This is a genomic window from Ensifer sp. PDNC004 (assembly GCF_016919405.1).
GTDB lineage: Bacteria > Pseudomonadota > Alphaproteobacteria > Rhizobiales > Rhizobiaceae > Ensifer.
In genome coordinates this window covers 951,781-1,056,681 of the sequence record NZ_CP070353.1, presented here as the reverse complement: position 1 = coordinate 1,056,681, position 104,901 = coordinate 951,781, and the positions used below count along the sequence as shown (strand labels likewise).

At 60.9% G+C, this 104,901-nt stretch carries 135 protein-coding genes, 2 tRNA genes and 3 pseudogenes (2 of these 140 cut by a window edge); 84 read left to right on the top strand and 56 right to left on the bottom strand.

Annotation, left to right across the window (positions count from 1 at the left end; genetic code table 11):
• The 15 genes from JVX98_RS13255 to JVX98_RS13185 all read left to right on the top strand — a co-directional run.
• Positions 1-622, top strand: partial view of a phage portal protein gene (locus tag JVX98_RS13255; RefSeq protein WP_205238896.1) — the 3' end only. It extends 1,436 nt beyond the left edge of the window; 622 of the gene's 2,058 nt are visible here — the last part of the coding sequence; its start codon lies beyond the left edge, outside the window; its stop codon occupies positions 620-622.
• Positions 619-858 carry a hypothetical protein gene (locus tag JVX98_RS13250; RefSeq protein ID WP_205238895.1) on the top strand — a complete coding sequence of 80 codons (240 nt, stop codon included), beginning with the start codon at positions 619-621 and terminating at the stop codon, positions 856-858. Before JVX98_RS13255 ends, JVX98_RS13250 begins: the two co-directional genes overlap by 4 nt.
• A gap of 32 nt (positions 859-890) precedes the next feature.
• On the top strand, positions 891-1,862 hold the full coding sequence (locus JVX98_RS13245; protein ID WP_205238894.1) for a hypothetical protein: 972 nt from the start codon (positions 891-893) through the stop codon (positions 1,860-1,862).
• Positions 1,863-1,886: 24 nt separating this feature from the next.
• Positions 1,887-2,882, top strand: coding sequence for a DUF5309 domain-containing protein (locus JVX98_RS13240; protein ID WP_205238893.1), 996 nt, complete (start codon positions 1,887-1,889; stop codon positions 2,880-2,882).
• Between the two features lie 12 nt (positions 2,883-2,894).
• The gene (locus tag JVX98_RS13235) at positions 2,895-3,329 is read left to right on the top strand and encodes a hypothetical protein (protein WP_205238892.1); all 435 of its coding nucleotides are present in this window, start codon (positions 2,895-2,897) and stop codon (positions 3,327-3,329) included.
• A gap of 70 nt (positions 3,330-3,399) precedes the next feature.
• Entirely contained in the window at positions 3,400-3,576 is a 177-nt protein-coding gene (locus JVX98_RS13230) for a hypothetical protein (protein ID WP_205238891.1), read from the top strand.
• The gene (locus JVX98_RS13225; RefSeq protein WP_205238890.1) at positions 3,573-3,896 is read left to right on the top strand and encodes a hypothetical protein; all 324 of its coding nucleotides are present in this window, start codon (positions 3,573-3,575) and stop codon (positions 3,894-3,896) included. Before JVX98_RS13230 ends, JVX98_RS13225 begins: the two co-directional genes overlap by 4 nt.
• Positions 3,893-4,495 carry a hypothetical protein gene (locus JVX98_RS13220; protein WP_205238889.1) on the top strand — a complete coding sequence of 201 codons (603 nt, stop codon included), beginning with the start codon at positions 3,893-3,895 and terminating at the stop codon, positions 4,493-4,495. Before JVX98_RS13225 ends, JVX98_RS13220 begins: the two co-directional genes overlap by 4 nt.
• A complete protein-coding gene (locus JVX98_RS13215; protein ID WP_205238888.1) occupies positions 4,492-5,091 on the top strand; it encodes a hypothetical protein in 600 nt (199 codons plus the stop codon). The genes JVX98_RS13220 and JVX98_RS13215 overlap by 4 nt, the downstream gene beginning before the upstream one ends.
• A 5-nt stretch (positions 5,092-5,096) precedes the next feature.
• On the top strand, positions 5,097-6,707 hold the full coding sequence (locus tag JVX98_RS13210; protein WP_371826562.1) for a hypothetical protein: 1,611 nt from the start codon (positions 5,097-5,099) through the stop codon (positions 6,705-6,707).
• Positions 6,704-7,150 (top strand): GNAT family N-acetyltransferase, encoded by a 447-nt coding sequence (locus tag JVX98_RS13205; RefSeq protein WP_205238886.1) that lies wholly within the window; start codon positions 6,704-6,706, stop codon positions 7,148-7,150. Before JVX98_RS13210 ends, JVX98_RS13205 begins: the two co-directional genes overlap by 4 nt.
• Before the next feature lie 3 nt (positions 7,151-7,153).
• A complete protein-coding gene (locus tag JVX98_RS13200) occupies positions 7,154-8,515 on the top strand; it encodes a tail fiber domain-containing protein (protein ID WP_205238885.1) in 1,362 nt (453 codons plus the stop codon).
• Positions 8,512-8,775 carry a hypothetical protein gene (locus JVX98_RS13195; protein ID WP_205238884.1) on the top strand — a complete coding sequence of 88 codons (264 nt, stop codon included), beginning with the start codon at positions 8,512-8,514 and terminating at the stop codon, positions 8,773-8,775. Before JVX98_RS13200 ends, JVX98_RS13195 begins: the two co-directional genes overlap by 4 nt.
• A gap of 71 nt (positions 8,776-8,846) precedes the next feature.
• The gene (locus JVX98_RS13190) at positions 8,847-10,784 is read left to right on the top strand and encodes a hypothetical protein (RefSeq protein WP_246765021.1); all 1,938 of its coding nucleotides are present in this window, start codon (positions 8,847-8,849) and stop codon (positions 10,782-10,784) included.
• Positions 10,784-12,100, top strand: coding sequence for a hypothetical protein (locus JVX98_RS13185; protein ID WP_205238883.1), 1,317 nt, complete (start codon positions 10,784-10,786; stop codon positions 12,098-12,100). The genes JVX98_RS13190 and JVX98_RS13185 overlap by 1 nt, the downstream gene beginning before the upstream one ends.
• Here JVX98_RS13185 and JVX98_RS13180 read toward each other — a convergent pair.
• Positions 12,066-12,440, bottom strand: coding sequence for a hypothetical protein (locus JVX98_RS13180; protein ID WP_205238882.1), 375 nt, complete (start codon positions 12,438-12,440; stop codon positions 12,066-12,068). The two genes, JVX98_RS13185 and JVX98_RS13180, sit on opposite strands and share 35 nt — an antisense overlap.
• Before the next feature lie 207 nt (positions 12,441-12,647).
• Between JVX98_RS13180 and JVX98_RS32335 the strand changes: the two genes are divergently transcribed.
• The 6 genes from JVX98_RS32335 (at position 12,648) to JVX98_RS13150 (ending at position 15,866) form a co-directional block, all read left to right on the top strand.
• On the top strand, positions 12,648-13,922 hold the full coding sequence (locus JVX98_RS32335; protein ID WP_246765020.1) for a hypothetical protein: 1,275 nt from the start codon (positions 12,648-12,650) through the stop codon (positions 13,920-13,922).
• Between the two features lie 2 nt (positions 13,923-13,924).
• Positions 13,925-14,395, top strand: coding sequence for a hypothetical protein (locus JVX98_RS13170; RefSeq protein ID WP_205238881.1), 471 nt, complete (start codon positions 13,925-13,927; stop codon positions 14,393-14,395).
• 18 nt (positions 14,396-14,413) lie between these two features.
• On the top strand, positions 14,414-14,938 hold the full coding sequence (locus tag JVX98_RS13165) for an N-acetylmuramoyl-L-alanine amidase (protein ID WP_205238880.1): 525 nt from the start codon (positions 14,414-14,416) through the stop codon (positions 14,936-14,938).
• 26 nt (positions 14,939-14,964) lie between these two features.
• Positions 14,965-15,276 (top strand): cell wall anchor protein, encoded by a 312-nt coding sequence (locus tag JVX98_RS13160; protein ID WP_205238879.1) that lies wholly within the window; start codon positions 14,965-14,967, stop codon positions 15,274-15,276.
• Entirely contained in the window at positions 15,276-15,449 is a 174-nt protein-coding gene (locus tag JVX98_RS13155; RefSeq protein WP_205238878.1) for a hypothetical protein, read from the top strand. Before JVX98_RS13160 ends, JVX98_RS13155 begins: the two co-directional genes overlap by 1 nt.
• A 93-nt stretch (positions 15,450-15,542) precedes the next feature.
• Positions 15,543-15,866 carry a hypothetical protein gene (locus JVX98_RS13150; RefSeq protein ID WP_205238877.1) on the top strand — a complete coding sequence of 108 codons (324 nt, stop codon included), beginning with the start codon at positions 15,543-15,545 and terminating at the stop codon, positions 15,864-15,866.
• Here the strand turns inward: JVX98_RS13150 and JVX98_RS13145 are convergent.
• Entirely contained in the window at positions 15,863-16,363 is a 501-nt protein-coding gene (locus JVX98_RS13145; RefSeq protein ID WP_205238876.1) for a thermonuclease family protein, read from the bottom strand. The genes JVX98_RS13150 and JVX98_RS13145 overlap by 4 nt on opposite strands.
• The gene (locus JVX98_RS13140) at positions 16,363-16,659 is read right to left on the bottom strand and encodes a hypothetical protein (protein WP_246765019.1); all 297 of its coding nucleotides are present in this window, start codon (positions 16,657-16,659) and stop codon (positions 16,363-16,365) included. Before JVX98_RS13140 ends, JVX98_RS13145 begins: the two co-directional genes overlap by 1 nt.
• A 232-nt stretch (positions 16,660-16,891) precedes the next feature.
• Between JVX98_RS13140 and JVX98_RS13135 the strand changes: the two genes are divergently transcribed.
• Positions 16,892-16,965: transfer RNA gene (locus JVX98_RS13135), tRNA-Cys, on the top strand.
• 31 nt (positions 16,966-16,996) lie between these two features.
• Here JVX98_RS13135 and JVX98_RS13130 read toward each other — a convergent pair.
• The 19 genes from JVX98_RS13130 to JVX98_RS13040 form a co-directional block, all read right to left on the bottom strand.
• The gene (locus JVX98_RS13130) at positions 16,997-18,205 is read right to left on the bottom strand and encodes a tyrosine-type recombinase/integrase (protein ID WP_205238875.1); all 1,209 of its coding nucleotides are present in this window, start codon (positions 18,203-18,205) and stop codon (positions 16,997-16,999) included.
• Positions 18,202-18,465, bottom strand: coding sequence for an AlpA family transcriptional regulator (locus tag JVX98_RS13125; RefSeq protein WP_205238874.1), 264 nt, complete (start codon positions 18,463-18,465; stop codon positions 18,202-18,204). Before JVX98_RS13125 ends, JVX98_RS13130 begins: the two co-directional genes overlap by 4 nt.
• Positions 18,466-18,529: 64 nt before the next feature.
• The gene (locus JVX98_RS13120; protein WP_205238873.1) at positions 18,530-18,718 is read right to left on the bottom strand and encodes a hypothetical protein; all 189 of its coding nucleotides are present in this window, start codon (positions 18,716-18,718) and stop codon (positions 18,530-18,532) included.
• Between the two features lie 190 nt (positions 18,719-18,908).
• Positions 18,909-19,118 (bottom strand): hypothetical protein, encoded by a 210-nt coding sequence (locus JVX98_RS13115; RefSeq protein WP_205238872.1) that lies wholly within the window; start codon positions 19,116-19,118, stop codon positions 18,909-18,911.
• Positions 19,111-19,515 carry a hypothetical protein gene (locus JVX98_RS13110; protein WP_205238871.1) on the bottom strand — a complete coding sequence of 135 codons (405 nt, stop codon included), beginning with the start codon at positions 19,513-19,515 and terminating at the stop codon, positions 19,111-19,113. Before JVX98_RS13110 ends, JVX98_RS13115 begins: the two co-directional genes overlap by 8 nt.
• Complete coding sequence (locus JVX98_RS13105) at positions 19,512-20,384, bottom strand: DNA cytosine methyltransferase (protein ID WP_205238870.1); 873 nt, start codon at positions 20,382-20,384, stop codon at positions 19,512-19,514. Before JVX98_RS13105 ends, JVX98_RS13110 begins: the two co-directional genes overlap by 4 nt.
• Positions 20,381-21,439 carry a hypothetical protein gene (locus JVX98_RS13100; RefSeq protein ID WP_205238869.1) on the bottom strand — a complete coding sequence of 353 codons (1,059 nt, stop codon included), beginning with the start codon at positions 21,437-21,439 and terminating at the stop codon, positions 20,381-20,383. The genes JVX98_RS13105 and JVX98_RS13100 overlap by 4 nt, the downstream gene beginning before the upstream one ends.
• Entirely contained in the window at positions 21,432-21,650 is a 219-nt protein-coding gene (locus JVX98_RS13095) for a hypothetical protein (RefSeq protein WP_205238868.1), read from the bottom strand. The genes JVX98_RS13100 and JVX98_RS13095 overlap by 8 nt, the downstream gene beginning before the upstream one ends.
• Positions 21,647-21,943 (bottom strand): hypothetical protein, encoded by a 297-nt coding sequence (locus tag JVX98_RS13090; RefSeq protein WP_205238867.1) that lies wholly within the window; start codon positions 21,941-21,943, stop codon positions 21,647-21,649. The genes JVX98_RS13095 and JVX98_RS13090 overlap by 4 nt, the downstream gene beginning before the upstream one ends.
• A gap of 28 nt (positions 21,944-21,971) precedes the next feature.
• Positions 21,972-22,346 carry an HNH endonuclease gene (locus JVX98_RS13085; protein WP_205238866.1) on the bottom strand — a complete coding sequence of 125 codons (375 nt, stop codon included), beginning with the start codon at positions 22,344-22,346 and terminating at the stop codon, positions 21,972-21,974.
• Entirely contained in the window at positions 22,343-23,044 is a 702-nt protein-coding gene (locus JVX98_RS13080; protein WP_205238865.1) for a hypothetical protein, read from the bottom strand. Before JVX98_RS13080 ends, JVX98_RS13085 begins: the two co-directional genes overlap by 4 nt.
• On the bottom strand, positions 23,044-23,910 hold the full coding sequence (locus JVX98_RS13075; RefSeq protein WP_205238864.1) for a DUF5131 family protein: 867 nt from the start codon (positions 23,908-23,910) through the stop codon (positions 23,044-23,046). The genes JVX98_RS13080 and JVX98_RS13075 overlap by 1 nt, the downstream gene beginning before the upstream one ends.
• Positions 23,910-24,428 carry a hypothetical protein gene (locus JVX98_RS13070; RefSeq protein ID WP_205238863.1) on the bottom strand — a complete coding sequence of 173 codons (519 nt, stop codon included), beginning with the start codon at positions 24,426-24,428 and terminating at the stop codon, positions 23,910-23,912. Before JVX98_RS13070 ends, JVX98_RS13075 begins: the two co-directional genes overlap by 1 nt.
• 1 nt (position 24,429) lies before the next feature.
• Positions 24,430-25,386: a phage recombination protein Bet gene (bet, locus tag JVX98_RS13065; RefSeq protein WP_205238862.1), complete on the bottom strand. Its 957-nt coding sequence runs from the start codon at positions 25,384-25,386 to the stop codon at positions 24,430-24,432.
• 2 nt (positions 25,387-25,388) lie between these two features.
• The gene (locus tag JVX98_RS13060) at positions 25,389-25,922 is read right to left on the bottom strand and encodes a siphovirus Gp157 family protein (protein ID WP_205238861.1); all 534 of its coding nucleotides are present in this window, start codon (positions 25,920-25,922) and stop codon (positions 25,389-25,391) included.
• Positions 25,922-26,158, bottom strand: a complete 237-nt coding sequence (locus tag JVX98_RS13055; RefSeq protein WP_205238860.1) for a hypothetical protein — start codon at positions 26,156-26,158, stop codon at positions 25,922-25,924. Before JVX98_RS13055 ends, JVX98_RS13060 begins: the two co-directional genes overlap by 1 nt.
• Entirely contained in the window at positions 26,155-26,457 is a 303-nt protein-coding gene (locus JVX98_RS13050) for a hypothetical protein (RefSeq protein WP_205238859.1), read from the bottom strand. Before JVX98_RS13050 ends, JVX98_RS13055 begins: the two co-directional genes overlap by 4 nt.
• Positions 26,454-26,690 (bottom strand): hypothetical protein, encoded by a 237-nt coding sequence (locus JVX98_RS13045; RefSeq protein WP_205238858.1) that lies wholly within the window; start codon positions 26,688-26,690, stop codon positions 26,454-26,456. Before JVX98_RS13045 ends, JVX98_RS13050 begins: the two co-directional genes overlap by 4 nt.
• Positions 26,690-26,914 carry a hypothetical protein gene (locus tag JVX98_RS13040; RefSeq protein WP_205238857.1) on the bottom strand — a complete coding sequence of 75 codons (225 nt, stop codon included), beginning with the start codon at positions 26,912-26,914 and terminating at the stop codon, positions 26,690-26,692. The genes JVX98_RS13045 and JVX98_RS13040 overlap by 1 nt, the downstream gene beginning before the upstream one ends.
• Before the next feature lie 229 nt (positions 26,915-27,143).
• Between JVX98_RS13040 and JVX98_RS13035 the strand changes: the two genes are divergently transcribed.
• Positions 27,144-27,989, top strand: coding sequence for a hypothetical protein (locus JVX98_RS13035; RefSeq protein ID WP_205238856.1), 846 nt, complete (start codon positions 27,144-27,146; stop codon positions 27,987-27,989).
• A gap of 388 nt (positions 27,990-28,377) precedes the next feature.
• Here JVX98_RS13035 and JVX98_RS13030 read toward each other — a convergent pair whose 3' ends face one another.
• Entirely contained in the window at positions 28,378-28,797 is a 420-nt protein-coding gene (locus JVX98_RS13030; protein ID WP_205238855.1) for a helix-turn-helix domain-containing protein, read from the bottom strand.
• A gap of 93 nt (positions 28,798-28,890) precedes the next feature.
• On the opposite strand from JVX98_RS13030, the gene JVX98_RS32675 reads away from it, so the two are divergent.
• From JVX98_RS32675 to JVX98_RS13005, 5 genes and pseudogenes are all read left to right on the top strand, one after another.
• Positions 28,891-29,094: a helix-turn-helix transcriptional regulator gene (locus tag JVX98_RS32675; protein WP_205238854.1), complete on the top strand. Its 204-nt coding sequence runs from the start codon at positions 28,891-28,893 to the stop codon at positions 29,092-29,094.
• Complete coding sequence (locus tag JVX98_RS13020; protein ID WP_205238853.1) at positions 29,091-29,594, top strand: hypothetical protein; 504 nt, start codon at positions 29,091-29,093, stop codon at positions 29,592-29,594. The genes JVX98_RS32675 and JVX98_RS13020 overlap by 4 nt, the downstream gene beginning before the upstream one ends.
• A gap of 9 nt (positions 29,595-29,603) precedes the next feature.
• Positions 29,604-29,843 (top strand): annotated as a pseudogene (locus JVX98_RS13015) (DUF2312 domain-containing protein); the annotation flags it as partial.
• A 644-nt stretch (positions 29,844-30,487) separates the two neighbouring features.
• Positions 30,488-30,664, top strand: a complete 177-nt coding sequence (locus JVX98_RS13010; protein WP_205238852.1) for a hypothetical protein — start codon at positions 30,488-30,490, stop codon at positions 30,662-30,664.
• The gene (locus JVX98_RS13005) at positions 30,661-30,849 is read left to right on the top strand and encodes a hypothetical protein (RefSeq protein WP_205238851.1); all 189 of its coding nucleotides are present in this window, start codon (positions 30,661-30,663) and stop codon (positions 30,847-30,849) included. The genes JVX98_RS13010 and JVX98_RS13005 overlap by 4 nt, the downstream gene beginning before the upstream one ends.
• Positions 30,850-30,872: 23 nt before the next feature.
• On the opposite strand, the gene JVX98_RS13000 is transcribed toward JVX98_RS13005, so the two are convergent.
• Complete coding sequence (locus tag JVX98_RS13000) at positions 30,873-31,124, bottom strand: hypothetical protein (RefSeq protein WP_205238850.1); 252 nt, start codon at positions 31,122-31,124, stop codon at positions 30,873-30,875.
• Positions 31,125-31,172: 48 nt separating this feature from the next.
• Here JVX98_RS13000 and JVX98_RS12995 point away from each other — a divergent pair, with 48 nt between their 5' ends.
• The 5 genes from JVX98_RS12995 to JVX98_RS12975 are packed head-to-tail and all read left to right on the top strand — an operon-like array spanning position 31,173 to position 33,155.
• The gene (locus JVX98_RS12995; protein WP_192493450.1) at positions 31,173-31,577 is read left to right on the top strand and encodes a hypothetical protein; all 405 of its coding nucleotides are present in this window, start codon (positions 31,173-31,175) and stop codon (positions 31,575-31,577) included.
• 51 nt (positions 31,578-31,628) lie between these two features.
• Positions 31,629-32,012 (top strand): hypothetical protein, encoded by a 384-nt coding sequence (locus tag JVX98_RS12990; protein ID WP_205238849.1) that lies wholly within the window; start codon positions 31,629-31,631, stop codon positions 32,010-32,012.
• Positions 32,009-32,287: a hypothetical protein gene (locus JVX98_RS12985; protein ID WP_205238848.1), complete on the top strand. Its 279-nt coding sequence runs from the start codon at positions 32,009-32,011 to the stop codon at positions 32,285-32,287. Before JVX98_RS12990 ends, JVX98_RS12985 begins: the two co-directional genes overlap by 4 nt.
• On the top strand, positions 32,284-32,949 hold the full coding sequence (locus JVX98_RS12980; protein ID WP_205238847.1) for an HNH endonuclease signature motif containing protein: 666 nt from the start codon (positions 32,284-32,286) through the stop codon (positions 32,947-32,949). Before JVX98_RS12985 ends, JVX98_RS12980 begins: the two co-directional genes overlap by 4 nt.
• On the top strand, positions 32,946-33,155 hold the full coding sequence (locus tag JVX98_RS12975) for a hypothetical protein (protein WP_205239548.1): 210 nt from the start codon (positions 32,946-32,948) through the stop codon (positions 33,153-33,155). Before JVX98_RS12980 ends, JVX98_RS12975 begins: the two co-directional genes overlap by 4 nt.
• 5 nt (positions 33,156-33,160) lie before the next feature.
• On the opposite strand, the gene JVX98_RS12970 is transcribed toward JVX98_RS12975, so the two are convergent.
• Entirely contained in the window at positions 33,161-33,406 is a 246-nt protein-coding gene (locus JVX98_RS12970) for a DUF982 domain-containing protein (RefSeq protein WP_205238846.1), read from the bottom strand.
• A gap of 78 nt (positions 33,407-33,484) precedes the next feature.
• On the bottom strand, positions 33,485-33,661 hold the full coding sequence (locus JVX98_RS12965; protein ID WP_205238845.1) for a hypothetical protein: 177 nt from the start codon (positions 33,659-33,661) through the stop codon (positions 33,485-33,487).
• A 62-nt stretch (positions 33,662-33,723) separates the two neighbouring features.
• On the opposite strand from JVX98_RS12965, the gene JVX98_RS12960 reads away from it, so the two are divergent.
• Positions 33,724-34,293 (top strand): MT-A70 family methyltransferase, encoded by a 570-nt coding sequence (locus tag JVX98_RS12960; RefSeq protein ID WP_246765018.1) that lies wholly within the window; start codon positions 33,724-33,726, stop codon positions 34,291-34,293.
• A gap of 80 nt (positions 34,294-34,373) precedes the next feature.
• On the opposite strand, the gene JVX98_RS12955 is transcribed toward JVX98_RS12960, so the two are convergent.
• Positions 34,374-34,676 (bottom strand): DUF982 domain-containing protein, encoded by a 303-nt coding sequence (locus tag JVX98_RS12955; protein ID WP_205239441.1) that lies wholly within the window; start codon positions 34,674-34,676, stop codon positions 34,374-34,376.
• Positions 34,677-34,816: 140 nt separating this feature from the next.
• On the opposite strand from JVX98_RS12955, the gene JVX98_RS12950 reads away from it, so the two are divergent.
• Genes JVX98_RS12950 through JVX98_RS12930 form a run of 5 tightly spaced genes read left to right on the top strand, consistent with a single transcriptional unit; the run spans position 34,817 to position 37,436 of the window.
• Positions 34,817-35,083: a hypothetical protein gene (locus tag JVX98_RS12950; RefSeq protein WP_205239547.1), complete on the top strand. Its 267-nt coding sequence runs from the start codon at positions 34,817-34,819 to the stop codon at positions 35,081-35,083.
• 4 nt (positions 35,084-35,087) lie between these two features.
• A complete protein-coding gene (locus tag JVX98_RS12945) occupies positions 35,088-35,447 on the top strand; it encodes a DUF1064 domain-containing protein (RefSeq protein WP_246765016.1) in 360 nt (119 codons plus the stop codon).
• Positions 35,444-36,199, top strand: coding sequence for a hypothetical protein (locus JVX98_RS32330; protein WP_246765015.1), 756 nt, complete (start codon positions 35,444-35,446; stop codon positions 36,197-36,199). The genes JVX98_RS12945 and JVX98_RS32330 overlap by 4 nt, the downstream gene beginning before the upstream one ends.
• Positions 36,196-36,849 carry a helix-turn-helix domain-containing protein gene (locus JVX98_RS12935; RefSeq protein WP_205238843.1) on the top strand — a complete coding sequence of 218 codons (654 nt, stop codon included), beginning with the start codon at positions 36,196-36,198 and terminating at the stop codon, positions 36,847-36,849. Before JVX98_RS32330 ends, JVX98_RS12935 begins: the two co-directional genes overlap by 4 nt.
• Positions 36,846-37,436, top strand: coding sequence for a transcription termination/antitermination NusG family protein (locus tag JVX98_RS12930; protein WP_205238842.1), 591 nt, complete (start codon positions 36,846-36,848; stop codon positions 37,434-37,436). The genes JVX98_RS12935 and JVX98_RS12930 overlap by 4 nt, the downstream gene beginning before the upstream one ends.
• Positions 37,437-38,077: 641 nt before the next feature.
• Here the strand turns inward: JVX98_RS12930 and JVX98_RS12925 are convergent.
• Complete coding sequence (locus JVX98_RS12925) at positions 38,078-38,464, bottom strand: hypothetical protein (protein WP_205238841.1); 387 nt, start codon at positions 38,462-38,464, stop codon at positions 38,078-38,080.
• Positions 38,465-38,684: 220 nt separating this feature from the next.
• Here JVX98_RS12925 and JVX98_RS12920 point away from each other — a divergent pair, with 220 nt between their 5' ends.
• Positions 38,685-38,921 carry a hypothetical protein gene (locus JVX98_RS12920; protein ID WP_205238840.1) on the top strand — a complete coding sequence of 79 codons (237 nt, stop codon included), beginning with the start codon at positions 38,685-38,687 and terminating at the stop codon, positions 38,919-38,921.
• Between the two features lie 96 nt (positions 38,922-39,017).
• On the opposite strand, the gene JVX98_RS12915 is transcribed toward JVX98_RS12920, so the two are convergent.
• On the bottom strand, positions 39,018-39,218 hold the full coding sequence (locus JVX98_RS12915) for a hypothetical protein (protein ID WP_205238839.1): 201 nt from the start codon (positions 39,216-39,218) through the stop codon (positions 39,018-39,020).
• A gap of 75 nt (positions 39,219-39,293) precedes the next feature.
• On the opposite strand from JVX98_RS12915, the gene JVX98_RS12910 reads away from it, so the two are divergent.
• Positions 39,294-39,599 (top strand): hypothetical protein, encoded by a 306-nt coding sequence (locus JVX98_RS12910; protein WP_205238838.1) that lies wholly within the window; start codon positions 39,294-39,296, stop codon positions 39,597-39,599.
• A gap of 34 nt (positions 39,600-39,633) precedes the next feature.
• Here the strand turns inward: JVX98_RS12910 and JVX98_RS12905 are convergent, their stop codons facing one another.
• Positions 39,634-40,590 (bottom strand): hypothetical protein, encoded by a 957-nt coding sequence (locus JVX98_RS12905; RefSeq protein ID WP_205238837.1) that lies wholly within the window; start codon positions 40,588-40,590, stop codon positions 39,634-39,636.
• 22 nt (positions 40,591-40,612) lie between these two features.
• Positions 40,613-41,014, bottom strand: a complete 402-nt coding sequence (locus tag JVX98_RS12900) for a hypothetical protein (protein WP_205238836.1) — start codon at positions 41,012-41,014, stop codon at positions 40,613-40,615.
• Between the two features lie 313 nt (positions 41,015-41,327).
• On the opposite strand from JVX98_RS12900, the gene JVX98_RS12895 reads away from it, so the two are divergent.
• The 14 genes from JVX98_RS12895 to JVX98_RS12825 all read left to right on the top strand — a co-directional run bounded on the left by JVX98_RS12895 (position 41,328) and on the right by JVX98_RS12825 (position 51,787).
• The gene (locus JVX98_RS12895) at positions 41,328-41,705 is read left to right on the top strand and encodes a hypothetical protein (RefSeq protein ID WP_205238835.1); all 378 of its coding nucleotides are present in this window, start codon (positions 41,328-41,330) and stop codon (positions 41,703-41,705) included.
• A complete protein-coding gene (gene terL, locus JVX98_RS12890; protein WP_205238834.1) occupies positions 41,650-43,116 on the top strand; it encodes a phage terminase large subunit in 1,467 nt (488 codons plus the stop codon). Before JVX98_RS12895 ends, terL begins: the two co-directional genes overlap by 56 nt.
• Complete coding sequence (locus JVX98_RS32325) at positions 43,116-44,468, top strand: DUF4055 domain-containing protein (protein WP_246765014.1); 1,353 nt, start codon at positions 43,116-43,118, stop codon at positions 44,466-44,468. Before terL ends, JVX98_RS32325 begins: the two co-directional genes overlap by 1 nt.
• Before the next feature lie 48 nt (positions 44,469-44,516).
• Positions 44,517-45,233, top strand: a complete 717-nt coding sequence (locus JVX98_RS32320) for a hypothetical protein (RefSeq protein ID WP_246765013.1) — start codon at positions 44,517-44,519, stop codon at positions 45,231-45,233.
• Between the two features lie 122 nt (positions 45,234-45,355).
• On the top strand, positions 45,356-46,324 hold the full coding sequence (locus tag JVX98_RS12870; protein WP_060530069.1) for a major capsid protein: 969 nt from the start codon (positions 45,356-45,358) through the stop codon (positions 46,322-46,324).
• 58 nt (positions 46,325-46,382) lie between these two features.
• Positions 46,383-46,808, top strand: a complete 426-nt coding sequence (locus JVX98_RS12865) for a hypothetical protein (RefSeq protein ID WP_205238833.1) — start codon at positions 46,383-46,385, stop codon at positions 46,806-46,808.
• Complete coding sequence (locus JVX98_RS12860) at positions 46,808-47,320, top strand: DnaT-like ssDNA-binding protein (RefSeq protein ID WP_205238832.1); 513 nt, start codon at positions 46,808-46,810, stop codon at positions 47,318-47,320. The genes JVX98_RS12865 and JVX98_RS12860 overlap by 1 nt, the downstream gene beginning before the upstream one ends.
• Positions 47,320-47,676 (top strand): hypothetical protein, encoded by a 357-nt coding sequence (locus JVX98_RS12855; RefSeq protein WP_205238831.1) that lies wholly within the window; start codon positions 47,320-47,322, stop codon positions 47,674-47,676. The genes JVX98_RS12860 and JVX98_RS12855 overlap by 1 nt, the downstream gene beginning before the upstream one ends.
• Before the next feature lie 754 nt (positions 47,677-48,430).
• Positions 48,431-49,468 (top strand): phage minor head protein, encoded by a 1,038-nt coding sequence (locus tag JVX98_RS12850; RefSeq protein WP_205238830.1) that lies wholly within the window; start codon positions 48,431-48,433, stop codon positions 49,466-49,468.
• Positions 49,468-49,923 (top strand): HK97 gp10 family phage protein, encoded by a 456-nt coding sequence (locus tag JVX98_RS12845; protein WP_205238829.1) that lies wholly within the window; start codon positions 49,468-49,470, stop codon positions 49,921-49,923. Before JVX98_RS12850 ends, JVX98_RS12845 begins: the two co-directional genes overlap by 1 nt.
• Before the next feature lie 206 nt (positions 49,924-50,129).
• Positions 50,130-50,555: a phage tail terminator-like protein gene (locus JVX98_RS12840; protein ID WP_205238828.1), complete on the top strand. Its 426-nt coding sequence runs from the start codon at positions 50,130-50,132 to the stop codon at positions 50,553-50,555.
• Position 50,556: 1 nt separating this feature from the next.
• Positions 50,557-51,039 (top strand): hypothetical protein, encoded by a 483-nt coding sequence (locus JVX98_RS12835; RefSeq protein WP_205238827.1) that lies wholly within the window; start codon positions 50,557-50,559, stop codon positions 51,037-51,039.
• A gap of 14 nt (positions 51,040-51,053) precedes the next feature.
• Positions 51,054-51,443, top strand: coding sequence for a hypothetical protein (locus JVX98_RS12830; protein ID WP_205238826.1), 390 nt, complete (start codon positions 51,054-51,056; stop codon positions 51,441-51,443).
• 107 nt (positions 51,444-51,550) lie between these two features.
• The gene (locus JVX98_RS12825; protein WP_205238825.1) at positions 51,551-51,787 is read left to right on the top strand and encodes a hypothetical protein; all 237 of its coding nucleotides are present in this window, start codon (positions 51,551-51,553) and stop codon (positions 51,785-51,787) included.
• A 36-nt stretch (positions 51,788-51,823) separates the two neighbouring features.
• Here the strand turns inward: JVX98_RS12825 and JVX98_RS12820 are convergent, their stop codons facing one another.
• Both JVX98_RS12820 and JVX98_RS12815 read right to left on the bottom strand, forming a co-directional pair.
• Positions 51,824-52,714, bottom strand: a complete 891-nt coding sequence (locus tag JVX98_RS12820; protein ID WP_205238824.1) for a DUF4238 domain-containing protein — start codon at positions 52,712-52,714, stop codon at positions 51,824-51,826.
• 236 nt (positions 52,715-52,950) lie between these two features.
• A complete protein-coding gene (locus tag JVX98_RS12815; RefSeq protein ID WP_205238823.1) occupies positions 52,951-53,310 on the bottom strand; it encodes a hypothetical protein in 360 nt (119 codons plus the stop codon).
• Between the two features lie 81 nt (positions 53,311-53,391).
• Here JVX98_RS12815 and JVX98_RS32670 point away from each other — a divergent pair, with 81 nt between their 5' ends.
• Genes JVX98_RS32670 through JVX98_RS12800 form a run of 3 tightly spaced genes read left to right on the top strand, consistent with a single transcriptional unit; the run spans position 53,392 to position 54,535 of the window.
• Positions 53,392-53,556 carry an Arc family DNA-binding protein gene (locus JVX98_RS32670; protein WP_205238822.1) on the top strand — a complete coding sequence of 55 codons (165 nt, stop codon included), beginning with the start codon at positions 53,392-53,394 and terminating at the stop codon, positions 53,554-53,556.
• Between the two features lie 51 nt (positions 53,557-53,607).
• Entirely contained in the window at positions 53,608-54,318 is a 711-nt protein-coding gene (locus tag JVX98_RS12805; protein WP_205238821.1) for a phage regulatory protein/antirepressor Ant, read from the top strand.
• A gap of 10 nt (positions 54,319-54,328) precedes the next feature.
• Positions 54,329-54,535, top strand: coding sequence for a hypothetical protein (locus JVX98_RS12800; protein ID WP_205238820.1), 207 nt, complete (start codon positions 54,329-54,331; stop codon positions 54,533-54,535).
• Between the two features lie 43 nt (positions 54,536-54,578).
• Here JVX98_RS12800 and JVX98_RS12795 read toward each other — a convergent pair whose 3' ends face one another.
• Entirely contained in the window at positions 54,579-54,974 is a 396-nt protein-coding gene (locus JVX98_RS12795; protein WP_205238819.1) for a hypothetical protein, read from the bottom strand.
• Positions 54,975-55,034: 60 nt separating this feature from the next.
• Here JVX98_RS12795 and JVX98_RS12790 point away from each other — a divergent pair, with 60 nt between their 5' ends.
• The 13 genes from JVX98_RS12790 (at position 55,035) to JVX98_RS12735 (ending at position 68,363) form a co-directional block, all read left to right on the top strand.
• On the top strand, positions 55,035-57,152 hold the full coding sequence (locus JVX98_RS12790) for a phage tail length tape measure family protein (protein WP_205238818.1): 2,118 nt from the start codon (positions 55,035-55,037) through the stop codon (positions 57,150-57,152).
• Positions 57,153-57,154: 2 nt separating this feature from the next.
• A complete protein-coding gene (locus tag JVX98_RS12785; RefSeq protein ID WP_205238817.1) occupies positions 57,155-57,808 on the top strand; it encodes a hypothetical protein in 654 nt (217 codons plus the stop codon).
• A 9-nt stretch (positions 57,809-57,817) separates the two neighbouring features.
• Positions 57,818-58,498, top strand: coding sequence for a hypothetical protein (locus JVX98_RS12780; RefSeq protein WP_205238816.1), 681 nt, complete (start codon positions 57,818-57,820; stop codon positions 58,496-58,498).
• On the top strand, positions 58,495-58,914 hold the full coding sequence (locus JVX98_RS12775; RefSeq protein ID WP_205238815.1) for a hypothetical protein: 420 nt from the start codon (positions 58,495-58,497) through the stop codon (positions 58,912-58,914). Before JVX98_RS12780 ends, JVX98_RS12775 begins: the two co-directional genes overlap by 4 nt.
• Positions 58,915-58,920: 6 nt before the next feature.
• The gene (locus tag JVX98_RS12770; RefSeq protein WP_205238814.1) at positions 58,921-62,799 is read left to right on the top strand and encodes a phage tail protein; all 3,879 of its coding nucleotides are present in this window, start codon (positions 58,921-58,923) and stop codon (positions 62,797-62,799) included.
• Entirely contained in the window at positions 62,799-64,328 is a 1,530-nt protein-coding gene (locus JVX98_RS12765) for a hypothetical protein (RefSeq protein ID WP_205238813.1), read from the top strand. Before JVX98_RS12770 ends, JVX98_RS12765 begins: the two co-directional genes overlap by 1 nt.
• A gap of 10 nt (positions 64,329-64,338) precedes the next feature.
• A complete protein-coding gene (locus JVX98_RS12760) occupies positions 64,339-65,022 on the top strand; it encodes a hypothetical protein (RefSeq protein WP_205238812.1) in 684 nt (227 codons plus the stop codon).
• Between the two features lies 1 nt (position 65,023).
• Complete coding sequence (locus JVX98_RS12755; RefSeq protein ID WP_205238811.1) at positions 65,024-65,236, top strand: hypothetical protein; 213 nt, start codon at positions 65,024-65,026, stop codon at positions 65,234-65,236.
• Positions 65,237-65,807: 571 nt separating this feature from the next.
• A complete protein-coding gene (locus JVX98_RS12750; RefSeq protein WP_205238810.1) occupies positions 65,808-66,695 on the top strand; it encodes a chitinase in 888 nt (295 codons plus the stop codon).
• Between the two features lies 1 nt (position 66,696).
• Entirely contained in the window at positions 66,697-66,933 is a 237-nt protein-coding gene (locus JVX98_RS12745) for a hypothetical protein (protein ID WP_205238809.1), read from the top strand.
• Positions 66,824-67,057, top strand: a complete 234-nt coding sequence (locus JVX98_RS32315; RefSeq protein WP_246765045.1) for a hypothetical protein — start codon at positions 66,824-66,826, stop codon at positions 67,055-67,057. Before JVX98_RS12745 ends, JVX98_RS32315 begins: the two co-directional genes overlap by 110 nt.
• Positions 67,058-67,060: 3 nt before the next feature.
• Positions 67,061-67,435: a DUF1515 family protein gene (locus JVX98_RS12740; protein WP_205238808.1), complete on the top strand. Its 375-nt coding sequence runs from the start codon at positions 67,061-67,063 to the stop codon at positions 67,433-67,435.
• Positions 67,436-67,817: 382 nt separating this feature from the next.
• Entirely contained in the window at positions 67,818-68,363 is a 546-nt protein-coding gene (locus JVX98_RS12735; RefSeq protein WP_205238807.1) for a hypothetical protein, read from the top strand.
• 972 nt (positions 68,364-69,335) lie between these two features.
• Here JVX98_RS12735 and JVX98_RS12730 read toward each other — a convergent pair.
• The 4 genes from JVX98_RS12730 to JVX98_RS12715 form a co-directional block, all read right to left on the bottom strand.
• Positions 69,336-69,668 carry a hypothetical protein gene (locus JVX98_RS12730; RefSeq protein ID WP_205239546.1) on the bottom strand — a complete coding sequence of 111 codons (333 nt, stop codon included), beginning with the start codon at positions 69,666-69,668 and terminating at the stop codon, positions 69,336-69,338.
• Positions 69,669-70,054: 386 nt separating this feature from the next.
• Positions 70,055-70,312, bottom strand: coding sequence for a hypothetical protein (locus tag JVX98_RS12725; RefSeq protein WP_205238806.1), 258 nt, complete (start codon positions 70,310-70,312; stop codon positions 70,055-70,057).
• A gap of 77 nt (positions 70,313-70,389) precedes the next feature.
• On the bottom strand, positions 70,390-70,887 hold the full coding sequence (locus JVX98_RS12720; protein ID WP_205239439.1) for a thermonuclease family protein: 498 nt from the start codon (positions 70,885-70,887) through the stop codon (positions 70,390-70,392).
• Positions 70,888-70,891: 4 nt separating this feature from the next.
• Positions 70,892-71,479 (bottom strand): hypothetical protein, encoded by a 588-nt coding sequence (locus tag JVX98_RS12715; protein ID WP_205239545.1) that lies wholly within the window; start codon positions 71,477-71,479, stop codon positions 70,892-70,894.
• A gap of 437 nt (positions 71,480-71,916) precedes the next feature.
• Between JVX98_RS12715 and ligD the strand changes: the two genes are divergently transcribed.
• Positions 71,917-72,867: a non-homologous end-joining DNA ligase gene (gene ligD, locus JVX98_RS12710; RefSeq protein WP_246765011.1), complete on the top strand. Its 951-nt coding sequence runs from the start codon at positions 71,917-71,919 to the stop codon at positions 72,865-72,867.
• Positions 72,868-73,202: 335 nt separating this feature from the next.
• Positions 73,203-73,535: a hypothetical protein gene (locus tag JVX98_RS12705; protein WP_156134018.1), complete on the top strand. Its 333-nt coding sequence runs from the start codon at positions 73,203-73,205 to the stop codon at positions 73,533-73,535.
• A gap of 90 nt (positions 73,536-73,625) precedes the next feature.
• Here the strand turns inward: JVX98_RS12705 and lexA are convergent, their stop codons facing one another.
• Together lexA and JVX98_RS12695 are read right to left on the bottom strand one after the other, a co-directional pair.
• Positions 73,626-74,348: a transcriptional repressor LexA gene (gene lexA, locus JVX98_RS12700; RefSeq protein WP_043614246.1), complete on the bottom strand. Its 723-nt coding sequence runs from the start codon at positions 74,346-74,348 to the stop codon at positions 73,626-73,628.
• Positions 74,349-74,585: 237 nt separating this feature from the next.
• Positions 74,586-74,882: a hypothetical protein gene (locus JVX98_RS12695; protein WP_043614248.1), complete on the bottom strand. Its 297-nt coding sequence runs from the start codon at positions 74,880-74,882 to the stop codon at positions 74,586-74,588.
• A gap of 300 nt (positions 74,883-75,182) precedes the next feature.
• On the opposite strand from JVX98_RS12695, the gene JVX98_RS12690 reads away from it, so the two are divergent.
• Positions 75,183-75,839: a hypothetical protein gene (locus tag JVX98_RS12690; RefSeq protein ID WP_205238804.1), complete on the top strand. Its 657-nt coding sequence runs from the start codon at positions 75,183-75,185 to the stop codon at positions 75,837-75,839.
• 118 nt (positions 75,840-75,957) lie between these two features.
• Positions 75,958-76,560 carry a hypothetical protein gene (locus JVX98_RS12685; protein ID WP_205238803.1) on the top strand — a complete coding sequence of 201 codons (603 nt, stop codon included), beginning with the start codon at positions 75,958-75,960 and terminating at the stop codon, positions 76,558-76,560.
• Positions 76,561-76,711: 151 nt separating this feature from the next.
• Here JVX98_RS12685 and JVX98_RS12680 read toward each other — a convergent pair.
• Positions 76,712-76,787, bottom strand: a tRNA-Ala gene (locus JVX98_RS12680).
• A 379-nt stretch (positions 76,788-77,166) separates the two neighbouring features.
• Here JVX98_RS12680 and JVX98_RS12675 point away from each other — a divergent pair.
• Positions 77,167-77,355 (top strand): annotated as a pseudogene (locus JVX98_RS12675) (zinc-dependent alcohol dehydrogenase); the annotation flags it as partial.
• Positions 77,347-77,929, top strand: a pseudogene (locus JVX98_RS12670) (ethanolamine ammonia-lyase light chain EutC); the annotation flags it as partial. The pseudogenes JVX98_RS12675 and JVX98_RS12670, both read left to right, overlap by 9 nt.
• 136 nt (positions 77,930-78,065) lie before the next feature.
• Here JVX98_RS12670 and JVX98_RS12665 read toward each other — a convergent pair.
• The 5 genes from JVX98_RS12665 to uvrA all read right to left on the bottom strand — a co-directional run bounded on the left by JVX98_RS12665 (position 78,066) and on the right by uvrA (position 87,478).
• Positions 78,066-78,497, bottom strand: a complete 432-nt coding sequence (locus JVX98_RS12665) for a GNAT family N-acetyltransferase (RefSeq protein WP_192446131.1) — start codon at positions 78,495-78,497, stop codon at positions 78,066-78,068.
• A gap of 136 nt (positions 78,498-78,633) precedes the next feature.
• Complete coding sequence (locus tag JVX98_RS12660; RefSeq protein WP_205238802.1) at positions 78,634-82,431, bottom strand: vitamin B12-dependent ribonucleotide reductase; 3,798 nt, start codon at positions 82,429-82,431, stop codon at positions 78,634-78,636.
• A gap of 785 nt (positions 82,432-83,216) precedes the next feature.
• Positions 83,217-84,020, bottom strand: coding sequence for a DUF72 domain-containing protein (locus tag JVX98_RS12655; RefSeq protein WP_205238801.1), 804 nt, complete (start codon positions 84,018-84,020; stop codon positions 83,217-83,219).
• A gap of 42 nt (positions 84,021-84,062) precedes the next feature.
• Positions 84,063-84,515, bottom strand: a complete 453-nt coding sequence (locus tag JVX98_RS12650; RefSeq protein ID WP_192447150.1) for an N-acetyltransferase — start codon at positions 84,513-84,515, stop codon at positions 84,063-84,065.
• Positions 84,516-84,556: 41 nt separating this feature from the next.
• A complete protein-coding gene (uvrA, locus tag JVX98_RS12645) occupies positions 84,557-87,478 on the bottom strand; it encodes an excinuclease ABC subunit UvrA (RefSeq protein ID WP_205238800.1) in 2,922 nt (973 codons plus the stop codon).
• Positions 87,479-87,757: 279 nt separating this feature from the next.
• Between uvrA and JVX98_RS12640 the strand changes: the two genes are divergently transcribed.
• Positions 87,758-88,327: a single-stranded DNA-binding protein gene (locus tag JVX98_RS12640; protein ID WP_205238799.1), complete on the top strand. Its 570-nt coding sequence runs from the start codon at positions 87,758-87,760 to the stop codon at positions 88,325-88,327.
• A gap of 110 nt (positions 88,328-88,437) precedes the next feature.
• Here JVX98_RS12640 and JVX98_RS12635 read toward each other — a convergent pair whose 3' ends face one another.
• Positions 88,438-89,067, bottom strand: a complete 630-nt coding sequence (locus tag JVX98_RS12635; RefSeq protein ID WP_205238798.1) for a MarC family protein — start codon at positions 89,065-89,067, stop codon at positions 88,438-88,440.
• Between the two features lie 419 nt (positions 89,068-89,486).
• On the opposite strand from JVX98_RS12635, the gene gyrA reads away from it, so the two are divergent.
• The gene (gene gyrA, locus JVX98_RS12630) at positions 89,487-92,267 is read left to right on the top strand and encodes a DNA gyrase subunit A (RefSeq protein ID WP_192446137.1); all 2,781 of its coding nucleotides are present in this window, start codon (positions 89,487-89,489) and stop codon (positions 92,265-92,267) included.
• A 102-nt stretch (positions 92,268-92,369) separates the two neighbouring features.
• Here the strand turns inward: gyrA and JVX98_RS12625 are convergent, their stop codons facing one another.
• The gene (locus JVX98_RS12625; protein WP_371742511.1) at positions 92,370-93,284 is read right to left on the bottom strand and encodes a LysR family transcriptional regulator; all 915 of its coding nucleotides are present in this window, start codon (positions 93,282-93,284) and stop codon (positions 92,370-92,372) included.
• A 101-nt stretch (positions 93,285-93,385) separates the two neighbouring features.
• On the opposite strand from JVX98_RS12625, the gene JVX98_RS12620 reads away from it, so the two are divergent.
• A complete protein-coding gene (locus JVX98_RS12620) occupies positions 93,386-94,393 on the top strand; it encodes an NAD(P)H-binding protein (RefSeq protein ID WP_205238797.1) in 1,008 nt (335 codons plus the stop codon).
• Between the two features lie 44 nt (positions 94,394-94,437).
• Here JVX98_RS12620 and JVX98_RS12615 read toward each other — a convergent pair whose 3' ends face one another.
• On the bottom strand, positions 94,438-95,400 hold the full coding sequence (locus JVX98_RS12615; RefSeq protein WP_205238796.1) for a lytic transglycosylase domain-containing protein: 963 nt from the start codon (positions 95,398-95,400) through the stop codon (positions 94,438-94,440).
• 88 nt (positions 95,401-95,488) lie between these two features.
• Positions 95,489-95,998 (bottom strand): GNAT family N-acetyltransferase, encoded by a 510-nt coding sequence (locus JVX98_RS12610; RefSeq protein ID WP_205238795.1) that lies wholly within the window; start codon positions 95,996-95,998, stop codon positions 95,489-95,491.
• 37 nt (positions 95,999-96,035) lie between these two features.
• Here JVX98_RS12610 and JVX98_RS12605 point away from each other — a divergent pair, with 37 nt between their 5' ends.
• Positions 96,036-96,605 (top strand): XRE family transcriptional regulator, encoded by a 570-nt coding sequence (locus JVX98_RS12605; RefSeq protein WP_205238794.1) that lies wholly within the window; start codon positions 96,036-96,038, stop codon positions 96,603-96,605.
• Positions 96,606-96,607: 2 nt separating this feature from the next.
• Here JVX98_RS12605 and JVX98_RS12600 read toward each other — a convergent pair whose 3' ends face one another.
• The 5 genes from JVX98_RS12600 to trxB all read right to left on the bottom strand — a co-directional run bounded on the left by JVX98_RS12600 (position 96,608) and on the right by trxB (position 101,536).
• Positions 96,608-97,411, bottom strand: a complete 804-nt coding sequence (locus JVX98_RS12600) for an aminoglycoside phosphotransferase family protein (RefSeq protein ID WP_205238793.1) — start codon at positions 97,409-97,411, stop codon at positions 96,608-96,610.
• A 63-nt stretch (positions 97,412-97,474) separates the two neighbouring features.
• Complete coding sequence (locus JVX98_RS12595; RefSeq protein ID WP_205238792.1) at positions 97,475-98,596, bottom strand: alkene reductase; 1,122 nt, start codon at positions 98,594-98,596, stop codon at positions 97,475-97,477.
• A 46-nt stretch (positions 98,597-98,642) separates the two neighbouring features.
• Positions 98,643-98,933, bottom strand: a complete 291-nt coding sequence (locus tag JVX98_RS12590) for a helix-turn-helix transcriptional regulator (protein ID WP_205238791.1) — start codon at positions 98,931-98,933, stop codon at positions 98,643-98,645.
• 615 nt (positions 98,934-99,548) lie between these two features.
• On the bottom strand, positions 99,549-100,445 hold the full coding sequence (locus JVX98_RS12585) for a LysR family transcriptional regulator VtlR (RefSeq protein ID WP_043614622.1): 897 nt from the start codon (positions 100,443-100,445) through the stop codon (positions 99,549-99,551).
• A 116-nt stretch (positions 100,446-100,561) separates the two neighbouring features.
• Entirely contained in the window at positions 100,562-101,536 is a 975-nt protein-coding gene (trxB, locus tag JVX98_RS12580; protein WP_205238790.1) for a thioredoxin-disulfide reductase, read from the bottom strand.
• A gap of 636 nt (positions 101,537-102,172) precedes the next feature.
• Between trxB and JVX98_RS12575 the strand changes: the two genes are divergently transcribed.
• From JVX98_RS12575 to JVX98_RS12565, 3 genes are read left to right on the top strand one after another with little or no spacing between them, the layout of a single operon-like run.
• Complete coding sequence (locus JVX98_RS12575; RefSeq protein WP_043614306.1) at positions 102,173-102,643, top strand: Lrp/AsnC family transcriptional regulator; 471 nt, start codon at positions 102,173-102,175, stop codon at positions 102,641-102,643.
• Positions 102,644-102,652: 9 nt separating this feature from the next.
• Positions 102,653-103,474, top strand: a complete 822-nt coding sequence (locus JVX98_RS12570; RefSeq protein ID WP_205238789.1) for a glycosyltransferase family 2 protein — start codon at positions 102,653-102,655, stop codon at positions 103,472-103,474.
• A gap of 6 nt (positions 103,475-103,480) precedes the next feature.
• Complete coding sequence (locus tag JVX98_RS12565; protein ID WP_205238788.1) at positions 103,481-104,503, top strand: glycosyltransferase; 1,023 nt, start codon at positions 103,481-103,483, stop codon at positions 104,501-104,503.
• A 38-nt stretch (positions 104,504-104,541) separates the two neighbouring features.
• Here the strand turns inward: JVX98_RS12565 and JVX98_RS12560 are convergent, their stop codons facing one another.
• Positions 104,542-104,901: the 3' portion of a glycosyltransferase family 4 protein gene (locus JVX98_RS12560; protein WP_205238787.1), read on the bottom strand. The gene runs 699 nt beyond the window's last position; only the last 360 of its 1,059 coding nucleotides appear in the window; its start codon lies beyond the right edge, outside the window; the stop codon is at positions 104,542-104,544.

Here is a 104,901-nt window from a genome sequence, read left to right as displayed (position 1 = left end):
GCGGGTCTTTGAAGGGCTGCTGAAGCTCACGATCAAGCACCAGGATCAGCCGCGCACCGTGCGCCTGAGAGGGAAGTGGGTGACCTTCGACCCTCGGCACTGGAATGCCGGCATGGACGCGACCGTGAACACCGGGCTCGGCGCAGGCACGCGCGAGCGCGACATGATGATGGTTACGATGATCCAGCAGCTGCAGGAGAAGCTCTTGGCGTCGCTGGGGCCCGTCAACAACCCGTATGTGTCGCCCGACAACCTCTATAACTCGATCGCCAAGACAGTCGAGGCGGCCGGCCTGAAGTCTCCGGACCTGTATTTCACCAAGCCTGATCCGGAGCAGCTGCGGAAGCGCCTCGAGGCCGACGCGAACAAGCCCGACCCGGAGATGCAGAAAGTGCAGATCCAGGCGCAAGCCGACATGGAGAAGGCTAAACTGGACGCTGAGACCGATCGACAGAAGCTGGCCGCTCAGACGCAAGTCGACATGGCGAAGATCCGAATGGAAGGCGACTTGAAGCGCTACCAGATCGACCAGGAAATCGCGCTGAAGCGTGATCAGGCGATGGCGCAAGCGATGGTCGGCCAGCGTATCCCGCAAACACAGATCGGCGGGCAGCCAGGATGAACAAGGAAGACAAGCAGGCGGCCGCGCGCGTCCTGATGGACATGCCGCTCGTCGCCGCTCTCCTCGATGAACTGGAGGCAGCAGCCGTCAACGGTTGCATCAACGCCCCCTTGAAAGATGACGAAGCCCGCGCCGCCTTTGCGGCCGAAGCGCGAGCCGTCCGCAATTTCCGTAGCAAGATCCAGTTCCTCTCGCAGGATCAATCCTCTGCTGACGGTAAAGGAGCCCCGGCATAGGGCCGGAGCCAGACCTTAAAGGCAAGCCAGACATGACTGATGCAACCACCAACTCGCCGTTCGTCGGCGAGAGTGATAGTGCACGACCCGCACTCACATTCGATGACGCCGCAAATCTCGACTTTGCCGAGCCCGGAGAGGCCAACGAAGAGGAAGAGACGGAAGGGCAATCGACGGATGCGACGGGTGAGGCCACCGAAGATGAGGGCCAAGAGACCGGCGAGAACGCAGACCAGGGCGACGAGCCGAACGACGCCGAGAATGGCGAAGAGGCCAACGAGACCCAGGACACCGTCATCACCCTCAAGGGTGGCGAGCAGGTTCCTCTTGAGGAACTGAAGCTCGGGTACATGCGTGATCGTGACTACCGACACAAAACGCAGGATCTCGGCAACAAGAGCCGAAATCTTGACGCCATGACAACCCGCGTCACGAACACCGTGAACAACATCGCTGAATTCCTGATCCAGCAGCTTCCGCCAGAGCCGACACGTGCGCTGGCGATGCAGAACCCGGCCGAATACACGCGCCAGAAAGCCGTCTATGACGACTCTCTGGATCTGGTGAACCGCCTCATCGACATGGGCGGGGAACCGAAGAAGGTCGGGGAAGAACTCAAAGCCGGCGCCACGGAAGAGGCGTTGGCGGAAGAGAGCGCGAAGCTGGCCGAAGCCTTCCCCGAGGCGATGAAGACCGAAGAAGGACACAAAAAGTTCTTCGACGATGCTTTCGCCACGGCTCGTCAACTCGGGTTCGCCGACGACGAGATGAAGGGGATAACCGACCATCGGATATTCAAGCTCGCCCATTACGCCCGGATCGGCCTCGCTGCCGAGCAGGCGAAGGGCAAAGCCTTGACGAAGGTCAACAACGCCCCTCCGGCGCCGGTGAAAGCCAAGCCGAACGGGCCGGTGAACCCGCAAGCCAAAAGCAGCAGGGAAGCGATGAGCAGGTTGTCGAAAACCGGGTCGATCCGCGACGCAATGTCGGTCGACTTCGATTAACCCCATCTTCGAAGGAACAGCCTCATGGCCGTAATCACCAACACCTTCACGACCAGCCAGGCAGTTGGCAATCGTGAAGAGCTTTCCGACGTGGTGTCCCGCATCACGCCGGAAGACACCCCGATCTACTCGCTGATCGAGAAGGGTAAAGCCGTTTCGATCCATCCCGAGTGGGAAACCGACGAACTCGCCGCGCCGGGCGAAAACATCAGGCAGGAGGGCGAAGAATACGAGTTCGACGCCATCACGCCGCCGGTGCGTCTGGGCAACTACACCCAGATCCTGCGCAAGGACTGGATCATCTCGAACACCCAGGAAGTCGTTTCCGAAGCCGGCAACGTCCAGAAGCGGAAGTATCAGAAGCTCAAGAAGGGCGTCGAGATCCGCAAGGACGTCGAATATGCCATCGTCGACACTAAGGCGTCGGTCGGCGGCAGTACCCGCGTCTCTGGCTCGCTCAACACCTGGATCGTCACCAACGTCTCCCGCGGCGCCGGCGGCTCCAACGGTGGCTTCAACACCGGTAGCGGCCTCACGGTCGTCCCGACCAACGGCACGCAGCGTGCGTTCACTAAGGCCATCTTGGACAGCGTCATGCAGCAGGGCTACCAGAGCGGGGCGAACTTCCGCCACGTCTCGGTCTCGCCTTACGTCAAGAGCGTGTTCGTCACCTTCATGTCCGACGCCAATGTGGCGCCGTTCCGCTATGCGGTCTCCAAGGGCGGCGAGCGCAACACCATCGTTGCCACGGCTGACTACTACGAGGGTCCGTTCGGCACGGTCATGATCCATCCGAACCGCGTCCAGGCTGGCGCTGCCGGCCTCGCGCGCAACGCCTTCTTCATCGACACCGACATGTTGTCCTTCCTCTGGCTCCGCAAGATCCAGGAAGACAAGGATCTCGCCAAGACCGGCGACGCCGACAAGGGCGTGATCATCGGCGAGGGCACCCTCAAGGTCCACAACGAGAAGGGCCTCGGCGTTGCCGCCGACCTCTTCGGCCTCACGGCCTCGAGCTAAGGAGCGACGAACATGCCCTCTCTTCAGCCCATCAACGTGACGGCGGCGACGCTGGCCGTCACCCGCAAGACCCACGCTGGCGCCACCATCGTCGCCAGCCGCGCCGCCGGCATCACCATGACGCTGCCCGCGGCAACCGGAACCGGCGCCAAGTTCAAGGTCGTCGTCAACACCACGATCACCAGCAACAACCTGATCATTCAGGTTGCCAATGGTACCGACGTGATGACCGGCACGGCTCTTGTCGCGCAGGACGCAGGCGACACCAGCGTCATTTTCGAAACCGCCGCGGACTCTGACACGATTACCATGAATGGCTCCACCAAGGGCGGCATCAAGGGCGATATCATCGAGCTTGAAGATGTCGCTTCCGGCCTCTGGAGCGTCAGCGTTTCCGCGTCCGGTACCGGCACGGAAGTGACGCCGTTCTCGGCAGCCGTCTCCTAAGCGATCGGCCATCATCAACCAGCAGGGGGCGGGCTTCGGCTCGCCCTTTCCTTTTTCAGGAGCAAGGAACATGGCAGACGCCAAGGAAAAGACCACGCCAATCAGACTGCTTTACGACACCTGGGCAGCCGACGAGAAGCGTATCGAAGCCGGTACCGTTCTCGACGTGCCCGTTTCGACCGCGAAGCAGCTTATCACCGCCGGCAAGGCCGAACGCGCAGACCCGCTTCCGGGCGACGGCGAATGATCATCCGTGACGGGGCGTGGACGCTCCATTCTCACGACATGGCGTCCGGTCGCTCGGTCTGGCACATGTTCGACGGGGAGAAAGACGTGTTTCGCGTCGATTACCCCGTCGACAACGTGATCAGCGAAAACCAGGCGGTGCGCAACGAGGCAAGCCGCGCTTGGGCCGGCGACTGGCATCGGGTCGCCTCGATCCCGCTCAACGTCGCCCACGACAGCGGCCTCGTGCAGGCCCATAGCGAGGGCAACGACGCCTTTGTGAAGCGTTTCCTCAATAGTTCCGACAACCGCGCCTGGCGCACGAAGGACGGGCACCTATGACCGCCATTTCGGACTATGCGTCGCTGCTCGTCGATGCCGGCGAATACAGCGGCCGCAACGACATCGCGCACCTGTTTCCGCGCTTCATCGGCCTCGCCGAGATCAAGCTGAACCGCGCGCTGCGCGTGGCCGATATGGAGGTCGTGGGTACTGTCACGCTCACCGGCGGCTCCGGCCCGCTCCCTGTGGACTTCCTGGAAGCGCGCGAGGTGAAGAACGCCAGCGGCATTCCGATCCGCGCCGTTGCCCTGCAGCAGCAGACGGCGAGCTATATGGGCCGCTCCGGCATCCCCGCCGGCTATGCCATCATCGGAAATACGATCAACGTGGCGCCGTCGGCGGATGGCAGCCTGACGGTTACCTATTACGGCAAGATCCCGGCGCTGACGGCCGCCGCACCGACGAATTGGCTGCTGACAAAGGCGCCTGACGTCTACCTCTACGCACTCGTGACCGAAATCGCGATCTGGGAGCGTGACGTGGCCAAGGTGCAGGCGGCACAGCAGCTGATGAGCCTGGCGTTGAGCGGGATCGGTATCCAGGACGAGCGCGCCCGCTGGGGCAACGCTCAAGTCGTCGTCGGAGGCGTCACGCCATGACTTTGCTGTCGTCGATCAACGAGGTTTGCGACGTCGTATCGCTCGACCGGTTCACGAGTGTCTACGGCTCCGCCAATCCGAACGCGCAGACAATGGTTGCTCTGGCCCTGGAGGCCGGTGACGAAATCGCGCGCCGCGGCGACTGGCAAAAGATGCTGAAAACAGCGACAGCCGTCTCGTCTCCCATGACGATCCCGACTGATTACGAGCGTATGACGCCCGGAGGAGCGGTAAGAACGTCTGCCGGCGACTTCGTGCGGCCGATCACCAACAGTTCTCAATGGGCCGTCATCGTCGGAATACCGTCGACACAGCCGTATTTCTTCATCAAGGCCGGTCAGGTGCTGTTTTCCCCGGCGTCTGCCGGGGCAGGCGCCATCGTCGACTACGTGTCGAAAAACTGGATCCTGAAGAACGTCGGAGGCGAAGCCTCTACCTGGAGCGCTGACGACGACACCACGCTCTTCGCGGAGCGCCTGCTCGTGAAGGGCATCCTGTGGCGTTGGAAGCGGCAGAAGGGTCTGCCGTTCGACGATAACCTCGCCGAGTTCGAGGCAGATCTCGTGCAGGAACTCAACGCGGATCGGGGTGCCTGATGAAGATGACCGTCAGGCCGGCACGCATCGGTCAAAGCAACCGTGGCAGTGTAGCCGTGGGGCAGCGGGTATCCTCGCAGCCGATCACCTATCCGGCGCCGAAGGGCGGGTTGGTGACGACAATGGACATCGCTTCGCAGCAGCCTGGAACGGCAACGGTGCTGCGCAACTTCTTTCCGACGCTGGTCGGCTCCCGCATCCGTGGCGGATCGATCAAGGAGGGGCTTGCGGCCGACGGCGGCGATATCATCAGCGCCTTCAAATACAAGTACGGAACCAACGAAAAGCTCTTTATGGCGACGGGAACGGCGATCTACAACATGACGTCGCCCGCTTCGCCGCCAACAACGACAGCAGCAGACGTTTCGGGGCTCTCCGGGGGTAATTGGTGCGCGTTTCAGCATACCAACGCCGGCGTTTCGAACCTCGTGTGCCTCAATGGCGCCGACGATCGCCGCCTCTACAATGGCACCACCTGGACGACATCGCCGGCCATCACCTTCAGTGACAGCACCACGATGCCGCAACTCAACTACGGCTGGCTTTTCAAGAATCGCCAGTTCTTCCTGAAGAACGCCACGCTCGACGCCTACTATCTGCCGGTCAATGCGATGGGCGGCGCCGCCTCCGTTTTCCCGCTTGGCGGGGTCATGAAGAAGGGCGGATCGTTGATGACCGGCTTCTCGTGGTCGCTTGAAAGCGGCGACGGACTGTCTGACCTGTGCGTGTTCGTGTCGACTGAGGGCGAGGTTGCGGTTTATGCCGGCTCTGACCCGAGCGACGCCAACAACTTCGGACTCAAGGGCGTCTATCAGATCGGCAAGCCACTCGGGAAGAATGCCTGGATCCGGGCAGGCGGCGATATTTTGATCGCCACCAGTGATGGGCTGACGCCGATCTCGCAGGTGTTTCAGCGGGACCGGCAGACGTTAAGCCTGGTTTCGGTTTCGCGCCCGATCGAGGATGAATGGAAGAAGGCGGCGAACGCGACCGGCGGCGGGTGGACGGTGACCCAATGGCCGGAACAGAACCTCGTTTTCGTGACCTTTCCGGAAAACTCCGTGGTCACAGATACGACCTTCGTTCTCAATGTCCTGACCGGGCGCTGGTCCACGATCAGCAATTGGAAAGCGCTCTGCTATGCGACCCTGCAAGGCGGCCTCTTCTTCGGCTCGATAGACGGCTATTGCTGGCAGGGAGATATCACCGGCACAGACGACGGCATGTCATTTGCCGCGACTTACCTTTCGCAGTTCGCTCCCGCTGGAACATTCGGGCAGCGCGCCACTAGTACGCTGGCTCACATGTATTTTCGAGCAAGGACGAGCCCGAATGTTCTGCTCTTTGCGAAAGCTGACTATGACAAGGCGACGCCATCGTACAGCACCGTGACCGAAGGGGACGCGACTGCGTCGGAGTGGGACATAGGACTGTGGGACGTGGCCATATGGGACGGCATCTCCGATCAGAACCGGTACCAGTTCCGTCAGAACGTGCGCGCGAGCGGCGACATGCTGGCGGTCGGATGCGTCATCATCTCTGGCGGCGACGTGAAACTTGATGTTGAGGTAGATCTCGCCACGCTGCAGGTCTCAGTCGGCGAGGCCAGCGCTTGACGCTGGTCTGGGGCGGCGAACGCGCGCCTGAGATCAACGCTGCCGTCGCGTCATTCGTTGCCGGTGGGATCCCCGGATGTGAACGCGGATGGGAGAATTTCACAACGCTCGGGCTGGTCGATGGTGACCGGCTCGTCGCTGGTGTCGTCTTCCACAACTACAATCCCGAGGCCGGCGTCATCGAGCTTTCGGCGGCCGCCACCAGCCGGCGCTGGCTGACGCGCCCTATGCTCAAGGCCATGTTCCGTTACCCGTTCGATCAGGTCGGCTGCCAGATGGTCGTGTTGCGGGTGTCTGAGCGCAACACTGTCATGGTCGGCATTGCCGAGCGCTTCGGCTTCACTGCTCACCGCATCCCGCGCCTGAGAGGCCGGGAAGAGGCGGAAATCCTGTTCACATTCACTGACGACGACTGGCGGGCGCATCCCGTCAACCGGAGATAACACATGGGCAAGCCCAAAGCACCGACTCCGCCGGACCCCGCTAAGACCGCAGCGGCGCAGACCGGCACCAACATCGGCACGGCAATCGCCAACCAGACGCTGGGCAACGTCAACCAGGTGACGCCCGACGGGGCCCTGACGTACGACCAGACCGGTACGAAGAAATGGACCGACCCGACGAGCGGAAAAATCTACGATCTGCCTACCTATACTGCGACGCAGACGCTTTCGGCTGGCCAGCAGGCGATCAAGGACCAGACCGACAAGGCGTCGCTGAACCTGGCAACTCTGGCGTCTGGCCAGTCCGCACGGCTGAACGATCTGCTCGGACGACCGGTCGATCTATCCGGTGCGCCGGCAGCAGGCGACCCGTCGAAAATCGGGCTGCCGCAGTACACGAACTATATCACCGGCCCGAACCTTCAGACCGATATCGGCAACACCGGCAGCATCACCAAGAGCTACGACGCCGATATCGACACCACGCGCTATGAAAATGCGCTGATGGAGCGGATGAACCCGCAGCTTGAGCGCAGCCGTGCCGCCCTCGAAACGCAGCTGGCGAACCAGGGTCTGCAGCCAGGCTCAGAAGCCTATAATCGCGCCCTCGACACAGCGACGCGCCAGGAGAACGACGCCCGCATCGGCGTTGTCCTCAATGCAGGGCAGGAACAGAGCCGTCTGGCCGGTCTTGCCCGCGACAAAGCGACATTCGAGAACGCGGCTCAGGGGCAGAACTTCCAGCAGGCGCTGGCGGCCGCCGGCTTCGGCAACGATGCGAAGCAGCAGACGTTCCAGAACGCGAACACGACCACCGCGGCGAACAACGCGCTTTCTGACCAGCGGTTCAACGCGCAGCAAGCGCAGATGACCGCCCAGAACAATGCGCGGTCGCAGTATCTCAACGAGCTTTACGCCCAGCGCAACCAGCCGATCAACGAGATTTCAAGCCTGCTTTCCGGCGCGCAGGTCACCGGCCCGAACTTCGTCAATGCGCAGGGTGTCCAGGTGCCGACCGTCGATTACGCGGGTCTGGTCAATCAGGACTATCAGAACCGTCTCGGTGCCTACCAGACGAAACAGGCCCAGTCAGGCGGCCTGATCGGCGGCTTGTTGGGCTTCGGTGGCCAGCTGGCTAGCCTGTCGGACAAGCGCGCAAAGAAGGACATCAAGAAGGTCGGCGAACTCAAGGGGCACGGCCTCTACGAGTACCGCTACAGGGGCAAGCACGACGACGGCCAGCGACATATCGGCGTCATGGCGCAGAACGTTGAGAAGAAGCGCCCGGACGCCGTCTCTCGCCGGCCTGATGGCCTCCGGCAGGTCGACTACGGCGCGCTTTTCTCGGCCGGGAGGAAGAAATGAACGGATACACCGGCTATCAGGGCGTCCAGGCGGGCGGCGGCCAGCGCGAGCAGCTGGCGGCACGTCTGCGCTCTCAGATCCTCGGCCAGCCGCTTCCTCAGACGATCGGCGGCGGCGCTGGCATGCTCGGCGCCGGTATCGCGGCTGGCTTGGCCAATCGCAACGCGACATTCCCGACCGCACCGGGCGGCGCGAAACCGTCATTCGCGACCGGGCTTGCAAACTTCTTCAGCGCAAACCGCAACGGGGGTCTTTTCTGATGGTCGGATTCATTTTCGGCGGCAACACCGGCGAGACCCCGGAGACCCTGAAGCGCAAACGCGAACTGGCGATGGCGATCATGGGCGCTCAGGGCGCGCCGCGCACGATCGGCGAAGGGCTTACGGCTCTTGGCGCGGGCATCACTGCCGGCATCATGAACCGTCGGGCTGACAAGGCCGAAGGCGAGGGGCGCGCGCAGGCTGACGCACTTTTCAATAGCGGCCTCAAAGGCCAGTTCGCCAGCAAGATCATGGGCACGTCGCCGTCTGTCTCTCCTGCCGGCGGTCAAGGCTCTGTTGCGGCAGGCCCAGTCACCACCAGCGGCGATGTCTATTCGCCGTTCATGGACACGGTGAAGACCGGCATCACGAACCCGTATGGCCTGGCTGCGGTAGCATCGACAGCCAACGCTGAAAGCCGCTTCTCTCCCGGCAATGCGAACCGGTCGTGGAGCGATCCGAGCGAGCGCGGCGTCCCCGGCACGGCTGGCGGCATCATGTCCTGGCGAGATGATCGGCTGAACAACCTCTATTCGTTCGCCGGCCAGAAGGGGGAAAAACAGGGTGCTATCAGCCCGACGACGCAGGCAGAGTTCTTCCTCCAGGAAAACCCGCAACTAATCGCAGCCCTGAACAACGCCAAGTCCGTCGAGGAAGCCCAGCAGCTGATGAACGAGGCGTGGAAGTTCGCCGGCTGGAACCGCCCCGGCGGCGAAGCGGCGAACCGTATGGCGTCCGCGAATGCCTATCTGCCCAACTTCCAGGGCCAGCCGCAGCCACGCGAAGTCGCCAGCCTGGATGGATCGATCGGCATGCCACCGGCAACGGCTGCTGGCGCGATCAATGCTATGGGGCAGGGTGGCTCGCTATCCGACGAGGTCGCCGAGTTCGAAAAGACGCCCGAGCACGCCGCACTCTTCCCCGGCCGCCAGCAGAGTAGCCAGCCAGCAGCGCAGCCGGCGCCGGTCGAGGTCGCCCAGGCGCAGCCGCCCGTCGACCAGGGGCCGGATGAGGCAACGCTTTATCAGATCCTGAATCATCCGTTCTCGACGCCCGAGCAGAAGGCCACGGCTCGGATGATGCTTGAGCAGCAGATGCAGGCCAACGATCCATATCGCAAGCTGCAGATGGAAGAGCAGCGTCTGAAGAACGAGGCCCTGCGAAATCCCAAGCCGCAGTACGATTTCATCACCGGCCGCGACGGGTCAATCTTCCGCACCACGAAGACCGGACAGATGGAACAGGTGTATGGTGGCAAGCCGGATCTGCCAACCGACGTGCAGGAGTATGAGTACGCGCGCGGTCAGGGCTATCAGGGCACTTTCGCCGACTTCCAGCAGGAGCAGAAGCGAGCCGGGGCGACGAACGTCAACATCGATCAGAAAGCCGAAGGCGCATTCGACAAGAAGCTCGCGGAAAAACAAGCCGAGGCTTTCGACGCGATGGCGACAGAAGGTCTGAACGCTCGCGCCGATCTCGGCATTATCTCCGAACTAGACGGGCTTCTGCAGGGCCAAGGCGGCACGCTGACGGGCATCAACGGCATCGCCGCGAAATACGGTCTCGGCGGCGAAGGGCAGTCCGATCTGCAGGCGGCGCAAGCACTCATCAACAAGCTTGTACCGACGCAGCGCTCGCCGGGTAGCGGCTCGATGTCCGATCGCGACGTTGAACTGTTCACTCGCTCACTCCCGAGCCTCTGGAACACCCCGCAAGGCAACCAGAGGATCATCGAAGTCATGCGCGGGCTCGCCCAGTATAAGCAAAGCCAGGGGGAAATCGCTGATCAGGTCTTGATGGGCGAGATGAGCCGGCAGGAGGCGCGGCGTGCGCTGCGCGAGTTGCCTAATCCGCTGAGTGGCTTCAAACCTGACGCCAGCCAGGGTGATCGGGGCGGCGCTACAACGTCTTCGCAAGCCATGGCGCCGGCCTCGGGCGCCGTCGAAGACGGTTTCCGTTTCAAGGGCGGCGATCCTGCCGACCCGAACAATTGGGAAAAGGTGCAGTAATGGCTGGTCCCTGGGAGAAATATGGTGGCGGGGTGCCCACCGAGGCGGGGCCGTGGACTAAACACGCAACCGCCTCCCCAAAGCAGGAGCCGCCTGTTGTTGAGCGCGGCATGCTTCTTCCGATCAGCAAGGATGCAGAGGGGAACGTCAGCTTCGACAGTGATTCTGGGCTTCTTGGCGCCCTCAAGCGCGTGGTCATGTTGCCAGGCGAGGCGATGAAGGGCGAAATAGACCCTAATAGCCCGGAGGCGATCGGTCGCGCAGCGGAGTTCGCTCTTACCTTTTCGCCAATCAATCCTGCGATGAGGGCCGGAGAGCTTGCCATTCCAGGCGTCCGAAATTCGTTGGCTCGCGCGGATATTGATCCTCCCACAGCAGCCGCGCTGAAGGCTGAAGCGAAGACCGGCTTCAAAGCTATGCGTGACAGCGGCGTTGACTACCGCGCCAAGGCGGTGGAAGAGTTAGCGCGGAAGATCAAGGGCGAGTTGGAAACGGAAGGCCTCATTGGAGAAGTTGCCCCAAAAACACACGGTGTCCTCGACAGGCTTACCAGCGCCCCAGAAGGCAGCGTTGCCAACATCTCAGGCCTTGCCGCAGCGCGCAAATCTTTCCGTCAAGCCCGGAAAGATTTCAACAATCCCTCGGACCAGGAGGCCGCTGCTCAAGCTGTTGGTGGACTCGATGAGTTCATTTCTAACCCAGGTGCAGAGAGCGTTCTTTCTGGATCTGCTGATGAAGCGGCTAAACTTCTCCGAGACGCGAACGCCAATTGGGCAGCATCAAAGCGAACTGGATACCTCGGAGGCCTCGAAACAAGCGCTCAACGCCGAGCCGCCGCTGCCAACTCCGGGCAAAACCTCGGAAATGCCATCCGGCAAAAAGCCGCCTCTGCGCTTGAAAAGCCTCGAGACGTTGCCGGCTTCAATGCAGCCGAAAAGCGAGCGATTGAAGGCGTTGTCCAAGGGGATAGAGTAACGAATGTCACCCGAAGTTTGAGCAACATGCTCGGCGGCGGAGGGGGGCTTGGCGCTACGGCAGCGTCCACTGCTGGCGCAGTTGGCGGTTACATGGCGTCTGGATCGCCAGCACTCACAGTCGCAGGTGCCATGCTTCCACTTGTCGGCGTTGGCCTTCGGGCTTCATCAAATCGAATGACCGAAAATGCACTTGAAGAGGCGATCAGGCTTACCGCCAAACGATCTCCGCTCTACGAGAAGATGATACGGGAGGCGCCTCTTGAGGCTGTCTTGCCGAGCAAAACCGTCAACGCGCTGCGAGCCCTTATCCTCGGAACGCAACAGCCAAATAAGCAATGATACCAACGAGGATGCATGCCAAGATCGTCAGCAACGTCTTTGTTGCAGCCAAGTCTGCGTGCACCCTTTTTATGGAACTGCTGATTTCTTCGATGCGATCCAGCGCATGAGCCGAGTTGAGCTTCGATGCTAACGCGTCGGATCGGGCCCTAACCAGAAGACCATCTCTGATTTCGTCGTCGATAGGGGGGCGCTTATCTCTGAAGGCACCCAACTCCCATGCGACCGTATTGCTCGCGACGAGATCATTGTCTGTAGACAGGGAATGATCTTCAACTGAAGCGCGGACCCGCTCCAGTGCAGCCTTCTGGCGCTCAAACTCTTCGCTGACGTCACTCATCGGATCCAAACTCCGAGTGCGATGATTATCAGCAAAATCACGCACGCGCCGACGTTGCGCTGTAAGACTTCCAAGTGGTGAATTATCCGAGCCCGCTGCCTGACAGCGTCTTCGTTGGCCACGGCTTGCCAGTAGTCTTTCGGATCGTGATCAATCTGCATCGCGGCAACATACACGAGAATTCTCAAATTTCCACGGAGAATGCCCATGCCCAGAACAGGCGGCGTTTACAGCCCCCCGGCCGGCACCAAAGGCACGCCGAACACGACTATCCAAAGCGTGCCCTATAACTCGTTTGTCGACGACTTGACGGCGGATGCGAACGCCGCTCGGCCTGTCACGGCCGGCGGTACCGGGGCGACTTCGGCGAGTGGCGCGAGGACGGCTCTCGGCACGGACGATGCCGGCAATATCACGACCGGGACCTTCAACGATGCCCGGTTGCCCCTGACGCAATCCGGCAAAGTCTTCACGTCGAGCACCTTCCTGAAAGGGTCGGCCTCGCGCTGGTGGGGGTTCATCGACAATACTGATATCTTGCGGGGAGCGCTCGGCTACGATCCGGCCCTCGCGGGTCTGTTTATGAACCTGCACGATGCAACCGGAACCTTCGTTACCGGTTTGAGCTTGAGGCAGAACGGCGCGATCACATGGGGCGGTAATACTGTCTGGCATGCCGGGAATGATGGCGCTGGGTCTGGGCTTGATGCAGATCTTCTCGATGCCAACGACAGCAGCTTCTACCGGAACGCGTCGAACATCAACGCAGGGACGATGGATGACGCCCGGCTGCCTATAACCCAGGCCGGGAAGGTCTTTACAACGAGTGCCCTCCTGAAAGGCACCGTTTCGCGCTGGTGGGGGTTTGTTGATAACTCCGATATCCTTCGGGGGAGCGTCGGCTACAATCCGACGACGTCGACTATCTTCCTGAACCTGCACGATGGGGCCGGGGCTTTTGTCACCGGCCTGGCGCTCTCGCAGGCGGGCAGCATTGCCTGGGGCGGAAACACGGTCTGGCATTCGGGGAATGATGGTACCGGCTCCGGTCTGGACGCCGACCGACTGCGCAGCCTTCTCCCTGATTTCAACGTGAATCCGAACACGGTCCCGACGCGTGGCGGCAGCAGTGAAATCCAGGCAGCTTATGTATACAACCCCGCGACTGGCGTCACCTTTGGATCTGACGGGAACATTTACGGCGGTACGTTCTGGGGGGCCGCCGGCGGTCTATACAACTGGCTGAACGCGAACAAAGCCGGCGTCTACACCGCTTCCACAAGGGACGAACTCAACTTCCCGATCGGTCACACGGTTCTTGTCTCCACCTCGAACAGCTACGACCGAAACGTCGCTGTGACGCTCTATCTCAATGGTACCGCCTATTACAGCCCGACGGTGAGCGGGACCGCGCTCTCTGGAACATGGCGCTCGCGCGGGAACTTTACCGGGCAAGGTTATGCATTTGAAAGGGTGTCTTAGCGATGCAACTCCTATCCGTTCATTCTATCACCGCGACGTTGGAACCGGGCGTCTACATGGTGGGATGCCGCACCGTCGATAACGACGACTTCGAGAGCGACGTCGTTCAAACCGTGCGCCCGGATGATCCCTATGGGCTTGGGCCGGTCATTCGAAAGTGGATGACCGAGAACCCGGATTTCCCGGTCGGCCCATACGTCCCGCCGACCGTGGAGGAGGTGCGCGCCGGCATGCAGCCGCTCACCGCTCGGCAGTTCCGCCTTGGGCTGGTCAATGCCAGCATTTCGCCTTCCCAGGTCACCGCGACCATCGCCGCACTGCCCGCCGGCCCGGATCGGGACAAAGCCCAGATCGAGTGGGAATACGCCACCACCTTCAATCGCATGCATCCGCTGATCGCGACCGTTGGCGCCGCGCTCGGCCTCACTGACACCCAAATTGACGCCATGTGGACGGCTGCTATCAGCCTCTAAATTTCAAAGGACATCGCTATGACCTACCGCCTGCCGCTGGAATGGCTCCAGCCGGTGAAGATGTCGCGCATCATCGCGCATTGGAGTGCCGGCGCCTATCGCGCTTCGGATCTCGACAAGGAGCATTATCACTTCATCGTCGAGGGCTCCGGCAACGTGGTCCGCGGTGACCACACCGTCTCCGACAACGTGAACACCGCCGACGACGACTATGCGGCCCACACTCGGGGCTGCAACACCGGGTCGATCGGTGTTTCGCTCGCCTGCATGGCCGGCGCCGTCGAAAGTCCGTTCCACGCCGGCAAGTTCCCAATGACGGAAACCCAGTGGCATCGCGCCATGGACGTCATCGCGCACCTGTCCGAGTTCTACAAGATCCCGGTCACCTCGAAGACGATCCTTTCTCATGCCGAGGTCCAGCCGAACCTGGGCATCAAGCAGGCCGGCAAGTGGGATTTCACCCGCCTCCCGTTCGCGCCGAACGTCATCGGTGCCAAAGCATGCGGCGACAAGATGCGCGCCGAAGTCAAAGCACGCCTCTAACCCTCTCCAACATCGAAGGAAACCACATGCGTTCGCTGATCATCGTATCGGCGGCGGCCCTTGTGCTGTCCGCTTGCACTACCACCGGCTCGATCGACACCGCGATCAAGAACAGCCTGCCGAAGACATGCGCCCTCCTCGAGACGGCTCACGCCGCGTTCGTAGCTGCGTCTGCTTCCGGCAACATCAAGGCATCGACCATCGCCAAGGAAGCGGCCGCCTACAACGGCGTGCGCGTCATCTGCGCCGATCCTGGCAGCGTCACGGCTGCGAATGCGCTGGTTGTCGTGGCCACGGCCTACGCGACCGTCTCGCTCGCTCTGAGGGAGGCTCAGTAATGGGTGGGATCTCGAAAGCACTTGGTGCCGGCGTTGGCGGCGCACTCGCTGGATCGGCCGGCGTACCGTTCATGCCCGAAGGCACGCCCTGGTACGGTTATCTGGCGCTCTACGCGCTGACCATCGGCCTGCCGGCGCTTCTGACCTATCTGGCGCCGAAGAACCAACAGTAATGATCTCAGCGGGCTCTCATCCTCGGGGGCCCGCTTCTTCAATGAATAGGCACTGCATCGAGGGGCACGAGGTTGACAGGCAGGATCGAAGATATGGAACCCGACCTTCGTTCGCGAGTGGTTGCATTGGAACACAAGACGGCCGCTACGGAACAGCGGCTCGCCGGGATCGAGCAATGGCGGCAGCAGTCCGACCTTATCGACGCCCGGAAGGACGAGCAGTGGAAGAACCTGCTCGAGAAGTTCGGTCTGATGGACCGCAAGATTGATGGCGTCGACACGTCGCTGAACAAAAAGATGGATGACCTGGGCGGCAATATCCGCTGGCTCGGCAAGATCGTGATCGGCGCAGCCTTAAGCGCCATGGTCGCTGGCGTCGTCGCCTTCATGATGAAGGGGGGCTTCCATATCCCCTAATCGCAGTGTGGCTCCCGCTTCCAGCGCTTCGCCCTGACCTCACAGGGCGACTGAAACTCCCCCCGCCAAATCCCGATCCCACCCGCCTGCGCTGCGCGCTGTGCTTCTGCGTAGGCGCCCTTGCTGTATTTCGGCCAGTCTAGCGCGTGGCCGTTCTCGACCATCCAGCGGTTAACGTCGGCCCCATCCGCGCGAAAGCAGGTTCCTATGCGGCGGTCTCGATCGTGGCCGGCCAACTCACACCGGGTAGGGCGAGAGGCCGCAAGGAACCGATCGAGCGCCATGGCAGCCGCCTGGCCGCACCGATACTCTCCCCCATCCCCGTCACGGCACCTCTGCCAGCTTTCCGGCGCGTCGATCCCATTGAACCGCACGCGGGTCTTCCCGATGTCGATCGTATCCCCATCGACGACGGATGCGCGCCCGACGATGATCTCTCCAGCGGCGGCCGGTTGGACGGACAACAGTGCGACCGCAAACATCAACGCACCGCGCATCAATTCTTTTCCCCGCCTTCTATCTGCTGCTGCCGATACTCTTCCGAGAACGGCGCCCCCTGAAACATATAGATTAGTTGCTGGCAGCCAATCCCGCACCGTTCTCTGGCGTGACCACGCACATACCTGGGGCACGTCATGCCCAGGCTCGCGATGAAGCTGTGGATGGGCATGTCACCGCCCCACTTTTCAATCAGCCGTGAGACCTTGTAGCGGCCCTTCCGATCGCAGGTGGAGCACTCAATCTCCATGAAGGGCTCTTTGAACTCCCGAAGAGTTCTGTACCGGTCAGACATGCGCTTTCCTCCTCTCACGAGGTTTCGTTAAGCCGCACGTCGTGGGGTGGCGCTCTTGCCGGCGCCTGGGGTCGAAATATGGTTGGGGGAGCGCGGAGTCAACGGTTTCCACAGAACGGATTGGAAACGCTTATTCAGAATGAAAAAAGGATCGCATTCAGAATGAACCCTCTTGCGCTCCGTCTATATTCATTCTAAACGCTCGCCACGACTTGATAATCTCAGTCGGTGAGGCCTCGTGGCGGAGTGGTGACGCAGAGGACTGCAAATCCTTGTACCCCGGTTCAATTCCGGGCGAGGCCTCCAAAGCCACACCTAACCATCTGAAATGGTTGGGTTATTTCATGAGCGGGATTGCACCCGCTGCCACACTTTCGGATAGGTGTGGCAATCCGTTCCCGGTTTCTCCCTCCCCAACATCGTCTGAAGCCAGCAGCAAATTGCCGATTCCATCCCAGTTGATGCGGGCAACGCTCTGTCGCGCCAAGCGTGCGCGTTCTGCATTCCTCGTGTAGATCTTCGACGTTTTCCCGTCTTTCCAGCCGAACATCGCTTCAAGCATGCTGTCCGTCGCTTCTTCGTGGGCGAGGTCGGTCGCGAGACCCTTTCGCACCGAATGCGATGTCAGATGCGGCATGTCTGCCTGGCGCCACCAATCCGAAATGCGATTCCCCAGGCTCTTCGCGCTGTTGAACGGTTTCCCGAACTCGGTGACGAGATAATGAAGCCCTTTCGGCGGGTGCATAGCCAATACGCCCTCAAGGATTGGGTGAATGGCAATCTCGAGATCTACTGGCGTCCGGTTCCTGTTCTTGAACAGGCGCAGCTTGAAAACGTCTTTGCGGCGGTGCTGCGGCCCGATGACGCGCAGATCGGATACGCGCAGCCCGGTGAACATCTGGATTGCCAGATAGAGCACGGCCTTTGACTTGACGCCGTGGTGCGCGATGAACGCGGCAAGGTTCTCCGGGGTCGCTGTCTCGTGGCCGTCCGATTGCTGCCGGAATGGCTCGACGAGGCGCGCGATATTCGCCACGATCGGCTTGCCGTCCTTCTTGGTATCGAACACCTGCCGCAGCGTCTTCAGGCGCTCGTCCGCGGCGAACGGCTTTTCCTTCTTCCTATCCCGCAATACTTCGAGATTGCCCACGTCCATCGCGGACAGTGGCATGTCGGCGAATAGCCGGCCGTCATTCGTGGACAGCGGCTCTTCCCACATAGCCTCGATGATGTTCCGGCGCCGGTCCTGGGTGGTGACGTCCAGCGTCTTGAAGGCGATGCTGCCCATGTATTCGAGGCAGAGCCATCGAAAGCTGTTCGGCTTGACGATCTTGGAGAGGGTCTGAGGCTGTGCCGGATCAGGCGCTGCGTCGGGCTGATATGCTTTGCGCGCAGCCCAATATTCCTTCTGGAATTCTTCGCTGTCGATCTTGTTCGGCAGCCGGCAGATGCGTTTCCCGTCAATGCGGAGATAGTACCGCGCCTTTCCGTGGCGCGTCACATTTCGCTCAACGTATGGGTATTCGATTTCGACCACGTCTGTCACGCAGACGCCCGCCACGAATCGCCGTCGGCGTCTCCCCCGGTTTTCTTGTTCATCCCGTCCGACGGCCACTCGGACATGAAGGCTTCAATTTCCGAGATCAGCCAGACCTTGCGCGTGTGCCAGCGCTTCGGCTGAGGAAGGTAGCCTTCATCAACCATCTCGTCCACCGTGTTGGCGCTAACCCCGAGCGCAAGGGCGACCTCTACTCGGTTCAGGCTGATACGCGGGACTGTGCGATTGATCGACGTTGGCGCGCTCATCTTGCCGCTTTCCTTTCCTTACTAAGCATTCCGACGCTAACCCGCTGTGGGATGAGGGGTGAGGTCATGGGGCTTCCTTCAGCGCTTTGCGGCCCGCTTCAGTGATGACGAGCTTCTGCCCGTACTTCTGCGGCTCCCATCGGCACAGGCCTAACTCGACGAGCTTTTTTGCTGGAGGGTAGGTGTCACTAGCCTTACCATCACCCTCATCGACATCGACGAGCAACAGCCATTGTGGCTTTGTCAGCTTCATTCCCCCGCCTCCTTTCTTCCCTGCCGGAGGGCGTTGGTGGGTGGGGATGGAACTTCGTCTCGCCGCGACCTCTCGTTGAGGATGGCTTGAGCAATATTCCACGCGAGCACATGAAAAGCGGTCGTGCCACCCTGGAGTGAAGCCGCGGCGATACTTGTGGCCGTCTGCCTGATGTCTTCCGGTATCTCGCTCATCTCTGCTCCTGTCGCGTCTCAGAATGGGGCTGGGCCTTGTTCTTCATCAGAGCGTTGCGGCTGGTTACCATCGTGTAGCCGTCGGCGAACTTGACGAGGCAGCTATTCATGACCTTCGTGCGGATCAGCACATCGCAGGGCTGTCCTTTCCGGCCTTGGCGGTCCCACCGATAGATGTATGGAAGGCTCGCTATCAGATCACTCATTCGAACCTCCAAGGGCGGCGCGGGCGCGGCGCAGGTCGCCGAGATTGAACTTGTCCGGCCTTTCACGTGTGCCGTCCGGCCATGTCTCGGCGAATTGATTGGCCTCGGCTGCAAACGGCTCCAGCGCCTTCTCAAGCTGCTCGACATAGGCGGCTATCGCCCGAATGTTCTCTTCGGACAGGCGATCGACATGGGCCGCATCGCTGGTGTGCTTGAACGTGGCTATCCGCCGACGCTCGCCGTCGTGGACCGCGCTGAGGTCGTGCGAGCTATCCCAATCCGAAAACGGGGCGCCCTTCGCCTCTTCGCAATATGACGGGTGGAACTGGCACCACTTGCCCTTGCTCACCCCATCGAGCCCCGCCACGATTTCCGAAAGGAGGTGTTTGGCGGTCATGCTGCGGACCTTTCAGCTTCGAGGATGGCGCGGCCGATCATTTCTGGGATTTGCGGGACGACGGCGTTGCCGAGCCCTTTAAGTCGGTCCATTCCATGGGGAACCCCATAAGCCACTCGACCCATGTTGGGTTCAGTCCGCCACGCTTGCCCGAACTCACTCCCTCGACGATGCCCACAGAACGCGGCAGGGATGATTGTTGCCGACCAGGCGCATTCGACATCTCGGCCTTGTAATCGCCGGCGTTTGGCGTCGGCCACATCCTCACGGCTTGCTTCAGATCTACCTGGACCTTCTTGCCGTTGTGGTATGCCGTTCGGTTGCTCCGCCAGTCCGTGACGTGCGCGACGGATCTTCCTCCATTCGGAAGCGTGGGGGTAGGCCACAATCCAGATTCGGTCTCGTCTGTGGCGAGCGCCAAGGGCGGCAGCAGGAATGCAGTGCCACTCCGCATCAAGCCCGAGCGCGGCCAGGTCCCCGAGAACTCTGTCAAGCCCGCGACCAAGCAGAGCTGCGACGTTCTCCACGATGACGAATCGTGGTCGAAGCTCGCGAATGAGTCGGACAATCTCCGACCATAGGCCACTTCGAGCGCCGTCGAGGCCAGCGCCTTTTCCCGCCATGCTGATGTCTTGGCACGGGAACCCGCCACAGATGACATCGACGGCAATTCCATCCCGTCGAAGAGTGTCGGCGGTGAGTTCTCTAACGTCATGATAGCAAGGCACCTTCGGCCAGTGTTTCGCCAGCACTCGGCGGGGGAATTCTTCGATCTCGCAGAAGGCGACAGTCTCGAAACCGCCCGTTCGCTCCAGGCCAAGGCTGAACCCGCCGATACCGCTGAAGAGGTCGAGGACACGCAGCTTCATCGCGCCCCCTCCTGTGCGTCATCCCCCTGCGCGGCGAGGGCGGCATTGCGCTTGGTCTGAAGCTCGATGAGAGCGTCGTGCTGCTCGTGAGACAGGCGAAGGCACCCGTCGGACCAATCGCCATTCAGGATCAGATCGGCTTCCCAAGCCTCGTATCCACGCAAGACGTCGATTGCATCCCCCTGCGCTGGCTTGGTGGTCGAGAGGGCGGCGTCAGGCATCCCGCATTGCAGGAGCCATTTCTCGCGGGTGTCGTGATCGCGCTTTCCGGCCGGCAACTGAAGATCCGCCAAGCGCGCCTTCAGCCATTCTATTTGCGCAGCGGTTCCATCCCTATCCCCCACTGCCGGGGTGAGGGCGGCGTCAACCGCATCGCAAAGGCGCAGGATGTAACGCGGATCAAGGCGCCACTGGATGTTCTGCTTGATCATGTCGTCTGCAGCCATGCGGGCGATACAGGACGCCGCGACGACATCCCCATCCCCCACGCCCGCTTTCTCTGATGGGGTGAGGGCGGAGAGGCGAGAATGCTCACGCGGCAATTCTTCCTCTACCGCTTGACGAAGGGCATCGACGAGAGACTTACGCGTGCGGGCTATCTCTCGCTCCGAACCATCGTCACCGTGCCAGTCGGCAGTTTCGATTACCCATCCGCCGCCAACTTGCGGGGAGATCGCCCACCGGTGCTTTTCTGCGAGGCGAAGCAGTTCCGCTTCCAGCGGCTTCACACCCACCGGCGCGACAATGGAGGGGGAGGCGTAGAGTGGCCGCGTAACGATCTGGTATTTGCTCGGGTTCCGCCTTGCGAGGGCTTCCCAGCCAGACCGATCGCCATAACCAGTTGGCATCCATCCCGTATACTGATGGCCGTCTTCATAAGCACACCACTGTTCTGCCACCGCCTCCACCTCCACCTTCGGATCGATAGCGCGGGAGAGAGCGGCGATGAACGGTGCGAGCGCTTCAGCCAATGCGCCATGGCCGAGAGAATGATTGCCGTCAACGCGCCGGATCTCCTGCGCAAGGGCGTCGATGTCGATTTCGTTGTCAGTCATTCTGGGTTCCCTCCGCGCTCTCTTCCGCGCATTCCATCATCTCGGCTTGCCAGCGGATTTCCTGGCGCATCTGCTCGTCAGTCAGCCACCACGACCGCCCGCAGCGATAGCAATGGGCTCGACCTTCCAAGATGTCGGCGTCGTATTCCTCGCAGTCGCAGAAATCGTCATCGTCGTAGATCGGATCGTCGTCGTCTTCGATGTCGGTCATGTCAGCGATCCTTCGGCCTTGGAGATGGCTGCGCGAAGCTGCTTCACGACGGACCAAACCTGTGATCTGGTGGATTCCGGGTTCATCAGAGAGTGAAGCGCCTCGACATACGGCTCTGCTGCCTTCAGAGCAGCCAGCAGATCAGGGGCGGCAGCGATGAGGCGGCCGTTGGCCTCGGTCGGGCCGTCACTGGTGAGGAAGCAAACCCGGGCTTCAGGGCCGCTCCACACGATGATGTTGTCCGGCGGCCCGTCAAACTCCCAAGGCCCCCGCGTATGTTTCGTCTCGCTCACTGTACTGCTCCTATGGGAATGAAGGGGGTCAACGGGACACCACTTCGCCGGTCCTGCGATCGACGACGTCGCCGTTCATCAACTTGCGGAAACGGGGATTCGACAGGCTCGACTTCGGTTTGGCGATGCCCAGGTGCTTCGCCTTGATGCGCTTCGCCTTGGCGATTGCCGTCACGTCGAGCTTATCTTTGCCGCGGCGGCATTCCTCGTGCGCCGGGGCGCAGTTGCCGTCATCGTCCTTGCCGCCGAGGCCGAGGGCGATCAGATGCTCGATCGTCCATTTCTGGCGAACGCCGTCGATCTTCCCTTCGCAAAGGCAGCAGCGGCCGCCGTGGGCTTCGAAAATGCGCAGACGGCGCATGGGCGACATTGTCCCGCGTCTGGTGGTGCCGACGTCTGTCATGCGGCGACCTTCTCGATCTGGTCGATGTTCTGCTTGATGACGCGGAAGGTGTAGGCGACAACCCAAGGGTTCGCCTTCCATGCGCCTTTGCCGTTGATCTCGTCCCAGAGCCACCGGTACCAAACTCCAGGCGAGACAGTGACGCCGGGAACATCGGTCAGCACCATGGCACCTCCGTCCATGCCGGGATGCTTGGAAGGCTCGGCACCCTCGGCGAGGGCATCCGCCTCACTGATACTCTGCAGGCGCTCGACGCGAACGTCGGTGACGATCAGCGTCAGGCGAGAGAACTCCCGCGGCATGTGGATCGACGGCCAGAACTTCGCGTGCGGATAGTCTGGGTTGTCGTCGGCCTGATAGATCGCGTAGCCGAACGGAGACATCCGAGCTTCCGAGATCGAGAAGTCGTGGTCGCCAGTGTGCGACCAGGTTTCCCGCACCCAGAGCCTATCGCCAACACCGATGCGAGGCGAAAAGTGATAATCGACGAGCCCCTTGCCAGCAGGACGAGACATGAAGCTGCCGGCGGCGTCCTTCATTTCGTAGACTGGCCGGCCATCTTTGTCGGTCGCGACCTTCACGAAATCCATGACCTTTTCGACGCCGGGGAAATTGACCAGGCGGCGGGTCTGGGTCTTCCGACCGGCGAGCAATGCGCGGACCATCGGCCCGGAGAAGAGAATGGGGCGATCAGCCATCATGCCACCTCCGGAAACGCGTTGTGCTCGATACCGTCGAGGAGCCTGCCGGCAAACTTCTTCCCGACCTTCTGCATCGGATAGCCGCCGTCGGCGCGCTCGCCGCTATAGGTCAGCCGGCAACATCCGCCAGCATCGGACGGCCACTCGCCGCCGTCGTAGTGGGAGAGCGGAATCCACTCGCCATTCTGTTTGTGGTGGTAGGGGACGCCAGCGGCCGCCGCCTGGTCGCGCAGGCTACGGAACCAATCATGATGCGACGGGCGCGCCTTGTGGCCGCCCTGGTCGGTCTCGCCACCGGTGATGACCCAATCCGGCATGAAAGCGGGCGGCACAAGGATATCGCTGAGCAGCGGCTCGAACGAACCGAAGGTGAAGAGCGGCTGCAGTTCGATTTTAGCGACCCAAAGTGCTGGTAGATTCTTGTCAGCGCGGGGCTGATCCTCGCACGTCGCGCCGAGCGCTGCGTTTCTCGGCAGCCCGCCGGCGGCGTCGGAAAGCTTGACGATGTTTTGCGGCCGCTTCGTCAGCAGCAGATAAACGAGGCGCGGGGTGTCGCGCATGACGTTGAAGGCATCGGCGCGCCACTCTGCCGGAACCTGGTTATCGAAGATGTCGGCGAGGCTGGCGCAGAAGACGAAGGGACGGCTGCCGTCCTTCTCGGCCTGGCGCTGCCAGCGGCGCGGGTCATTCCAAGTCTGGGCGCCGGTGCGCTGGCGCGGGTGGTTTCCCCACTGTACCTTGTTGTAGCGCTTGTCCATCAGCGCTTCGGCGTAGCAGCCGTCGCATGCCGGGCTGACCTTGGTGCAGCCCATCCATGGGTTCCAAGTGTGGGTGGTCCAGGAGATCGCGGAATTCTCGGCCATTATGCGGCGCTCCCTGCGTTTCGGTGCGTGGTGCCGCGCTCGACGCCGATCAGGTCGTCGAGGAAGTCGAGCACGGCCACCTTGCTTTGCTGAAATTCCTGCTTATCCATCGCCTTCATGGACTGGCTTTTCGCGACGTACCGGGTGACGGTCGCCTCTTTGACGTCGACGATCGAAAAGCCGTCGATCGGGCGGATGAATGCCGCCATGCGCGATGCTTCCGCTTTGCTCGAGCATACGACCGTGTGAGCGTCGCAATAGCCGGTGCGGATCAGTGCATAGGCGCGCAGATGTTCCGCGGATTCGGTAAAAGGCAGGCCGGCGAAATGCTCAGGCAGGTTCCGCCAGGCCTCGGCGACCGATGCGAAGTAATGCCGGTGCGTGTTCATGCTGCGATCGTTGTGCTCGGCGAGGTAATACTCCTCGCCGACGACAAGGTACCGATCCGCCAGCGATTGCCAGCGGCGGTTCACGGGCACCAACTCTTCACCGGTCCAGCGGAACATGAGCGGCTGCATATCAACCTGCCATGAGCGGATGGTTGCGAAGCTCGTCGTTCGCCGGCCGCGAGGGCTTGCGCGCGATAGCGGCTTCGATTTCCTTCTTGAGCGCAAGCGCGTCACCCGGCTGCATGGCCCAGAAGCGTTTCAGCGGTTCCCGGTTCGCGTCCTGCCACTTGATGATGGTTTCCGGCGACGACTCCTGCAGGAACCGCATCACCTCGTCGGCGAACTTACCGACCGGCACGTTTTCAAGCGCCCAGTTGTCGCCCCAGGTGACGGTGATCGAGTTGTCGGCCCCGATCGCGCGCATGCGGTGGTCTTCGCGTTCCTTCTCGACGACTTCGGATGCGGTGAGGTCGAGGACCTTGGCGCGCTCCATTTCGGCTTCGTCGTAGAGGCCGGTGAACTGTTCCGGCCAGCCGGCGCGCAATGCCTGCATCTCGGCGCACTTGGCGATCATCAGGCGCGGCATGCGAGCCCAGTTGCCGCTGTCGTCGAGCGTCTGTTTCCCGGTCTTGTAGTTCTTCCCGTTGTCGTTCTGTGCCCACTCATCTTTGATCGGGGCAAACTCTTCCCAGAACGACTGACCGGCGACCTCGTACCACTCGCCAGACTTCGGATCCTGCTTCCACAGGTAGACGGTCACCGAGACGATGCCTTGCGGATTGAGAGGGCTTTTCAACGACGGGTCGAATTCATAGGTCGGCGGCTTGCTGGCGGGGCGGTAGTCACCGCAGCGCTGGGCGATGACGCGCTGTCCGTCACGGCTGATGATGATTGTCATCTTCCGCTTGGCGGCGTCCTTCTTCGAGAAGACCATGGGGATGATCTGGCCGAGGAACGGGTCGAGGCCCTTGGCGCGCGCAACCTCCATGTAGAGGTTGAATTCGTCGTCATTGCAGTCTTTGGCAATCGTCTGCTTGACCAGGGCGACCTGCTTGGAAGTCATGTCGTATTTGGTGATAGCGTTCATGGTCACTTCCTCCGGACCGTGAGAGAGAAAGAGCCGTTGTCGAGGGTGGCGCCGGGGATAGGGGCGGCATCCTTCTCGCGCAGGTCGGCGGTGAGGGCTTTCTTGTCGAGCTTCGGAGCTGGACGGGGCTGCTCAACCCAGTACTTGGCCGGGATATCGGCTTCGTCGGTGACGATCAGGCCGGGCGCACGCTTCGAAAGCGACAGGGTTGCCGTCGGCAACTTCATCGACATCTGGTCGGTTGCCAGCATCGCCTGTTCGATCAGGGCCCGGATGCGCTCGGCGCGCTTCTCGATCGCCTTGCGGCGTGCCTCGAAGTCGCTTTCCTTGGCCTTGAGGCCGGTCACGAGAACATCGCACTCGTCGAGTTCGGCGATTGCCTCCTCGATCGCTTCCATGAGGTTCGTTTCGCCCTCGATGGTGTCGGCGACGAGGTCGGCGTCGTCATCGGCGCCCTGGTTGCGGAGATCGACGAGGAGGGCCTTTGCCGCCTCGGTCTGCCGGCGCATGCTGTGTTCGATTGCGGGAGCGGTCATCAGACGGTCCTCTCGGCTACGATTTTGCGGTGGATCTCCTCGGTGTTCGCAAAGCCGATCGCCATGAAGGCGAGGAGGGCGAACAGGAGGATCATGAAGTAGGCGGCGGCGCTGAAATCGCGGTTCGCTTTGGCGAGCGCGTCCAGGTCGATGTTTCGCGCCGGCGGGAAAGTGCAGTGGCCGCATTCGCAGTACCGCGCAGCCGGGTCGCACGCGAATTGGATAGGGCGGGTCATGGCCGACCCTCGGCCTTGGCGATCATGGCTTCGGTCTGCTCGATCGCGATATCAAGCTCGGCCGTTGGCCTCCCGCATTCAGCCAGACGAAGGCGAGACACCTGCATCGTGGCAAGGTTCTTGCGCTCATTCAGAAGCAATTCGGGCGCGGCGACGATCAGGCGCGCATCGTCTTCGGAAGCGTAAAGGTCCGCTTGGTAATGCGGGCCTTTCGCCGGGTCGCCGATCGACAGCCACATGCTCTTGTCGCGCCTGACGCCGAACGTCCAAGGGCCGGGGGTGTGCTTTGCCGCGCTCACAGGGCTGCTCCGATAGTCGGCTCGAACTCGCGAGCAGCGAGGCGGGCGCGGTTGTCGTATTCGGGTTGGTCGGTGAAGAAGCCTTCGCCGAAGCCAGAGGCGCGCAGGATCGATAGAACATCGTCGACGGCGCGGTTGTAGACTTCGTCCTCAGACGTGTGCGAGGCGCCGCCAAGGGCTTCGACCTCTCGGTATAGTTCGTGCAGCTTCACGCGGCGGGGCTTGAAGGACATTACGCGGCCTCCTTCTCGATCGAGGGCGTTGCGGTGAAATCGGGGAAATCGGAGAGGCGCTGGTAGGTCTCGACCGTGCAGCCGGGGTAGGCGGCCAACTCGGCGATGGCCTCGTCTTCGTCCCAGAACTCGGCTGCATCCTCGTCGTCGTAGGCGAAGCTGCCGGCGATCGTCAGGAACCGGCCAACCTCGTCTTGGATGCTGTATCGGGTGACCATCGCCATTTGCTTCGTCCTCTCGTCAGCGTCTTGCTGATGAAAGGAATAGTGCATCACATTCACATACTGGTCAATACTGAATGTGAATTACATGAACATTTCTGAAGGTCGCTGTTTTCCGATCGTTCAGCGCCTGCTAGAATCGCCGGCAGCAAAAAGCCCGCCGGTCAGGGCGGGCTGTAAGGACTCGGGGTAACCTTACTTTCGACATGTCTCGCTAGGGGTGTAGACAACGATGATTGTGCAATCCTATTCTCAACTTATGAGCGAGAACCCTGTATTCATAACTTTAAAGATCGACACGGAACAGCCTGTTGAGCTTCATGATTTCGTCGGCGCTTTTACCTCTCTCGCGAATGAGTTCGAGCGCTTCGTCGCCGCGAGCTACCCAGACGCCAAAAGCGACCCGAAAATGTATGTGCGTGAGGTAAGGTACGGCTGCATTGAAGCAGACATGATAACCGGCTTTGCCGTGGCAGCTGCCACTCACATGGATCAGATCCTCGTTCTTGAGGACTTTGTGCGTCGATGGGGCCGGCGTGTCACTTCGCTGATTACACCTGCGCGGGCAACGTCTCCTGAGATCAGTACATCGGCTGAGTTCAGGGATTTCACAGACGCAATGAAATCGGTCGCCAGCGACCCAGTTGCGAGCCACAGGCTTGAAGCCGTAACGTTCTCAGATGGTTTGAGGCAGGTTAAGGCCAGTTTTAAGTTCACAGCAGTGGACGCGAGGACGGCCCTCCAGACGATTGACGATCGCAAGAAGCTTCTGGCCAAGCCTACGTCTGACATTCACCAGCGCGTCCTCATGATTTTTACTCGATCTGACGTCAATGACGCTGATGTCGGGAAGTCGTCCGGCGAAAGAGTGATGATACAATCGATTACTGCCAAGCCTTTGGCGCTCATGTACGGGTCAGAGCTCGCCGAGGCCCGCATCAAGCACGAGATCAGAGAAGCAGACGAGAACGTGTACAAGAAAGGTTTCGTCGTCGATGTAGCGCTTCAATTGCGCGGGGAAAGGCCGGTGGCATTCTCCGTTATGAACGTCCACGATGTAGTTGATCTAACGGACTAAGCGCCCACCAGGCCATCTCTCGCAATCTGCGCTCAACAAGGCAGTGACCCGCAAAGCGAGAGCCTGCTACATTTAGTAGCCGTTAACGTGTGTGAATGATTTCCTAAATTGTTCTTGTTTCGTTCTAGTTTTCCCGGCATGTTTGGGCGGTTTCAAGCGTCCCAGGGAGAACGAGCATGACCTTTTCGCACGCCGGCGATCTGCCGGGAGAAATCAACGACACGGAAAGGGTGTAGAGACATGGCGATCATCCATCAAATCAGGCCCCGATACGCAACCAAGGCCGAGGAGACCGTCGCGGATCTCCTCTACGGCACGGGCGTGAAGACCGAAGAGGAGATGGAGACCGTCATAAAACGAAAAGCTGCTGAAATCTCGATCGCTATGGCTATTTTGCACGGTGGAGATTGGCGGGTTCAGATTGATCATGAGGATGGTCTTGTTGTGATTGCTCGTCGTCGATCTCGCCGAGGAATCCCTTAATCGCCTTGAAAACCGCCGGCAGGTCGTCGCTGTCGATGCCGTAGGCGATTAGGGCTGAACGCAAGGTTATCTTTGGGCTCGCGGGTACAGCCGTTGCCTGCGGATCCGTGCCCAGCAGATCGGCGGGTTTGCAACCGTAAAGCTTTGCTAGGCCCTCCAGGTGCTGCTGAAGGTATGGCGACGTTGCGTTCTCCATTTTGGAGAGAAGGCCACGCGACACATTTATGGAATCGGCCGCTGTTTGCTGGCCGATGCCTTTGTGTTCTCTCCAATGACGAAGATAGGTTTGGCCGAGAACGGGCTTCGGTTTTTTTACTGGTGCCATTTCAGCATTTTCGCATCCCGGCCACTTCTGGTCGATGCAATGTCATTCACATAGTGCTTGACATTCACGTTCATCACATTCACATTCGTGTCTATGTTGACACTCGCCAAACACCTTTCCGAAAACGGGATCACAGATGCCGCCCTTGCTCTTAAGGTTGGCTGTGATCGGTCGATGATCTCAAAATTGAGGGCGGGGAAAGCCACTCCGTCATTGCCCCTTGCCGTCGCTATCAGCCGTGAGACGGGGGTCCCTGTCGAGGCGTTGCTTCCTGCCGGTAAGGAACTCGCCCAATGAGCGCCGACGCCCAGACCATCCCCGAAGACATCATGAAGACCGCGAACATGCTCGGGGCCGATATCCGGCACCACATCGCCGTCTCCAGTCGCGAGTTGATCGAACACGATCCAATACTCGACGCGATGATCGTCAAAGCTTTGCACGGCGAGCGCAAGCGCTGCGCTTCCGTCGCGAGAGACGCAACGATGATGACCGGCGCTCCGGTCGACGAGATTGGCGACGAGGTTGCGGCTGCGGTCCTGTCCCAGCCGAAGGCCTCGAAATTCTGGATGGTCTACGGCATCGGCCAGCGCGGTTCGACATATCAGCACCGTTCGAAAGCCTCGGCGCAGGAAGAGGCAAATCGTCTCGCCAGCCTTCAACCCGGCATTCCCTTCGTCGTGCTGGCTGCCGTCGACGCCTACTGCGCAAACGCTCCCGTCATGCAGCGCATCAAGATCATCAAGCTCGATCCGGTCGACGTCTCGCGCGACCGTGATGACGACATTCCATTTTGAGGACTGACAATGTCTGACGCACACATCGTCGCGCGTGACCAGCTCCGCGCTTTCATCGAGCGTATTGAACGCCTCGAAGAGGAAAAGAAGACGCTCGCCGACGACATCAAGGACGTCTACGGCGAAGCGAAGGCCATGGGCTTCGATACCAAGATCCTGCGCAAGGTCATTTCGATCCGCAAACAGGATGCCGACGAGCGCGCCGAACAGGAAGCGATCCTCGACACCTACCTGCAGGCGCTCGGCATGAAGCAGTACGACATGTTCGACGAGCCAGAGGCCGAGACGAGCCCGAAGCTCGTCGCCACGGTCGCGACCGCGATGCAGACGAACGCGGGCAGGGCGGCATTGCTGACCGCAGTCGACATTATGATCGAGCGCGAAGAGAGCTTTGACCCGACGACTGGGGAAATCCTCGACGACGCGCCCCGCGCTGACGGCGGCGCCAACATCGTCACCAAGCACACCGAGATCGCAACGAACGAGGGAGGCGCCAACACAGATAGCGCTGACATGGCTCAAGGGAGCGTTCCCGACCTCGAACCGTCTGGCCCGGACGTGAATGGGCAACCTAATTCGCCTGAAGAGGCACCGAAATTCCCCACGAACCCCGAAGAGGAAGCCGAGGCCAAAGGCGCGGCGACTGATGACGCGGAGGATCGGGGCGAAGGCGATAAAGACCGTCAGCGGTCGCCCGAGCCCGGAACGACTGACGGGCGCCGGCAGGGCGGCGTTGAGCATCTGACTTCGGTCGATGTCCCTGCACCCTCTTTCCTCGCCAAGCCACCATCTCCGCTGCGACCACACTGCCAGCGTCCCGAGATGTGCGCGGGCATAGGCCGAACTCATTGCCACACCTGCACCAAGGCGATGCGCGAGCACCAGGAGTTCGCATGAACCTCCACGCCGTCGAGCATCAACACGACATCGAGACGAGCAGGGCAGAGGTCTACGCGGTTGAGATCGCGACCGGTGTCCCGCTCCCGGAAGATCAGTTCGACAGAGCCGTCATGCTCGACGTCGAGCGCCGGCCACCTCGCACGAGTTTCACCCGAAGGAGAGCAGCATGATTGCCGTTCAGATCTTGTTCGCCGCGACATTAGCACCCGCCTTTCCGCTTCTGGCAGGCGTGGCCTGGTTCTGCGAAGCGCAGTTCCGCCGAGAGGCTGCTCAGAAGAATTTCAACGACATGACCGACGACGAAATCGCGACGGTGGTCCTGTCCGACCTCCGCCGCCGCGTCATCCTGGATTGATCGCGCCACCTCCTCCCTCGCGATCAACGAGAGCCCCAGTCTTCCTCCTCCCGGCTGGGGCTCTCAACTCTCAACCGGATCCGCTTGTTCGCCAGCCTCAAGACCACGGCTTGAACAGCAGATCCCAAGGGAATGGCCGGTGACGACAGGGGATCGTCACCGGCGGCAAGACCTTCGTGTGCGGCGGCGGTCTTGCGGAACTGAATGACCTGGGAGGGACCGGCTGCCGCGCCAACGGCGCCGTCCTCTCCATCGGAAGTAATGCCTGTGCGCATCAGTCTTCTCCATCAACACGAGAAGAGATCGCACAGGAGAACGACAAGGTGTTGGGAACCGACAACAAGGGCTTGGGGTCTCGCCCCAAGGAAAAAATTCTCAATGAAGGCGGCGACATGAGCGCGGACGTTTTAGAGGCAAGAGATTTACTGAGAGGGGCTTTCCCCCTCGGCCGTTACGGCAAGCTGGACAACGTCTTTTTCGAAGCCAGCAAGTTCATCAATCGCTTTGTCCAGAAGGAGTTCACCCAGCGACGGGCGCGCTCGATCTGGGAGGGCACCGCACGGCGGATTGACGCCGAAGAAATGGATGCGCTGCGGGCAGCAGCAATCGAGGAGAGCAAGCGTGAACAAAGAGAACTGCGTGCCCGTCTGGCTGCGCTGGATGCGAAGCTTGCCCGCGTCAATGCGGCTCCGGCTCGCTCGTCGGTGGCAGCGGATCGCCGGCCGTAGGTTGGACTGGGCCGAGTATTTGGCACCGGAACTGAAGGACGAAGATCAGTGATGCAGCAACTGAGCCTGTTCGACACGCTACGCGGTCCGGCAATTCGAAAGTCGGTCGATCCGGATGGTGGCGTAATCAACGGCGATCCGGACGCCGTGTACCGGCTTCGGCATCCGCGTTTGGCATGGGACCGAGCTACGATCCAACTGCACCAGCACACGGACGGCCTGTGGATGTGGTCGGCCAGTTTTCATTGCGACAACTTCGGCGGTGGCTATCGGGTCGGCCCCAAGTGGGGAAGGTTCGCCCAAACGCGCGCTGACGCCCTTTTCTACGCCGCTTCCGAGATCGAGGACCGTCTCAAAGACAAGCCCGGCAAAGAGGCCGCGCTCGTCCTCGCATGGATCGTCACCCTCAAAGAGAACCCAAAGGCGCTGTCATGAAGAACCGACTCATCGACTTGAACAACCACCTGTTTTCTCAGCTTGAGCGGTTGAGCGACGAGAACCTTACCGTCGAGCAGATCGAAACCGAGGTGAAGCGCACCGACGCAATCGTCGCCGTCAGCGAGCAGCTTATTCGCAATTCCGACCTTTCGCTCAAGGCCGCGACGCTGGTCGCAAACCACGGCGACCGCTTCAAGCCGATGCTCCCGACGATTTTCCGCCAGCCCGAAACCCTCGACGGCAAAGCCATCACGGACGGTACCGAGAAATGAAGGGCAAGTGGATCAGCTACAGCGCCGCCGAAATGGAATGGCTTGAGGCGAACCGCACTCTGCCAATCGGCGACTATCACCGCGTATTCTCGTCGACCTTCCAGCGCGATGACGTCTCCGCGGTAAACCTGCACGCGCTGCGCAAGCGCAAGGGCTGGAAGACCGGCCGTACGGGTTGCTTCGTGAAGGGCCAGGTCCCCGTCAACAAGGGCGTGCCCTGCGAGCCCGGGAAGGGCGGTCGCCACCCGAACGCGCGCCGAACTCAATTCAAGGCCGGTGGCCTACCGCACAACACCAAGTTCCTTGGCCACGAGCGCGTCAGCAAGGACGGTTACGTCGAAATCAGCATCGACGAGCAGAACCCGCACACCGGGTACGAGCGCCGCTATGTCCTGAAGCACGTCTACCTCTGGGAACAGGTCAACGGACCGATCCCAGACGGCATGTGCCTGAAGAGCGTTGACGGCAACCGGCTGAATACCGACCCGGCGAACTGGCTGCTGATCCCGCGTGGAGTGTTGCCGCGATTGAACGGCGGCCGCGCAACCCGCGTCATGGCCTACGACACCGCTCCCGATGAACTGAAGCCGGTTCTCATGACGATTGCTCGCGTCGATCACAAGGCATCCGAGCTTCGCCGCGGCAAGCAGGAGGGAAAATGACCGACCCTGCCGAAATGATCGCTTGGCTCGATCGCCGCATTGCCAGCGCCATGACCTGGCTCGATGACCACGGCCACGGCTCAAAGAAGCCGCGCCCAGAGGGCGAAATCGCCACCAAGGAATACGACATCGCCCGGTTCGAGGAGATCAAGGCCGCGTACCTGAAGGCACTTCAGAGGCGAAATCAGGAAGGGGTGGCAGCATGAGCTTGTCAGTGGAGCTTCGTGATCTTCGCTTCAGCTATGGCTTCCAGGAAAGCTTCTCGCGCCTGTTCCCATGGGAAGGTGCCGAGCATCGCGTCCGTGCATTTATTGAGGGCGTCGGTATAAGCGACGCCGTAGTAGACCGGCCAATGGTCGCTGAGCAGAGTGGATGCCCGGGCGGGCGTCCAGACCATCTGCACCCCGTCGAGGTCCGGAAGCTGGATGATAACGCACTCGTTCCAACTCTCGATCATCTCCGCTTCCTTTTCCTCACTGCCCTAACTGCGGGTTGCGCCCTTCGTTTCGCTCCACAGTCTGGGCTCGGGTCATGCTCACATCTTCGGTGGAATTTCCGCGCCTGGCACCGGAGTGATTGGCGGCGCCTCGTCGGGACCGACGTCGGGCTCTGGCTCCTCGATCGGGGGCTCCGGCAGATCCGGCGGAACATCCGGCGGCAGGTCCGGCGTGAAATCTGGGTCTGGGATATCCGGTATCGGGGTTCTCGGCATTCTGGCCTCCTGTTTGATGGTGCAACCGCGACAGAGCGGTGTTTGTTCCAAGGAGGTGAGGCGTGACCGATTGGTTTTTCGATCCTCTGCTGCCGCTCCACTACGAGATGATGGTCATCGATCCACCGTGGGGTTTCGACCTCTACAGTAAGGAAGGCGCAAAAAAGTCCGCTCTGGCGAAGTACGATCTGATGACCGATGCTGCTGTTCTAGCCTTGCCAGTTGGCAAGCTGGCATCGATGGACTGCCTTCTCTATTGCTGGGCGACTGCGCCGCAACTGCCGTTGGCGATCGCTTGCGTCAAAGCCTGGGGCTTCGAATACAAGTCGGTGCTTGTGTGGCGGAAGACGACGCCGGCCGGCAAGGTTCGCATGGGCACGGGCTACCGCGTCCGCACCACTGGCGAGGTGGTCGTCGTGGCCACTCTGGGCAATCCGAAGCAGGCCGCGATTCCTCAGACCATCTTCGACGGCATCGCCCGCGAGCATAGCCGCAAGCCAGACGAATTCTACGCCCTTTGCGATCGAGTGATGCCGCACGCGCGGCGGGCCGACGTGTTCGCTCGAGAGTGCCGGCCTGGCTGGCATGCCTTCGGCAACGAGGCGACGAAGTTCGACGAGGTGGCGGCATGATTAAGCTCCACCTCCCATACCCGCCGTCAGGCTGGGACCGGAGAGGCCGCAAGCGCAGCCTCTCGCTCTCGATTGTCAGCTTAAGGGGAGAGCCTGCCGCCGCCCGATTTCGTCTTGACCATCCACGGCAGAACCGCCGGGGCCTTGACCAGTATGCCCTTCTTCTTCGCGAAGGAGCGAAGGGCGTCGCGCGCCACCTGAACTGGCTTGTGGCCGTCATGGGCCAGGTAACAAGTCTTCAGGGTCGCCTCGTGAATGATATCGCGATCTCCTTTGGACCATTCCTCAAGGAAATCGATCGCGTCGTCGAGGTTGGTGATTTCGAGGACCAGATCCTTCCTTTCACGCAGGTAAACTGGCCGTTCAAACATCTTCGAGTGCATTGCTACCTCACTGAATTCGTTGGTTTTCAACAAGGAAAGCGCTGGTGCCCAGCGCCCGTCGAAAATTTATTTTCGCGGCTTCGTGAGTTCAAGAGGATGAGGGTGCGTCTTCTCAAAAAAATCGTCTTCGGAGGTCTCGCATGACCTTCCTCGACGCCTACGCCCGTTTCGGTCCCGATTCCATCGCCGTCGCCGAGGCCTTGGACATCAAGGAGCATGAGGCTGACGTGCTGATCAACGATCACCTGAACCGCGAGTATCTGCGCAAAGAGGCCGAATACATCAAGTCTGTCCGGAAGCCTCAGGCAGCACCAGTCGCGCAGAAGCGCAAGCTCGTCCCCTACGCGGGGTACGATAGCACTGCCCATGTCCTCGGCCAGAGCGGAGGGCGTCGCGATGAATGGTGAACGTATGTCGGCCAAGGAGTACCAAGCATCTATCGCTGCGCCAAAACGCGGCAACAAGTATGGTGCCAAGCGGACGTTGCTGGATGGAATCCTCTTCGACAGCAAAGCCGAAGCTTCCTTCTACGCTGTCCTCAAGCAGCGCGAGAAGGCGGGCGAGGTGACCGACATCGAGCGCCAGCGCGAGTATGACCTGATGGTCAACGGCGTTCTGGTCGCGCGATACCGCGCCGATTTCGTGTTCTTCGATCGCCGCAACAGATCGCGCCGCGTCGTCGACATCAAGGGTGTGACCACCCGCGATTTCACCATGAAGCGGAAGCTCATGAAAGCTTGCTTCGGCATCGAGGTCGAGGTGATCCGATGAGCAACGACTGGTTTCGCTCATGGCATGGCGCCCCGACCGATCCGAAGTGGCTCGGCATTGCCAGGCGCGCCGGTGTTGCCCCTGGTATCGCCGTAGCCGTCGCATGGGCCCTTATGGACCGCGCTTCGCAGGCGGCGGATCGCGGCTCAGTCAAAGGCTACGACGCTGAGGGGTTGGCCTATTTCTATGGCTGCGAGCCTGAGCAGGTCGAGGCCATCGTCGCCGCCATGGCCGATAAAGGCATGATCTGTGACGGCAGATTTTCCAGTTGGGAGAAACGCCAGCCGAAGCGAGAGGACGGCGCCGCCGAACGCGCGAGGGAATGGCGCGAACGCAAGCGAACGCAAACGAACGCAGGCGAACAGGATCGAACGCTAGATAAAGATACAGATACAGATCCTTCGGAAGACGCGAGCGCGCCCGATTCTAAAATCGATTTCGAAAATTTTTGGGATGCATACCCCAACAAGACCGGCAGGCCGTCGGCGGAGAAGGCCTTTTCCCAAGCCATCAAGCGCGCCAGCATCGCCGAAATTATGGCGGGAGTTCGAACCTACGCCGCCAAAACCGATGATCGCCAGTGGTGCTCGCCGGTCAAATGGCTCTCCGACGACCGCTGGAACGACAAGCCTGCGAAGCCCCCCGACAAGCCGTCTTTGAAGCCTACTGGCCTGGGCCATCTGCAGCCCGGCCAGACCCGGGAAGAGTACCTGGCAGCCGAGTTGCGTAGATCCGAAAGGAGTTTCCAATGAACCAGCACGTAAGCCCTGAGCAGTTGCGCCAGATCCAGCATTACCGCGAGGTCCGTGCTCGGCTCTTCAACACCGGGAAGAAGCCTGCGCTGTTGAGCCAGCCCGTCGCCGAGGAAGTCGCCCCGGCGTCGACACAGATCCTCTTCGTCCGGGATTGCGATGCCCATGTCATCGCCTGGCGCCATTGGCTGCAGTTCAAGGAACTGATCACAGGCACATCGATATCCGGCACGTTCGCGGTTGCCGTCGACGCAACTCAGAACGCCGCAGCCGTCGCAGTGAAGGGCAACGCCGACGAGCTCGAACTCCGACGCCCCATGAAGGATATCTGCCTCGACGTGCTGCAGGACTTCCCCGGCGTCACCTTGGAGGAGGTGCGCGGGCGTCATCGCCAAAGGAACATCGTCGCCGCCCGCCAAGCGTGCATGTACGCCATATACCTCGAGCGCAAGGACATCTCATTCCCGCGCCTGGGTCATTTCTTCGACGGTCGCGACCACACCACGGCGCTGTATTCGGTCAGCAAGGCAGCTGCCGCAAAGGGCGACCAGGAAGCAGTCGAATGGTGCGGGCATCGTTCGAAACTCATCAACGACGCTCACAGGCGCAAGGCCGCGCTGCGCAAAATCGAAATGGAGAATGCCCAATGAGCTGGTATGCAATCAAGACCCGTCCCGGAACCCAGCGCCTGGCAACGCCGCGCATCGGCGAGCCTGAGGACCGCAAGGGCGAATTCATCATCGAGCGAAACCTCCGTGACGCCGACATCGAAATCTTCATGCCGTCGTTCCGGAAGGACATCAAACACCACCGGACCAAGGAACTGATCGAGCGGCGGTTCGCCATGATCGTCGGCTATTCGTTCGTCTACCTCCCGTCGCGGGACTTCTACCGGCTCTCCCGCGTGGACGGCGTCACCGCGATCCTCGGCGTCGACGGCTGCCCGGCGCGCATCTCCGATTTCGAGGTGGCGAGCATCCGTCAGGCCGAAGAGATGGCCGGGGTCTCACTGCAGCGCGAGCGCGACGCCAGAAAGAAGCGCAGCCGCAAGGAGCTGCAGCAGGAATTCCCGAAGGACAAACCCATCCGGATCGCGCCGGAACACCGCATGGTGGGGGGCATGTTGGCGACCGTCCTCGACGTTACCGGCCGCAACACCGTCAAAGCTGTGGTTCAGTATCTCGGCGGCCTCGTTCACGTCGATCTTCCGCTTGAACTAATCGATAAAGTCGCTTAGATTCTGCAAATCAATTGGTGAAATGCAGGCTGTTCTGATCGCGGACCTCGATTAGAGGGAACACTCGCCGGGCCTTAGGGAGGACGTCACCGCCTCCCGTCATAGTCGCATATTGCCGAAATTCCGAATACCTGAGGGGGAAGCCGCTGCGCCCCGCACTATTTGGAGCCTTGGCCACCTGAGGGTGATGCCGCCGAGGCCCAGCGGCCAGCCGGGAGGGTAGCCCGGCGCCTTTAATCGTCTGATAATTCCTCGGCCGTCGCAGTTATCTCGGAAGTGCCGAACGTCCCGTCAATATACTTGAAGACAAGTATGCTCATGATCGAGGCGACGATTGCGATGACAATTACTTTCATGTGGCGCTTCCGGTTCGTTGCGGTCTACCGCAACACCCCGGGAGCCCCGTTGTTCCGTCTCGGTCCAAGCCGCTAGTTGCTCGGTATCAGCAAGTCTGGTGGCACAGTCTCGACACTTGGTTTGAGCATCAGGATGCTCAACACCAAGGCAACGAGGATGCAGATGAGTACGAGAAAGACGACGCCGGCTTTGTCCATGTCCCACTTCAGCCCTTGAATGTGGGCATAACGAGGCAGAGCGTGGGACCACCCAATGACCGCTGTCTATGCGTAGGGTGGTCGCCTTCAGTACCGCAAGAGTAAGGTTCCAACCAGCGGGCGCTTTCTAATGACCAGCAGCGTCTCGTAGTCGCGGCCTTGAAAGATGCCGATCTCGTGGCAATAACCGCACCAGTATTTGGTCCCGCCATTAGCGAACGAGCAATCAAAGCAGTCGACCTCCAATTCGCCCGTCGATCTTTTGAACTTGAATTTCAGATCTCGGGTCGAGATGCCAGGGAATTCGCAAGCCATGCCGGAGATGCAACTAGCCTCGCCAGCAACCGGATCCGCGCCTTCGAAGATCAGCGCGTACTTCAACGAGTAGGGGCGCTTGTCAGCAGAATGACCAATGCCCGCGGCTACCAATAAGGTGGCGACAGCAAATATCGCGAGGCGCACAAGTCGAATCATCCGTCTCCCCTTACGCGCGAGACGCTAACACAATTCAAGTCGGAGTAGAGCAGCCCGGTAGCTCGCCAGCCTCATAAGCTGGAGGCCGGAGGTTCGAATCCTCCCTCCGCAACCAGTTACAGCGCCAGAGAGCCCCGCGCCGGTTTGTCACCCGGTTAGCGGGGTTTTCGCTGTCCATCCGCGCCCGGCGGTACCGGGCTCAAAAAAAAGGAGAAGACCGATGACGGTACGCGCAAAGTTCAAGTGCTGGAGCATCCAGCATTCCTATTCTCATAGCTCCGACTATTCGGCGGCTCAGGTCACCCTCGTTCCCGTCTATGACAAGGATGGCCCGAACGCCTCCTGGTCGAAGGCGACGCCGAGCGGAAAGATCGAGATGCTGATCACGAACCCCGGCGCTGTCGAGCAGTTCGAACTCGGCAAGGACTATTTCGTCGACTTCACGCCGGCCGAATAGTTCCAGCATGCCTGAACAGGGAGCCGGACCTCAGGCCCGGTTCCCCGATGTCTCAACTTGTGCCCTCAGGAGAGGGTAGAGGTTGGAACGCTGCAGCTATTGCAGCAGCCGCATCCGTTGGGAATGCAACGAAACCTGCTTCTCGGTCAGCTTATGGATCTGGGTAAAGTCGTCATCAGATAGCTGGTCGACAGGCTTTTCCATAATTTTTTTGATGTCGGCCTCAAGCGAGGCATACTCCTCGCCCAGGCGCAGGAATTCGGGTGCATTCTCTTCCGTAAGTTTGTGAACCTTCATCTAGCCCTCTCACCGGCGTTTTTGCGATCGATCGCAACCTCACCCATGAGGTGTGCAGAGGCAAGTGGTGATTTGATGCGACCGCAACCGCCGTCAGAGATTTTCGAGGACTTCAGCGGATGCGCCTTTGTGGCCGCTCCTGAGCTCGAAGCAGGGGCGCGCGACACCTTCATCGATCCGAACAGCGACATGTTCAACCCGGATCTCGCACACCTGCTTCCGGCGTCGATTGGCATGTTGTGGACCACGGTGAGCAACGCGAAGAAGGGCCGCACCGTCATCGGTCAAACCGAGATGGGACAGCCTGCCGGCATGATGGATACGTGGGCTCGGGCAAGGGCAGAGCTATACGGGCTTGCCGGTCTGTTGGCAGCGCGCTGAATAGTGCGCGCTGCCCTCGACCTGTAATGCCCTGCTAAAACAAATCAATTTTGATTGTGGGTATCGGAGGAAGTTCGATCTTCGGCGGTTCAATCTTAATCTCGGGCAGGTCGACTTTCGGTAGCTCTATCTTAGGTACGTCAACCTGAATTGGGGGGAATTGTGGCAAATCCGGGAAGTCTAGTTGAATATTGGGGAGATCAAAGGGGATCACTACTTGTGGAAATCCCCCGCCGTTGAAAATATTGACGCCAGTACTGAATGACAAAAACTCTACGATCTTCCTGAGTTCTGAGTTTTGCCCACCCAGAATTTTGTTAAATTCGCTATTCGGCCCCCCAGCGATTCCATATTTTTGGATGTCTCCCAGGCTGATACCTGTTAATGCTCTGACCGATTTTGCGACCTCTCCGCTTTCGTTCTCCGCCGCTTTAAAGTTGGCGTCGACCGCGCTCGCGACATTTCCGATCGTAGCACGCAGCAGTTGATCAACCACTGTCGGCTTGCAGGAATCGTCCAGCTCGCCCTTCTTTTGCTGAATTTCCTCTTCGACCTTACTTCGTTGCTCAAGGAGGCGTGGACGAATGCTGGCTGCATAATCGGCTTTGAACAAAAGTCGGATGTACTCTCGCTCTTGCTCAAGCGGAACCGCTTGAGGGTAAATTGATTCCTTGAAGAACTTGAGCGGCTCGAACTGTGGGTCGTTCTTTTTCGCCATCTCAATTAGTGGCTTAGAGGTTTCGCTTTGAAGCCACGACTTTGCCAAACTATCAATTAGTGCATCACGGTAGAGAGGCGCGATCTCTGCGGGGGGGTATGTCAGCGCATCCCACTTGTAGATCAAAGCGTCGGCGCCGGCGCGAGCCGCCTCAACGCCGTCGGAGAACTGGCCTTCGGCCTTTTTACACGGATCGGCAAAATCAAATAAACCTTGAGCGTTTGCGTTAGTAGATAATATAACAAAAGCAGCAACAATCACTGTTTTTCGCATTTTATCCTCCAATAAATACAGGTCAAAATTTTATATTTATACCCTTGAAGAATTTAACAATATCGTTGTTTTCACCTGGTCCGTTAATTATATCGGACTTCGCAGTCTCAAATGCCTTTACCAAGTCGTTATTTGGGCCAAGTCCTCCTCTCTTAAGATCCCCCAGCACGGTATTGACGGCCTTTACTAATTCTCCGTTCGGACCGAAGCCCTCTTTGCCTTTGTTTAATTCGTCGATCACGGTTTTGACTCCGACAATGACGAGGGCAGTTAAAGGATCCAGAGGAGCGCAAGCCCCAGACGTGCCGCATACCTGAGCCGTCATTTCGCTTTGGGCGAAGGATTGGCGCGGCTCGCACACGAAAGCGGCAATTGTTGCAATGGCAATGGGTGCTAATTCAAAGGGTCTGTAGAAACGATCCATGACGGCCTCCTTGATTAGGATAAGGTAAATTACATCTTGGTAACTACACCGTCTAGTAGAAATTGAAGATCGCTTCATCGCGCGCGCAAGTCGCGATCACGGCAATGCGTTTGAGGGTGGTGTCCACCACACCTTGCGGAGAATTGATTAGCGCCGCTGCTCGTGTTGCAATTCGCTCAGCCTCGTTCTTACGTTGAATTTAATCAAAGGAAATCAAATGGCTCGAGGCGGTAAACGTGACGGCGCTGGCCGCCCTGCCGGTGCCATCACCAAGCGTACCAGAGAGGTTGCTGAGCGAGCATTGGCGACGGGCATGAGCCCGCTCGATGTCATGCTCGACAACATGAGGCACTTCCAGCAGGTAGCGATCGATGCAGAGGCTACGCTTGAAGGGCTGACCGCTGACCAGTTCTCGGAGCAGGTCGCCCCCGATGCCTCGCCGGAAGATCAGTTCAAGTTCCTACTCGCTCAAGTGAAGAAGACAGCGGGGTTTAGGCAAATGGCCCAGGATGCAGCTCGCGATGCTGCGTCCTATGTCCATCCGAAGCTCGCTTCGCTTGACTACAAGAGCAGCGATGGGAGCATGAGCCCGAAGCCGGCATCCTTCGATCTTGCCACAATGACGGACGAAGAGCTTGAAGCGTATCGAACTCTCTCTGCCGCCGCTGACAGAAATCGAAAGGGAGATTGAGCGGAGGGCCTGCAAGAGGTCGCTCGCCGAGTTCGCCAGACGGGCGTGGCATATCCTTGAGCCAGCAACACCGTTGAAATGGGGCTGGGCGCTCGACGCGATCTGCGCACACCTGGAAGCCGTCAGCCGGGGGGAAATTAAACTCCTCCTTATGAACGTACCGCCTGGCACGATGAAGTCGCTCTTGACCGGCGTCATTTGGCCGGCGTGGGAGTGGGGACCGCTCGGGCAGCCTGAAAAGCGCTTCCTCTCGACGGCGCACAAGCAGGATCTGGCGATCCGCGATAACCTGAAATGCCGCCGGCTCATCCAGTCGGAGTGGTATCAAGATCGTTGGCCAATCGCCCTGACCACCGACCAGAACGCGAAGACGAAATTCGAGAACGATCGGACGGGCTTTCGCGAGGCGATGGCTTTCCAGAGCATGACCGGCTCTCGCGGCGATCGAGTGATCCTCGACGACCCGCTCTCTGCCGATGATGCGAATAGTGATGCCGAATTGCTCGCCGCGGAGCGGACATTTCTTGAAGCGCTTCCAACGCGCGTAAACAACGACGAATCCGCAATCGTCGTCATCATGCAGCGGCTACACGAGCGGGACACGTCCGGGCTGATCCTCTCGAAGGGGCTACCGTACATCCATCTCATGCTTCCGATGCGGTTTGAGCCTGATCGGCGATGCGTCACGCCATACTTCGCGGATCCGCGAACGAAGGCCGGGGAACTGCTCTTTCCGGAGCGCTTCCCGAAGGAGCAGGTTGATCTGCTCGAGCGCACGCTTGGAAGCTATGCCTCCGCCGGCCAGTTGCAACAGCGCCCGGTCCCGCGTGGCGGCGGCCTGTTCAAGCGTTCGTGGTTCGGCATGGTGAAGGCGCTTCCGACCGGATGCCGTTTCGTCCGCGGTTGGGACTTGGCGGCGACGGAAGACGAGGAAGCGGCAGCGACAGCGGGCTGCTTGATGGCGCTGGCGCCGGATGGCCGATTCATCATCGCCAACATGGTGCGCGAACAAGTCGGGCCGATGGCGGTCGAGAAGCTCCTGCGAAACACGGCCGATCAAGATAGGGCAGAGCACGGCCAGGTGCGCGGATCGATCCCGCAAGACCCGGGACAAGCGGGCAAAGCACAAGCGCAGCATATACTGCGTCACGTCCTTGTGGGGCATGACTACCACGCCAGCCCGGAGACGGGTGACAAGGAAACCCGTGCTCTTCCGCTCGCAGCGCAAGCCGAGGCCGGCAATGTCTTCCTGATTCAGGGAGCATGGAATGAGGCGTTTTTGACTGAGGCAGAGAGCTTCCCGACCGGGAAATGGAAAGACCAGATCGACGCGGCCTCTCGCGCGTTCACCGAACTGACGACGAAACGTCAGCCAAGCAGCACGACAACGGCGGTCCAGGGGCTTTTCTGATGCAAGATGTGAAGACGACGCACCCGGACATCACCCCGGATCGGATCGCCGATTGGTGCCTGATGCGGAATACGATGCAGGGCCAGCGCGCGGTCAAGCGCGAGGGCGTTCGCTATCTGCCGATGCCTTCCGGCTTCAAGTCTATGCCAGATGGCGGGGAGGAGGCCTATAACAGGGCCTACAAGTTGCGCGCGATCGTGCCGGAATTGCTGGCGCCGTCTGTCGCGGCCATGATCGGCATCATCCACGCCAAGGAAACGCAGATCACCGTCCCGGACGGCCTGTCGTCGATCTGGGAGAATGCGGACGGCGAGGGCATGAGCCTTGAGGCTTTCCACCGCCGGATCACACGATATTTGCTCTGGCTCGGCCGTTATGGCGTGCTGACGACTGCACCGGCTGACGGCGGCGAGCCTTTCCTTGCCGGATATGCCGGAGACAGCATCATCAATTGGGACCGCGATTTCTTCGTCATGGACGAGAGCGGCAAGAAGCGCTCCGGCTTTGAATGGAAGGACAACCCCAAATTCCGCGTCCTTGAACTGGTCGATGGGCTCTACGTGTCGACCGTCTACGAAGGTGAAAGCCTGGACACGATCAGCGTCAGCGAGCCCGCCGCCCTCGGCGGTCAGCGTCTCGATTTCGTGCCGTTCTATGTCGGCAATGCCCGTGATGTGGTCCCGGCGATCGAGACGCCGCCGCTGATCGGCATCGCGAATGCCATCATTAACGCCTACCAGCTTTCCGCTGACTGGCGCTGGCAGCTTTTCATGTCCGGGCAGGAGACCCTTGTCGCGATCAACGGCGAAGCGCCGAAGACGGTCGGCGCCGGCGTCGTTCACCAGATGATGGGCAACGATACCGTCACCCCAGACCTGAAATACGTGTCGCCGACCTGCTCGGGCATCGAGGCGCATGAAGCAGCCATCGAGAAGCAGGTCGAAGCAGCCGTGATGGCTGGCGCTCGCATGTTCGAGCAGGAGAAGTCCACACAGGAGAGCGGCGAGGCGAGGCGTCTCCGGTTCGCCAGCGAAACCGCCAACCTCCAGAGCATATCGCAGGTCTCGGCCGCTTTGCTCGAGCGCGGTTTGAAGGCAGCCGCGCGCATGAAGGGGCTCGATGACAGCGACATCGTCGTCACGCCGCCCAAGGATCTGCTCGACAGCACCATGTCGGCGGCCGACTTCGCGCAATTGTTCACCGTCTACACCCAGGGCGGCATGTCCTGGGAGACCTTCTACGAACGCGGCCAGGCTGGCGGGATCTTCTCGCCCGAGCGTGACGCGGACGAGGAATTCGCCCTCATCGATCCCGAGGGCGCAGAAGACGAGCGGCGGGCAGCCCTCGTCTAAATCAGGCCGGAACCCGGCAGCAACCAACACCCAAAGGAGATAAGGCCAATGGCCCTGAAACTCGTTCTGGACTCGCTCGACAACGTCGACGAGGCCCTGAAGGCGCTTTATGTCGAGCATTCGGACGGCAAGTTCCATCTCGACACCGACGCCGACAGCGTCCGCGGTCACCGCGACGTTCTTCCCCTCGCCAATGCCTACGAGCGCACGAAAACCGACCTCGCCACCGTCAAGGGCGAGCTTTCGGATGCGAAGAAGAAGGCAGCGCCCGACGACTTCGACGCGGAAACGTGGAAGAAGCTGAAGGACGGCAAGACCGACGACGCCGCGCACCAGCGCCAGCTAGTCGAACTGCGCAAGACCCTTGAGGGCGAGCGCGACGACTGGAAGGGCAAGTACGAAGGCGAAGTCACGAAGGGCAAGAAGGCGAAGATTAACGCCGAACTGACCGACGCGCTTTCATCCTCGGGCATCACCAATCCGTCGTTCGTCAAGGCGGCCCGCGCGCTCCTGGAGCCGCGTGTCGCCATGGACACCGACGACGCCTCGATGGACATCGGTCTCGGCCCCATGGGCATCGCCGAAGCGGTCAAGCGCTGGGCGGCCGGCGACGAGGGTAAATCCTTCGTGGCGCCAGCCAAAGGCGACAATGCCAAGGGCAATGACAGCGGCCATCAGCAGCAGAAGACGAAGGGCGATTTCGGCGGCGACACCAAGGCTCGTACCGCGGCAATCGCGGCGAAGTTCCCGGAGCTTGAGGCCTAACTTCTCCTGACACATCCGCGCCATTCCGGCGCAAACCCGTGATCTCAACGAGGTGACGGGCATCTGGGCAATGCCCGCATCCACCTCCAAACCAAAATCACGGAAACAGAAAGGATCAGGCCATGTCTCTCGCGCAGATGCAGGTCTTCAATAAGTATTTCATGCCCGCCACCATCGAGACGCTCGCGCAGATGGTGGAAAAGTTCAACGCGGCTTCCGGCGGCGCTATCCGCCTGACCACGGAAGGTTTCGAGGGCGACTTCCTTCAGGAATCGTTCTACGCCGCCATCCACTCGGCGCAGCGCCGCGTTGACCGATATGCTGCACAGGCCAGCGCTTCGGCCACCGACCTGACGCAGCTCAAGCATTCGTCGGTCAAGGTAGCCGGCGGTTTCGGCCCGGTTCGTTACGAGCCGTCGCAGATGACCTGGCTCGACAAGCCGACCGCCGAGGGCATCGAGGTTGCATCCCGCAATTTCGCCGAGGCGCTGCTTCGCGACCAGCTCAACACCGCTGTTTCGGCGCTTGTAGCCGCGATCAGCAACCAGGCCGGCGCCACCAATGATGTATCGGCCACCCTCGGTGTCAGCTACGTCACCATGAACGACGGTCACGCGAAGTTCGGCGACCATTCCGGCAATCTCATCACGCAGGTGATGAACGGCACGGCCTATCACAAGCTCATCGGTCTCAACCTCGGCAACGCCCAGCAGCTTTTCCAGGCTGCCAACGTTCGCGTCGTCGACATCCTCGGCAAGATGGTCGTCGTCACCGACGCACCCGCCCTCTACGAGGCGGGCACGCCGAACAAGCTCAAGGTGCTCTCGCTGGTCGCCAACGCCGCCACCGTCTCGGACAGCCGCGACATCATCTCGAATATCGAGACGAAGAACGGCCAGACCCGCATCGAGACCACGCTGCAGGTGGACTATTCGTTCGGCCTCGGTCTCAAGGGCTACACCTGGGACGAAGGCAACGGCGGCAAGTCGCCGACCGACGCGGAACTCGCCACCGGCTCGAACTGGGACAAGGTCGCGACCGACATCAAGCACACCGCTGGTGTCATCACCATCGGCGACGCGACCAAGTAACCGAAACGGGGCGGGCTCTGGCGCGCCTCGTCTCCATTCTCCGTTGAGGAACAGAGACATGACGAAACAACGTGAAGTCATTTATGAGCCGCATCCCGTCTCGATGGAGCGCAAGCGCGAACTGCTCGCCTCCGGCTTTAAGATCATTGACGCCCGGTTCGATCCGGATCGGCGAGAGACGGCAGTCGACGAGGGCGAAGGCAGGAAGGACCGCGGTTCCAAGCCGGCTGATGGCGACGACCTCAACACTGCTCGCACCCGATACCTCGAAGTATTCGGCAAGCGTCCGTTCAACGGCTGGGACCTCGAAACGGTGAATGCGAAGCTCGCCGAAGCTATTTCGGAAGAAAAGGCAGCCAATGGCCTGACGCGCCGCGAGATTGCCGCCGACCTGGAAGCTATGCAAGTCGAGTTCGATCCCCACGACGGCATTGAGGATCTTTCAGCGCTGCGCGAGTTGGCTCGCGAAGAGCGGGACAAGTGATGTTCTACGGCACCTTGGCGGGCGCGCTGGCCTATCATGAGGCACGTGGCAACGCGGCGTGGTCTGCTGGCACGGTGACCGACCCGCAGCGCGAGGCCGCGCTCCTCCGGGCGTCCGAAGCATTGGACGGCATCTATGGCCCACGCTTCCCCGGTAAGAAGGCGACCCGGGCACAGGTTCGTGCATGGCCGCGTGTTGGCGCCGTCGATCACTGCGCCAAAGAACCTGTCCCGGAAAACGAAACGCCGCCCGAGGTCGAGACGGCAGCTTATGCGCTGGCTCTCGCCGAGTTGCTGACTCCCGGCGCCTCCACGCCGACACTCACGCTCGGCAAGTCGGTCAAGCGCCAGAAGGTCGGGAACCTCGAGCGCGAGTTCTTCAGCCCGGAAGAGGGCGTGCCGATCACCATTGAAAGCCTGCGCCCGGTGCTGACGGCGGTTGAGGACGCGCTTCGCTGCCTCCTCACGCCAGACACCAGCAAGGGCGGCACATTCACGCTGGATCGTTTCTGATGTCGTTCTACAGCGAAATGCAGGAGATGGCCCGGGAGCTCATCACCGAGTTCGGCCAGGCCGGCGCCGTGAAGCGGGTAGCACCACCGGACCCGGTCTTAGGCGGCGACCCTGTCGTTACGTCATACCCGGCCACGCTCGTCCCGATGGCCTACGAGGCAAAGTATGTCAACGGCACGGTGATTTTGGCGGGAGACGTCCAAATCTACATCAGTGCCGTCGGTCTCTCGATCGAGCCGACCGTCGGCGACGTCGTCTCCGCCAACGGTACTGACTACGCCATCGTGGCGGGAGACCCGAACAAGTTCGACGGCGTGACCAACGTCGTGTTCATCGTCCAAGGAAGGGTGGTGTAAATTAGGACTCGCTTTTTCATGTGGTTGTGATTGAATTGATATGCAACTGCTTGTTAAGGAGGGGTCAATGACTGAGATTTGGGTATACAAGGCAGACGGCACCATTCAGTGCCAACCAGCCAAAGAGACGCTCGCGGAAATGCGAGAGCATTTGGTGAAGTTGATCGGGGCTCGGAACATCCTAGATGAAGCAAAGTGGCCGCCGAAAGGGCCGGTTCCCACTATGTGTGGGCGCCCCACTGGCAACTTGAACGCCTACAAAATAACGCCGGAAGGGCTTCATCTTCTGTTCTCCGGCGTGGCAGGGCCCTCAGGCTTTGAAGTGCACCCAGATACTAGGATCATGCTCGATCCCGACGACCCTATAACGCCATGGCCGCTTAAAGGAGACGGAGACGGGCCAATTTTCCCTTGGCCCACAAAAGACGGCGAGTGGTCCGGTGATCGTTTCGTCCCGTGGCCATGGGTCGCGTTAGCGACGGGCTCTGCCGATGCGGCGTCTAGAGCTTTCACAAACGTGGTGGCAGCACTGACACAGGTCGGAGCGTCGCCAACGCAAATTAGCGAACTCATTGGACGCCATTGCCGCGTCTACAATGAGGGTGACCCGATTAACCTCGACTATTCCCCGCAGCGTGTGAACATTGTGCTCGATAGCGGGCGGATTAGCAGGGTTTGGTTCGGCTGATCCGAGAAAACAAAACAGGAAGTAGGGTCTGCTATTTGCAGGCCCTTTTTATATGGAACCGCTTGCATGTCCTTTGACGAATTGCTCGCCTCGTTCGAGCCCAAGCTCGCCGCGGCCTTCCGAGAAGCAATCAACGAGATCCGCTCGTCTATCGTCCTGGCCCGCGTCATCGAGCGCTTGGAGCGCGGCGACATCAACGGAGCCGTCGAGGCGATGCAGATCGAGCCGGAAGCGTTCTCCGCCTTGGAAATCGCGTTACAAGAGGCCTTCAATGCCGGCGGCACGAATGCCGTCGCCGAACTGCCGAAGGTGACCGACCCGCAGGGAAACCGCGTCATCTGGCGCTTCGGCGTTCGCAACCCGGCCGCCGAGGCGATCCTGCGTGAGTTGTCGTCGACCATGGTCACCCACATCACCGACGACCAGCGGCAGGGCATCCGCCAGGCGCTGGAAGCCGGACTTGCCAGAGGCGCAAACCCGCGCTCGACGGCGCTCGACGTCGTCGGCCGCGTCAACCGGGTGACGAAGCAGCGCGAGGGTGGCGTCATTGGCCTCACTAGCCGCCAGATCGCGTTCATTGAGCGGGCGCACGCCAACCTCGCCTCTGGCGACCCGGAGTTGATGAAGCAGTATTTCGAGCTCAAGACCCGCGACAAGCGCTTCGACCGCACCATCGCGCCAGCCATGCGAGAGGGTAAGCCGATCACCGGCGACGCCTTAAGCAAGATCATCGGCCGGCTGCGCGACAAGAACCTGCTTCTCCGCGGCGAGATGCTGGCGCGCACCGAGACTATGATGGCGCTCGGCGCGGCCCGCGACGAAGCGATCCGCCAGCAGATCGAAGGTGGGAAGGTGGCGGCGCAGGATGTCACCAAGACTTGGCGTGATGCTGCCGACAAGCGTGTGCGTCACACGCATCGCGTCCTGAACGGTCAGACGGTCGGCGTCGACGAGGTTTTCCAGAGCCCGTCCGGCGCGATCCTCCGCTACCCGGGCGACCCGCGCGCGCCGATCAGCGAGATTTCGGGCTGCCGCTGCCGGCTCGAATACAAGATTGATTACATCGGCGCCGTGGCGCGACGTTTCCGAGCCGAACCGGTCTAATGGCCACGCTCTCGTTCAGCGCTGCGGTCGCTCAATGGGCCGACAAGGTCGAGGGCGCGGTTGAAGCAGTCTTCAAGGAAAGCGTGCAAGAGGTCGTCGAGGAGATGCAGACGCCGGTCGGGCAGGGCGGGCGGATGCGGGTCGATACTGGTTTTCTCCGGGCATCGCTCCTCGCTTCAACCGCCGCGATGCCGTCGATCATCCCTGGCAAGAACCCTGCGCCTGGATCTGGGCCTAACTCCTATGCGACGAGCTTCGACCAGGTCGAGGCGGTGATCGCCGGAGCCGACATCGGGGACACGCTCTATTTCGGCTACACCGCAGCTTACGCCGGCCACCGGGAATATGGGTCGAACGGCCAGCCAGCAGACGGCTTTGTGCGTCTCGCTGCCCAGAACTGGCCGATTATCGTGGATCGAAAGGCTGCCGAGCTGAAGGCTCGTCTGGGCCTTTGATCGCAGCATTGGTGTCGATGTTCTTTTCCATCGCCGCCAGCAAGCCAAGCTGAAGCATTGTCAAAGCTTTTCGGGCGGCCTTGAGAGAGGTGTCGCCTCGCACAGTTGCGCCGGGGTCTCGGCCCAATGCCAGCAGCGCCGCATGAATGCGCTCGTACACTTCATCGTCGCTGAGAGGCGGCTTTTCGGACATAGGCAATCGATACATGGCGACCGGTACCGACGCAATCATCTTCACGGCGCTGACCGATCGGTTGCGCACCATACCTCAGGTGCTGCCGATCGCCGGGCCGAATGTCGTATTTCCGGCCGCCGGGCAGCCGTTGCCCCCGAAGTACCTGCGCCTTGCCTTCATGCCCAACCAGACGCGCCAGGTGACGATGGGCGACGATCCACAGCAGAAGCGCGGGCTGTTGCAAATCTCGGTCGTGTGGCCCGTCGGGCAGGGCATCGTCGGTGCGCTCGAAGTCGTCGACCAGATCATCGACCACTTCAAGAACCAAACACTCTTCGCCTCTGGCGTGAGAATCACAATCAGCAGTGAACCGTGGGCGGCGGGTCCGCTCCAAGAGAGTGAACGGGTGCAGATCCCGGTCACCATTCCCTACCACGCCTTCGAACCGGAGAACTGACATGGCAAACAAGGCAACGAAGAAGGGCAGCAAAGTCTATGTTTGCGCGCTCGCCCAGAATACCGATCTCATCCAGTCCGCATATGTGGCGCTGACCTGGGTGCAGGTCGGTAAGGTTGGCAACGTCGGCGATTTCGGCGCTGACAGTACGATGAACAGCTACAACACGCTCGACGAGCCGGTGACGCAGAAGCAGAAGGGCACGGCGAACGCGGGCGACCCGCAGATTGAGGTCGCATCCGTCGATGACGCAGGGCAGATCATCCTTCGCACCTTTGGCGACCCGCTCAATCTCGACAACATGGCGATCAAGATCGAGCGCAACGACGGCGGCGCCGGCAAGACGAACACGATCTTCTACAGCCGCGGTGTTGTTTCCGGGCCCCTCTACCCGGGTGGTGGCTCCGACGACTTCGAACTCGAGCGCTTCACGATCGGCCTCAACCAACTGCCGATCCGCGTCAATCCGACTGCAATTCCGTAACCTGAGGTGAAAACATGGACATTTCCAAGCTCGTCAATTCCGAAGACCTGTTCGAACTGAAGCTCACCGGCCCGGATACCGAAGAGCTCATCGGCATCCGCTTCATGATCCGCTCGGCCGAGAGTGACGCAGTGAAGCGGGTCGTTCGTCAGCACAGCGACAAGTTCCTCGCCAGCCGTAAGAAAAAGCTCACCTCGAGCAAGGTGGAAGCCGAATACCTCGACAAGGCCGCAGCGTCGGTCGCCTCCTGGGACTGGGGTGACCACGACTGGAAGGGCGCCAAACCCGAATGCACCTTCGAGCAGGTGCGCGAGGTCCTCGAGGAAGCCGGCTGGATCTACGATCAGATCGCGGCGGCATCGGAGGACCGAGCAAATTTTACGAAGAGCTCGGCGAAGCCCTAGCCGAGGCGGTCGCTGTCGTCGCTCGCTATGACAGCGTCCGCGACAAGGAGGGTGAGACAAGGCGCGAGCGCAACGAGGCGTTCGAGACGGAAAGCCCGGAAGCGGAGGTGCCGGATTACGGCGCCTTCATCTGGGATTGGTTCTGGGAACTCAGGCAGTCACAGCCGCCGGGGCTCTCGGGGCCGGTACCCATCTCGAACCTTGAACTCATGGCCTGGTGCGCGCTCACTGGGAACGAAATTACGCGTGAAGAGGTGCGTATTCTGAGAGTGATCGATGCAAGATTCTGCGCGGAGATTACAAAGGAGCTTGACCGCATCCGCGAGCGCGAAACAGTGAATTGAAGCGACGCTTGAAAGTCACATGCCAACCCAACGGTATCAAGTCTCAAACAGCGGCTCTGCATCTAGGAGTTTGCTTCCAACGATGGGCGCAAACGTCTCTACGAGCGTTCGTGTACCGCTAACAATTTGCGAGCTTTGGCGCGCTTGGGTTGTGTTTAGAAAAGTGACATACTCCTCGGAAGCGAAGCCCCCAATTTCCGCGACACCACGACAGCCCATTCCAACCAAGACATCAAAAGCAATCGGTAGCCACACTTTTACTCGGTCGTCTCTTAAATGCGTCACTCCTTCTCCAGTTAGTTTCATCACCGGGTTGCTCGACAATATCAGTGATGAGTGAGGTGGCACCTTCGCGAATGCGAGACCACGCGTCGCCATTACAGCCAGTATGTTCTGGTCTTCTGCTTCTTCCCTTAGAGATGTGACCCTCAGATTCTGCCTCGACCTCTCCAATTGAGCGGGGTCGAGAAACATTCTTCGTTCATCTTCCGTTACCGCGCGCGCCACCGAACTATAAAAGTCCAAGTGACGTGAAGTCTCCTCACGGTGGTGGGCAGGGGAACGTAGTCGTTCGAACTGATCTGGCACGCGCTGCCATTGCTGCAGGAAGAAGCGATCCCACGTTCGACGCTCCTGGCTCGTCAATCCCGGCATTTCGTCGGCACGCGTTGACGCAACTATTTTCGCGATAATCGGCTTGGTTTCGCTCTCAAGCCTGCTGAGTTCTGCCTCCAGCGATGCGTCCGTGGAGCCGTCACAATTAACCAATGAATAGAGTTGGCCCTGAACTAGTGTGTTGATCGGTGTGGATTGGAACGGTGCCTTCTTCGAATTTCGACAGTCATACACCCAAAACTTGCCACGCTCATCGACGAAGTTCTCTTGCAACAGCTGCGGCACGAAGTGGTGGCGCTTGGGCGTGTTCATCTAGTTTTTTCGCTCATATCAAATATCCCTGTGGATAATCTGTCTGGTGCTCAGACGTTGATAAACTGCTGAAATCATTCGAACCGCCGCTGATTTATAGTCAGCGGGAATCCCCTGAAGCTCTTGTTTTCATTCGGTACGCGTTCCCCACTCGTCGGATCTCGCGTCGGACGTCGGCATGTTGCCAGACAACCGCTAGTCCTGACAGCATGCGCGGGTGTTCAGCACGTAGGAGGTTAGGGCTTGTTTTCGCGAGCGTCTTTAATGACCGCGCGTAGAGCAGCCTTTAGTTCGGGGTCGGGCTGGTCTTCGTTGGTAGCAATGTACTGGACGATGGACCGCAAACCTTTCAGTTCTTCGACCAAGTCACGTTGCATTTGGAGCATCTCGCGGCTCTCGCGGATCGAATCCTCAAGGCTATCGAGGGCTTGGTCAGCCACTGGCAGGAGAACATCGTGGTCGAAAGTTGTTTCCAGTCGCGCGAGAATTTCGGCATGCATGGTCATACCGCGCTCCGTGGCTGCTCGGTCAAGCCGATCATATAGCGACTTGGGAAGCCGCAGGCTGGTCCGGATGATTTCTGATTCTTTTTCCATTTGACGTCATTTTGGTGCTTGACGTCATTTTGACGTCTGATAGGTTGGTGACGTCAATTAGACGTCAGAAAGAAGGAGTACATGGAAAAGATTAAAAGGTCGAGTCTCACATTACGTCTGCCCGTGTCTATGCGTGATTGGCTCGCTCAGAAGGCAAGGGAGAATTTTACGTCATTGAACGATGAAATTATTCGTTTGATACGTGAGTGCCAAGAAAACGAAAAAGGCGAAGCAACGGCCTCGTAAACCCGCTTCGCCTTTCCGAAACATTATCAAACCTCTGACAGGAGATTTAACATGCAGATGCATGATAGCAGAGCCGTGCCTTCATTGGCAATCCATGGAGCCGGAGCGCCGCTCACGATGTCCAGCCGGGAGATCGCGGAGATTACTGGCAAGGAGCACAAGCACGTTCGTCGCGACATCAAGAAGATGCTGGCGGACCTCGGTGCAGACGAAGGGGGGTATGTCCAAAACTGGACGCACCCCCAGAATGGTCAAGTTTACGAGGAGGTGAGGCTCCCCAAGCGAGAAACACTCGTTCTCGTCTCCGGCTATTCAGTCGAACTCCGCGCTCGCATCATCGATCGCTGGATGGAGCTTGAAGATAAGAACGCTGCCCGGCCCCTTGATTACTCGAACCCGGCAGTCGTCCTCGGCGTCATCGGTCACTTGCAGCAACAAGTTACGGAGTTGGAAGGTCGATCAAAGACGTTGAACCGGCTCGAAGGAGCCAAAGGATCGATGTGCATCAGCGACGCTTCAAAAACTCTCGGCGTAAAACGAGACTTCCTATTCCAGTTCATGTCATCGCGAAAATGGATCTTTAAACGATCCGGTAGCAAGAACTGGCTGGCGTATGATGACAAGCGGAAAGCTCTATTCCTTGACCACGACGACCATCTTTACTTGGACAACCTCGGGCACGAGAGGGTGGCAACGCGTGTTCTCGTGACGGCGAAGGGCTTGGTCAAATTGGCCGAGCTCCTTGAGCAGCCACTTCATTGAGGTGAGGCCAATGATTCACGCTTCCCTCATCAAAGCCGCCGTCTCTGCCAGTGGAGCGATGGCCGAAATCAACGCCGCCGCTGAATACCTCGCCGAAGCCATGAAGCGTATACATGGCGGAAGTTGGCGCATCCAGGTTGATCATGACGATGCACTTGTCGTGATCTGCCGACGTTCGGAGCGTGGCAGGGCGGCTCCGAGACCGGAAATCGCGTGACAGCCGGCGCATGCATTCCTGACGGCGGCTTTCGGGCCGCCTTCTACTTGAACTCTTCCTTGGTGCCGTCTTCGTAGACCACGCCGTAGACGCAAGCAGAAACAGCGACCTCATCGTGCTTCAATTTTAAGAGCCGTTCAAACGTCATCGGCCAGTTCTTGATGGTGGTGACCGTCCCTTTCGCAGGAATCGTGAGGTCTCGGTCGAAGGAGTCGGCAGCGACGTGGCCACCAAGAGCGTCCTTGAAACCAAATTCGGCGGCGACCATCCGGATTGGCTTCTCCGCTTGTGATCTAACCGTGATCGCTACTTCAATGGTTTGATCGTCCAGGCTCCGCGCGGACCATTCTGCGATCGAAAGAAGATCGGAATTGCAGGCTGCGAATGCCTGACCGCCGGTCAAAGCGACACAAAAAGCCAAACTCGCAATAGAGCGCATGAATCATCCTCCGATTGAATCGGCCGGACGATAGCGCACGTTCGTTGAAAAGGAAAAGCTATGGCAGATGTCGCGACGCTTGGATTGAAGGTTGAAAGCGGCTCTGTCGAGAAGGGGACGCAGGCACTCAATCAACTGACGGGAGCTGCTGCCCGCGCAGAAGCTGCGGCGAACGGCCTGACGGGTGCCAACCGAGGAGCTACCGGCGCTGCGAGCGCTGCTGCAAAGGCTTACGCGGCGGAGGGGGCTGCTGCGGCCTCAGCATCGAAGCAAATCGAGATGATGAACCGCGCCGCGAACCAGAATGGCGGCGCCGCCGGTCGTGGCAACCTGGCAAATATCGCCGCGCAGTTCCAAGACATCGCAGTCTCCGCTCAGATGGGTATGGCACCAATGCAAATTGCGCTGCAACAAGGCACACAGCTAGCCGCAGTACTGTCGACGATGGAAAATCCTGTGAAAGGGCTCGGCCAGGCGTTTCTGTCTGTCATTTCCCCTGTCGGCCTGGTCACCATCGGCATCATTGCCCTCGTCGCCACGCTACTGCAGTTTGTGAACTGGTCAAAGCTTGCTCAGTCTGTATTGAACGCTCTCGCCGACGTCCTTGAGCCAATCGCTCCCTACGCCGTAGCTGCGGCCGCGGCGCTGACGCTGATTTATGCGCCGGCGATCATTGGTGGGATCGTGTCCTTGATAGCGCTCCTTGGTCGTTTGGTTGTCCAACTCGGTATCGTCGCCGGTGCCTTCGCGCTGGCAAATCCTGTCGTGGCATTTGTCGCAGGAATAGCAGCGGCGGTAGCGGCCGCGAACATATTCCGCGATGAGCTTACGCAGATATTCGGCAGAGATATCGTGGCGGACGCGAAGAACGGCGTGAACGCGGTCATCGGCGCGTTTGTTGGCGGCTATGAAGCGATCAAGGCCGTTTGGGCCAATCTACCGGCGGCAATCTCGGACTTCGTCTATTCGACCGCCAAAAAGGTGATCGATGGCATCGAGAGCATGGTGCAGAAAGCTGTCGATGGGCTCAACAATTTGATCAACCGTTACGCACTTTGGACTGCGTCGATTGGGCAGCCACTCAGTCCAGAAACCTACAACAAGTTGATTATTCCACCTGTCGAGTTTGGTCATCCTGAGAACCCCAACCCTGGCGCAGCAGGGGCAGCGCTGAAAGCAGCCCAAGACGCCTACAAGTCCGCCCAAGGCACCGACTACGTGGGTAAGGGCATCGAGGCTATTGGCGAGTACGCCTCAACGGCAGCCGGAAAAATCAAGGACCTTGCCAAGGGCCTGACCGACGTCGACGAAAAGTCGAAGAAGCGCGCCGGCGGCAAGAGCGAGCAGGAGAAATACGCCGACATCGTCGCAGGGGCCGAACGCCAGATCGCCGCGCTTGAGGCGGAGCGGGACGCCCTCGGGCTGACGGCGGAAGCGGCGGCGGCGCTTCGATACGAAACGCAGTTCCTGAACGAGGCGCAGCAGCGCGGAATCTCGCTCACCGATGCTCAGAAGAGCGAGCTTTCGGCGCTCGCTCAGACCATGGCGTCGATCGAGGAAGAGACCCGCCTGATGGGCGAGGCGATGGATTTCGGAAAGCATCTGACGCAGGGCTTCTTCGATGATTTCTTTGCCGGTATTGAGCGTGGGAAGTCGGTTTGGGCGTCGTTCGGAGATGCAGCGCTCGGTGTGCTAGACCGGATTGCCGACAAGCTGCTGACCGATGTCATAGATGCCGTGTTCACCGTCGGCAACGCAGGCAAGGGCGGGGGCGGTCTGCTCGGCCTGCTTGGTGGTCTTTTCGGGGGATCGTCGGCGGCTGACCCGTGGGCCGGTCTGCGCGGCTACGCGGCTGGAACGCCTTCCGCCCGCCCGGGTGTTGCCTGGGTTGGAGAGAAGGGCCCGGAGCTCGTTCGCTTCAGAGGTGGGGAGCAGGTCATTCCGAACCACCGGCTTTCGGGCGTGACGCCGATGCGCGCACCGGCGAACCAGAACCAGACGACCCGCTTTGAGTTTCACAGCAAGATCTCTGTTTCCGGCAACGGCGACAAAGAGCTGATGGAGCGCATGCGGCTAGCGACCGAACAGCAGATGCAAACTGGGTTCGACGATTTTTCGCGCCTCGTGCTGCCCGGTCGCGTCAGCGAAATCAACAACGATCCTTATGCGGTGGGCTGATCATGGCGCTCGTTTTTCCTCGGCCAATCGCAGACTTTGCCGACAAGCTGCGGCTGTCATCGGTCAAGTTCTGGTTGGATGGGCAGGAGGAATACTCCGGGCTCGGCTCCGGCGAGTTTCTGGCGGCTGATCTCGGGCCGAAGATCTGGAAGGCGGACGTCACGATCATGGACTTGCGCCATGCCGACGCGGCCGAGGTGCAGGCGCTGATCGAGAGCATGGATGGCTCGATCGGGACCTTCTATCTGTTTGACCCTCGCAAGCAGTATCCGCGGTTCGATCCCGCCGGCGTGATCCTCGGCGCTTCCAATCCGGTGATTGCCTCGATCGGCGCCAACCGGAAATCGCTGACCGTTTCGGGATTGCCGCCGGGCTACAAACTCTCGGTCGGCGATCTCTTCCACCACGACTACGGCAGCAACCCGGTGCGCCGGGCGCTTCATCGGGTCGCGGAATTGGCGATCGCAAATAGTGGCGGCACCACGAACACCTTCGAGGTTCGTCCGCACCTGAAGCCCGGCGCGGCGGTTGGGCAGGCAATCACCCTGATCAAGCCTGCCTCCAAGATGAAGATCATTCCCGGCTCGCTCGATCCCGGGACCGGCGAAAACGTCTTCACGACGGGCATGCGCTTCCAGGCGCAACAGACCCTCTAAGGAAACGACATGGTCAGAGCAGTAGACGGCGCAACGTCTGCCTATGTGCAGGCGCGCCAAGGTGTGATCCCGCGTAGCTTCGTCTGGATCACGGCGAAGAACCGGACAACCGGCGCGCTGGAATCCATCGGTTTCTGGAATGGCGAAGATACCGTCGACGTGACGGTCATGTCGGGTGAGACCGGTCTGCCAGTCACGCGCACCTATCACGCTTGGGGCTCAATCTTGAGTGTCGGCCAGATCAAGCGCTCTCCGGAAATCGCTATTCGCACGGTGCAGATCGCCCTTAGCCAGGTGAGCGCCGCCGTGCAGCAAGCGTTCCGGGGCTACAACACGCGGTTGGCGCCGATCGAGATCCATCGTGGTTTTCTCGACCGCGAAAGCCATCAGTTGATCGCGCCGCCGGTCATCCAGCATTTCGGCTTCATCAACAAAGCGCCGATCAAGACGCCGGCCAAGGGCGGTGAGGGCGGTGTCGCTGTCGAGGTCGTATCGCATGCCCGCGTGCTGACGCGGACCAATCCGGCGAAGCGTTCGGACGAAAGCCAGAAGCGCCGTGGCGGTGATCGTTTCCGTCGATACAGCGGCGTCGCCGGGCAGTGGGAATTCTGGTGGGGCGAGCACAAGGGCACGATCACGCCTCCGAAGCCATCACCCTCCAATCAAGAGCAATTCAGGGGCGGCCAATGACGCGCTTTGACGACTGGTATCCGCGACTTGTCGCCTATCTCTCACGCGTGCGCTCGCTGCCGTTCGAATATGGCCGGCATGACTGCGCGCTGTTTGCTGCCGGCGCTGTCGAGGCCATGACGGGCAACGACCCTGCCGCCAAGCTGCGCGGCAAGTATTCGACGCTTGCCGGCGGGCTCAAGAAACTGCGCCGTCTCGGCTTCGACAACCACGCCGAGTTTGCTGCCTCGATCCTGCCCGAGATGATGGAAGGCCCGGCCTTCGGTCAGATCGGCGATATCGCGGCACTCGACCTCGGAGACGGCGCCTGGTCGCTCGGCCTGGTGCAGGGCTCTCGCATCTTCGTCACGCAACCGGATAGCGCCGGCCTCGGCACTGTCGACCTCCTCACTGCTTCTCGTCTCTTCCGGGTCTGATCCTCCATGCGTCTTTCCGTGCTGCTGCTGGCGGGCTGGTTCCTGCTGGCGACGACCTCCCATGCTTATGCCGATCCGGTTTCGGCGATCGTCGGCATCATCAGCGCCGTCGCGAAGATCGGGACGATCGGGCAGCTGTTGCTCGGCGTCGCGCTCAAGGTCGGCACGTCGCTGCTGGCGCGCGCGCGCGGGAAAAGGGAAGATCAGCGCCCGGCAGGCGTAAAAGGCTCGATGACCGTCGGGGGCGACAACCCGATGTCGTTCATCATCGGCACGTATGCGACCGCCGGCCAGCTTGAGTACGTGAACTCCTACGGGAAGGCTGGCAAGACGCCGAATGCCTACCTGGTGCAGGTCGTCTCGCTCTCCGATCTCCCGATTTCCGGCATGTCGAGCGCCGTCTGGATCAATGGCGAAAAGTGCACGATTGACTGGAATGCCGTGCCGATCGACGCGGGTTATCCGGTGCTCCAGTATCGTCAGAACGGCACGGATCATCTGTGGGTGCGGTTCCGCGACGGCACGCAGACGACGGTTGACCCTTACTTGTCGAGCACCTTCGGCGCTGATGCGAGCCGGCCGTGGCTCGCTGACATGATCGGCCGGGGTGTCGCCTATGCGATCGTGACCGCACGCGTCAATCGCGAGGTGCTGACCAGTCCGCCGCGCTGCAAGTTCGTGCTTCAGGGCATCAAGTTCTATGACATCCGCAAGGATACGACGGCCGGCGGCTCCGGTCCGCATCGCTGGGGCGACTACTCGACCTATGAGTGGAGCGACAACACCAAGGTTGCGCAATACAACCTGCTGCGCGGTCTCTCCTATAATGGCGAGTGGTTCTATGGAGGGCAGAGCCTTGCGGCGTTTCAGCTGCCGGCATCCAACTGGATGGCGGCGATGAACGAGTGCGACCGGCAGGTGGCTGTCGCGGCCGGCGGCACGGAAAAGCAGTTCCGTTGCGGCGCCGAGATCGCGCTTAACTATCAGCCGATCGAGGCGATCAAAGAGCTCGACAAGAGCTGCAATGGTCGCACCGCTGAGCTTGGCGGCATCTACAAGACCATCTGCGGAATGCCAGGGCTGCCCGTCTACTCGTTCTCCGACGACGATATCGTCATCACGAGCGAGCAGCAGCAGGACCCGTTTCCGGCACATGAGCAGACCTACAACGGCGCGCATGCCAGCTATCCCGAGCCTGCTGAAGATTGGGCGATGAAGGATGCGCCGCCGCGCTACAGCGCAGCCTACGAGGCGGCCGACGACGACCAGCGGCTGATCGCGGATCTCAGCTATCCGATGGTGCCCTATGGCACGCAGGTGCAGCGGCTGATGTATGCGGCGATCGAGGAAGAGCGCCGCTTCATCTCCCATACCGGAACCCTGCCACCCGAAGCGTGGTTGCTGGAACCGCTCGACGCGATCGCCTGGACCTCGGCCCGCAATGGCTATGACGGCAAGCTGTTTCTGCTTGGCGACATGGATGATCTGCCCGGCGTCAACCAGGTGGTGGCGTTTCGTGAACTGGACCCGGCCGATTACAGCTGGTCGTCGGACAGGGAGCTGCCGGTCTCGGTCGGCCCGACCGGACCGATCGTGCCGCCGCCGCAAGTGATGACTGGCTGGGCGGTAGAGCCCTACGAAAACGCGCGCCGGCCATCTATCAAGGTAAGTTGCGCACCGGATCAGGATGACGTGAAGAACGTGCTGGTCGAGGTTCGCCTTAAAACGTCGCAGGAAGTGGTCTACCAGAGCGATGCTATTTCGTATGCGCCACCCTATGCGTGGGTTTTACCGGGAACATTCCTTCCGAACACGCAGTATGAGGTGCGCGGCAGGTTCGTGCCGTACTCAAATCGGCCAACCGAATGGTCGGACTGGAAAACCGTCACGACGCCGAACGCTCTGATCACCGCCGTCGATATCCTCGACAACTCGATCATTGCCCAGAAGATCGCCGACGCCGCTGTGACGGCCGAGAAGATCATGAACGAGGCCGTGACGAGCCTCAAAATCGCCGAGCGGGCGGTGTCGTCGGCGAAGATCGCCGTTGGAGCCATCACCGAGGAGCTGGTCGCGAACGGTGCGATCTCGGCCGGCAAGATAGCCGAGCAGGCGATCGGGCTGACGAAGTTTGCCGCCGGCATCACGCCGGTCGAGATCATCTCTGGCGCGCTGCCGACGACCGGCAACTTTGAGGGTCGGCAGGCGTTCTTCAACGGCAAGCTTTACCGTTTCACGGGCGGCAACTGGACGTCCGCGACGTCCGCCGGCGATGTCGTCGGGCAGATCACGGGAACGCAGATCGCCGACGATGCCGTTACCTCGCCGAAGATTGCGGCGAACGCGATCACGGCTTCGGAGCTGGCGGCCTTCTCTGTCGTCGCCGGCAAGGTCGCGGCGGCGGCGATCGGCGCGACCGAGATTCAGGCGGCGGCGATCACCGCCGACAAGATGGCAGTCGGCAAGGGCAAGAACCTGCTGCGCAACACCGAATTCTATGGTGCCTGGCAGGGCTGGTTGACGTGGAACCAGAACGGCATCGCCAACCGGGCGTTCACCTTCAATCTCGCCGGAGATCCGTGGGCGCTGGCGACGCAGCCGCGCACTATGGTGCTCGGCCAGAACGACGCAGACGCCGATCCAAGCGTGCTGCAGGTGGCGACCGGGAGAACCTTGTCTGTCATCGCCGGTAAGCGCTACGAAGCGTTCATCTTCGTCGCGGCGCACCGCTGCCCCGCCTACATCGGCATTTCGTGGTTCGACGCCGCTGGCAACTTCATCTCCGAGAGCGTCTCATCGGCCTATAGCGGCTCGTTCGGCGGGACAGCACTCTCGGGTTATTACCAGCTCGGGCTGATGGCGACCGCGCCGGCCAATGCCGTCGTTGCCGAACTCTACATCCGCAAGCAGCCGACGGTCGCGGGCAATGCCAACAGCTATGTCTTCGTCGTGCGACCGTACTTCGGCGAGGCCGGCCCCAACCAGATCGCCTATTCCGACTGGGAGCCGGGCGGCTTCACCTTCATCGGTCCCGATTACCTCGCCACCGGTGCGGTGATTGCCGACAAGGTTGCTGCAGGGGCGATCACGACAGAGAAGCTGAATGCGGCCTCGGTTACCGCCGACAAGATCGCCTTCGGCGCGATCACCGGCGACAAGATCATGGCGGCCGCGATCACCGGCGAGAAGATTGCCGCCGGCAGCGTCGGCGCCAATCACATCGCAGCCAACTCGATCACCGCCAAACAGCTCGTGCTGACGGATTTCTCGAACATTATCGTCAACGACTTCACGACGGGTGTAACGGACGGCTGGACGCTCTATGGCCAGAACAAAGGCATCTTCAACAGCGCCTCCGAAGCGGGTGCTGACTATGGCGGCTGGCGCGTCTATGGCGACGAGCGCAACGTTGCGATCTCGGCGGTCTACCCCTGCCAGGCCGGCGACGTGTTTTTCGCTTCAGTCTGGTGCTGGAACTGGGTGTCGACCTATCCGGCCTATCTGTCGATTGAGTTCCTGGACGAGGCCGGCGGTTCGTCGCAATTCGCCACGGTTTCGTCTGTGCCGGCGAACACCGGCTGGGTGAAGCTCAGCGGCCGCGTGACCGCGCCGAGCGGCAAGAGCAAGATGCGCATGTTCCTGATCACCGATCGGCCGTGGGGCGTCTATGGAAACCCGGTCCATTGGTCCAAGCCGGTGCTGCGCCGCGCGTCCTCGGCCGAAATGATCGTCGATGGCGCGATCACCGCCAACAAGCTCAACGTCAACAGCCTCTCGGCAATCTCGGCCAACTTCGGTGACGCCTACTTTTCGGGCATCGCCCGGAGCGTCAATGGCAAACTCCTGCTGGATTTCAACAACGGCGGCATGGAGGTTTTTACCTGATGGCTCGGATCAGAATAGGCAACGACTACACCGGCTCCGGTGCGATCAAGATCATGAAGAACAACGCCGACAATCCCTATTCGACTCCGGATAGTGAGCGGTGGAAGTTCCTCTACAACAGCAAGTTCGGCATTCAGGCGAGCTTGTGTGACATCTGGGTGGTCAACACGTTCCAGCCGGGCAGCGGCGTCACTTACTACCCGCCAGGAAGCAATTCCGCGACGTTCACATACATGTCCGTGACCGTAGCCAGCGGCACCCTCTGGGGCTTTCGCAACAGCGCGTTCCCGACGCTGCGCTACAACGTCCCGCTGTTCGACGTGAAAGCCAAAAAGGGTGGCGGGAGCAACCGCTACAATCAGCAGATGGTCGCCTGGACTGACAGCGGAGAATACTACCATGGTCAGGGCGGGTATTATGCCGTCGGGAACTATGCCCAGATCGGGTGGGCAGAGAACATGGTTCTCAACAACAATCTGGGGACCTTCGCCTACGGGATGCCGATCATCGTCACGCCGAATGACGGTATCGACGCGTTCAACAAGTTCCGGTCGCGGGACAAGCGGCTGAACGTGTGGAACCTGCCGGGAAACAATGTCGCTCCGGATGACGCCCCGGCCTTGGCGCCGAACGGCACCAAGACCATCAAGATCAACTCGCAGTTCATGAAGGTCGCCAAGCCGGGCTACAACGTTGATACGGCGACGCCGGCGCAGCTTGCATTTGATAGCTCGCGAGTTCCTGTAAAGGTGGTGGCGGCCGGTGATATTGCCCTCCCTGCCGGAGTGAGCTTCTACGAGACCGGCATCCCCTTGCCTGACACCATCGCGCTCGATGTTCATTTCTATGACAGCGCGGCGATCATGTATCCGTCAAATCCGCAGGTCCTCGATTTCGGCGCGGAGTACTGGTTCGACGGCACCAAGATCTACTTCGACGCCAGCAAGGCGATGCGAGCACGGTTCATGCTCTATCTGGAGGATACGAGCCCCCCGACGGGAGGCTCGAACAAGGTGTTCCGGCAGTTCAACGACGGCACGCGCGATGTCGTGCAGTTGCTGCGCCCCGGTTCCGCAGATCCTCCGAGCTGGCCCGACATCATCATCGATACCCGCTGGCCGCAGGTGCAGATCCTGAAAGAGGGGTATTTCGCTGTCGGCGCCGGCAACGACGTGATCACGGATATCCCGTTCGACGGAACCGGCATGTTCCCGATGGTGAAATACCTGACCCAACACGGCGCAGGCGATGGTTCGAGTATCGGACAGAACAACCTCCCGATGTCATGGAGCGCGATGTGGCGCCTGCCGTTCGTGAAGCGGCTGAAGTACATCTACAACGGCAACCAGTACCATGCCGGCGAAAGCACCTATTGCGAGCTCACGCAGAACAACGTCCGGTTCCATACCTTCCGGGGCAATGTCGGCGATTACTATAATCGTGGCGACAGCCCCGGAAACTGGCGCACCTCAGGCGCCTACGCCCCCATCGGCATCCGCTACTACATCTTCGGCATCCCCCAACCCTAAGGAAACCCGCATGTACAGCATTGAGAACAGCTACCACCCGATGATGGAGGCGCTTCATGCAGCGATGGCGGCCGGGACCATCCATCGCTCGATGGCGGCCACCGCCTGGTGGCTCGGCCGACAGCAGATCATGAACGAGCGCGAGTACTGGTTTCAGGTCGCCGGCCGGGTGACATCGCTGCTGCCGGCCGCCGATCGGGACGCGATCGTCGCGCAACTCGGCAAGCAGGAAGACACCTATGTCGATAGTCCGGTGTCGGCCTGGCCGCCTTTGCCGTCGGGGCTGGTAAGCTTGTTCGCCTCTTGGGACCCGATCTTGCCCGCTCCGGATCTCGCCGTGCTGCGCGCCGATGCCATCCGCAACATCGACCGGGAAGCGGAGAAGTATCGGGAGAACTTCATCACGCCAGGCTCTGGCCAGGTCATGGCCTACCAGCAGAAGCTCGCCGAGGCACGCGCAGCCGTCGCCGTCCCGCCGGCGCTCGAAAGCGAGATCCCGCATATCGTCGCCGAGGCGGCGATCGACGGCGTCACGGTCGCGACAAAGGCTGCCGAGATCATCGCGACCTTTGAGCAATGGCAAGCCGTCTCGGCCGGGATCGAGGCCAAGCGCCTCGGGGCGAAGAAGGCCGTGGCGGAAGCAACCACAGCCGAGGCGATCGTCGCCGCAACCATCGTGAACTATGGAACCTGAAATGACCTCACTCGCGGCATCCCTGAAGAAGCAGCTCGCTCTTGCCCTGGAAGAGAATGAGCGCCATGCGACAAGCCTTGATACTGTAGTGGCGGCGCTGAATGAGACGCTGACGGCTCTGGAGAAACATGAGCCGGAGTTCGTCGCGGCCATGCGTATACGCTTCGGCGTGGCGCCGGCATCGCCAGTGTCGGGCGTGACCGGCGAAGCCTAAGCTTAAATCGCTCGCGTCACCACCTGGGCCGCGACCGATACCAGCAAGGCCGCCAGTGCGACGGCCGTTCCAAATCGCGCAATCTTCATTCGGCGCCCGCGAGCGCCATTCCAATCATAGCCCATCATGTTCCCCCAGCCGGCATCATGCCGCGCCGGAATGGTGGCCTGTTTTCCTAACAAAGAGGTAAACCGGCGAGCAGGACGAGTTCTTGTCTGAGCCTAAACCTCGACGGCCTTCTGCAACTGTTTCGCCACGACAAGCCCCCAGATGGCAACCGAGAAGGCTGCCAGCCAGAGCGCTCCTATCAACGCAGCATGCCATTTGCCCAATTTGGTCCCGAAGTAGCGCCGGTACCTGATTAGGCCCCAAGGGTCGTCGCAGACACGTTTCGATGCTGGATCCCAAGCTGCGTTCAGGATTAACGCGGCTCCAAAGAGAATTCGACCGATTAGAGCGAGCGTTTCTGGGTGCATTTCGTCATTCCCGATGCCTGACTCATCCACACAACCAGATCGCCGACAAGTTGTCGAGCGACGGTCATCCAACGGTAAAACTAGAGGTAAATCCGATGAACAGAACGACGTTCCTCGCCTATGCGAGGCGCGCGCCTTTTGGCGGCCGCCTGAAACAGAGCCAGATTGACGGTATGAACGCCATCCTCGACGAGTGGGATCGGCGCCAGTCGACCGGCAAGGTGATCGACAATCGGCATCTCGCCTACATGTTGGCGACGGTGTTTCACGAAACCGGCGGAACGATGCAGCCGGTGACCGAAAACCTGAATTACTCGGCCGAGCGCCTGACCGAGGTCTGGCCGTCCCGCTTTCCGACGATTGCCAGCGCCAAACCCTTCGCCCGCAATCCGCGCAAGCTGGCGAACAAGGTCTATGGCGGCCGGATGGGCAACACGGCCCCTGACGACGGCTGGCGGCATCGCGGCCGCGGACTGCCGCAGATCACCGGCAAGGAAAACTATGAGAAGTTCGGCATTGCCGATGCGCCGGAGAAGGCGGCCGAGATGCCGACCGCCATCCGCATTCTGTTCGATGGCATGATCCGTGGCATGTTCACCGGCCAGAAGCTCGCCGACCATTTCAACCAGGTCGACGACGATCCGGTTGGCGCCCGCAAGATCGTCAATGGGACCGACAAGGCGAAGCTGATCGCCGGCTATTATCGCAACTTCCTCGACGCGCTCGAGGCGTCGCGGACGCCGGCAGAGCTGACCGATGTGAAGCCGGAAGCGGCGAAGGCCGACGACGTGCCGGCCGGTCAGAGCGGCACGGCCTTGACTACCGTCGGCGGGCTCTTCGGGGGCGCTGGCCTTTCGGCAGTTCTCGGCGTCAACAACCCCTATGCCTTCGGCATCGCTGCGCTGCTGATTGTTATCGGCTCGATCGCAGCGTTCATGTTCGTCACCGGCCGTTGGTCGGTGAACCGCGCACCGGCCCGCTGACATGTGGCCGCGCGTCGTCGTCGGCGGGCTCGCGCTCGCCGGTCTTCTCTGGCTGGTTGCCGAGATCCGCAAGGACGGCGCCCGGGCGGTCGTCACCAAGATTGAAAGGCAGAACAATGCGAGCGGTGATGCAGCGAGCAATGCTCGCAGTGATTTTGACCTATGCCTCGATAGGGGCGGCGTGTGGGACTACGGCGCCGGCAAATGTCGACGGTCTCAGGCGGGTGGTCGGCACTGATCTGATCGGCGCGCGCGGGGCGACGCCGGACGACCAGCGGAAAATAGACCGGACCGCCGTCGGCATCTGCGCCGCGGCGATCTGGACCAAGGCGGAATGCGAGCGACACGGGGAAGGGCGGTAGGGGATGGCACCAACGGAAATTGATGCGGCGGTTCACCGCCAGCTTGGGGAACTGGTGGCGGGCATGCGAGGCTTGCAGGAATCGATCCGCCGCTTGGAGGAGGGCTCGGTGCGAGCCGAGGATAGGGCGGCAACGAGCCGGGCTGCCGTGCATCAACGCATGGATCAGCTTGTCGATCGTGTCGGGCACGTCGAGGCATCGGTTGCAACGATCGGCGAGGACGTCTCAGAGATGAAGCCAGTGACCGACGACGTGAAGCGATGGAAGCTGATGGGGATCGGCGCGCTGGGCGTTACCGGCATCGCCGCGATGGCGCTCGGCGTGAGCTTCGCCGAGGCGATCAGGCGGATTGTGTTCGTGATTATCGGGAAGGGATAGGCTCGTTTAGTCTCCCAGAGAATTGGCCCCCCTGGAGCTTTGGGGGCCAATTCTCGCCGCTCCGTTGGAAATGGGAAAACCTTCGGAGGCCTTACTAACCATTGCCTATCCGAACGGTTCCGTGACCTAGTGGCGAGCTTGATGGGGAATGACCTCTATGTATCGCCCGATCGACCAGAGGTGTCCGGCGAAACGCGGTGGCTTTGTCCCAATAATTGACGTTCTAGTTGCAAAACTCGTGATGTTTGATAAGCAGAATTAGCCAATGGCAAGGGCCGTGCGGCGGATTTGCCGTGCCCCCAACGGCAGGAATCCGCCTTCCATCGCGTTCGGGGGCGGAGTTTCCATGCAGAGTAAATCGAAAATCGCAAGAATAAGCGCGATGGCAGCAACCGCCATGTTCCTCGCCGCCTGCTCGGGCAGCTCTAGCGCCCAAACACCGGAAGAGGAGGTTATGTTCATGGTCTTCGGCGTCCGCGACAAAGATGTCGCAGATGGGGTCAACGTTGTGAAAACGAGCGACACGCCGCTGACGATGGAATTCCGGGCCGATGAAGGCACGCTGATGACGCTGGGCGTCACCAAGGAGGACGATTGCAGGTATGTAGTGGATATGAAGCCTGCCAATGCTGAAATGCCTCTGCCACGGGGCAAGATTCGGTTTGACCTCTCCGGCCTGCAAAAGGTGACATACGAAAGATATGTGCCCTCCAAGGGAATGGGCGTTACCAAGCTGGAGGGGGCGGAGCTTCAGTGCATCGAAACCCCGAACAAGTGCGCCGATGCCAGCACATACGCGCAAGGCGGGCCGTGGGAGGCGCATTTCGGGCCTGTCGTTCAGGGCAACAGTGCGGAAAGCAAAAAGGCCCACCAACAGGCGCTTGATGCAGCGGTTGCGGACTTCAAGGCCAACGTGTGCAAGCCGTAGTCGCCACAGTCTGCGTTCTTCTGGCGGTGGCTCCGGCTGCCGCCCAAGAGGAGCGATCACCTGTTAAATCTCAGGCGGTGAGGCTCTCACCCGATGGACGGATGTTTCCGGTACATCGGGGATGCCACGGAGTTTGTGGGTCGCTTCAGGGTGGGGAGCTTCATCCACGTTACCATGACCACGCTCGACGCGGCGGGACAGCCCATACCTGCCGCCGTTGCGCTGAAGCGAGAGCGACCAGCCATGCTGCTACGGCAATCAAAAGCCAGAGCCGCGCGTTCCTGTACCGTCGCCGCCTGGCGCGTTCCCAATCGTAGGACATGAGCTTCCCCCTCTCGGCCGCGCACAATGCCAGATTGTGGGTGGGCGGGAAAGAAGCTTTTCCTCAAAGGAGCAAAGCTGTCCCCGCCAAAAAGTATGGCCTCGCCGGGGAGAGCGAGGCCATTGGGGCACTGTCGTTGCTTTCAGATCCGGGCGGATCGTGAAGGCGTTATGCTGATCGGGGGACTCAGGGCTGCCACAGGCGAGAAGCGCCGACGGCGTTATTGAGTTCCTGCCTTCGCAAAAAAAATGGGCCCCAATCGCGAATCCGGCCGCTACGTGGGTGGCGGTGGCGCATTTTCGGGAGCGTATCTAGCCTTGGCTTTTGGGCACGCCGGTTTTCCGCAGGCCTACCCGATCTCTGCCCTCTCGTGTCGCAGCAACTTGGGTGTCGACGGTTGAGACGTCCCTTGTCGCCGGCGGAATACGGGCGGTGCCGAACCAGAGCGCACATTCAAGAAGGGAAGCTTCATCTCTGTTTCCGAACCTGAATTCATCGCAGATGAACTTTGCTAGTCGGTCGGCATCCTTGCTGATGTGGTGGGTGTGAGTTTTCGAACATGCCGCTTTGAAAACTCTCCGTATCAAAGCAACGTCGCGAGACCCAAGGTGTTGAACTGCCAATTTTGGAGGTATGTGCACCGACGCCTCCTATGAATGAAGCGGGGCGGGCCATATCAGTAAGCGCTCATGCGGTAAGCGTGCGAGAGCGCCACCTTCATTCTCCCATCGATTGATCGCTTCAGTTTTGGTCTGTGCCGGTGTCTGACGTAACGCCGCCGATTGATAGTAGTCGATGATGTGTTGGAGAGCGCCGCTCTCCCGATCGCCCCCTTGGTAGCAGTTGATGATGCGTCTTGCGATTGCTTCTGCGGCCTCACTATTCCGCGTTAGGCCGAGCGAGCGCAGCATGTCCACGAAGATGTGGTCGATTTCGTCTATATCGTGGGGGGAAAGTGTTGTTGAATGGGTCGTGGTAGACATCGCGCGACCTCCTGTACTTGGGGCGAAAGCTTGATGATCTTCCAGTCGTCGGGGCCCTGGGAACTGCCCAGCGATGATGAAGTATGCGCCGAATTGATGACAACGCAACACACCAACAGGTGAGTACGTTGAGGAAGTCGATGGCCAAAAAAGAAAGGCGGTCGGATCAATTCGAAAGATTGACGGGGGCGATGCATAACCACAATGACCCCGCCATTCTCGACGAGGCCACCGAGTGCGCTAGGCGCAGGGGCTCCATTGCGGGGGAAATATGGAGCCCGCCGATAAGCCACAGGGGATGTGGGGCACGGCATTACAGGAACGTCTAAAATGCCTGACAGTTCCAAATATAAGTAGAAGCCACGCCGCCTAGTTCGCTGCACCTCTCAGGCGTTGCGATTGATCGCACCAAGTCTCAAACCGTTGCCGTCTCGATTGCCGCACTTGCCGCAGCGCAGGTGTGGCCGGATAACGGCGACCGGCGTTTCGGCGCCATACTTCTTTGCAAGCTGCCAGCGGTCAAGCCAGTTGCTGTAGCCGCACTGCGCGCACCGGGCGCCGATGATCTCCCATTCGGCCAGGTCCCGGAACCGGATATGGCCGATGCCTACTTCGGGGTCGATTTGGCGGTGGTCGCGACCCAACTCGATGCCTCGGTGATGTTTCATCCGACGTTTTTAGATATCGCTGCGTGAACTGGATTCAACGGCTCAGGTGACGCTCAATCGCATCGCGCTTCCCGCTTCCAGCGCTTCGCCCGCACCTCGCAGGGCAACTGAAATTCTCCCCGCCAGATCCCCAAACCGTTCGATTGCGCCGAGCGCTGCGCGTCTGCATACGCACCCTTGCTGTATTTCGGCCATTCCAGGGCGTGGCCGTTCTCGACCAGCCACCGGTTGACGTCGGTCCCATCGGCGCGAAAGCAGGTTCCGATACGTCGGTCACGATCGCGTCCGGCTAACTCGCACCGGGTCGGTCGGGAAGCAGCGAGGAACCGATCAAGAGCCATCGCCGCCGCATGGCCGCACCGATACTCTCCCCCATCCCCGTCACGGCACCTCTGCCAGCTTTCCGGCGCGTCAACCCCGCTGAAGCGCACTCTGGTTTTCCCGATGTCGATGGTGTCCCCGTCGACGACAGATGCGCGGCCAATCAGTGGTTCCGCTGCCTTGGCCACCCCGCACGCCAGCAAAACCCCAGCCACCACCGTCAATTTCATCATTTCATCGCCCCTTATGGGTTGAAGCTCCCATGCTGCGATACTCCGGCATAAAGAATGTGCAATCGTATCGATCGAGCAGCGCCGCCAGCAACGCCTGGGTGATCGCGGCCTTGGCGGCGTCCCTTTTGTTGGCGTCGACCCCGACGAGATCCTTGGCGGTTTGCTCCGGCACCTTCCAGAGTTCCTCTGTCAGGACGTCAATGATCTCGGCTTCGTCTACCGGCTCGCCGCCGCGCTCGATCCTGTGGTTTCTAAGGATGCTCTCAACGATGGAGCGCGCGATTGCCGCGGCACTAGTTTTCTCTCGCCGTCGCGACTGGCCCGTCCCGGCGAACGCCCGCTTTATCGGCTCGCGCGTGGTCACAAGGCCGATGTAGATGCCTTGATCCAGGTTTTTATGATCGGACATGGGGTAGGCCGTCTTTGCCGGCGGCCAGACTGCCGGCTTGTGTTCATAGCAAAACCAGTTCGAAGAGCCTTTGCCGATGGCGAAGCCCCAGCCGCCCCATTTCGTACAGCCGGGCTGTTCGCAGAGGTGAACCCACGGCCCCTCGGCCGATCTTCTTGTCGCGGTACCCTCGTCGCTCACGGTGCTGCCTTTTGCTGGTTCTCCCGAATTCTGGGGAGCGCAAACGTCAATTGTTGTTCTTCGTTTGTTCTTATATTATTTCGACCCAATGGTCGAGACAATTGGCGAAGCTTTCAGCCTCGGATGGCGCCTCAAGGCGCGCTGTGCCTATGGCAAGCGCGAGGGCCTGAAATCTATTCGCGAGTGCACCTGGAGCTATGATCTCGACATGCTGACGCTCGTTTCCACGCGCGGTCGCGACTTTCCCCTTGCAATTCTCGCTTCCCGGCTGCGCTGCCCGCGCTGCGGCTCTCGGCGCGTCGCCGTCGTCTTTATGCCGCCGGCCGACGGTGATCAAAGGCGAGGCGCGGCTTAGACGTTTTCGCTGTTTCTTGCGTTAACGCGGAATGGCTAAAACAGCGAAGAAAGCCCCGTCAACCGGGCCGCAAGCAGATCCGATGCCGCGGCGCGTCGAGCCATGCGTCGCAACCCTCGTCGACAACTCGCCGAAGGGGCCGGATTGGGCCTTTGAGGTGAAATGGGACGGATATCGGCTCGCGGTTCATGTCGAGCCCGGAGAGGTGAGGGCGATAACGCGGGGCGGCTACGACTGGACGCCGAAGTTCGGCTCGATCGTCGCCGAGGCGCGCGAGCTCGGGCACACTCCCATGATCATAGACGGCGAGGCCGTCGTCCTCGATGATCAAGGCAGGTCAGATTTCGGGCTGCTGCAGCGTGCGGTCGGCAAGAAGCCCAGCGCGCACGACGCAAGCGAAATCATCTTCTATGCCTTCGACCTGCTATGTCTCGACGGTCGCGACCTGCGGTGGCTGCCGTTGTCCGAGCGGCGGCAATTGCTCGAGCCGATTGTCGCCGGCATGATGGGCGCGATCCGGTTCTCCGAGGAGGTGGCGGCGGACGGCGCCGAGTTCTTCCGCGCGGCGTGCGAACTCGGCCTTGAGGGGATCGTCGCCAAGCGCCGGGACAAGCCCTATCGATCGGGCCGTCAGCCGGAGTGGCTGAAAATCAAATGTGCGCGCCGCGATACCTTCGTGATCATCGGCTATGAGCCTTCGACGATGCCAGGCGCCATCGGTCGGCTGCTGCTGGCGGCGAGGAAGGGCGACAACTTCGTCTATGTCGGCGGCTGCGGTACCGGGTGGAGCAATAAGGAATCGGTGGACCTGCGCAAGGTGCTCGACACGATCCGGGCAACGCGGCCGCCGGTCGCGCTGAAGCGCAAGGGAGCCGTCTTCACCGACCCTCTGCTCGTCGCGGACATCGAGTACCGGGCATGGACACAAGACGGGAAGCTGCGGCATCCATCCTTCAAGGGCGTGAAACAAAGGGATGACAACGCATTGCCACTCTTCACCTTGGACGAGTTGCCGCGGACCGATTCAGAGTAAGAAAAGTGTGGCAGGGTGTGGCAGCCGCCTTTGAATTTTCAATGAAAATATTTCAGCCAAGTGTGGCAGCGCGCTCGCGCAAGCCATTGATATTTCGCATTTCTACTGTTCCGGGCGAGGCCTCCAATATTTTCACCTCGTTTAAGTTGGTTTGACGTTCTGCCCTAGGGCAGCGCGGGTCGTTTCGCGACCCCACGTCCGCGCAAGCCACGTCTCCTATGCCTCCGTCGGATCTTATCGCTTCGGTGAAATCGGTAGAGGGGGAGCGATGACTCCGCTGAGATCAGCCGCATCGGTAGCGTCCGTCAACATTAAGAACGGAGGCAATGGCATCAATGAAAAAGAGACTGATCCTGACGGCGTTGGCGTGTTTTGCGGCGACCGCTATTGAGGCGCACGCTGACGACCTGGTTTTCCAGCTGAAGAACAACACCAGCGTGGTACTGACGAACTTTTATACGTCGCCGGTCGGCGTCAATGAGTGGGAAGACGATGTTTTCGGTCGGCAGGTCCTGAACCCCGGCGAGAGCATGGAGATCACCATTGCCGACGGGCGGGACGTCTGCAAATACGACATGCGATTCGAATTCGAGGAGGGCTCGGCCCTCGATACGACCGAGGACACGCAGGATCTCTGCGAGCTCGGCGAATATACGATCCACGAATAGGCGATCTGGATTTCAGGTCACCCGAAATGGAAAGAGCCTCGCCAATTTCCTTGGCGAGGCTCTTTTTTGATTCGGTGTTCTGCCTGGAATTCAATGGTAGCGGCGGATCAGCCCGACGAGCTTGCCCTGGATCTTCACGCGATCTGGTCCGAAGATGCGCGTCTCGTAGGCGGGGTTGGCGGCTTCGAGCGCAATCGACGCGCCCTTGCGACGAAAGCGCTTCAGCGTCGCTTCCTCGTCGTCCACGAGCGCCACGATGATGTCGCCGGGATTGGCCGAGTTGCCGTTGCGGATGATCACCGTGTCGCCGTCGAAGATGCCGGCCTCGATCATCGAATCGCCCTTCACTTCAAGGGCGTAATGTTCGCCGCTGCCGATCATGTCGAGCGGCACGGTGATGTCATGGGTGTTGTTCTGGATCGCCGAGATCGGAACGCCTGCAGCGATGCGCCCCATCACCGGGACGGAAACGGACGTACTTTCGGCAACCGGGGCGGGCTTCGGCGCAGCAGGAGCGGCCGCCGGCGGCTTTCCAAGGCTGCCTTCGATCACGCTCGGCGAGAAGCCCCTGCGCGGCTGCTGCTGGCCGGCGGCGTAGGCTTCCGGAAGCTTGATGACTTCGAGCGCGCGCGCCCGGTTCGGCAGCCGGCGAATGAAGCCGCGTTCTTCGAGCGCGGTGATCAAACGGTGGATGCCGGACTTCGACGCCAGGTCGAGCGCATCCTTCATTTCATCGAATGACGGCGGTACGCCCGACTCCTTCATGCGTTCGTGAATGAACAGAAGCAATTCCTGTTGCTTGCGGGTCAGCATGGCACGTCGCTCCAGAGGCGTGAAACAAATCAAGAACAGACACTATCTGTTCCATATGTGTTCCGCAAGTGCCTAAAATTTCGTGAATTCAGGCGATTGGCCGCTTCTGCGGGTGCCGATCGGTCACTTTTGCGGGAGCAGGGCGCTTATCGGCGACGGTTGCGTGCCAAAATCGCGCCGGATGACGCCAGTCGCGCAGCTGATTCGAGCGAATCACGGGGCTCTATGAGGAGAGATTTAGGTCGCTTGCGAGGTCGAGCAGGCGTCCTCGAACTCCTTCACCGTCTCTGCGCTGTTGTCTTCCGGCAGCACCGCGTCGGCGGCGTCGGTCGCGACGGGTGTGTCGCCGTCATAAACGAAGGACTGGATGTAGAACGCCAGTGCGCCCTTCCACACGTTGCGTCCATCGATCTGATGGCACGGCACGGCCCGTTCGAAATCGGTCTGGAGTTCATCCACCGTCGCGGCGCTGAGCTTGACGTCAGGCATATTGGGCGATGCGACTATCGAAGCGAGAAGCAGGGCGGCAAGCACGGGAATTGTCCACTTGATGAAGGGGTGGCACTACAGGGTGGGTAACGATGTGAACCGTGCTTTCGTTCCGAAGTCCAGCAAGCATGGCGATCACTCTGCCGTGTTCAACAGCTCTTTGCCTGCAGGCTGTGTCTGATTTGCGCCAGCCGCTCCACCTCGAGTTCATCTTGACCGTTCCTCTTGCGACGCGCGAAGAACGCACCGGCAGTATCGGCTCTAGGGTCGGGGGTGGGGGATGCGCAAGAATCCCTGCGAGGAAGAGGCTTCACCGTCTCGACAGGAGGTCAAAAAAAGATAACTTTGCGTGGAAAGTGGGGTAATTGCATGCGTAGATTGTCGTTGGTGGTGCTCGGTCTGTTGCTCACGGCCGGAGCGGCGTCTGCTGAAGATGGGCGTTCGAACATCTGGAAGCGGATCAACGCCTGGACGGTGGGTTCCGATCCTTCCCTGGGAGGCTCGTGTTACGCCGCGACGAGCTATGATGCAGGCGCGATCCTTCGTATCGGCTTTTATCCGCGGGGGTCGGCGAACCTGGCGTTTCTTTCGATCGGCAATGCCGACTGGAAATCCATCGAGCCGCAGCGGGAATATGACGTCGCCTTGCAGCTCGACCGTGGTCGCCAGTGGCCGGCCGTTGCATTCGGCGTCGATCTTACCGGCGCCAAGGCCCTCGTCGTGAACTTTTCCAACACCGACTTCTTTACCGAATTCGTTCGCAAGAACACGTTGGCGCTGGCCTTCGAGGGACGCGTCGTCGCGAGCCTCAGCCTGCGCGATTCGATGAAGGCGGTGAGCGAGATGTTCAAATGTCAGGAGGCGGTTAGCGCCTTGATCCCGAATGGCGGGCAGGGGGCAGCGAACGATCCCTTTGCCGGCGCCGGTGGCACTGGCCCGAACAACGATCCCTTTGCCGGTGGCGGCCAGACCAAGTCGTCGAAAGATCCTTTCGCCATGTGATGGGCGCGTCCGCTTGCCGCAGAGAGGTGAATATTCCTAAAATGTTGCTGGTATCGGGCTCGGTACCCTCGACAGCGGCGCGGGTACCTATCAAAATGCGGGCAAACGGGGGTTTTGCATGCGTAGATTGCTGGTCGGATTGGTAAGCTGTCTGATCGCCGCGGGATCGGCCGCGGCCGAGGAGTCCGAAATCATCAAGTGGAAGGACGTCGACGGTTGGACCGTTGCATCCGACACCTCGATGGAGGGCTCCTGCTTCATATCGTCGGAATTCGACGGCGGCGTCACCTTGCGGCTCGGGTTCTATCCCAAGGGCTCCGAGTCGCCGCTCTACATGGGCTTTGCCAGCGACGACTGGCGGTCGCTCGAGGTCGGCAAGGAATACGACCTGACGTTCCGCTTCGACAAGACCGAGCCCTGGAGCGCTTCGGCGACCGCTGCTGGCGATGCGAGCGGAAAGTTTCTGTTCGTGAACGTCACCGACGCCGAGTTCCTGACGGGCTTCGTGCGCAAGCGGGGCCTGGCCATCGCGTTCGAAGATCGCGTGATCGCCAATCTCAGCCTGCGCGGCACTGGCCCCGCGGCCGAAGAGCTGATGAAGTGCCAGAAGGCAGTCGACGAGATCATCGCCGACGAAGGCCGCAAGTCCAAGGAGAAGAAGGCGGATCCGTTCAATGCACCGAGCGGGAAACGCTCGGCACGGGATCCGTTCAGCCTCTGAAAACAGGGGCGCGTGAGCGGGCGTTGTTGCGCGAAGGCCGGGCGGTGGCCGGGACGAGTGTTGTCCCCAGAGAAACTCGAACTTGCGATCTGCTGATTACAAGTCAGCCGCTCCTGCAGTGCTTCGGCAATTGGCTCAATTCTGTTTGCCTTGGTGGAGCCGAAGGGAGTCGAACCCTCGACCTCCGCAGTGCGATTGCGGCGCTCTCCCAACTGAGCTACGGCCCCGTGCCATCCAGTCAACACGACGGCCGCCGAGCCTGTCAATAGACGCGCGCCAGCACGCCCGCTCGAACGTCGTTGCCCGATAAGTGTTGCTCGATCCGGCTAGGCGAAGCGAGGCGTCGTTCTCTGAACCGCTTCTGAACTCCACCCATTGTCGAACTCTGCCGGCGGGTTTACCCTGCAACCGGACGATGGCGCTCCGTGAGCCTCGTTGAAGTGTCGGCGGTACACGCCAACCATGAAATGCCGTCCGGGCCATGCTTGTGAACGCCACGATGCCCGCGCCAATTACACGAATTTCGTATGTGAGATAGGCCACTGCCGGCCCGCTGTTCCCATCAGAAACCTCTCCGTGGCCCGGCGATTGGAGGAGGATTGGCAAATGGCTCAAATGATGAAGGCGGCCGTGGTCCGGCAATTCGGCGCACCGCTGATGATCGACGAATTGGCGGTGCCCACGCCGCAGTCGGGGCAGATCCTGGTCAAATACGAAGCAACGGGCGTGTGCCATACCGATCTCCATGCCGCAAACGGAGACTGGCCGGTAAAACCCAGTCTCAGTGTCGTCCCGGTTCGCACCCTGTCCAAGGATAGGAACGACTACATCGCGCACCCGACCACCGGTGAAACGCTGAGCCCGGACTCAATCAAGGCTATCGAAGCCGATCAGGACGTCGCGGAAAGGCGATATGCCCATGGGCCAGATCGTCATTTCAGATGGTTTGAACGCCAAGGCCATCATGGATGAGGGCCATCTTTCGCCCTATCTGGAGGAAATGCGCAGGTTGCTCGGCGATGCCGGCGTCTCGGTGAGTGACAAGAACATCCTGGTGACCAGCGGCAGAGTGCGGGCCGGCTATAGGATCGGCGAGACGTTGTTTGCCGAGGCCGATCCCAACACGTTTCGAGGAATTCTCCACATCATCGGCGAGCGGCCCGGAACCATGCACCACGCCTACTCGGTCTACATTACCGTCGCCAAAGGAAAGCGCTGGGCGGAGAAGGACATCGATCACGACATGACGAAGCTGGTCGGCAACGTCGCCGATACGGCAGTTGCGCCCAAGGAGGCGGCCAAGGAAACCCTGACCATTATCCGGGAGATCATCGGCAAGGACGTCAACAGCAGCCGGCGATTCGGGTGACCCTAAACGCGTTGTAGGGCAACAAGGCACTCGCTGTCCGGCGGCGTCGGCGGTCGTGCATCGTGTCGCCGCCGCATGCTGCTGCTTTCGGAGGGCAGAAAACGCGGTTGCTTCTTCGGAGCGTGACTTTCCGACGTCAGAACCGCTTCTTCAGAAAGTAGCGCGCAATCGCCCCTTCACCGCCTTCGAGTTCACCAAAGAACTCGAAGCCGAGCTTTTCATAGAAGGGCCGGGCCTGGAATTCGAAGGTGTCGAGCCAAAGGCCGACATAGCCGCGCTGGCGCGCGATCTTCTCCGCTTCCTCGATCAGGCGTCGGCCAAGGCCTTGGCCGCGGTATTCATCGGGAACGGCGAGGTAACGGATAAAGGCCCAGCCATATCCATCCGTCGCATAGAGCCCACCCGTCGCGACTTTCGTCTCCGGATCGCGAAGGACGATGGCAAAACCGGGCAGATCGGCCATGCCGCTGTGGGCATGGTTGTAGGCATCCAGCGGCGCAACGATGCCGCTGAGGTCCTCCCGGTTCGGGTCTTCGAGAATAATGTCGATGATCGGAACAGGCTTCAAGGGAACCCAATCAAATGGTGGCTCGGTCTGTATATTCGCGTTTTGTTCTATAAAGCACTCCAACCCGAGGAAAACCTCGGGTTGGCAATGATCGTGGTCTTCGTTCAGTCGTCGTCAGAGACGACGACGACGTGGCTCAGCTGCAGCCGCTCGTTGCGCCGCAGGTGTCGCACTTCTCGCAGGTGCCGTTGCGCACCATCGTGAAGTTCTGGCACTCGGTGCACATGTTGCCGGTGTAGCCCTGCATGATCGAGCGGGCGCGGCGTTCGGCTTCCACCTTCTTGGCATCCGACTTGGCCGATGCCGCTTCGGCGGCTGCCTTGTCGGAGAAGAGGGCGGTGACTTCCTGCTCGACTTCGTCGGCGATCTCTTCTGCCAGTTCCGCAGCCCGCTCTTCATAGTCGCGCTTGAAAGCGACGATTTCCGAAGTGGCGATCGCGGTCGTTGTTTCCAGCTTGCGCACCGTGTTGCCGGCGATCGCCGTCACGGTCGCACCCGAGGAGGCGCGAGCGGGGGCACCCGTCGACGAGCCCTTGGGTTCGCTGGAGGCCCGGTCGCCGGTGCCGCCGACGATCGTCGGCTTGTAGCCGCGCGTCCAACCTGTGGAGATCAGGTTGGTCTTGCCTTCCTGGATGCCCTTGCCGAGTGCGGTGTTGCCGAAATCGGACGTGTCCACGTGAGCAAGATCGTGACGGCCGAGATAGGAAACCGCCAGTTCGCGGAAGACGTAGTCGAGGATCGACGTCGCGTTCTTGATCGCGTCGTTGCCCTGAACCATGCCGGCCGGCTCGAACTTGGTGAAGGTGAAGGCCTCCACATATTCTTCGAGCGGCACGCCGTACTGCAGGCCGAGCGAGATGGCGATCGCGAAGTTGTTCATCATCGCACGGAAGGCGGCGCCTTCCTTGTGCATGTCGATGAAGATCTCGCCGAGGCGGCCGTCACCGAACTCGCCGGTTCGCAGATACACCTTGTGACCGCCGACGACGGCCTTCTGGGTGTAGCCCTGGCGACGGTTCGGCAGCTTTTCGCGAGCGCGGATCACCTTCTCGATGACGCGCTCGACGATCTTCTCGGTGATGGTGACGGCCTGGGCGGCGGCAGGCGCCTGGATCAGATCCTCCAGCGCATCCTCGTCCTTGTCGTCCTCGATCAGCGAGGCGTTCAGCGGCTGCGACAGCTTGGAGCCGTCGCGATAGAGAGCGTTTGCCTTCAGCGCCAGCTTCCAGGAGAGCATGTAGGCGTTCTTGCAGTCCTCGACGGTCGCCTCGTTCGGCATGTTGATCGTCTTGGAGATCGCGCCCGAGATGAACGGCTGGGCCGCCGCCATCATGCGGATGTGGCTTTCGACCGACAGGTAGCGCTTGCCGATCTTGCCGCAGGGGTTGGCGCAATCGAAGACCGGCAGGTGCTCGTTCTTGAGGAACGGTGCGCCTTCCAGCGTCATCGCGCCGCAGACGTGGATGTTTGCCGCTTCGATGTCCTTCTTGGAGAAGCCCATGTGGTCGAGCAGGTTGAAGTCCATCGAACCGAGCTGTTCGTCGGTGACCTTCAGCGTGCCCTTCAGGAAGTCGGCGCCGAGCGTCCACTGGTTGAAGACGAACTTGATGTCGAAGGCGCTCTTCAGAGCGGCGTTGACCGCTTCCACCTTTTCGTCGGTGAAGCCCTTGGCCTTCAGCGTCGACGGGTTGATCGCCGGCGCCTGGTTCAGGTTGCCGTGGCCGACAGCGTAGGCTTCGATCTCGGCGATCTGGCTCTCGCCGTAGCCGAGCGAGCGCAGGGCTTCCGGGACGGCGCGGTTGATGATCTTGAAGTAGCCGCCGCCGGCGAGCTTCTTGAACTTCACCAGAGCGAAGTCAGGCTCGATGCCGGTCGTGTCGCAGTCCATGACGAGGCCGATCGTGCCGGTCGGCGCGATAACCGTTGCCTGGGCGTTGCGGTAGCCGTGCTTTTCGCCGAGTTCCAGCGCCTTGTCCCAGGCGCTCATGGCGTGGATGACGAGGTCCTGGTCCGGATTGTCGCCATGGATGAGCGCGACCGGGTTGACCGAGAGCGATTCGTAGCCCGTCATCTCGCCGTAGGCGGCGCGGCGATGGTTGCGGATGACACGCAGCATGTTGTCGCGGTTCGGCGCAAAGCCCGGGAACGGACCGAGCTTCTCGGCCATCTCGGCCGAGGTGGCGTAGGAGACACCGGTCATGATCGCGGTCAGCGCACCGGCAATGGCGCGGCCTTCGGCGCTGTCATAGGGAATGCCCGAGGACATCAGCAGGCCGCCGATGTTGGCGTAGCCGAGGCCGAGCGTGCGGTATTCGTAGGAAAGCTCGGCAATCTCGCGGGACGGGAACTGCGCCATCATGACCGAGACTTCGAGAACGATCGTCCACAGGCGGACGGCGTGCTCGTAGTCGGCGATGTTGATGCGCTTGGTCGCCGCGTCCTTGAACGTCATCAGGTTCAGCGAGGCGAGGTTGCAGGCGGTGTCGTCGAGGAACATGTACTCCGAGCACGGGTTCGACGCGCGGATCGGGCCGGCGGCGGGGCTCGTGTGCCAGTCGTTCATCGTCGTGTTGAAGTGCAGGCCCGGATCGGCCGACGCCCAGGCGGCGTAGGAGATCGATTCCCAGAGGTCGCGTGCCTTCAGCGTCTTCATGACGCGGCCGTCCTTGCGGGCGGTCAGGTGCCAATCGCCATCGGTTTCGACGGCGCGCAGGAAGTCGTCCTTGATCGAGACCGAGTTGTTGGAATTCTGGCCTGAAACCGTGAGGTAGGCTTCCGAATCCCAGTCGGTGTCGTAGGTCTTGAACTCGAGGTCCTTGTAGCCCTGCTTGGCGAACTGGATGACGCGCTGGACGTAGTTTTCCGGAACCAGCGCCTGCTTGGCGGCGCGGATCTCGCGCTTCAGCGCCGGGTTCTGCTTCGGATCATAGCAGGCGTCGTCCGTGCCTTCGCAGTTGACGCAGGCCTTCATGATCGCCTTCAGATGCTTGGCGACGACCTTGGAACCGGTGACGAGCGCAGCAACCTTCTGCTCTTCCTTGACCTTCCAGTTGATGTATTCCTCGATATCCGGATGGTCGATGTCGACGACGACCATCTTGGCGGCGCGGCGGGTGGTGCCGCCCGACTTGATCGCGCCGGCGGCGCGGTCGCCGATCTTCAGGAACGACATCAGGCCGGAGGACTTGCCGCCGCCCGAAAGTTTTTCGCCTTCGCTGCGCAGATAGGAGAAGTTGGAGCCGGTGCCGGAGCCGTACTTGAACAGGCGCGCTTCACGCACCCAGAGATCCATGATGCCGCCTTCGTTGACAAGATCGTCACCGACCGACTGGATGAAGCAGGCATGCGGCTGCGGGTGCTCGTAAGCCGACTTCGACTTCGTCAGCTTGCCGGTGAAGGGGTCGACATAGAAGTGGCCCTGGCCGGGGCCGTCGATGCCATAGGCCCAATGCAGGCCGGTGTTGAACCATTGCGGCGAGTTCGGCGCGACGCGCTGCGTGGCGAGCATGTAGGCAAGTTCGTCTTGGAAGGCGGAGGCGTCTTCCTCGGTATCGAAGTAGCCGCCCTTCCAGCCCCAATAGGCCCAGGTGCCGGCCAAGCGATCGAAGACCTGACGGGCATCGGTTTCGGAACCGTATTGCTCATCCTTCGGCAGCGCCTTCAGCGCATCCGTGTCGGGAACCGCGCGCCAGAGGAAGGAGGGGACATCGTTCTCCTCGACGCGCTTCATCTTGGCGGGAACGCCGGCCTTGCGGAAATACTTCTGCGCGAGAATGTCGGCGGCAACCTGGCTGAACTGAGCCGGTACGTCGATATCGGCAAGGCGGAAAACGATCGAACCATCGGGGTTCTTGATTTCACTCGTAGCCTTGCGGAATTCGATCTCCGCATAGGCGGATTGCCCGGCTTTCGTGAAACGACGTTCGATCTTCATTGTCCCTGGTCCTTCGTGTTGCCTAGCGCCCGCCACAGGCGCAATTGTCCCCGCCCGGCCGCGAGGGGCATCCCGCAGCCAGTCTCAGCTTCCGTCCTTGGAGAGAAACCCATAACTGGGTGACCCTGTATCTTGTGAGATAGGCTGGCTGCAAATACTAAATATAGTATCAACAACTTCTTCAAGCCAGCCAAATATTGCCCCGGTGGACCCGAAAAATCGCACAGAAATCCTCAGGGCGACCCCATGGTGAAATCCATGACTGCCGCCTTTCAGAACCGCCGATTTTGGGAGAGGAACCGGGACTTGAACAATCCGGTCCGCCGCCGTTGCAACGTGAAATCCATTAACCGTGAATCGTCCGGGGGCGTCAAGGGGTGGTTTGTGACGGAAGTTTGAGCCCTAGATGTTGTGTGGGTCAGCTGTGGAAAACGGGGACATCGGCCAATGCCATGAAAATCAGGCACTTCCGGAGGTTGCCTGTGAGACTGACGCAACGGTCGGCGCCCAAACGAAATTTTGACGGGTAAAAACCCGCATAAAAAGTGTCCCTTACGGCAGGCTCGGTTGCATCAGTGAAAGTGATATGGGGTGGGGCAGTGATTCGTTTATTAACGGTCCCGTAAGCACCGGTATCTGTTCGCAGCCGACGTCGGCGCAGCCCGCGGGAGGAGATCATCGACGCCCTGCGACAGGCCTGGGACTAAAGCGAGTGGTATGGTTCGCGGGCGCCGATGCGCTCCAAGCGGGCCAGACGCGTCTGCGCGCAATCTGGCCCGCTGATGTCAGTCGACGCGCTTTTGCAGCTCGCGTGCGCCGTTCGGTGCATTCACCTTGCCCTCGGTGATGAAGTAGGCGAACACGTCGCGCGGTTCCTTCTTGGCCTTGCGATCAGGCGCACTTTTCTCAAGGCCGCTCGGCTCGTCGCCGGCTGCAAACGCCTTGGCGCGATCGGCCCAGAGGTCGAGCTTGTCGGCGGCATAGCAGGTCTTGATCTCGTCGCTGCCCTTCTGCAGGCGGAGATAGACGAAATCGGCGGTGACATCGGCGATCATCGGATAGTCAGCATGCTCGGCGAGCACGACGGCGACGCCGTATTTCTCCAGCAGCGAGACAAAATCCGGAGACTGGAAGGTCGGATTGCGGACCTCGACCACATGGCGCAGTGGCAAGCCGTCCTGTTTCTCCGGCAGAAGCTTCAAAAAGCCTTCGAAATCGTCGGGCTCGAACTTCTTCGTCGGCGCGAACTGCCAGAGGATGGGGCCGAGATGGGGGCCAAGCTCGGTCAGTCCCTGCGTCAGGAAACGCTCCATGGATTCGCCGGCTTCCGACAGAACCTTGCGGTTGGTGACGAAGCGGCTCGCCTTCAGGGAGAAGATGAAATCATCGGGCACCTCCGACGCCCACTTGGCGAAGGTCGCAGGCTTCTGCGACGAGTAATAAGTGCCGTTCACCTCGATCGCCCGAAGCTCTTTGCCGGCAAATTCAAGCTGCCGCTTCTTTGCCAGCGTGTCGGGATAGAAGGTGCCTTCCCAGGGCTCGAAGGTCCAGCCGCCGATACCAACGCGGATCTTTCCGGATTTTGCCATGCCATCCTCCTCAACGACGGCCATCGCTTGACCGCCTACTTTTTACTCTTTGATCGATTTCGTCATGTCCACGAGTGTCCACCCTGGACGATAGGGATTGGGTCGGCGACCCGTTTCTTGAAATCCATAGGCGCGATAGAGCGCAATGTTTCGCTCCATGCGTGAATTGGTGTAGAGCCGCACCTCCGGCAAGCCCCACTCGGCCGCCTTGGCATCCACGAAGCGCAGCAATTCGATACCGAGCCCCTGGCGCTGATAGGCCGGGGCAACCGCCAGGCTGAAGATCATAAGGTGATCGGCGTGCCGTTCGACAACGGCAAGCGCCGAGACAGCCTCATTTCGCTCCCGAAGCCAGACTTCGCCACGAAGGATACGAGGCGCGTAGTCTTCGGTGACCGGGAGCGGCGGCCCACCAAGCAGCGCCTGATAGGGCTCATAGGCCGCCTCCGTCACGCTCTGCACGGCGGCCAGATCTTTGAGACGAGCAGGCCGCATCATGCCAACACTCCTGAAGCGCGCCGACCAGTTCGGCGAACCTACTCCGCCGCTTCGACCTTCTTCATCGGCCGGCGCTCCAGCAGCTCCTTCAGGAACTGGCCGGTATAGGACCGCTTCTCTTTCACGATGTCTTCCGGCGTGCCCTTGGCGATGACCTCGCCGCCGCCGTCGCCGCCTTCAGGGCCGAAGTCGATCACCCAGTCGGCGGTCTTGATGACTTCCAGATTGTGCTCGATGACGACGACCGAATTGCCCTGGTTGACCAGCTCATGCAAGACTTCAAGAAGCTTGGCTACATCGTGGAAATGCAAGCCGGTGGTCGGCTCGTCGAGGATATAGAGCGTGCGGCCGGTCGAGCGCTTCGACAGTTCCTTGGCAAGCTTGACGCGCTGGGCTTCACCGCCCGAAAGCGTGTTGGCCTGCTGGCCGACCTTGATATAGCCGAGACCGACCTGGTTGAGCGTGACGAGCTTGTCGCGCACCGAGGGAACGGCGGCGAAGAAGTCGACGCCTTCTTCGACGGTCATGTCGAGCACGTCGGCGATCGACTTGCCCTTGAAATGCACATCGAGCGTTTCGCGGTTGTAGCGCTTGCCATGGCAGACGTCGCAGGTGACGTAGACATCCGGCAGGAAGTGCATCTCGATCTTGATGACGCCGTCGCCCTGGCAGGCCTCGCAGCGGCCGCCCTTGACGTTGAAGGAGAAACGGCCCGGCTGATAGCCGCGCGCCTTGGCCTCCGGCAGGCCGGCGAACCAGTCGCGGATCGGCGTGAAGGCGCCGGTATAGGTCGCCGGGTTCGAGCGCGGCGTACGGCCGATCGGCGACTGGTCGATGTCGATCACCTTGTCGATATGCTCGAAGCCATCGATGCGGTCGTGCTCGGCCGGGTTTTCGCGCGCGCCCATGATGCGGCGGGCGGCGGCCTTGTAAAGCGTCTCGATCAGGAAGGTCGACTTGCCGCCGCCGGAGACGCCGGTAACCGCGGTGAAGACGCCGAGCGGGATCGAGGCGGTGACGTTCTTCAGGTTGTTGGCGCGGGCGCCGACAACGGTGATTTCCTTTTTCTTCTTCGGCTTGCGGCGTTCGGAGGGAACGGCGACCGAAAGCTCGCCGGACAGATATTTGCCGGTCAGCGATTTCGGATTGGCCATGATGTCCGACGGCGACCCTTGTGCGATGACCTCGCCGCCGTGGATGCCGGCAGCCGGGCCGATATCGACGACGTAGTCGGATGTCAGGATCGCGTCTTCATCATGCTCGACGACGATCACCGTGTTGCCGATGTCGCGCAGATGCCGAAGCGTGTCGAGCAGGCGGGCGTTGTCGCGTTGATGCAAGCCGATCGACGGCTCGTCGAGCACGTAAAGAACGCCTGTCAGCCCCGAGCCGATCTGCGAGGCCAGCCGGATGCGCTGGCTTTCACCGCCTGAAAGCGTTCCGGAATTGCGCGACAGGCTCAGATACTCAAGACCGACATCGTTGAGGAAGCGCAGCCTGTCGCGGATTTCCTTCAGGATGCGGACGGCGATTTCGTTCTGCTTGGCATTCAGACGTTCCGGCAGGGCCTCGAACCAGTCACGGGCGATGCGGATCGACATCTCGGTCACCTGACCGATATGCAGCTTGTCGATCTTGACCGCCAGCGCTTCCGGCTTCAGGCGGAAACCGGCGCAGGCCGGGCAGGGCGCAGCCGACATATAGCGCTCGATCTCCTCGCGCGCCCAGGCGCTGTCGGTTTCCTTCCAGCGGCGCTCGAGGTTGGGCACGATGCCCTCGAAGTTCTTGGTGGTGTTGTAGGAGCGGGCGCCATCCTCATAATGGAAGACGATCTTTTCTTCCGTTCCGTGCAGGATCGCGTTCTGCGCCGCAGCGGACAGCTCGTTCCAGCGGCTACCGAGCTTGAAGCCGAAGACCTTGCCGAGCGCTTCCAGAGTCTGGTTGTAGTAGGGCGACGAGGATTTCGCCCAGGGCGCAATTGCGCCGTCGCGCAGCGTCCGATGCTCTTCCGGCACGATCAGCGCCGTGTCGATCTTCTGCTGGCTGCCGAGACCGTCGCAGGTCGGGCAGGCGCCGAAGGGATTGTTGAACGAGAACAGCCGCGGCTCGATCTCGGAAATGGTGAAGCCGGAAACCGGGCAGGCGAACTTCTCCGAAAACAGCACGCGCTCGTGGGTTTCGTTCAGCGACTTGTTGGCCGAACCGCCAGCGGCGGTTTCTTCTGGCGGTAACGGCTTGTCGGCGAATTCGGCCACGGCAAGGCCATCGGCGAGCGTCAGGCAGGTCTCAAGGCTGTCGGCAAGGCGCGAGGCGAGGTCGGGGCGGACGACGACGCGGTCGACGACGACGTCGATGTCATGCTTATACTTCTTGTCGAGTGCCGGAACTTCGGCGATTTCGTAGAAGGTGCCGTCGACCTTGACACGCTGAAAGCCCTTCTTCATCAGCTCGGCGAGTTCCTTCTTGTACTCGCCCTTGCGGCCACGCACGAGCGGCGCAAGGATATAAAGACGCGTGCCTTCGCCGAATTCGAGCACCCGGTCGACCATCTGGCTGACCGTCTGGCTTTCGATCGGCAGACCCGTCGCCGGCGAATAGGGAACGCCCACGCGCGCAAAGAGCAGGCGCATATAGTCGTAGATTTCGGTGACCGTACCGACCGTCGAGCGCGGGTTGCGCGAGGTCGTCTTCTGCTCGATCGAGATTGCTGGCGACAGGCCGTCGATCTGGTCGACATCCGGCTTCTGCATCATCTCGAGGAACTGGCGCGCATAGGCCGAAAGGCTTTCGACATAACGGCGCTGGCCTTCGGCATAGATCGTATCGAAGGCAAGCGACGATTTGCCCGAGCCGGAAAGGCCGGTCATCACGATCAGCTTGTTGCGCGGCAGATCGAGGTCGATGCCTTTCAGATTGTGCTCGCGCGCACCACGAATGGAGATGGTCTTGAGTTCACTCATCGGAAGCCAGCTTTTGCATGTCGGTTGAAAGCCCCCTATGTAATGACGCTAACGCCCATGTCGAGGCGCAATCGGCAAAACAGGCGGCCAATTCGAGTCGGTTGACAGGATCATAGTCAAATACTAGAACAAATAAAGAACAAATCGCCCATAAAACGACCAAAACTGTTGTGGATTATGTGTGAGGCGGGGCGTATCGACGGGTTCAGACCGCTAAGATGCGCGCTCTTGAAATTCCAAGCCGGGCCGACGGTCCGGTGAAACCACGGGAAAAGCAACATGGCTGGAAGCGTCAACAAGGTGATCTTGATCGGAAATGTCGGGGCAGACCCGGAAATCCGGCGCACGCAGGACGGCCGGCCGATCGCCAACCTGCGCATCGCAACCTCGGAAACCTGGCGCGACCGCAACAGCGGCGAGCGCAAGGAAAAGACGGAGTGGCACCAGGTGGTGGTGTTCAACGAAGGCCTCTGCAAGGTCGTCGAGCAGTACGTCAAGAAGGGCGCCAAGCTCTATATCGAAGGCGCGCTGCAGACCCGCAAGTGGCAGGACCAGAACGGCAATGACCGCTATTCGACCGAAGTGGTCCTGCAGGGCTTCAACTCGACGCTGACCATGCTTGACGGCCGCGGCGAAGGCGGCGGCTCCGGTGTAAGCCGTGGCGGCGGCGGTGGAGCCGGTGACTTCGGCGGCGGCGGCAACTATGGCGGCGGCGGTTACGACGATTACGACCAGCCGCGCCAGTCCTCCGGCGGTGGCCGTTCGGGCGGTGGCCAGGGTGGTCAAGGCGGTCAAGGCGGCCAGGGTGGTGGCTTCTCGCGCGATATGGACGACGATATTCCGTTCTGATCGCAAGCGGATCCTTTTGACGAAAAACGCCACGTCCCAAGGACGTGGCGTTTTTTGTTTCCGGTCTTTGTCGACGGCGTCGGGCGAAGAATGCGCGCGGCCGTCCGACCTCAGCTCGCCATCGCGGATTTGACGCCGTCGACGACGAACTGCACGGCGAGTGCCGCCAGGATCACACCGAGCAGGCGGGTGAGGATGGCGCGACCGGTGACGCCGAGAAAGCGGTCGATGCGCTCGGCGATGACGAGCGCCATGAACAGGCTGACGATCGACAGCGCGATGACGATGATGAGCTGGGTACGCTCGACGGCGGTCGGGAACGATCCGGCAAGCAGGATGGTCGCCGAGATCGCACCGGGACCGGCAATCAGTGGCAGGGCGAGTGGGAAGACCGCGATGTTGTGGATGTGATCCTTGACCGTCGCGTTCTCGCCGGTCTTTTCCTTGCGCTCCTGCCGCTTCTCGAAAATCATCTCGAACGAGATCCAGAAGAGCAGCAGGCCGCCGGCGATGCGGAAGGCGCCGATCGAGATGCCGAGCAGGCCGAGGATACTGTTGCCGAAGAGTGCGAAGGCCGCGAGAATGAAGAAGGCGATCAGCGAGCCGCGCGTGGCCACCTGAAAGCGCTCCTGGCGGCTGAGCCCGACCGTGAGGCTTAGGAAGATCGGCGCAAGGCCGGGCGGATCGAGCGTGACGAGAAGCGTTGTAAGCGCATTGACCAGCAGATCGACATTGAACATCCGTTTCCCCTTCCGGATTTCGCCCCGGGTTTTCCCGGTGGCATGAGGTATTGTTAGGCAAGCGGCGCTGGCTTGGGAAGGGGGCGACAAACAAAGTCTCAGCAAGGGCTTAATGAGCAATCGCTGCGCCCAGGTGGGGCGCAACGGGCGCCGTGGACGTCATTGGCGGCCAGGCTCTTCCGATTTCGCGCGCCATGCCCTACAAAAGCCTGCTCCGGCGGCAAAAGACTGTTCACAACTGCCGTGCGGCTCATCGGTTCCTGCTGGGATAACCGCGTGAATCGCACAGCGAATCAAGGCATTACAAGGACATCTTCACAGTCCGGCGGGCAAGTGGCGCCAAAGGCCGCAAATTGGCGCTTCCGATGGCAATCCGCTATAAATATCCGACTGATTCTGAACAAAGATCGTGATCACCATTGACTGAGCAAAGCACCCCCGGCGGCGGAAAAACTCCGCCAGGCATCGAGCCGATTTCCATCATCGAGGAAATGCAGCGGTCCTATCTCGATTACGCGATGAGCGTTATCGTCAGCCGCGCGCTTCCCGACGTGCGTGACGGTCTGAAACCCGTGCACCGCCGCATCCTCTACGGGATGAGCGAGCTCGGCATCGACTGGAACAAGAAATACGTCAAATGCGCCCGCGTGACCGGGGACGTGATGGGTAAGTACCACCCGCACGGCAACGCCGCGATCTACGACGCGCTGGCGCGCATGGCGCAGGACTGGTCGCTCCGCCTGCCGCTGATCGACGGCCAGGGCAACTTCGGCTCCGTCGACGGCGACCCGCCGGCAGCCGAGCGCTACACCGAATGCCGCCTGCAGAAGGCCGCCCATTCGCTGCTCGACGACCTCGACAAGGAAACGGTCGACTTCCGCGACAACTATGACGGCACCCTGCAGGAGCCGGCAGTCGTTCCCGCGAAGTTCCCGAACCTGCTCGTCAACGGCGCCGGCGGCATCGCCGTCGGCATGGCGACGAACATTCCGCCGCACAACCTGGTCGAAGTCATCAACGGCTGCATGGCGCTGATCGACAATCCGGCGATCGAACTGCCGGAACTGATGGAAATCATCCCCGGCCCGGATTTCCCGACTGGCGCGCTGATCCTTGGCCGCTCGGGCATCCGCTCGGCCTACGAGACCGGCCGCGGCTCCGTCATCATGCGCGGCCGCGCCCATATCGAGCCGATGCGCGGCGACCGCGAGCAGATCATCATCACCGAGATCCCGTTCCAGGTGAACAAGGCGACGATGATCGAAAAGATGGCCGAGCTGGTGCGCGAGAAGCGTATCGAGGGCATCTCGGACCTGCGCGACGAATCGGACCGCCAGGGCTACCGCGTCGTCATCGAACTCAAGCGTGACGCCAATGCCGACGTCATCCTGAACCAGCTTTACCGCTACACGCCGCTGCAGACCTCGTTTGGCTGCAACATGGTGGCGTTGAACGGTGGCAAGCCGGAGCACATGACGCTGCTCGACATGCTGCGCGCCTTCGTCTCGTTCCGCGAGGAAGTCGTTAGCCGGCGCACGAAGTACCTGCTGCGCAAGGCACGCGACCGCGCCCATGTGCTCGTCGGCCTTGCCATCGCGGTTGCCAACATCGACGAAATCATCAAGCTCATCCGCCATGCGCCGGACCCTCAGACGGCGCGCGAGCAGTTGATGGAGCGCCGCTGGCCGGCCCATGACGTCGAGAGCCTCATCCGCTTGATCGACGACCCGCGTCACCGCATCAACGAGGACGGCACCTACAACCTCTCGGAAGAGCAGGCCCGCGCCATTCTCGACCTGCGCCTGCAGCGCCTGACAGCGCTCGGCCGCGACGAAATCGGCGACGAACTCAACAAGATCGGCGAGGAAATCAAGGATTACCTCGACATCCTGTCGTCGCGCCTGCGCATCATGAGCATCGTCAAGGACGAGCTCGTCGCCATCCGCGACGAGTTCGGCACTCCGCGCCGGTCCGAGATCATGGAGGGCGGCCCCGACATGGACGATGAGGATCTCATCGCCCGTGAAGACATGGTCGTGACCGTCTCGCATCTCGGCTACATCAAGCGCGTGCCGCTGACGACCTATCGCGCGCAGCGCCGTGGCGGCAAGGGCCGCTCGGGCATGGCGACCCGGGACGAGGATTTCGTTACCCGGCTATTCGTTGCCAATACCCACACGCCGGTTCTGTTTTTCTCCTCGCGTGGCATCGTCTACAAGGAGAAGGTCTGGCGCCTGCCGATCGGCACGCCGCAATCGCGCGGCAAGGCTCTGATCAACATGCTGCCGCTGGAACCCGGCGAACGCATCACGACGATCATGCCCCTGCCTGAGGACGAGGCGACCTGGGAAAACCTCGACGTCATGTTCTCGACGACCCGCGGCACGGTTCGCCGCAACAAGTTGTCGGACTTCGTCCAGGTCAACCGCAACGGCAAGATCGCGATGAAGCTCGAGGAAGAGGGTGACGAGATCCTCTCCGTCGACACCTGCACGGAGCGTGACGACGTCATGCTGACGACGGCGCTCGGCCAGTGCATCCGGTTCCCGGTCGACGACGTGCGCGTCTTTGCCGGCCGTAACTCGATCGGCGTTCGTGGTATCAACCTCGGCGACGGCGACCGCATCATCTCGATGGCGATCCTTGGCCATGTCGAGGCCGAACCGTGGGAGCGTGCAGCCTATCTCAAGCGTGCAGCGGCGGAACGTCGGGCGACGAACGGCGACGAGGAAGAAATCGCCCTGGTCGGCGAGGAAGTCGCTGACGGCGGAGAGCTGTCGAACGAACGCTTCGAGGAGCTGAAGGCACGCGAACAGTTCGTGCTGACGGTCTCGGAGAAGGGCTTCGGCAAGCGCTCGTCGTCCTACGATTTCCGCACCTCGGGCCGTGGCGGCAAGGGCATCCGTGCCACCGACACCTCGAAGACGACGGAAATCGGCGTTCTTGTTGCTGCCTTCCCGATCGAAGACAACGACCAGATCATGCTCGTCTCCGATGGCGGCCAGCTGATCCGCGTGCCGATCAATGGCGTCCGGCTAGCGAGCCGCGCGACCAAGGGTGTCACCATCTTCTCGACCGCCAAGGATGAGAAGGTCGTGTCGGTCGAGCGCATCAGCGAGCCGGAGAGCGATGAAGAGGAGGGCGAAGAGGCAGTCGTCGAGAACGGTGCGCCGGAAACGCCAGTCGAATCCGAGGATTAAGCGCTCCACTTGAAGTGCCAAGGAAACAGAAAGCCCGCCATTTTGGCGGGCTTTTTCGTGGGTCGGCACCAGTATAGAGCCGTTAGCGGGAGGTGCCTGAAATCAGATTTCGGTATTCGCGTCTGCGAGCGCAGTGCCACGAATATAGGCCCGCAGCCCCGCGGCAAGTGCGTCGAACGTGACGCGACAGCGGGGCGCCGTCTTCAGGTTCTCGTGCATCGCCAGCCAGGTGTCGAGCTTCATCTCGAACAGTTCCGGCAGCACCGGGAGAAGATCGGGATCGCGCGCCGCAAGCCCGTTCTGGCAGATACCGATGCCGAAGCCGGCGCGGATTGCAGCCAGTTGGGCAAGGTTGCTGTCGGCCTTCAGCGTAAAACGTGTCGCCGGCAGTTCCGGCGAGCGGGCGATGATCGCTCGGATCGCCGCCGTCTCGCGGTCGAAACCGATCAGGCTGTGATCGCTAAGCTCGGCCAATGTCTGCGGCATGCCGTGTCTCTCGATATAGCGGCGATGGGCGTGAAAGCTTAAGGGAACCGCGCCGAGATGGCGGGCGATCAGCGCATCCTGAACGGGCGCCACCATGCGCACGGCGATATCCGCCTCCTGCCGCAAGAGGTCTTCGACCGTGTCCGAAGCGGAAAGTTCGATTGTCAGCTCCGGATAGGTCTCGTGCAGTTCTGTGAGGATGGGCGGCAGCACCTCGATGCCGATGACTTCGCTGGCGCTGATGCGGACTGTGCCGCTGACTGTATCGCGCTGGCTCGACGCGGCGCGCAGGAGCGCGGCCGATGTCGCAGCGAGCGTCTCGGCATAGGGCTTGAGCGCCAGCGCGGCATCGGTCGGCAACAGGCCGTGCGGGGAGCGCACGAAGAGCGGATAGCCGAGCGCGGCTTCCATGGCGTCCACGTGCCGGCCAACGGTTGGCTGCGTCAAGCCAAGCTCGCGAGCAGCGGCCGACAGCGATCCCTCGTCAAGAACCGCGAGGAACGTACGATAGAAATCCCAGCTCAAATCCATCTTGCTCATGCATTTCAGTATAGCGGTGCAATATTGTTCGGCAATTGCGTTTAACCCGTGAAAGCGTGATCTTCCCTTCATCGAAACGGATGGAGCGTGACATGACCGAGATGCAGCAGAAAACAAGACGCGCGCTGGTGCTCGGTGCGACGGGCGGTATCGGCAGCGCCGTCGCGCGCGGGCTCAAAAGGCGTGGCTGGCAGGTGCGTGCCTTGAACCGAAACGCTGCGACGGCGGCGCAGACCGAGCCGGCGTTCGACTGGCGGCAAGGCGATGCCATGAACGCGAGCGACGTTCGCACTGCTGCCGAAGGCGTCGATCTGATTGTGCATGCGGTCAATCCGCCCGGCTACCGCAATTGGGGCACCCTGGTGCTGCCGATGCTCGACAATACGATCGCCGCCGCCAAGGCCACCGGCGCACTTATTCTTTTGCCAGGAACGATCTACAATTTCGGCCGCGACGCCTTTCCCGTCCTGACGGAGGACGCACCGCAGAACCCGGACACCGACAAGGGCCAGATTCGCAAGGAGATGGAGCGTCGCTTGAAGGATGCGTCGGAGGTGGGTGTCGGCGTCATCATCGTCAGGGCGGGCGACTTCTTCGGTCCCGGTGCAGCCAATAACTGGTTTTCGCAAGGGCTGGTGAAACCGGGCAAACAGTTGGGCGCGATTTCCTACCCGGGCCGCGAAGGCATCGGTCATCAATGGGCCTATCTGCCCGATGTGGCCGAAACCATGATCCGCCTTGTCGAGCGCGCCGAGGACCTGCCGCCTTTCGCCGTCTACCACATGCGGGGCTTCCTCGACCGCAACGGCACCGAGATGATTGCGGCGATCCGCCGGGTCGTTGGCAAGCCCGCGCTTCCCGTCCGCGCCTTCCCGTGGTGGCTGATCGACCTGGCGTCGCCCTTCGTTCCGCTCTTCAGGGAGTTGCGCAAGATGCGTTATCTCTGGCGTGAACCCTTGAGAATGCCGAACGAACGGCTGCTCGCGGTGCTCGGCGAAGAGCCGCACACGCCGATCGACGAGGCAGTCGCAACGACGCTCCGCGGGCTTGGTTGCCTGAGCGACCGGCCGGCGCTTCTACAAGGGGTTGCCGCAGGCTAGGGCGCGCCATGTCCACGATCGATTTCGGCCGGGCCTGATACCTGTCAGTTCCGGAAGACGAGGCAAGCGCCGCCGCTCTTGCGGATGGTGGCGCAAAGCTTGTTTGCGTCTGCCTGGGTCTCGCGGCCGATGCGTGCGGCGTAGCGGATCCTGAGGCCAAAGCTGGCATTGCGCTCGCGCAGGAGAAGCGCCTTCTCACTGCGGATCGGCTCCGGCAACCGCTTGACGGCGCTGACGAACAATCGCTGCGCCACCGACTTCTGGAAATGCGCGGCAAGCTGCACGCCCCAGGGCGCCCATTCCGCCTCCTCGATCACCTCGATGTCGCGCAGGTTGCGGGTGCTGGCGAGCGCCACGCAGCCGTCGATGAAGTTCTTGTTCTTGTCGAGCGTCAGGTCGAGGATCTTTGGCGGATTGTCGCGCCAGTCCTCGACGCTATAGGCGGTGATCGCAAGCACGTAGTTGCGTGTTTCCGCCGGCAGCCAATCGACCTCGAGAAAACGTTCGAGCCCGTTCTCGCCGGCATTGTAGGCGGCAGCCGCATAGCCGAGATTGCCGTAGCGCGACTTGAGTTCGTTCAGATACTCCGCCGACTTGCCGAGCGCCTCGACCACATCGAAGCTGTTGTTGAGCCCCCGCATCTTCGCCGTTCCCGGCATGAATTGCGCGATGCCTTCAGCGCCCTTGGGGCTGACGGCATTGGGCCGAAACAGGCTTTCGCGCCAGATCAGGCGAGCGAAGAAAGCCGCGGGCAGGTCGTTGACGGCCGCATAGTGGTCGATCACGCCGCAGATATCGCGAGCGAAGTTTTCCTTGCTGATGCAGAGCGACTTGGCAGGGTCGGTGGCCGACGGGCCGAAATAGACGCATTTGGGCTGTGGGGCGAGATCATCGATACGAGCCGCCGCGGGGAAGGCGCTCAACGACGGGATGCTGACAGCCAGCGCCAGTGCCGCTTTCGCGACACGTGCCCAGCCGCCCGATCTGACCTTCTGCCGAAGACCCACGTCAAAATGTTTCCAGAAACAGTCCTTGGAGGTTCATAGCATCTCCCGCCGCCTCGACAAACGACCATTGTCGAGGCGGCGCCGCGGCTTAGCGCGGCGAGCCCGTCCGGAGCACCAGTTGCATGAATGTCAGGTCGAGCCAGCGGCCGAACTTCGTGCCGACCTCGCGCAGTCGGCCGGTATCCTCGAAACCCAGTTGGGCATGAAGGCGGATCGAGGCTGCGTTCTCCGACTCGATCCCGGCGATCATCACATGCTTGCCCAGCCGCTCGGCCTCGGCGATCAGCGCTTCCATGAGATTCCGGCCAATGCCGCCGCCGCGCCGATCCTTGTGAACATAGACGGAGTGCTCGACCGTGTGGCGGTAGCCATCGAAGGCGCGCCAATCGCCAAAGGACGCATAGCCGATGACATCGCCTTCGTCCGAGACCGCCACCAGCACCGGATAACCCGCGTCCGTGCGCGCCTTCAGCCAGGCCGTTCGATTGGCGACATCGACCAGGGTATCGTTCCAGATCGCCGTCGTGTTCGCCACGGCGTCGTTGTAGATGTCGCAGATGATCGGCAGATCGTCTTGGGTGGCCGCCCGGATCAGCATGCTTGCTCCTCGCATTCGTTCACTATATGACTACGATATGAATACTAAAGTGGACAGCCTGGATCAACGGCTCAGTGAACGAATTCGTCTGGAAAGAGAGGCGCGCGGCTGGTCGCTGAGCGAGCTTTCGGAACGCTCGGGCGTCTCGCGCGCGATGATCCACAAGGTAGAGCGGGGCGACAGCAGCCCGACGGCGACGCTGCTGGCAAAGCTCGCCGGTGCGTTTGGTCTCACCATGTCCAGCCTGATCGCGCGGGCCGAGATGAGCCAGGGCAGGCTGTCGCGACGCCAGGATCAGGCGGTGTGGCGCGATCCGCAGACCGGCTACCTCCGGCGCCACGTCTCGCCGATGTCGGACCAGCCGCTCGAGCTGGTCGAGGTCGAGCTTCCGCCCGGCGCCGAGGTGCCGATCCCGGCATCCGCCTATGCGCTCCATCGCCGGTGGATATGGGTGAGTGCAGGGCGCCTGACCTTCGTGGAAGGGCTGGAGACCCATACGCTTGGCGTCGGGGATTGCCTGGAGCTCGGCCCGCCCCAGGACTGTGTCTTCCACAATGCCGGCGGAGAGACCTGTATCTACGCCGTCGTTCTGTTGCGGACGGGGTGAGCTTAGCGGTCGAGTTCGGCGATGGCGATCCGCGCCATTGCGAGGTCGTTCTCGACACCGAATTCGTCGTTGTCTTCCAGGAACCAGGCTGCGGAAAGCCCGGCATAGGCAAGCACCCAGTTGAGGATACGGTGCGGGTGAAGCCCGGTCTCCTTGGCGACGATGGGCAGATGCCGCTGCAGTCGGCCCGGAGCGGTAACCAGGGGCAGTTCCGGATTGCAGAACAGGTTGGCGTAGTCGTAGCCGCGATCGCCGAGCACGCGTTTCGGATCGATCGCCAGCCAGCCGCGATCGCCGAAATCGAGGATATTGGCGTGGTGCACGTCGGCATGCAGCACGACCGGCGGTTCGGGATCGGCAAACAGGCTTTTCGCCGCCTCGAGCGCACGGGCAAAGAGCCCGCCTTGAGCGGGAGCAGCCGTTTCCAGAGAGGTGAACCATCTGTCGAGCGGCACGAGATCGCCGGGAACCGGTGTTGAGCGCGGCGCATGTAGCGCGGCGACGGTGCGGCAGATGATGCGCGTCACATCCTCGTCGCTTCCGGTCATCGCCATGTGGAAGAGGTTGCGCCGGCTGTCGGTGCGCTCCATCAGTACCGCGTCGCCATCGGCCTCAAAGACCTTTGCGGCGCCTTGCCCGTTCCAGTAGAGCAGCGGCAGGCGGCCATACTTCTCTTCCGGGTCCTCGGCGACCTTGAGCATTGCCTGCTGGCCGCGATAACGGACGGGGTAAAGACTGCTGGAGGGGGTTACGATGACGTCGCCGTCAGGATGCAATGACCATTTTTCTGAATATAGCGAAAACATAAGCTCTTCATTCCCAAGGACAAATGCTCCGCCAAGGAGGCGGAGCATTGCCATGTGGGAGTGTCAGGCGACCTGTTCAAGGGCCGGATAGTCGGTATAGCCCTTGGCGCCACCGCCATAGAAGGTTGCCTGATCCGGCGTGTTGAGCGGCGCATCGCGCTTCAACCGCTCGACGAGATCCGGATTGGCGATGAACGGCTTGCCGAAAGCGACGAGGTCGGCTTCGCCGTCCTTGACCGTCTTCACCGCGAGCGCCCTGTCATAGCCATTGTTGGTCATCCAGGCAGCCTTGCCGCCAGCGGCCACATAGGTCGAACGCAGCGCGTCGTAGTCGAATGGCTGGTCGCCCTGCTGGTGGTCGCGCGGGCCGCCGGTCGCGCCTTCGATGATGTGGATATAGGCGAGGGGATAGCGGGCGAGATTCTTGACCACGTGGCCGAAGATCTGCTGCGGCTGCGGATCAAAGGCATCGTTGGCGGGGGTGACGGGCGAAAGGCGGATGCCGACCCGGCCGGCGCCGATTTCATTCGTTACGGCATCCATGACCTCGAACAGGAAGCGGGCGCGGTTCTCGATCGAGCCGCCATAGGCGTCCGTGCGGTGGTTCGAACCCGAACGCAGGAACTGGTCAATGAGATAGCCGTTGGCCGCGTGGATCTCGATGCCGTCGAAGCCGGCGTCGATCGCGGCGCGTGCGGCCTTGCGGTAGTCCTCGACGATCGCCTTGATCTCGGCGATCTCCAGCGCATGCGGCTCGGAGGTTTCGGCAAAGGAACCGGTACCGTCGGCATTGACCAGATAGGTCTTGGACTTGGCGCGAATGGCCGACGGCGCCACGGGCTTGCCGCCGCCCGGCTGCAGAGAATCGTGCGAAATGCGGCCGACATGCCACATCTGGACGACGATCCGGCCGCCCTTTGCATGCACTGCGTCCGTCACCTTGCGCCAGCCGTCGAGCGCTTCCGGCGTATAGAGGCCCGGCACGTCGGCATAGCCCTGGCCTTGCTGGGTGATTGCCGTTCCCTCCGTGATCAACAGGCCGGCCGTCGCACGCTGCTCGTAATAGGTCACGTTCAGGGTGTTCGGAACAGCGCCCGGCGACCGGTTGCGGGTTAGCGGCGCCATCACGATGCGGTTCTTCAGCGCGATGTCGCCGATGGTGATGGGGTCGAAAAGCGAGGCCATGGGAGGTCCTTTCAGGGAGGAGGTCTGCTTGGGGAGAAGGTGCGTCTTAGAGATCGCCGAGGCTCTTGAGGAAGGCGGCGATCGTCTCTTCATCGCGGCGGTAGAAAATCCATTGGCCAACCTTGCGGGTGGTCACCAGGCCGGCGCGCTGAAGCACAGCGAGATGCGAGGAAACGGTCGACTGCGACAGGCCGCAGCGTTCGAACTGGCCGGCACATACGCCGAGATCGAGCGGATGCTCCTGGCTCGGAAAATGGCGCTGCGGCTCCTTCAGCCAGGCGAGGATGTTGACCCTAACGGGATGGGCAAGCGCCTTGAAGATTTCGTCTCTATCCATCGTATATCGCCGTATCGTATTTTATCGATAGATGTATCGCTAAAACACGATATTCAAATCACAAGACCGTGAGCGTGCTGAAGGCAAAAAAAGAGGGCCTCAAGAAAACTTGGGCCCTTGTAGTTGTGAAGGTAATAAGAACCTCCAGAGGGGAACAGCTAATGCGGTGGCGGGGAGGAGAAGCCACCAAGAATGCATCAGCTGCATTTTAATGTGGGAAGCGAAGTATCGGCTTTCAATAGCCGGCTGTGATTTTCATCACGGTTCGCCTGTATCTAACAGTAGACAAAAAAAGAGGGCCACAAGATGACTTGGGCCCTTATAAGTTGTGAAGGTAATTAAACCTCCAGAGGGGAACAGCTGCTGCGGTGGCACTGGGAGGAGAAGCCACCAAAGATGCATCAGCTGAGTTTGGTATGCTGCTTTTTTGGGCGCGCAACAATCATTTTCTGTGCATGACAGCCATGTCATGCACGCATCCCTGCCTATTTCTGCGGCGCACAATAAAAATGCGCCGCACAATTTAGCCGGCGCATTGGTAATATCGATGCAAAAACAGAAGGTTGGCATCCACTCGGGAAAATGCTCGGAAAATGAGCATTCGCGCGGAGTGCGCTAGAAGTTCCAGTTGCGGGCCTTGGCGACGATGTAGTCGCGGAAGACCTTGAGCTTGGCTGCGTTCTTCATCTCGTCCGGATAGCAGAAATAGGTATCGAAAGACGGGATGTCGGCGCTGATCGGCAGCTGGATGAGGCCAGGGTCGCGGCCGACGATATAGTCGGGCAGCATGGCGACGCCGATGCCGAGCAGGCAGGCGCGCTTGATCGAGGTCTGGCTGTTGATCTGCAGATGCGACACGCGCGGATTGTCGGAATCGCGGCCGGCGATCTCGAGCCAGTTGACGTCGAGCAGATAGTTCGGCGCCGGCTCGCCGAAGGTGATGATGCGGTGGTTGTCGAGATCCTCGACCGACTGCGGCTCGCCATACTTGTTGATGTAGGACGGAGCTGCATAGACGTGCATGTGCACGGTGAAGAGCTTGCGCTGGATGAGATCCGACTGCTGCGGCTGACGCAGGCGGATGGCACAGTCCGCATGGCGCATGTTCACGTCCAGTTCTTCGTTGTCGAGGATGAGCTGAACCTGCACCTCCGGGTGCAGCGACATGAATTCCTGGATCTTGTCGGTGAGCCAGCCCTGGCCGAGACCGACCGTGGTGGTGATGCGCAGCTTGCCGCTCGGTTTGTCGGTGGTCTCGCTCAGCTGGACCTTGACGCTTTCGAGCTTCATCAGCACTTCATGCGCGGTGCGATAGAGGATCTCGCCCTGTTCGGTGAGGATCAGGCCGCGCGCATGACGGTGGAACAGCTTGATGCCGACATCCTGCTCCAGCGAGCTGACCTGCCGGCTGATCGCGGACTGCGAAAGATGAAGCTTGTCTGCCGCATGGGTGAACGACCCAGCCTCGGCCGCCGCGTGAAAAATGCGCAGTTTGTCCCAGTCCAGCGACATGAAGTCCCCCATAAGAAACCACTCCGGAAGACGGGGTCCTGTCTTCCGGGCGTGGCTGATGCATCTGTTCCCACACGGGCGAGGTGCCTCAGCGACACCACCCCGATTCGCAGCTTCTATTCGGCTGCAATTGCGACGGGCATATGACCCGCCAGGTATTTCTCGGCCTCAAGCGCTGCCATGCAGCCCATGCCGGCCGCCGTAACCGCCTGACGGTAAATGTCGTCCGTAACGTCGCCTGCGGCAAAAACGCCGGGCACGTCGGTCGCCGTCGAATCGGCTGCGGTCCAGAGATAGCCGTTGGACTTCTGCCGAAGCTTGCCTTTGAAAAGTTCGACCGCAGGTGCATGACCGATCGCGACGAACACGCCGTCGGTGACCATGTCGGAGGTTTCGCCGGTCTTGGTGTTGCGCAGCTTCACTCCGTTGACGGAAGCGGGCATCGGCGGCTTGGCCGGCGCACCCAGGTATTCGACGACCTCGTGATCCCAGATCACCTTGACGTTCGGCTTGGCGAACAGGCGCTCCTGCAGGATCTTTTCGGCGCGGAAGGAATCGCGGCGGTGAACGACCGTCACGGTCTTGGCGAGGTTCGACAGGTAGAGCGCTTCCTCGACGGCCGAGTTGCCGCCGCCGACGACGATCACGTCCTTGTTGCGATAGAAGAAGCCGTCGCAGGTGGCGCAGGCCGAGACGCCGAAGCCCATGAAGGTCGGTTCGGTCTCGATGCCGAGCCACTTTGCCTTGGCGCCGGTGGCGATGATCAGCGCGTCCGCCGTCCAGTCGTTGCCGCTGTCGGTCTTGATGCGGAACGGACGAACCGACAGGTCGACATCGGTCACGAGATCGTTGACGATCTCGGCGCCGACATGGGTCGCCTGCTTCAGCATCTGCTCCATCATCCACGGGCCCTGGACCGGATCGGCATAGCCCGGGTAGTTTTCGACGTCCGTCGTGATCATCAACTGGCCGCCCTGTTCCATGCCGGCGATCAGCACGGGCTCGAGCATGGCGCGCGCCGTATAGATGGCGGCGGTGTAGCCAGCCGGGCCGGAGCCGATGATCAGCACTTTCACGTGACGGGCAGTCATAATCTTGTCCTTCGTTCATCGGAGAGGATTGCGTCCCCATCCGATTCCATTGCGTCAATGGGAAATCGTTCCATACTTTAGGTATTCCCCACCATGACTTTCAAGAGCGCACAGCCTGATACACACAAGTGCTTGAGCCTCAAGCCCGCTTTTGCCACCAGATGACGCGCTTAGGGCACAGGCGTCGGCCCGGCATCGATCCGCGTCTCGCGCCGGGGCGCGCGGCGGCAGTGTAGCGCACTTCGTGTCGCTTCTGACGATGTCCACCTCTATTTGCACATCTGCCGGCATCGCCAACGCCATTTTCCCGCGAATAGTCGGCCGGGCTCCTTGTTGTCCAGCGGGTTTGACGATATTTCACGCGGATTCACTTTGCTGGAGAAGCATATGGGGTTGAATGCCGGCCGTGCATGGTTGCACTGCGAACGCGCTGCGCTCGGCCACGCACCGACTCGAGACGACCTTGCCCTTGACGAGCGCGCCTTGCCGAAAATCTCGACCGAGACGATCGCGGCAGCGCCGGGATAGGGACGCATCAGTCGACGTCGCCCACGATCGGGGCAACCTCACCATCGGTAGACACAAGTTTTCGACTTTGCCTCGCGCTCAAAGTCACCACGAAAAGGACGAACGTTCATGACGAAACAAGTCGAGCTCGACGCTATCGATCTCAAGATCCTTCGCGAGCTCCAGCGTGATGGCCGGATGACCAATGTCGATCTCGCGCAAAGGGTCGGCATCTCCGCGCCGCCGTGCCTGCGGCGCGTGCGCAAGCTCGAAGAGACGGGCGTCATCAAGGGCTATCACGCGCTGCTGAACGCTCCGGCACTCGGCTTTGATCTCGTCGCCTTCTGCATGGTGGGCCTGAAGCGCCAGTCGGAAGCCGATCTGAAGGCCTTCGCCGCCGCCACCGCCGAATGGCAGATCGTCCGGCAGGCCTGGACGGTTTCCGGCGAAAGCGATTTCCTGCTGCATTGTGTCGCCGAAAACCTCACGACTTTCCAGGATTTCGTCATCGAAGTGCTGACGGCCAACGAACGCGTCGACACGGTGCGCACGATGCTGACCATTCGCCAGGTCAAGGATATCGGCCTCGTCCAGATCTAAGGCCTGCCCATGAACAAGCTTCCGCTGTCCGCCTTCATCATCTGCCAGAACGAAGAAGCCTATCTCGGCAATTGCATCGAGAGCCTCGAGCAATGCTCAGAAATCGTCATCGTCGATTCCGGCTCGACCGACGGAACGCCGGCACTCGTGCAGTCCTACATCGACAAGGGCTGGCCGATCCGTTTCCTGCATGAGCCGTGGCGGGGCTATGCCGGCCAGAAGCAGTTCGCGCTTGATCAATGCACGCAGCCCTGGTGCTTCAACATCGATTCCGACGAACGCCTGGACGAACCGCTGAAGGCGCTGCTGCCGTCGCTGCTCGATGCGCCACCGGAGACGGTTGGCTGGCGCGTCGCGCGCAGGCCCTACCTGATCGGCTATGGCTACACGCCGGAGCGCGCGCACGAGCGACGGAACCTGCGGCTTATCCGCCAGGGCAGGGGCCGCTACGACCTTAACCAGAAGGTCCACGAAGGCATCGTGCCCGATGGCGCGGTCGGCGCCGCTCCCAAGGGCAGCCTGCTGCACTACCGGCCGCTGATCATCGACGAGCAGATCCTCAAGGAAAACAAGTACTCGACGCTGAAGGCCGACCAGCAATTCGCCGCCGGCAAGTCGGCGAGGCCCTACAAGATGCTGTTCAGCCCGCCGCTCTATTTCCTCCGGCTCTATTTCCGTAACGGCCTGTGGCGCTGCGGCTTTCCAGGCTTCATCGAGGCGATGACGGGGGCGGTCTACGCTTTCCTGACTGCCGCCAAGATCTATCAGAGGCACGCGCTGAAACGCCACCCGAACCATGATGATATGGATCGGCGGCAGAACCAGCGGTGAGGTTCCATGAAAGTCATGCATTTTCACTTCGGCAAGGACGGCGGCGCTGAGCGCTTCTTCGTCCACCTGGTCAACGCGCTCGGCGAGCGCGGCGTCGAGCAGACCTCGGTTATCCGGCCGGGTCGCATCTGGCGGAAGGACATCGAGGGCGCGACGCGCATCATCGAAAGCAACTTCCGCAACCTGTCGCTCGACCGCATTCTCTTGCCGATGAAGGTCAGCAGCATGGCGCGGCGCGAGAAGCCCGACGCGCTCTTTGCCTGGATGCCGCGCGCCAGCCGCCTGATGCCCAACTACAAGGGCTGCATCAAGATCTCGCGTCTCGGCGACTATCCGTTACGGCTCGACTACTTCCGCAACACCGACTGCCTCGTCTGCAACACGCCGGGCATTGCCGAGCATGTGCGCAAGATCGGCTGGAAGCGTGACGTCGAGGTGATTTCCAACTTCACCGGAACCGAGCGGGTCGCTCCGATCAGCCGCGCCACGCTCGACACGCCTGAAAACGTGCCTGTCGTCATGTCGATGGGGCGCTTCGTCCCGCGCAAGGGCTTCCACACCCTGATCCAGGCGATCGCCAAGGTGCCGGATGCCTATCTCTGGCTGGTGGGCGATGGCGAGGAGCGGGCAAACCTGGAAAAGCTCGCTGCCGACCTCGGCGTGTCGAAGCGCGTGCGCTTTGCCGGTTGGCAGAAGGACACGCGGCCTTTCCTTGCTGCTTCGGATATCTTCGTCATGGCATCGAGCCATGAGCCGCTCGGCAACGTTATCCTCGAATCCTGGGCGCAAGGCACGCCTGTCGTGTCGAGCCGGTCGGAAGGACCGCAATGGTTCATGCGCGACGGCGAAAACGGCTTGATGGTCGATATCGGTGACGCCGACGGCTTTGCCCAGGCGATCGACCGCATCGCGGGCGATCCCTCGCTGGGCGAAAGTCTTGCCGAACGCGGCCATGAGACGCTGATGAACCAGTTCTCGAAGCAGGCGATCACCGACGCCTATCTGAAGCTCTTCGCTTCGAAGCGCTAAGAGAGTTTAGTGCGAGGCTGCCACGCGGTGGCAGCCTGTCAGGTACGCATCAGGCGTTCATAGACGGCGTTGATCGCGCGGGCCTCGCCCTCGATCGCAAAGGATGCGCGGGTCAGCCCAAGACCGTTGGCGCCAGCCAAGGTCCGGCGATGATCATCGTCCATGAAGCCAGCAGTCGCCTCGACCATGGCCTGCAGATCGTTGGCGGCGATCACCGTGCCGGTTTCCTGCTCGCCGACGACGACCAGTTCCGAAAATGCGCCGACGTCGGTCGCGATAACAGGAACGCCTGTTGCCATCGCTTCGAGCGGCGTCAGCCCGAAACCTTCCCAGCGCTGCGGCGCAACGAAAAGGTCGAGCGCGCGGTACCAGTCCGGAATGTTGGTATGTTCACCAAC

What these genes read in the sequence shown, in the direction of transcription:
- JVX98_RS13040 (WP_205238857.1), bottom strand. Translation starts at nt 26,914, where the DNA reads ATGGCGATGGTCACCCGATACAGCATCCAAGACGAGGTTGGCCGGTTC.
- JVX98_RS12655 (WP_205238801.1), bottom strand. Translation starts at nt 84,020, where the DNA reads ATGGCAAAATCCGGAAAGATCCGCGTTGGTATCGGCGGCTGGACCTTC.
- JVX98_RS12945 (WP_246765016.1), top strand. Translation starts at nt 35,088, where the DNA reads ATGTCGGCCAAGGAGTACCAAGCATCTATCGCTGCGCCAAAACGCGGC.
- JVX98_RS13230 (WP_205238891.1), top strand. Translation starts at nt 3,400, where the DNA reads ATGGCAGACGCCAAGGAAAAGACCACGCCAATCAGACTGCTTTACGAC.
- JVX98_RS13110 (WP_205238871.1), bottom strand. Translation starts at nt 19,515, where the DNA reads ATGACCGCCAAACACCTCCTTTCGGAAATCGTGGCGGGGCTCGATGGG.
- ligD (WP_246765011.1), top strand. Translation starts at nt 71,917, where the DNA reads ATGCCGCGGCGCGTCGAGCCATGCGTCGCAACCCTCGTCGACAACTCG.
- JVX98_RS13245 (WP_205238894.1), top strand. Translation starts at nt 891, where the DNA reads ATGACTGATGCAACCACCAACTCGCCGTTCGTCGGCGAGAGTGATAGT.
- JVX98_RS12755 (WP_205238811.1), top strand. Translation starts at nt 65,024, where the DNA reads ATGACCTCACTCGCGGCATCCCTGAAGAAGCAGCTCGCTCTTGCCCTG.
- JVX98_RS12745 (WP_205238809.1), top strand. Translation starts at nt 66,697, where the DNA reads ATGTGGCCGCGCGTCGTCGTCGGCGGGCTCGCGCTCGCCGGTCTTCTC.
- JVX98_RS12985 (WP_205238848.1), top strand. Translation starts at nt 32,009, where the DNA reads ATGAAGAACCGACTCATCGACTTGAACAACCACCTGTTTTCTCAGCTT.
- JVX98_RS13080 (WP_205238865.1), bottom strand. Translation starts at nt 23,044, where the DNA reads ATGGCTGATCGCCCCATTCTCTTCTCCGGGCCGATGGTCCGCGCATTG.
- JVX98_RS12585 (WP_043614622.1), bottom strand. Translation starts at nt 100,445, where the DNA reads ATGTCGCTGGACTGGGACAAACTGCGCATTTTTCACGCGGCGGCCGAG.
- JVX98_RS13000 (WP_205238850.1), bottom strand. Translation starts at nt 31,124, where the DNA reads ATGCGCACAGGCATTACTTCCGATGGAGAGGACGGCGCCGTTGGCGCG.
- JVX98_RS12775 (WP_205238815.1), top strand. Translation starts at nt 58,495, where the DNA reads ATGACGCGCTTTGACGACTGGTATCCGCGACTTGTCGCCTATCTCTCA.
- JVX98_RS12600 (WP_205238793.1), bottom strand. Translation starts at nt 97,411, where the DNA reads ATGTTTTCGCTATATTCAGAAAAATGGTCATTGCATCCTGACGGCGAC.
- JVX98_RS12610 (WP_205238795.1), bottom strand. Translation starts at nt 95,998, where the DNA reads ATGCTGATCCGGGCGGCCACCCAAGACGATCTGCCGATCATCTGCGAC.
- JVX98_RS12950 (WP_205239547.1), top strand. Translation starts at nt 34,817, where the DNA reads ATGACCTTCCTCGACGCCTACGCCCGTTTCGGTCCCGATTCCATCGCC.
- JVX98_RS12850 (WP_205238830.1), top strand. Translation starts at nt 48,431, where the DNA reads ATGTCCTTTGACGAATTGCTCGCCTCGTTCGAGCCCAAGCTCGCCGCG.
- JVX98_RS13005 (WP_205238851.1), top strand. Translation starts at nt 30,661, where the DNA reads ATGATTGCCGTTCAGATCTTGTTCGCCGCGACATTAGCACCCGCCTTT.
- JVX98_RS12800 (WP_205238820.1), top strand. Translation starts at nt 54,329, where the DNA reads ATGATTCACGCTTCCCTCATCAAAGCCGCCGTCTCTGCCAGTGGAGCG.
- JVX98_RS32675 (WP_205238854.1), top strand. Translation starts at nt 28,891, where the DNA reads ATGTTGACACTCGCCAAACACCTTTCCGAAAACGGGATCACAGATGCC.
- JVX98_RS12590 (WP_205238791.1), bottom strand. Translation starts at nt 98,933, where the DNA reads ATGGATAGAGACGAAATCTTCAAGGCGCTTGCCCATCCCGTTAGGGTC.
- JVX98_RS12930 (WP_205238842.1), top strand. Translation starts at nt 36,846, where the DNA reads ATGAGCTGGTATGCAATCAAGACCCGTCCCGGAACCCAGCGCCTGGCA.
- JVX98_RS13140 (WP_246765019.1), bottom strand. Translation starts at nt 16,659, where the DNA reads ATGTCTGACCGGTACAGAACTCTTCGGGAGTTCAAAGAGCCCTTCATG.
- JVX98_RS32670 (WP_205238822.1), top strand. Translation starts at nt 53,392, where the DNA reads ATGGAAAAGATTAAAAGGTCGAGTCTCACATTACGTCTGCCCGTGTCT.
- JVX98_RS13125 (WP_205238874.1), bottom strand. Translation starts at nt 18,465, where the DNA reads ATGAGCGCGCCAACGTCGATCAATCGCACAGTCCCGCGTATCAGCCTG.
- JVX98_RS13150 (WP_205238877.1), top strand. Translation starts at nt 15,543, where the DNA reads ATGGAACCCGACCTTCGTTCGCGAGTGGTTGCATTGGAACACAAGACG.
- JVX98_RS12735 (WP_205238807.1), top strand. Translation starts at nt 67,818, where the DNA reads ATGGCAGCAACCGCCATGTTCCTCGCCGCCTGCTCGGGCAGCTCTAGC.
- JVX98_RS13020 (WP_205238853.1), top strand. Translation starts at nt 29,091, where the DNA reads ATGAGCGCCGACGCCCAGACCATCCCCGAAGACATCATGAAGACCGCG.
- JVX98_RS12730 (WP_205239546.1), bottom strand. Translation starts at nt 69,668, where the DNA reads ATGTCTACCACGACCCATTCAACAACACTTTCCCCCCACGATATAGAC.
- JVX98_RS12870 (WP_060530069.1), top strand. Translation starts at nt 45,356, where the DNA reads ATGTCTCTCGCGCAGATGCAGGTCTTCAATAAGTATTTCATGCCCGCC.
- JVX98_RS12785 (WP_205238817.1), top strand. Translation starts at nt 57,155, where the DNA reads ATGGCGCTCGTTTTTCCTCGGCCAATCGCAGACTTTGCCGACAAGCTG.
- JVX98_RS13210 (WP_371826562.1), top strand. Translation starts at nt 5,097, where the DNA reads ATGACCGTCAGGCCGGCACGCATCGGTCAAAGCAACCGTGGCAGTGTA.
- JVX98_RS12845 (WP_205238829.1), top strand. Translation starts at nt 49,468, where the DNA reads ATGGCCACGCTCTCGTTCAGCGCTGCGGTCGCTCAATGGGCCGACAAG.
- JVX98_RS13185 (WP_205238883.1), top strand. Translation starts at nt 10,784, where the DNA reads ATGGCTGGTCCCTGGGAGAAATATGGTGGCGGGGTGCCCACCGAGGCG.
- JVX98_RS13075 (WP_205238864.1), bottom strand. Translation starts at nt 23,910, where the DNA reads ATGGCCGAGAATTCCGCGATCTCCTGGACCACCCACACTTGGAACCCA.
- JVX98_RS12650 (WP_192447150.1), bottom strand. Translation starts at nt 84,515, where the DNA reads ATGCGGCCTGCTCGTCTCAAAGATCTGGCCGCCGTGCAGAGCGTGACG.
- JVX98_RS13010 (WP_205238852.1), top strand. Translation starts at nt 30,488, where the DNA reads ATGAACCTCCACGCCGTCGAGCATCAACACGACATCGAGACGAGCAGG.
- JVX98_RS13215 (WP_205238888.1), top strand. Translation starts at nt 4,492, where the DNA reads ATGACTTTGCTGTCGTCGATCAACGAGGTTTGCGACGTCGTATCGCTC.
- JVX98_RS12795 (WP_205238819.1), bottom strand. Translation starts at nt 54,974, where the DNA reads ATGCGCTCTATTGCGAGTTTGGCTTTTTGTGTCGCTTTGACCGGCGGT.
- JVX98_RS12595 (WP_205238792.1), bottom strand. Translation starts at nt 98,596, where the DNA reads ATGGCCTCGCTTTTCGACCCCATCACCATCGGCGACATCGCGCTGAAG.
- JVX98_RS13115 (WP_205238872.1), bottom strand. Translation starts at nt 19,118, where the DNA reads ATGAGTGATCTGATAGCGAGCCTTCCATACATCTATCGGTGGGACCGC.
- JVX98_RS12820 (WP_205238824.1), bottom strand. Translation starts at nt 52,714, where the DNA reads ATGAACACGCCCAAGCGCCACCACTTCGTGCCGCAGCTGTTGCAAGAG.
- JVX98_RS13085 (WP_205238866.1), bottom strand. Translation starts at nt 22,346, where the DNA reads ATGACAGACGTCGGCACCACCAGACGCGGGACAATGTCGCCCATGCGC.
- JVX98_RS13100 (WP_205238869.1), bottom strand. Translation starts at nt 21,439, where the DNA reads ATGACTGACAACGAAATCGACATCGACGCCCTTGCGCAGGAGATCCGG.
- JVX98_RS12970 (WP_205238846.1), bottom strand. Translation starts at nt 33,406, where the DNA reads ATGATCGAGAGTTGGAACGAGTGCGTTATCATCCAGCTTCCGGACCTC.
- JVX98_RS12790 (WP_205238818.1), top strand. Translation starts at nt 55,035, where the DNA reads ATGGCAGATGTCGCGACGCTTGGATTGAAGGTTGAAAGCGGCTCTGTC.
- JVX98_RS12925 (WP_205238841.1), bottom strand. Translation starts at nt 38,464, where the DNA reads ATGATTCGACTTGTGCGCCTCGCGATATTTGCTGTCGCCACCTTATTG.
- JVX98_RS12980 (WP_205238847.1), top strand. Translation starts at nt 32,284, where the DNA reads ATGAAGGGCAAGTGGATCAGCTACAGCGCCGCCGAAATGGAATGGCTT.
- JVX98_RS13120 (WP_205238873.1), bottom strand. Translation starts at nt 18,718, where the DNA reads ATGAAGCTGACAAAGCCACAATGGCTGTTGCTCGTCGATGTCGATGAG.
- JVX98_RS13225 (WP_205238890.1), top strand. Translation starts at nt 3,573, where the DNA reads ATGATCATCCGTGACGGGGCGTGGACGCTCCATTCTCACGACATGGCG.
- JVX98_RS12660 (WP_205238802.1), bottom strand. Translation starts at nt 82,431, where the DNA reads ATGAAGATCGAACGTCGTTTCACGAAAGCCGGGCAATCCGCCTATGCG.
- JVX98_RS32320 (WP_246765013.1), top strand. Translation starts at nt 44,517, where the DNA reads ATGGCCCTGAAACTCGTTCTGGACTCGCTCGACAACGTCGACGAGGCC.
- JVX98_RS32315 (WP_246765045.1), top strand. Translation starts at nt 66,824, where the DNA reads ATGCAGCGAGCAATGCTCGCAGTGATTTTGACCTATGCCTCGATAGGG.
- JVX98_RS12770 (WP_205238814.1), top strand. Translation starts at nt 58,921, where the DNA reads ATGCGTCTTTCCGTGCTGCTGCTGGCGGGCTGGTTCCTGCTGGCGACG.
- JVX98_RS12720 (WP_205239439.1), bottom strand. Translation starts at nt 70,887, where the DNA reads ATGAAATTGACGGTGGTGGCTGGGGTTTTGCTGGCGTGCGGGGTGGCC.
- JVX98_RS12625 (WP_371742511.1), bottom strand. Translation starts at nt 93,284, where the DNA reads ATGGATTTGAGCTGGGATTTCTATCGTACGTTCCTCGCGGTTCTTGAC.
- JVX98_RS13060 (WP_205238861.1), bottom strand. Translation starts at nt 25,922, where the DNA reads ATGACCGCTCCCGCAATCGAACACAGCATGCGCCGGCAGACCGAGGCG.
- JVX98_RS13055 (WP_205238860.1), bottom strand. Translation starts at nt 26,158, where the DNA reads ATGACCCGCCCTATCCAATTCGCGTGCGACCCGGCTGCGCGGTACTGC.
- JVX98_RS13200 (WP_205238885.1), top strand. Translation starts at nt 7,154, where the DNA reads ATGGGCAAGCCCAAAGCACCGACTCCGCCGGACCCCGCTAAGACCGCA.
- JVX98_RS13165 (WP_205238880.1), top strand. Translation starts at nt 14,414, where the DNA reads ATGACCTACCGCCTGCCGCTGGAATGGCTCCAGCCGGTGAAGATGTCG.
- JVX98_RS12575 (WP_043614306.1), top strand. Translation starts at nt 102,173, where the DNA reads ATGACGAAACAAGTCGAGCTCGACGCTATCGATCTCAAGATCCTTCGC.
- JVX98_RS12620 (WP_205238797.1), top strand. Translation starts at nt 93,386, where the DNA reads ATGACCGAGATGCAGCAGAAAACAAGACGCGCGCTGGTGCTCGGTGCG.
- JVX98_RS32330 (WP_246765015.1), top strand. Translation starts at nt 35,444, where the DNA reads ATGAGCAACGACTGGTTTCGCTCATGGCATGGCGCCCCGACCGATCCG.
- JVX98_RS13170 (WP_205238881.1), top strand. Translation starts at nt 13,925, where the DNA reads ATGCAACTCCTATCCGTTCATTCTATCACCGCGACGTTGGAACCGGGC.
- JVX98_RS13235 (WP_205238892.1), top strand. Translation starts at nt 2,895, where the DNA reads ATGCCCTCTCTTCAGCCCATCAACGTGACGGCGGCGACGCTGGCCGTC.
- JVX98_RS12605 (WP_205238794.1), top strand. Translation starts at nt 96,036, where the DNA reads ATGAATACTAAAGTGGACAGCCTGGATCAACGGCTCAGTGAACGAATT.
- JVX98_RS12835 (WP_205238827.1), top strand. Translation starts at nt 50,557, where the DNA reads ATGGCAAACAAGGCAACGAAGAAGGGCAGCAAAGTCTATGTTTGCGCG.
- JVX98_RS12975 (WP_205239548.1), top strand. Translation starts at nt 32,946, where the DNA reads ATGACCGACCCTGCCGAAATGATCGCTTGGCTCGATCGCCGCATTGCC.
- JVX98_RS12910 (WP_205238838.1), top strand. Translation starts at nt 39,294, where the DNA reads ATGCGACCGCAACCGCCGTCAGAGATTTTCGAGGACTTCAGCGGATGC.
- JVX98_RS12860 (WP_205238832.1), top strand. Translation starts at nt 46,808, where the DNA reads ATGTTCTACGGCACCTTGGCGGGCGCGCTGGCCTATCATGAGGCACGT.
- JVX98_RS13035 (WP_205238856.1), top strand. Translation starts at nt 27,144, where the DNA reads ATGATTGTGCAATCCTATTCTCAACTTATGAGCGAGAACCCTGTATTC.
- JVX98_RS12750 (WP_205238810.1), top strand. Translation starts at nt 65,808, where the DNA reads ATGAACAGAACGACGTTCCTCGCCTATGCGAGGCGCGCGCCTTTTGGC.
- JVX98_RS12570 (WP_205238789.1), top strand. Translation starts at nt 102,653, where the DNA reads ATGAACAAGCTTCCGCTGTCCGCCTTCATCATCTGCCAGAACGAAGAA.
- JVX98_RS12895 (WP_205238835.1), top strand. Translation starts at nt 41,328, where the DNA reads ATGAGCCCGCTCGATGTCATGCTCGACAACATGAGGCACTTCCAGCAG.
- JVX98_RS13220 (WP_205238889.1), top strand. Translation starts at nt 3,893, where the DNA reads ATGACCGCCATTTCGGACTATGCGTCGCTGCTCGTCGATGCCGGCGAA.
- JVX98_RS12805 (WP_205238821.1), top strand. Translation starts at nt 53,608, where the DNA reads ATGCAGATGCATGATAGCAGAGCCGTGCCTTCATTGGCAATCCATGGA.
- JVX98_RS13240 (WP_205238893.1), top strand. Translation starts at nt 1,887, where the DNA reads ATGGCCGTAATCACCAACACCTTCACGACCAGCCAGGCAGTTGGCAAT.
- JVX98_RS12955 (WP_205239441.1), bottom strand. Translation starts at nt 34,676, where the DNA reads ATGCACTCGAAGATGTTTGAACGGCCAGTTTACCTGCGTGAAAGGAAG.
- JVX98_RS32325 (WP_246765014.1), top strand. Translation starts at nt 43,116, where the DNA reads ATGCAAGATGTGAAGACGACGCACCCGGACATCACCCCGGATCGGATC.
- JVX98_RS12855 (WP_205238831.1), top strand. Translation starts at nt 47,320, where the DNA reads ATGTCGTTCTACAGCGAAATGCAGGAGATGGCCCGGGAGCTCATCACC.
- JVX98_RS13180 (WP_205238882.1), bottom strand. Translation starts at nt 12,440, where the DNA reads ATGAGTGACGTCAGCGAAGAGTTTGAGCGCCAGAAGGCTGCACTGGAG.
- lexA (WP_043614246.1), bottom strand. Translation starts at nt 74,348, where the DNA reads ATGCTGACCCGCAAGCAACAGGAATTGCTTCTGTTCATTCACGAACGC.
- JVX98_RS13155 (WP_205238878.1), top strand. Translation starts at nt 15,276, where the DNA reads ATGGGTGGGATCTCGAAAGCACTTGGTGCCGGCGTTGGCGGCGCACTC.
- JVX98_RS12760 (WP_205238812.1), top strand. Translation starts at nt 64,339, where the DNA reads ATGTACAGCATTGAGAACAGCTACCACCCGATGATGGAGGCGCTTCAT.
- JVX98_RS12815 (WP_205238823.1), bottom strand. Translation starts at nt 53,310, where the DNA reads ATGGAAAAAGAATCAGAAATCATCCGGACCAGCCTGCGGCTTCCCAAG.
- JVX98_RS13145 (WP_205238876.1), bottom strand. Translation starts at nt 16,363, where the DNA reads ATGCGCGGTGCGTTGATGTTTGCGGTCGCACTGTTGTCCGTCCAACCG.
- JVX98_RS13105 (WP_205238870.1), bottom strand. Translation starts at nt 20,384, where the DNA reads ATGAAGCTGCGTGTCCTCGACCTCTTCAGCGGTATCGGCGGGTTCAGC.
- JVX98_RS13160 (WP_205238879.1), top strand. Translation starts at nt 14,965, where the DNA reads ATGCGTTCGCTGATCATCGTATCGGCGGCGGCCCTTGTGCTGTCCGCT.
- JVX98_RS12905 (WP_205238837.1), bottom strand. Translation starts at nt 40,590, where the DNA reads ATGCGAAAAACAGTGATTGTTGCTGCTTTTGTTATATTATCTACTAAC.
- JVX98_RS13095 (WP_205238868.1), bottom strand. Translation starts at nt 21,650, where the DNA reads ATGACCGACATCGAAGACGACGACGATCCGATCTACGACGATGACGAT.
- JVX98_RS12920 (WP_205238840.1), top strand. Translation starts at nt 38,685, where the DNA reads ATGACGGTACGCGCAAAGTTCAAGTGCTGGAGCATCCAGCATTCCTAT.
- JVX98_RS12965 (WP_205238845.1), bottom strand. Translation starts at nt 33,661, where the DNA reads ATGCCGAGAACCCCGATACCGGATATCCCAGACCCAGATTTCACGCCG.
- JVX98_RS12685 (WP_205238803.1), top strand. Translation starts at nt 75,958, where the DNA reads ATGCGTAGATTGCTGGTCGGATTGGTAAGCTGTCTGATCGCCGCGGGA.
- trxB (WP_205238790.1), bottom strand. Translation starts at nt 101,536, where the DNA reads ATGACTGCCCGTCACGTGAAAGTGCTGATCATCGGCTCCGGCCCGGCT.
- JVX98_RS13070 (WP_205238863.1), bottom strand. Translation starts at nt 24,428, where the DNA reads ATGCAGCCGCTCATGTTCCGCTGGACCGGTGAAGAGTTGGTGCCCGTG.
- JVX98_RS12635 (WP_205238798.1), bottom strand. Translation starts at nt 89,067, where the DNA reads ATGTTCAATGTCGATCTGCTGGTCAATGCGCTTACAACGCTTCTCGTC.
- JVX98_RS12990 (WP_205238849.1), top strand. Translation starts at nt 31,629, where the DNA reads ATGCAGCAACTGAGCCTGTTCGACACGCTACGCGGTCCGGCAATTCGA.
- bet (WP_205238862.1), bottom strand. Translation starts at nt 25,386, where the DNA reads ATGAACGCTATCACCAAATACGACATGACTTCCAAGCAGGTCGCCCTG.
- JVX98_RS12640 (WP_205238799.1), top strand. Translation starts at nt 87,758, where the DNA reads ATGGCTGGAAGCGTCAACAAGGTGATCTTGATCGGAAATGTCGGGGCA.
- JVX98_RS12780 (WP_205238816.1), top strand. Translation starts at nt 57,818, where the DNA reads ATGGTCAGAGCAGTAGACGGCGCAACGTCTGCCTATGTGCAGGCGCGC.
- JVX98_RS13195 (WP_205238884.1), top strand. Translation starts at nt 8,512, where the DNA reads ATGAACGGATACACCGGCTATCAGGGCGTCCAGGCGGGCGGCGGCCAG.
- JVX98_RS12765 (WP_205238813.1), top strand. Translation starts at nt 62,799, where the DNA reads ATGGCTCGGATCAGAATAGGCAACGACTACACCGGCTCCGGTGCGATC.
- JVX98_RS12830 (WP_205238826.1), top strand. Translation starts at nt 51,054, where the DNA reads ATGGACATTTCCAAGCTCGTCAATTCCGAAGACCTGTTCGAACTGAAG.
- JVX98_RS12915 (WP_205238839.1), bottom strand. Translation starts at nt 39,218, where the DNA reads ATGAAGGTTCACAAACTTACGGAAGAGAATGCACCCGAATTCCTGCGC.
- JVX98_RS12865 (WP_205238833.1), top strand. Translation starts at nt 46,383, where the DNA reads ATGACGAAACAACGTGAAGTCATTTATGAGCCGCATCCCGTCTCGATG.
- JVX98_RS13045 (WP_205238858.1), bottom strand. Translation starts at nt 26,690, where the DNA reads ATGTCCTTCAAGCCCCGCCGCGTGAAGCTGCACGAACTATACCGAGAG.
- JVX98_RS12565 (WP_205238788.1), top strand. Translation starts at nt 103,481, where the DNA reads ATGAAAGTCATGCATTTTCACTTCGGCAAGGACGGCGGCGCTGAGCGC.
- uvrA (WP_205238800.1), bottom strand. Translation starts at nt 87,478, where the DNA reads ATGAGTGAACTCAAGACCATCTCCATTCGTGGTGCGCGCGAGCACAAT.
- JVX98_RS12705 (WP_156134018.1), top strand. Translation starts at nt 73,203, where the DNA reads ATGAAAAAGAGACTGATCCTGACGGCGTTGGCGTGTTTTGCGGCGACC.
- JVX98_RS12740 (WP_205238808.1), top strand. Translation starts at nt 67,061, where the DNA reads ATGGCACCAACGGAAATTGATGCGGCGGTTCACCGCCAGCTTGGGGAA.
- JVX98_RS13250 (WP_205238895.1), top strand. Translation starts at nt 619, where the DNA reads ATGAACAAGGAAGACAAGCAGGCGGCCGCGCGCGTCCTGATGGACATG.
- JVX98_RS32335 (WP_246765020.1), top strand. Translation starts at nt 12,648, where the DNA reads ATGCCCAGAACAGGCGGCGTTTACAGCCCCCCGGCCGGCACCAAAGGC.
- JVX98_RS12840 (WP_205238828.1), top strand. Translation starts at nt 50,130, where the DNA reads ATGGCGACCGGTACCGACGCAATCATCTTCACGGCGCTGACCGATCGG.
- JVX98_RS13030 (WP_205238855.1), bottom strand. Translation starts at nt 28,797, where the DNA reads ATGGCACCAGTAAAAAAACCGAAGCCCGTTCTCGGCCAAACCTATCTT.
- JVX98_RS12935 (WP_205238843.1), top strand. Translation starts at nt 36,196, where the DNA reads ATGAACCAGCACGTAAGCCCTGAGCAGTTGCGCCAGATCCAGCATTAC.
- JVX98_RS13190 (WP_246765021.1), top strand. Translation starts at nt 8,847, where the DNA reads ATGGCGATCATGGGCGCTCAGGGCGCGCCGCGCACGATCGGCGAAGGG.
- JVX98_RS12900 (WP_205238836.1), bottom strand. Translation starts at nt 41,014, where the DNA reads ATGGATCGTTTCTACAGACCCTTTGAATTAGCACCCATTGCCATTGCA.